Below are 115,343 nucleotides of genomic sequence, written 5' to 3'. Positions count from 1 at the left end.
AACTTCAATCCTCACAACAACTTCACCAGATTCATTACAATCTTGTGTGTATTTTTCTTTATTTAAAGCTTTACGTCCGCCAAGTCTGTATTTGCCATCACCATCTAAACCTTTACCCGTTCCGTAATAATTTTTAGCGTTTGGGTCGCCATCAGGATCGCCTTTATCACCAGCTTTTTGATCGTCACCTTCAGCTTCCTCACCATCATTCTCTGGGCCGTTCATTAAACTTTCCATCGCATCAGTCACTGACTTATCTGGCTTTGGTTCTGGTTTAGGCTCAGGTTTTTTTTCTTCTTTTTCAGGCTCTTTCTCAGGCTGTTTTTCAACAGGTTGATCTTCAGTTTTTTCTTTTTGCTCCTTTTTAGGCTTTTCTTTTTTATCTTCCTTGATGACTGGTGCATCTTCTGTTTCTTGATTAATCACATCTTCTTCTTCAGCAACAGATGAAGATTCTTCAACGGGAGTTGGTTCTGGAACATTTTTTTGGGGCGAAGTTTTAACTGGTTCTTTTGGCTGAACATCTCCTGATCCAAAATCTGTTGTTCCAAAGTTGACCGCAATACCTTTTTCTTTTGGAGGATCAAAATATTTAAAACCAAAAACAAGCATCAACAAAATAATCAAAGCATAAATGATGCTTGTGATAGCAAAAGATTTCTTTTGATGTTTTGTTTTTAAAAACTTCAATTTAGTTCGGTTTTACAGCTAAGATTAGTTTGTACTGATTTTCATTAGCAATCATCATCACATCAACAGCTTTTTGCAAGATGATATCCTTTTCAGCTCTCAAAATAACAGTTGGGTTTTCAACATCTGCTAATTTTGATTTCAAAGCTGATTCTAAACGCTCAAAAGCGACTTTCTCACCGTCCACACTATATTCTAAATCCTTTGTGATGCTGACAGAAACATTTTGCTTATTTGTTGATTTACCTTTTGCTTTTGGTAAAATCAAATCAAGCGCTTCTGGCGTAATAACAGGAGAAGTTAACATGAAGAAAATCAATAACAGAAAAACAATATCTGTCATTGAAGACATGCTAAATTCAGGACTCACTTTGTTTCTTCCTCTTAAATTCATAAAAATTAAGTCGGTTCGTTTAATAAATCTAAAAAGTCAACTGCAGTCGCTTCCATTTGGTGAACGACTTTATCAGTTCTAACAACAATATGGTTATAGGCAATGTAAGCAATAATACCCACAATAAGACCTGCAACTGTTGTTGTCATCGCTGTATAAATTCCTTCAGCTAACGAGCCCATTTCGGCTTGACCGCTGCTCGTAGCTAATTCATAAAATGCTAAAACCATCCCAATCACAGTTCCTAAAAAACCTATCATCGGTGCAGCTCCTGCAATTGTTGCAAGTACACTCACGTTTTTCTCAAGTTTATAAACTTCTAACCGACCAGCATTTTCAATCGCTGTGTTGATATCTTCTAAAGGTGTCCCAATTCTTGAAATTCCTTTTTCTGTTAATCGTGCAACAGGTGAATTTTCTTGAGCGCAGCGCATTTTAGCACCTTCAATATTTCCGCTTGAAACATTATCTTTAATTTGATTCATGAAATCTTTATCAGTCTTTGAAGCTGCTTTGATCGCAAATAAGCGCTCAAAATAAATATAAAGTGCAACGAAAAGTAAGACAGCCAAAATGATGATGATGATTGTTCCTCCAGCTCCTCCACTGAGAATCAAGTCAATAACTGAAAGTGTTTTCTCTTCAGAAACTTGCTCAACGGCAGCCTCATCAACTCCTTGAATAAAATATGCTAGCATAATGAATTATCAGTTTAGTGATATAACGAAAAAATTTTCACTAAATTACATTTTTATTCTAAACCTGAATGATTTGATTTCATTATTTTGACCTCTTCAATCAACTTCGACGGCGTCCGAGAATCATTCACGTTTAGCTTCAATTTTTCAATTATGCTTAAGTTTTATTATTTAGATTTTAAACAAATGGCAAAAGTTTCAATTTTAGTCATTCTTTTATTCAGTTTTATACCAATGAAAAGTCATTGTATCGTTGTTCATTCAGATGAAGACCAACAAAGAAAATGCACGCCAAGCAAAAGCTACAGTTTTTCTATCGATCCTGAAGTATTAGCTGAATATCCCGAGATTGTTATCCGTATTAATTTTTGGGGAATTAATAAAGATAATGGTGAAAGTGAAGATCCTTTAACTGAAGAAAAAGTGATGGAAGCTTTAGGGCTTTTGAATTCCGCTTATGCCGATATGAATATTTGTTTTGAATTGAATGAATTTGAGCACATCAACAATTCTACTGCTTACTGGGGAAGCACAAAAGATTTTTCTAAATTTCTAAGAGACTATAAAGATGAATACGTCAAAGATGATGCACTCAATATTTTTGTTCCATACCGGTTTACAAATTTTGATGATGGCTTGAGAGGTGTCAATTTTGGCTATAATAAATTAGCAGTAAATATGCTGAATTATAACACAGGCATCTTACCACATGAAGTTGGTCATAGTTTTAGGTTGATACACACGCACCAAAGATTTAAATCTGAAAGGTGTGAAAAAGTCACGCGTGATCCTGATAATCCGGAATTTAATGCAAAATGTGCTGGAGATTACGTGGTTGACACCAATGCAGTTCCGAGTATGTATGGATCAGAAGGAAATAATATCACTGACGATTGTAAATACACTGGTAATGCTAAAGATTGCGATGGCACACCTTACAATATTACCGAAGATGATGTCAGAAACTTTATGGCTTATACCAAACAATCATGTAGATCGCGTTTTACCGTTGGTCAAGGTATCCGCGTCAGGGAAACCATTGAACTCCAAGATTTTTATCAAAAAATGATTGTTGATTCGAAAAAATAAGAATTATTGAAGAATCGTTCTTTACTCTGAATTGACTTCTATCTCTACATTTTGAGATAAACTATTCCCTTCTTGATCAACGACTGTAAGTATATGTTTTCCCGGTTCTGGTAAAATAGAAATCTCATGAAAAGTTTCTGTACTTTCTAAATAAACCTCATCTAAATACCAATAAACCGTTGTCTCAGGATTGCGATGCGCTAGTTTAAAAATAGTCGGATTGATTTCTTCTTTAAAATTTTTTGGAAGTGTGATGATCTCATTTTTTTTAGGCAAAACAAATTGCATCAACTCTTCTCCTTCTTTCAAACATCCTTTCTTGTAAGGCAGTAAACTTCTGTAGTCAGGATGCTTTTCAGAATAATAATAAGCCATAATTGGCGGCAAAACAAACCAATTTTTATTCTGAATTTCTTCTAAAGGATAACATGAGGAATTGACCTGAAATTGTTCAGAAGCATCCAAAAAAACTTGCTGATGATATGGACAAGTTGATGTTCGTGTTCCGTTTTTAGGAATCCACTCAAGTTTTACATCATTACAATGAATCCCTGAAAGATATCCACTTTTTTGACAAATTTCAGCCTCTACGAGTTCATCATAAGGAATATTAAACCACCCACTTTTAGGCAAGGAATTTAAAACATCAAATAAGATTGGTGCGGCTGCCTGAATACCTGTTAAACCAGGCCGACCTTCTCCATCAGCATTTCCTGCCCAAACGCCAATCGCATATTTTGGTGTTACACCAACTGCCCAAGCATCTTTAAAACCATAGCTTGTGCCTGTTTTCCAAGCCAAAGCTTGACTGTCCGTAAAAAACTCCCAACTTTCTTCATTTTGAGGTCGATTAACTTCCTTCATTGCCTCGAAAGTTTCATATATCGCTCCTGCATTCCAAACTTGAGCTTGATGCTGAATTTTTCCAAAATCAAGATTGTCTTGTTTTGAATAAATCGGATTCATAAATTCATTTTCTCGATATTCGCTTGATGATGAATTAAAGAAATTAAGCGTTGAGGCCATGCCAGCATAAGCTTTTGTAATATCCCAAAGTGAGCTTTCTGCACCGCCTAATATGAATGAAAGTCCATAGTAATCAGCAGATTTATCAACATTTTTTTGGTTCAATTTTTTAAATTGATTGTAAAACTTCTGTAAGCCAAATTTCCTTAACATCCTCACAGATGGAACATTTAAAGATTGAGACAAGGCTAAACTCGCAGGTACAGCCCCGTTAAACTCTTTATCAAAATTTTGTGGACTATAACCATTCACTGAAGTTGGTACATCAGCAATCAAGGTATTCGGGAGAAGCAAACCATCATTTAGCATTGCTGTGTATAAAAAAGGTTTCAGAATACTTCCAGTACTTCTTGGGGCTTGAACCAAGTCAACGTAATGATCATGTTCTGATGTTGTGGGCGAATTTCCGACATAAGCCAAAACTTCACGAGTTTCAACATCGAGCACAAGAATCGAAAGATTATGGATTTCATTCTGACGTAAACGATTGTAATTTTCCTTAGCAATTCTATTTAATCTTTTTTGAAGTGGATATCGAATTGTTGATATTAGCTGAACACCTTCATGTTCTTTTTTTAATTTCTCTGTCAAATGCGGTGTTATTTCTGGCAAGGCTAAAGCTTTACTTGGAAGGTTTTCTGCAATGGCTAATTCATAAGTCGTGGCATCAATCACTGCGTGATCTTTGAGTTTTTTGAGCAAACGATCGCGTTTTTGCTTTAAAATCAATTCGTTTTTACCAGGAAAAATAAGAGAAGGTGCGTTTGGCAAAACAGCTAAGGCTGCAGATTGTCCCCAACTTAAATCTTGAGATGGAATACCAAAATATCGCCATGAAGCCGTTTCTAAACCAACTACATTTCCGCCAAAAGGCGCATAAGTCGCATATAAATTTAGTATTTCTTTTTTGCTCTCTCCTAATTCTAATCTAGTAGCTTGAAAAATTTCAATGATTTTTTCCAGATATGTTCTGGATTGATTTTGTCGAGATAAACGAATCACCTGTTGAGTGATTGTACTTCCGCCTCGCCTTTGATCGGTTGTTATATTCTGCCATAAAGCTTTTGAGATTGCAATTGGATTGAAACCTGGATGCTGATAGAAATATTCATCTTCAAAATAAAGAATACATTGCTCAAATTTATAAGAAACGCTATCTTGTTTAGGAAATCGCCATTGTCCATCTTTTGCAATACGCGCACCTAAAAGCACACCCTCTTTACTTTTTAAAACGCTGGAAGTTGGTTCATCAAACAAGTCTTTAGGTAAGGAGAAAAACCAGATTACACCGACAATAAAAAGAATACTCAACTTGATGAAATGCTTTTTCAAAAATTTTAAAATAGAATTTTTGTTTTTTTTCATCTTTAACGGCTCAATATTTTACACTTTAAAAGAAGCTCAACTTAAAAGGTAAGGTTGAGCTTCTTAGAATTATTATTGGACAACTTTCACCCAGTTACCTCGTGTTCTTGCAAAATAAGTTGCATTATACATTGCCTCAACTTGTGCACCAGGCAAATAATATGTTCCCAAATAGGAAGCATTAAGTTTAATGTTAAACACTTTCGTTTTATTAGCATCAACACTAAAATAATATTTCACTCTATCGTCACGAATATCTTGGTAATCAGCTTCACTATTTACTCCTTCTCCTAAATCAGTAAAACTCGTGTTAATCACTTCCCAACCACTAGGGAAAATTTGTGACAGAGCAACATTGCTAACCGCATCCATAGAAGTATTAGTCACAGCAACTTGAGCTATGATTTGTGTGCCCTGTTTTAAATTAGAAACATCAATCGGATTCCCTGCGCCATCAATAAATTGTGTTTTCATCACAAGATTACTTTGATTGATTAACTCTTCACCCAACGGAAGTTTTCCAGATTGTGATACTGTCACAAAAAGCCTGTTATCTCTAAGATTTTTAAGCCTTAACGAATTTGTTTCTATTTGAACATTTAAAGCCCTTTCAGCTAAAGCTTTTTCTGTTTTCACATTTGAGGATTCTCCGTTCAATTCATAATTTAACTCAATCGCTTTACCACCGTTTTTATTGGCCATTTTTGCTAAAGCCATTAAGGCATAAGAAGTTTCTTGTGTACTGAACCAACGTTGTGAAGATAAATTTTTGGCTAAAGAAATTGATAATTCTCTTTGTTGTTCATCGCCAAGTAAAACCATTGTTTCCAAAGCCATTGCTCTATTTCTGAAAGGAGAACCATAGGTGTAATAATTATACTTTTCAGGTTTAAAATTAATATTCGCTGTTTCTGAAATTTGTTGAGCCACACTTTCTTTTCCTGCTAAAGCATAAGCTGCAGCCAATCGCCACTTGGCATCATTACTCATTTCACCAGATTCTCGTAAACGGTTCATCGCAGCCAATTCGGGTTTTCCTGCTAAAGCTAAAGTATAAAGACGATAAGCTTGCGTTAAACTAGAATTGTATCTCGTGTAAGAATTACGCCATTGTCTCGCCTGATTTTGTTGATAGCTCAACCAATTGCTTAAAAAACTAATTGGCAAGGCATAACCTTTCTTCTTGGCTTCAAGCATAAAATGACCAGCATAATTTGTGCTCCATTCATCAACTTCGTTTTGACTAGGCCAATAGCTTAATCCGCCATTATGCGTTTGGAATTTATTTAAACGCTGAATCACTTGTTTAATATTTTTTTCAATCTCTTTTTTCTTATTAAAAGTGATATCAAAAACATCCCCTAAAAACAACTGTGGAAATCCAGCTGAAGTTGTTTGCTCCAAACAACCATGTGGATAACGGATTAAATAATCCATACGTTTGTTATAATCCATTGCAGGAAGAGTTGAAAATTCTATAGAAGCTTTATTACTGCCTTCAATTCCAAAAGTTTCAAAATTAATCTCTTTTACTTCATCACCTTCCAGTATATAAGTGTTGGAAATCTGAGAAATAGGATTTGGGTTTTCAACATCAATCTCAATCGATGTTTTTGCTTTTTCTCCATTTCCAGAGGCAAAAATTTGAAAATTCTGAGGTTGATTTGCGTTTTTCACTTCAAACTCAAAATTCACAATTTGTTCACCAACTTCATTAAATGAAATATTTTTAGAAGTTGAACCAATCGGTGAAAAAGCTTCGCTTTCTTTGATGCGAACAGACACATTTTTCACTTTTTCTTCCATCGCAAAAACAGTTACGGGAAGTGTCACTTTTTCACCTGGCGATAATTTTCTTGGTAATGAAGCAAGCACCATTAAAGGTTTTCTCACTGGAACTGTTTTTTCTGCTTTTCCGTAAGCTGCTTTTTTATGATCCCCTGAAATCACCATCATTCTCACCGAACCTACATAATTTGGCATGTATAAATCATGCCTTTGCGTTTCTCCTTTTTGAAGATGAAAAGGCCCTAAATAAGTCACAACTGGTTTAAAGCGATCAGCTTTTCTATTTTTAGCACCAGCTGCAGCATCACCACCACCAATTTCATAAATTTGATCGACACTTCCAGAAAATGCACCGATAACATCATCAAAAACATCAAAAGTTTTGACGCCCAAAGCTTCTCGCGCATAAAAAGCAGCATGAATATTAGGCGTTGTAAATCTGGTTAAATCAAGTAAACCTTCATCAACAACGGCTAAAGTATAAGTCATTTCTTTAGCATTTTTCTCAAAGATTTTGATGCTATATTTTTGTTCTGGTTTTAAAACCTGAGGCATTTCAATGTCAGGATTTAATTTAGTATTCGGATTTTCAACCATTAACGGAATAATCCCATAAAGACGGATTGGCAAATCATTTTTGGTTTGTTCGTGTGGTTGAATCAAAGAAATATTGACATAAACATTAGGTGCCATTTCTTCAGTGAGCGGAATTGAAACTTGAGTTTCACCTTTTTGCGTATCAACCCATTGTTTGCTGATAACTTCTGTTCCGTTTTCAATACTGATAAATGCACGACCTTTATTTCCAGAAGGAAAAGTAATCACAGCATCTTCACCAACTTTGTAAGAATCTTTATTTGAAGAAAAAACCAACATTTTTGCACTCTCTGCATCGCCGCTTGTTGGCCTTTTAGACCAGTTTCTATAAAAATAAACAGTTTCTCCTGTTGCATGTCCTGAAACTTTATCAATCACACGAATAAGATAGCGCCCACTTTGACGCTCAGGAATATTCACTGTAAATTGCCCTTTACCTTCGGCATTAGTCGTGACTGTAAATTCCTTAACTGGCTTGTAAGTATTGGTATTGTCGTAACGAGATAAATTGTCTTTTCCACGACTCCACCACCAACGCCATTCGATTTCAAAAACTTTGACTTCAAGTTCTCTATTGCCAGCAAGTTCACCTTGCGCATTTACAGAAAGCACATCGAAAACAGTATTTTCATCAGTGTAATAAGCACCATATTGATGTGGGTCTGGCGTTAAGAGTCCAACAAAATAATTATAAGGTGCTAATTTCTTTGAAAAAACATCGATAGAGAAATCTCCGCCACCTTCAAAAACTTTTGTCAGGAAAGTTGCCTTCAACATCCCTGGCGCATTTTTATTAAGATTAATATTTTTACTGAAATTAACTTCTCCTTTTTCTGAAAGTTGACTTTCTAAAATTGGCATTTCAATTTTCTCAAAATCTCGAACAGGATCCGTAAAATTATACTGTGGAAATTCTTCAAAAGCATTGTTTTGAGAAGTTAGAGTCACTTCCATTTCAGCTTTTAAATTTCTCGCGGGTGAACCATGCAACCATGTTGAACTGAGTTTTCCAGAAATAGCTTTGCTAGCATCTAATATTTCATCATCAAAGTCCAAAGCTATTTTAAGTCGGTTTGGCTTTACTGTTGCAACACGAATTGTTTTGCTAAAACTTGCACCACCGACAAAAACAGTCGCATTCCAATTCCCTGTTGGCGAAGAATCTTCAGTTATAATAGGAAAATAATAAAAGCCATTTTTAGCATTTTGAGAATCTTTATTCTCGCTGAGAACTTCTTGCTTCACTAATTTTCCACGAGCATCTTTCACTTGTAATTTGACAGGATGATTTTCAGGTAAAGGATTCGCTTTGTCGTTTAATGCAAAAGTTAAATGAATGGTGTCTCCTGGTCGGTGCACACCTCTTTCAGCATAAATAAAACCTTTTAAACCTTTTTTTAGAATTTTCCCAGAAACATCAAATTTGCTCAACGAAAGTGCATTTCCACCATCAAGTTTGGCATAAGCATAATTTTGTCCTTGGCGCGCAATAGCGAAAGCTGCTTTTTCTGAATTATCGCTTAGTGCAAAGCCTTCTTGATTCGTTCTTATTGAAGAAATGAGCTGTTGCTGAAAATTATATAATTCAACAGTGACGCCACCTTCTGGTTGAGCTGTGATGAGGTTTGTTGTTGCAAAATGATAAGAGCGATTATTGCTTTCTTTTACAATAAGTCCCAAATCTGATCCTAAAACATTGATGCTAGCAAAACGATCTTCGTCATAATATGAAAGATCGCAAGGATTGTCTCGCTCTTGCCAATTATATGGTGTGTTTCGCCAATCATAAATTTCATTATTCCAATACTGTTCTTCAAGCTCTTCTTCTACTGAAGTGAAGTTTGTCTCATTGATTTCTTCATTTTCTGTCGAATGATTTGTTTCAGTACATTCGTAATTGCTGTATTCTTTTTTAAAGCTGATTTCAATTTGGTACATCGCACCTGGATCAGCTTTTATAAAATCTGAAATATTAATCGCATGTGCTTTCCATGAATTAGATTCCAAATCGTTTTCATGAGAAAGATTGATTGTTTTTTTAGCAATTCGTCGACCAACACGTCGAATGTTATAATTGTTTTGTGAATTTAAATTACCAGATTGAAGAAATTGCAACATATTATCTTCAAAAACTTTGATAACACGAACATCAACAGCTGAAAGATTGACACTTTCAAAATAGATAGGCGTAGATACTGAACTTGGTAAAATAACCCCTTTAGAAAGTAAACGTACCGCAGGTTTTAGTTGTTCAAAAGACACACTTTCTGAGAAATCTTTCTTTAGCGAATAGCCAGAGATATTTTTTATGCCTTTAAAAATATTGATACTAACATTTCCTGTTATTCGAGTTGAAGGATAAACATTGAGGACATTTCCATCAACTTCAAATCTTAAGTTATTTTGATCTTTAATGGTAATTAATCCTTTAAAATTTTGATTCTCATCAAGCGGATCTGAAAAGTTAATTGCTAACGAACTCTGTTGAGTCAAATTTGTTTTAAAATCAATAATGGTAAAATTATTTTGACCAGGAATATCATAGTAGTTTTGACCTTTATGATCAGCATCAATCGCTTTACCATCCCATTCAATCTTTACTTGAGAATCATCAACTTGTCGCTTAATGCTGTCGATCGTAAATCTAAAGTAATTTCCATTTTCAACTTTATCTTGCCACTTTATAGAAAGGCTTTTCTTGTCTTGAGACGCTTTGATGAGTTTCTTAGCATTAGAAAAATCGATTATATCCGAAGCTTCTATGTCGCCTGTCACGTACTGCCATTCTTTAGAATAAGATTGTAAGCTCCCGAGGTTGACTTTAAAATTTGGCTGAATTGTTTTAAAGCTAAAGCTGAATTGTTTAAAATCATCATCTATGTCATCATAAAGCTCACTTAATTTTAATGTGACTTGGTATTCAGTATTTGGTTTTAGGTTTTCATCGGGTTGATAAACTAAAGAATTATTGTTTTCAATATATAATTTCCCTTTGATATTAGGAGAAATTTCTATATAACTTGCTGGAATTTCTTGATTCAATTCATATTGCTCTAAAGGCTGAGCTAAATTAATTCTGATAGGTTTTGCAATGGAAACTCTGCCTTGCGTGTGATAAGAAATAAATTCTTTGAACTTAAATAAATTATCAGTTTCAGACGGTGTTTTGTCTTGACATGAAATTGAAATTAAAAATATGCTTAGTAAAAGAAAACGGAAAAGATTTTTCATGGAGAAAGGATTATCGTTCAAAGTTATAACAAATAATCTCGGTTAACAAGATTTTTTATCAAGAGATAGTAAGATAGATTTTAAAAGAAATAAAAGGCCAAATAAAAAAGCTTTACACCAAATTGGTTGATGCAAAGCTTTTAAATGAACTCAATATATTTTGGATTATTTATGCATATAAGAATTTTTCTATCAGCATAAAGACACCTGCACCAGCCAAAAATCCGACAAGCGCGAGCCAACTGACTTTTTTGAGATACCAAATGAAATCAATTTTTTCGATACCCATTGCTGCAACACCAGCTGCAGAACCAATCACTAATAAGCTTCCTCCTGTCCCAGCAGAATAAGCGATAAAGTGCCAAATTGGGCTATCAGTTTCAAAAGTGTACATTCCCATTGTGGCCGCAACCATCGGAACGTTATCAATAAGTGCCGATAACATTCCCAGAAGAATGACAACAGCATCCATATTAGGAATTGCATTTGAAATACTCTCTGCTGCATAGCGTAAAGTTCCGACTTCAATACCAGAAATACTTCCGTAAACAGTACTTTCTAAAGCCGCAACGGCAAGTAAAATACCTAAGAAAAATAAAATACTTGAAAATTCTATTTTAGATAAAGCTCGGTTTGTTGAGTATAAGTGCTTTTGATCTTTAGGGAGGTTTTTCACAGGTTTCACATATTCTGAGAATAACCAAACAATACCTAAACTAAACATCATTCCTAAATAAGGTGGTAATCCTGTAATTGCTTTAAAAATAGGAACAAAAATTATTCCTCCTAACCCAATGTAAAGCATTGTTTTACTACTGAGTAAACGCTCTGTTTTCTCATCAGTAATCATCTCACGACGCATGGCTTTTCCCCTAAAGGGTTTCATCTTGGTTGCGATAAAAAACGGCACAACAAAACAAATAATAGACGGGACAATAACATATTCTGAAAGGCCAACTGCCGTCACTTTGTTACCAATCCACAACATGGTTGTTGTCACGTCACCAATAGGCGACCAAGCACCACCTGCGTTTGCAGCTATAATAATCATCGCTGCATACCAAACGCGGTATTTGTGCCAAACGATAATTTTCCTTAATAAGGTAATGAGAATAATTGTAGCCGTTAAGTTGTCAATCACTGCAGATAAAAAGAAGGCTAAAATACCTAAAATCCAAAGTAATTGTTTTTTACTTTTTGGCTTAATCACTTTTTTGATAATACCAAAACCACGATGTAAGTCAATGATTTCAACAATCGTCATGGCACCAATTAAGAAAAATAATATCTCACCTATATTACTGAAATGATGCATCAAATTTTTAGTAAAACCATAACTATCAGATTCTGATGGTCCTTCAATTAAACTAAAAACATCACCTTTATAGTTAATGATATCAAACCAGCCGTAGTTAAAACCTATCGCAAGTACTGCCCACATAAATGTTCCCATGAGTAAAGCAGGAACTGCTTTGTCCAGTTTTAATGGATGTTCCAATGTGATTGCTAGATAGCCAAGCACAAAGGCTAAAATTAAAATTGTTGTCATTTAATTAGCTCATAAAAGTTTTTCTAATGCGATTCCAAATGCAGTTTTACTGATGTTATTTAAATCAGAATTTTTATTTTTAATATCTTGAATAGCGTTTTTAATAGTGATTGAAGTATCATTGAAAATGGCTTCATCAGTCATCTGAACTTTTTCACCCATAAAATATGCAAAAGCTCTTGCCATACCACAGTTTGAAATAAAGTCTGGTATTAAACTGATGTTTTGATCTGCATGTTCCATAATGGAACCAAAGAAAATTTCTTTATCAGCAAAAGGAACATTCGCCCCACTTGCTATCACTTCAAGACCATGTTCAATCATTTGATTAACTTGATCTTTTGTAACTATTCGAGAAGCAGCACAAGGTGCAAAAACCTCAGCACCAATCGACCAAATTTGAGAGTTAACCTCATCAAAACTGAGCATATTGTCTGCTTTTAAAGTATTACCATCTTTGTTTAAATATAAATGCTTCATCTCTTCATAAGAAAAACCTTCTTTCTCAATAAGACCGCCATCTTTATCAATAATACCGACAACTTTTGCACCTAAAGCAGTTAAATAATAAGCCGCTGCAGAACCAACATTTCCAAAACCTTGAATAATAACTTTCTTGCCTTTGACAGAGCTTTTATAAATATTATAAAAATGCTTGATTGACTCTGATACACCATAGCCAGTAATCATATCTCCCACGGTATATTGTCTAAATTGATCTGGTGTGTAGTCAGGGTTTTCTACAACTCTGGAAACTCCGCTTCTTAACTGACCAATTCTACTGATTTTGTCAGTTTCTGTTGTTTGAAAATGCCCTTGAAAGACACCTTCTTGTGGATGCCATACACCATATTTTTCAATATTAGGAATCACTTCATGAATCTGATCAACATTCATATCACCACCGGTTCCATAATAGCTTTTTAACATTGGTGAAACAGCCCTAAACCAACGCTCTAAAACGCCAGCTTTTCTTGGATCATCTGGGTCGAAATTAATACCTGATTTTGCTCCGCCAATAGCAGGCCCAGAAACTGTAAATTTGATTTCCATTGTTTTGGCTAATGATAAAACTTCATTTTTATCTAGCCCTTTGCGCATACGTGTACCACCTCCTGCGGCTCCGCCTCGTAAAGAATTAATAACAACCCAACCTTCTGCTTCTGTTTCTGAATCTATCCACTGAAAAACAATTTCAGGCTCTTTTGATTCAAACTTTTTTAAGAGATTTTTCATTTTAGGTTTACTTTTATTTAGTTATTCCAAAATATTTTCCACTTGAATGATCTTTTGAAGCGCCAGTAACTTCAGCAAGAATATTATTTTCATTCCTGAAATACAAAACGCCCATCATAGCAAAAATCAATGCTTCTTTAAATTCTATAAGTTCCTTTGAAGGCAATATTATCTCACCTTTTATCTTTCCACTTAATTCTTTAATCAGAAAATTATTATACGCACCACCACCTGTCACAAAAATCTTTTTCATTCCTTTTAAAGATTGACTTAACTGATTAATAGTATGCTGTGTAAATGTTGAGATTTTATCTTCAACATTCATATGATATCCATCAACTAAAGGGAAAATCTCTTTATCTAACCATTCAACACCCAGAGATTTAGGTGGTTTTTGTCGATAAAAAGCCAAGCTGTCAAGTTTTGATAATAAATCTTGATGAACCTTTCCTCTTTCAGCTATCTTCCCGTTTTCATCAAAATCATAACCTAACTGGCTTGCGTATAAGTTGAGTACTTTATTTACAGGGCAAACATCATAAGCAATTCTTTGTTCCTTTTTTTGAAAAGAAACATTGGCAAAACCTCCAAGATTTAAGCAAGCCTCATATTCTGAAAACAACAATTTATCGCCAATAGGTACCAATGGTGCGCCTTGACCACCTAACTCAACATCTTGAACTCGAAAATCACAAATGACATTTTGTTGAATTAATCGACTTAATTCTGGTCGATTTCCGATTTGTAAAGTGTATCTATTTTCGGGTTGATGAAAGATTGTGTGTCCGTGAGAAGCAACAAAATCAAGTTTTTCAACTTGATTTTCTCTGATAAACCGATTCATCATATCGGCCAAAACTTGCGTATATTCTCTGTCTAATTTCTCAATATCTTCATGTTTATATTGATGAGCATTTGACAGTTTTTCTTTTATCTTTTTGGAGTAAGAATAAGTCGCGGATGATTTGAGTTGATAAGACCAAGAATTTGTGTTTTGGTTGAAGAAAAACACAACTTCGAGAAGATCTAAGCCGTCCAATGAAGTTCCAGACATAGCGCCTAGCACGTGATATTTCTTTACAGAATCCCCCAAAAAAACAACATTTATTTAAATTTCATTCAACAATTCGTAAAAGTACTTAATACTTGCTAAATATTACATAGGTTCTCACTATATTTGCGAAACTAATTAAAAGTAATTTTAACACATGGATTTTAAGCTAACAGAAGAGCATGAAATGATTCGCCAAGCGGCGCGTGATTTTGCTAAAAATGAGCTCCTTCCAGGAGTTATCGAGAGAGATGAGAAACAAGAATTCCCAAAAGAGCAAATCAGTAAACTTGGTGAACTTGGATTTCTTGGAATGATGGCTTCTCCTGAATACGGCGGTGGCGGAATGGACACCGTTTCTTACGTTCTTGCAATGGAAGAACTTTCTAAAGTAGATGCATCAGCATCTGTTGTTGTTTCTGTTAACAACTCTTTGGTTTGTTGGGGTCTTGACACTTACGGATCTGAAGAGCAGAAGAAAAAATATCTTTCAAAATTAACGACTGGCGAAAAAATTGGTGCATTTTGTTTAAGTGAACCTGAAGCTGGTAGTGATGCAACTTCACAAAAAACAACTGCAATTGACAAAGGTGATCATTACGTCATCAATGGAACTAAAAACTGGATTACCAACGGGAATTCAGCTGATATTTACCTTGTGATTGCTCAAACTGATAGAGAGAAAAAACATAAAGGCATCAATGCTTTTATCGTTGAAAAAGGTATGGAAGGTTTTGAAGTTGGTCCTAAAGAACAAAAAATGGGAATTCGTGGAAGCGATACGCATTCATTAAACTTTAATGATGTTAAAGTTCCTAAAGAAAATAGAATTGGTGAAGATGGATTTGGTTTTAAATTTGCCATGAAAACGCTTTCTGGCGGTCGCATCGGTATTGCTGCTCAAGCTCTAGGGATTGCATCTGGCGCTTATGAGTTAGCAAAAGAATATGCAAAAACAAGAAAAGCTTTTGGTACAGAAATTATGAATCACCAAGCAATTGCATTCAAAATTGCTGATATGCACACACATATTGAAGCGGCTCGTCACTTAGTCATGAAGGCTGCTTGTGATAAAGACAATGGCGAAAACTATGACTTATCAGGTGCAATGGCTAAATTATACGCTTCTCAAGTCGCGATGGATGTGACAACAGAAGCTGTACAAGTGCATGGTGGTAATGGATATGTAAAAGAATATCACGTCGAAAGATTGATGCGTGATGCAAAAATCACTCAAATATATGAAGGAACTTCAGAAATACAGAAAGTTGTCATTTCTAGAAGTGTTTTAAGAGATTAATCTCTTAATCTTAACTTACAAAAAAAGAGTCATTTTCAGTTGAAAATGACTCTTTTTTTATTCTTCAATTTAATGGATTTTTATAACATTCCAAGATTAATAATTTCTTGTTTCGTCAATGGTCTCATACGGCCACGTGGCAAATCTTTTTTTGTTAAATTCGCATATAGCACACGATCAAGCTTATGAATTTCATAACCTAATTTCGTGAATATTTTTTGGATGATTTTTGGACGTTGACTTTTTAATTCGATACCCACATGTTTTTTAGATTTATTATCCACATAGCTCACATCTTCAATATAAACTTTGTAACCTTCAATAAGAACACCATCTTTTATTTGCTGTAAATGTGCGTGATCTAAAGGCTTCTTCAATTCAACATCATAAATCTGTGAAATCCCAGACTTCATGTTTGCCAATTTCTTAGCTAAAGTTCCGTCATTCGTCATTAATAATAATCCCATTGCAGAACTTTCTAAAGTTCCCACAGGTTTTACAGGTGCTTTCGTTACACGTGCAGCCATATCTAAAACCGTCATATTATTATTTCGGTAACTCCCTGTTGTAAAAACACTTTTAGGTTTATTTAATAAGAAATATTCTTTTGGTTCAGGATTAATTCGACGCCCGTCAAACTTGACTTCATCGTCAAGTTTTACTTTATGTCCCATTGCAATGACAACTTCACCATTGACAGTCACACTTCCAGCTTGTATATAGATATCAGCATCACGTCGCGAGCACACGCCAGAGTTGGCAATATACTTATTCAGACGCATACCAGCATTTGGGTCTTTGATCTGTTTATCAACCTTGACTTGCTTCAAATTCTTTTTACCGCCTTTCTTTGACTGATTTGATTTAGAATTTGATTTACGTTTATTCATTCTCTCAATTTTTTGCAAATGTAAGATTTAATAATGAAGAATAACAACTCTAATCTTAGAATAAACGCTTAATAACTTGCTGGATATCAATTAATGCAATACTAAAAATCCCTAAAACAATCAGAAATTTCAAGAAATTATGAAGTAAAACATAATCGTGACGATGTATCGAATTCCATAATTTGATGATAAAAGCAATAAAAAATAAGACTGTAAAAACAAAATAATACAGCATCAAACCAATATCATAAAAGTTAATTAAGATAAAGGCAGGAATAAAAAGCAAGAGCACTAAAAATGTGATCAGCTTTCGTGTAAACTGCGTTCCGTAAATAACAGGAATGGTATAATATGATTGCGCAAAATCACCTCTCAAATTTTCAAGATCTTTCACTAATTCACGGATGCTTATTAAAAGAAATAAGAAAAACGCATGAATAAAAATAACAGGTGCAAAATTCTGATAGTAAACAAAAATAATAAAGAAAGGAAGCGTTGCTAACAAAGATGCTGTCAAGGTTCCGATGAAAGGATACTTCTTTAGTTTATGAGAATACAACCATAAAAGAAATATATAGACCGAGAAGAAAATCACAGCTTTAAAAGCAACATAACTCGCTAAAATAACACACAGAAAATTCAATGAAAAATAAACTCCTAATTTCGTGTTTTGACTCACATAATTATCCAACAAAGTCTTTTGTGGCCTATTGATTAAATCTTTTTCTGAGTCGTAAAAATTATTGATAATATACCCTGAGGCAATTGCCAATGAACTCGACAAAACGATAAGGAATAAATTAGAATCAAGAACAACATCACGAATAGGAATATCAGGTGCCATGATAAACATGGAAGCCAAATATTGCGCAATCACTAAAACAAGAATATTGTAGCCTCTAACAACGGAAAAAAGACTGAAAAATTTTAGAATTATTTTCCTGCTTCCTGAAGCCATCTTTTTTAAGTATCTAAAATGTGTAAACCACCTCTAATTTGTGATCACCTAAAGCTTTTTGTGCTTTTTCAAAATCTTCAGTAAAACCTAAAATATAGCCACCTCCGCCAGAACCGCAAAGTTTAAGATAGTAAGCATTTGTATCAATTCCTTTTTTCCATAATTCATGAAATTTTTGAGGAATCATCGGTTTAAAATTATCTAGGACAACATTTGATAAATTTTTGACATTCGTAAATAATGATTTAAAATCACCTTTTAAGAAATCGTCAACACAAGCATCAGTATGCTTGACAAATTTATCTTTAATCATGTTTTTAAAGCCTTCTTGCTTCATGTTTTCCATAAATATGCTGACCATTGGTGCAGTTTCACCGACAATACCGCTATCTAAAAGAAAAACTGCGCCTTTACCTGAAGCCGTTTGTGAAGGAATGCCTGCTGGCTCCAAATCTTCATGAGATTTGATTAAAATTGGTAAACTTAAATAACTGTTGAGAGGATCGAGACCTGATGATTTGCCATGAAAGAAAGATTCCATTTTTGAGAAAATTCTTTTCAGCTTTAAAAGTTTTTCTCGTCCAAGATTTTCTAAAACTGTAATTCGGTTGAGCGCATATTTATCATAAATTGCAGCAACTAAAGCACCACTACTCCCAACACCATAACCTTGAGGAATGCTACTATCAAAATACAAACCTGCTTTAACATCAGATTTTAATTTATCAATATCAAAAGTGACTTCGCTCTCAGAATCATTACTAACCTCTTCAAGATAGCTAGCAAATTTCAATAATTCTTGATTGGATTTTTTCGCTTTTCCATCAAGATTATCATCAACTTTTAAAGCTCCATTATAGAAATTATAAGGAATTGATAGACCTTTGGAGTCTTTAATAATTCCGTATTCACCAAAAAGTAGTATTTTCGAATAAAATAATGGACCCTTCATAGTGTTTGAATTTTCGTGGTTAGTTGCGTCAAAATTAAATATTTCTTAAAGTATAGCAAAGTTTTACTTGATTAATTAACAGTCTGTTATTTGATGTTCACGTAATCTTTGATATATTCTTCAGCTTGGCAGAATTGTTTTAATTCATTTTCTATAAAATTCTCAACCTCAGTTTTCACAGAAGTTGAAAATAACAAATGCACATTTGCACCTGCATCTAAAGTAAAACCTAGAGGGAGTTTAGTCTCTTTTCTAAACTTCCAAATGCGTTCAATAATCTCCAAAGTATTTGGTCTCATCAAAATAAAATAAGGCTGACTCGTCATCATCATGGCGTGTAAACTTAGAGCTTCTGACTCTACAATTTTAAAAAAACGCTCATAATCGCCAGAGGCTAAAACAGATTGCATAGCTGTGATATGCTGATTAGCTTGCTTAAAACGCTGCTCTGCAAATGGATGATCATGCATTAAATTATGACCAACACTGCTGCTCACTTGTTTCTGATCTTTATCAACTAGTAAAATATAATCCTGAAAATCTTTGAAGTTCGGATGTAAAGCTTGGTTATATCGAATACCATAATAGTTTGAACTTTCAGGAATTTCTGAATGCTCACCCCAAACTACCAAATCGCCAGATGTACTTCTACAAGCACTTCCAGAACCTAAGCGTGCCAAAAATGAAGTTTTGAGTTGTGCATATTCTTCAGTAGGTTGGCTAAAGGACTTTTCGGCTTCCATTATCGCTTTTGATAAAGCAGCCATTCCGCTTGCTGAAGAGGCAATACCACTACTATGCGGAAAAGTATTGCTTGTGTGAATCTCTAATTCATATTGTTTCAAAAAAGGAACATAAGCTTCTATTCTTTCAAAAAAAGATTTGATTTTCGGCTTAAAATTTTCAGATTTTTCACCTTCAAAAAAAACATCAAATACAAAATCATTAGATTTGTTTTCTGATTTAAAAACCAATTTTGTATCAGTTTTACAAGCGTTTAAAGTAAAGCTAATTGAAGTGTTAGTCGGCAATTGCTCGCCATACTTCCCCCAATATTTAACCAAAGCGATATTACTTGGCGCCGAAGCTGAAAAGCTTTGTCCTAATAAATATCTAGCTTTTTTATGACAAACAAATTCTGGCTTTTGCATAAAATAATTTTACGCAAAGATAATAGACCCTAACAAATTTTATTGTGAGAAAGATTTTAAATTTTTATTTTGCTTACCCAAAAGAAATCCATGAGACAAAAACTCACTCTCAAAATTATCATTTCTATCCTGATATGTCTCGGAGTTGGGCTCATTGCTTCTGTGGCTACACAAAGCTCAGTCAACACTTGGTTTTCAACTTTAGAAAAACCATTTTTCAATCCTCCACCTTGGCTTTTTGCTCCTGTTTGGATTGTGCTTTATATCATGATGGGAGTTTCAGTGGCTTTAGTTTGGTATAAAGGTTTGTATCATTTATGGGTAAAAACGGCCATTTATCATTTTGGCTTCCAACTCTTGCTTAATGCTTTATGGTCAATTGCATTTTTTGGTCTAAAGTCTCCTATTTTCGGACTTATCGTTATTATTTCGCTTATTGCACTTGTTTTGCTAACTTATAAATGGTTTAAAGTGGTTTATAAACCCGCTGCTTATTTACTCATTCCGTATATCATTTGGATTTTGTTTGCGGCTGCACTTAACTTTGAAATTTGGCGACTGAATTCTTTTTAAAATTTAAGCTTCGGCAATTGTTTCTGCAACATGGTAAGCGCTTGTCCAGGCATTCTGAAAATTAAAACCACCTGTAATCGCATCAATATTAAGTGCTTCACCAATAATATAAAGTTGAGGATGCAACTTACTTTCAAAAGTTTTGAAATCAATTTCCTTTAATTCAACTCCGCCTGCCGTGACAAACTCATCTTTGAAAGTACTTTTGCCTGTCACTTTTAATTTTGAATTGAGAAGAACTGAAATAATATCAGTTTGATTTTTCTTTGATAAATCTGCCCACTTTTGTGTTTCTTCAATATTTGATTTCTGAAGAACCTTTAACCAAAAACGCTTAGGTAAATTTTCAATTGAAAAAGTTGACATCTGTTTTTTAGGAAAATCTTTTTGTTGCCCTGTCAGTAAATCTGATAAAGATTCCGTTGAATGCTGAGGTAGCCAATTGACCCGAAGTTGAAACTGATAATTCAGTTGATTTAACTCACGTGCGCCCCAGGCAGAAAGTTTTAAAATGGCTGGACCGCTCAATCCCCAATGTGTGATTAAGGTATCGCCATCTGAGCTTAAAACTAAGCGTTTCCCTTCATAAACTTTCACTTCAGTCGGCAGAGCTAAACCTTGTAAACCTTTTAGCAAAGCATCTTCAATATGAAATGTAAATAGCGAAGGAACAGCTTCTATAATCTGATGTCCAAGATTTCTCATAAGCTTCCACATTTGTTGGCTACTCCCTGAAGCAATAATTAAATACTCAGTTGAATAATTTTCTTGAGTTGTTTTAACAGACCATGAATCATTTATTTTTTCAATAGATTTGACGGCTTGAGAGGTTTTATAATCAACTTTATATTTATGAGCTTCGCTTAAAAAACAATCAATAATTGTTTGAGAATCATCTGAAGTTGGAAAAATTCGGCCGTCTTCTTCAATCTTGAGTTCAACACCTCTTTCTTCAAGCCACGCCATCATATCGCCTGTCATAAATCGATGAAAAGGACCTCGCAATTCTTTCTCACCACGCGGATAGTTTTTAGACAATTCTTTCGGAAGAAATTCAGCGTGCGTTACATTACATCGACCTCCGCCCGAAATTTTGACTTTATTTAAAAATTTTTTAGTCTTTTCTAGAATCAGAATTTTTAAATCAGGTTTCTTTTTCGCTAAATTAATAGCTGCAAAAAAACCTGAAGCGCCACCTCCAACAATAATCACATCAAAATTTTGATCACTCACTTCTAAATATTTTCTACAAAAATAGACTTTTGAAAAGTAAACTTAGGATAAGGTCTTTTCTAATTTCAATTGAATTCTTTTTCGGTTGATATCAACATCTAAAACTTTAACCAAAATCTGCTGGTGCAAACTTACATGCGCATTCACATCTTTCACAAATTCATCAGCCAGATTGGAGACATGAATCAAACCACTTTCTTTAATACCAAGGTCAACAAAACAACCAAAGTTGGTGATATTATTGACGATTCCTGGTAACAGCTGTCCTTCTTCCAAATCTTCAATCGTCTTGATATTTTGATTAAAAGCAAAAGCTTTTGCCGTTTCCCGTTGATCTAAACCTGCTTTTTCTAATTCATTAATGATATCTTGAAGGCTATAAAGTCCAACTTCATCTGTCTGATATTTCTCAAAATCAATTTGTGACAAAACCGATTTGTTGCCGATTAAATCTTCAATTTTTAAGCCTTCACTTTTTGCCATTTTTTTGACAACATCATATTGTTCTGGATGAACAGCAGAATCATCTAAAGGATTTTTAGAATTTTTAACTCTTAAAAAACCTGCGGACAATTGATAAGCTTTATCGCCTAAACGCTTTACTTTTTTGAGTTCAGCACGCGATTTAAAACCCTGATTTTCCTGTCGGTAATCAACAATATTTTTAGCCAAACCAGAACCGATTCCCGAGACATAGCTCAATAAAGAATAACTTGCTGTATTGAGATTAATTCCAACAGAGTTAACACAACTTTCGACAACACGATCCAAGCTTTTCTTCAACTGAGATTGATCAACATCATGTTGATATTGGCCAACACCAATGGATTTAGGATCAATTTTGACTAGCTCAGCCAAAGGATCTTGTAAACGTCGACCAATGGAAATTGCTCCACGCACAGTGACATCGTAATTTGGAAACTCTTCTCGTGCAATTGAAGACGCAGAATAAATTGAAGCACCAGCTTCACTTACCACAAAAACCTCAGGCGCATGCTTGAAATAAATACGTTTGACCAAAGCTTCTGTTTCACGAGAGGCTGTACCATTACCAATAGCGATGGCTTTAATTTTATAAGCTTCAACTAAAGTGCTGATTTTTTTGATAGCCTCTTTAGATTTATTTTGAGGTGCATGCGGAAAAATAGTTTCGTTGTGTTTTAAATTTCCTTCAGCATCTAAACAAACAACTTTACAGCCTGTTCTAAAGCCTGGATCTATTGCCAAGACTTCTTTTTCACCTAATGGTGGCGCTAATAAAAGCTGTTTCAGATTTTTAGCAAAAACATCTATAGCAGCTTCGTCTGCTTCTTTTTTAGAATTTTGTAATGCTTCATTACTCAAGGAAGGTAGCAGCAATCTTTTTAAAGCATCTTGAAGAGATAAACGAATTTGTTCCGCTTCATCTGATTCACTTTTGATGAGTTTTTCTTCAATTTTAGAAAAAATATAAGCATCATCAAGTTGTAATTTAACCCTGATAAAGCTTTCTTTTTCGGCACGTTGTATGGCTAAAAATCGATGAGAAGGTATATTTTTCAACCGCTCTGACCAATCAAAATAATCAACAAACTTTTGTGCTTTAGGTTCATCCTTTTTGGTTTTGATGGCTTTCGTTTCAATCAATGCATGATTAGCGTATTGATAACGTAAAAAATCTCTGACTGACAAACGCTCAGAAATCCATTCAGCCATAATAAGTCTTGCAGCTTCAAGAACTTCATCAACAGATTTTAAATCTTTTGAAATATATTTTTTAGCAATTTGATTTAAATCTAAATTTTGCTGTGCCATGATCATTTTTGCTAAAGGCTCAACACCTTGCTGACGGGCAACATCAGCTTTTGTTTTTCGTTTCTTTTTATAAGGCAAATAAAGATCTTCAAGCTTGGTAAGATCTTGTGTTTTTTTGATATTCAGTTTTAATTCTTCTGTTAGATCACCTTGACTTTCTAAAGTTTCAAGAATACTTGTGCGCCTCGTTTCAAGTTTTTCATAAGTTTCCTTGGCCTTGAGAATATTTTCAATTTGCACCTCATCAAGATTGCCAGTGTGCTCTTTTCGGTAACGTGCAATAAAAGGAATTGTCGCATCGGCATTGATCAATTCAAGCGTTGCTGACAATTGAGGCAAAGCAATTCCGGTTTGCTTTTGAACAAAATCATTGAGCTGCATAAAATAAAATTTAGAGTTCAAAAATACATTTAATCCGCTATTAGTGAATAGTGATACGATTATTTGTGTAATCAGTTAATCGTATTTTAGGTTGTAAACTTTAGAGAATTCTGAATTTAAAATTTATCACCTTTAGAGACTATTAGACTCAAGACTCACAGATTTTAGTTGCATTTCCTGCTATTATCCCTGTAAAAATAAGCACTAAACCCATTACTAAAAGTAAAATCAATGAAAATCTCCAGGATTGCGAAATATCGAATGAAGCGCCAAATAAAGGTGGCCCGCAGGCAGCGATAAAATATCCGAAACCTTGTGCCATTCCAGACATTTCAGTAGCCTGAGTTGTGTTGTTTGTTCGTAAAACTAAAAACAGCATCGACAAGCTATAAGCTAAACCGCTGGCCAAACCAATTAATATACACCACAGTATAATATATTCTGTTTTAAAAACCAGAATACCTATGATTCCTATAGAATAGAATACACCAATCGAACCGACAAGCAGCTTCTGGTTCTTCATCTTATCTGCTATAATGGCTCCCAAAAGTGCCATAGGAAGTTGAGCAAAATGAACATAAGATAACACCCAACCCGAATCTCCTTCAGACATACCCCAGGTTTGCATAATTTTGGGGAGCCAGGCTGCAAGACAGTAATACATTAAAGATTGTACTCCCATAAAAACAGTGATCGCCCAGGCTAAACCAGATTTATAAAGATGGGTGCCAAAGCCTCCTTCCTGTACTTTAAGTTTTCTAGCTTTCTTTTTACTTTTCACTTGTGGCATCCAAATGGGAATGCTTATAAGCGCCAGGATAAGCCAAACACCAATAGACCCTTTCCATCCCAATCCAGTAATCTGTCCTAGAGAAATACTGAACCCTGCAGCCAATGCAGCGGTTAAATTCATCACTACAGAGTAAATACCCATCATAGCGCCAACTTTATTTGGAAAATTATTTTTTATAAAAGCTGGCATAAGCACATTTCCTACAGTAATAGCCATTCCTACCAAGCCAGCACCTAAAAATAAAGTGACAATGCTTCCTAAAGAACGAAAAGTGAGACCGATGCTTAATAATATAAGTGAAGAAAGTAGCACGAGCTCCATTCCATACTTCTTTGAAAATTTAGGAACTACACCAGATAAAAGCGAAAATGCAATTAAAGGAATAGTCGTGATTAGTCCCGCAGCCGTGTTCGACAGTGAAAAGGTCTTGCTGATTTGATCTACCACAGGGCCAACAGAAGTAAGTGGCGCTCTTAAATTAGAAGCTACAAAAATTACCCCTAGAAATAATAGGAGTCTTTTGGCATCTAATTTCCAGGAAATACTTTTTGTATTCTTTCCTCTTTTAAGCTGCTGAGCATATTGAAATAGTAATTGCATATAAAAATGAGTTTTATGTGCTTCTTATAGAATCACAAATTATAAAAATCTTCTTTTGGACTGAATCTGCTATTTCTAATAACAAACTCAGCAATGTTGTCATCGGCATGTAAAAATCCGATGGGGAATGCTTGATATATTTCTAAAATCCTTGTTCCTGGCTGTTTGTTTCCAGTGTTTTTATAAATTCGAAAAACAAGTCAATCAAGCTGAAACCTATCGAAAACCCTCTATATAGTTTCTTTAAGACTTTGCAGTATTTCATCATCATCGATATAATTATTAATAAATTGAAACTTAATAACTGCCTCTGCTCCTTGCACAATATCACTCAGTATGACATAGCCAATGATCTTATTCTCTCTGATCAAAAGCAGATAGTGTTTGTTAGAGAAGATAGCCTTTGAGTTAAACTCAATATTTAAAAGCCTCAAAATATGAGACAAATCTTGCATCGACTTTGAGGCGGAAATATCTGCAGGTTCAATAAATTCACTGGTTAAACAATTAATCAATGAGGAGTTTAATTCTCTAAATTCCAGCCTGTTGTCGCTGTTTTGTTTGATTATCATAGCATCAGGATTTAGCTTTAAAATGACATAGCCTCATTCATTTTACGTAATCAGTTACATAAAATGAAGCTCTAGCTAATCATTTTTAAATTATAATGTGGTGTTTAAACTTGATTTAATTAAAAATGAGACTAGCACCTCATCAGTCTTGTTAGTTTCATTCCAATGTTTTGGTTCATTGTAAATGATGGAGAAGGTTCTCTTGAATATTTACTACGTCTAATGAAAAGTAAGTTAACCTCTTATCTGAATGATTTCTCCATTTATCTTACCCTTAACACTTTTGACGTATCCATTAATCACCTTGTTCATTGGGACTGGATTGTGCCCAGGAAATACATCTTTATATTTATCATAAGCATCTTCAACCATATCAGACGAAACGACATTTAACCGCATAGCATTATCAAATTCTAATACAGCTGCTTTAACAAAACTGTGAATCCCTCCATTCACCATGGCTGCACTGGTCGTCTTCGCCACTGGCTCTGTTGCTAAAATTCCTGTGGTAAGCGTAATTGAACCTTGAGGATTTAAATATTCTTTTCCAATTCTTACAAGATTGACCTGTCCCATTAATTTGCTCTTAAGACCAATGTAATAATCTTCTTCCGTTAGCTCGTTAAATGCGGCCCACTTCGCTTCTCCAGCAATGCAGATAATGGCATCAAGTTTTCCGGTTTCTTCAAACATTTTCTGAATAGAATCGCTATTAGCAATATCCACCTGAACATCTCCGCTATGACGGCTTGCAATTAATACTTCGTTTTCTTTTTTAAAATGGGAAACAACTTTTTTACCAATTATTCCATTACCTCCAATAATTAATATTTTCATCTTTTTTAATTTTTTTATTAGACAATAAATTCGCTTTTAATTTTCTTCTTCTAACTTTTTTTCCATTCGTTCTTTAAAGTTCAAGTCAGCCATATTTGATTCTAAAACTGATAGTTTTTCTAGTAGCACATTGTCTTCTCCTAATAATTCTTCTATGGCTTGACTTCCTAATTCCCACAATTTTTCCATTTCAGGTAATTCCTTTTCTGCCTTTTTCGAAAGACTGATTTGGTACTTTCTCTGATCATCTGGATCTTGAATAGATTTTAGATAGCCTTTTTTTTTCATCTTGTTAACCAACTTAACAATAGCTGGGTGAGAAAGTTGAAGCATCTCAGAAATTTCAGTGTTTGTTAAGCTTTTGTGCTTTTGTAAAAGCGAGAAAACCATATGCCAATTCGGCTCTATCTCTATGCCTCTTTCTTTGTAAAATTCTTTGGTTTGATATACAAATAAATCATTAAGTCTTTTGAGTCTACCGGTTAAACCAGGAAATCCCATTTCTATTAAAAAATCCGTATTCATATCACATTATGTAATTGGTTACGCAAATATATAAAAACAACTTAACTGGTTACGTAAAAAAAATGTTAATGTTGATTTTTGAAGATGTTTTATATCTTCATCTTTGGAATAAAAACACAAAAAGATGGAACTGGACTTAAGATACGAGACTTAAACATAAACAGCTTTCATAATTTTTTAGCTAGTTCAATTATTTTTTTAATTGTGTTATTAAGTTCGTTCTTTCGCCAGTTTACATACAAGTCTATTTTTTCTTCCATTTCAATAAATTCAACATTTTCAACATGTGCCGACTGAAAAGACAGTGGTAGAATAGAAACACCTAGTTCTTTTGAAACCAGGTTTAATATCATTCCTCCAAAATCTGATTCGATTATAGTTTGTGGCTCAAGTTCATTTTTTGAAAACCATGATCTTAATAAAGAAGCGTAAAAAGTACTTTGGTGTAAGCCGGAGATAATGAATTTTTCTTTATTCAAATCAGTGACTTCTCCTTTTGCTAATTTGTGGTTTTTCGGAACAACAAAACATATTGGTTCTGAGTAAAGCTTTTGAGAATCAATATTAGCGTTCTTAATCTTGTCTCTACTAAAAGCCAAATCTGTTTGATAATCTAGTAACAGCTTTTCATGATTTTCGTCTGTTGGTTCGGTTAGATCTATTTTCAAGTCCGGTAATTTGCTTCTTAAAACTTCCAAGAAGTTTGGCAAAAAATTATAAGATATAGAGCCTGGGTATGTGATCGCTATTGTTCCTGATTTTCCTTCATCAATTTTTTTTGCTTGTCGTATTAATTGATCAAATTCATTTATTTTCTCTGTCCAATGCTCTTTAAGAAATTTCCCAGCATCGGTCAGTTTTACATTTCTTTTATTTCTATCAAAAAGCTGTATCTGTATTTCATCCTCCAATGCTTGAATTTGTCTACTTAATGAAGATTGTGAAATAAAAACTTTTTCTGCAGTATTCCAGAAGTGAAGTTCTTTTGCAAGCTCAAGAAAATATTTAATTTGTTGAATTGTCATAATTAATGCACATTTAGCATTAGTCTATCAAAAATATGTATTTTTTGACGGCTTCCAAAATTGTTTTTTTGCCCAAAATATTTTGCTAATCCTAATTGATAAAATGTGATGGGTATTGAAAATTTAATGACTTTTATGTTAACGGCTTTGCTCTTTATCATAACTCCTGGTATTGACACTATTTTTGTTTTAAACAAATCAGTTAGCCAAGGCAGAAAACCAGGTATTTATGCTGCATTGGGAATAAATGCAGGGATTTTAACTCACACTTTTTTTGCAGCATTGGGACTGTCGGTACTTATTGCAAAGTCTGCTTTTGCGTTAATACTAATCAAATACTTAGGTGCAGCTTATTTAATTTACTTAGGTTATTTAAAGTTTAAAAATAAAAAAACTCTTTTTCCAACACACACTAAAAATGTAAGTAAGCACTCAAAAAATGAATTTTGGACCGGATTTATAACCAACACTTTAAATCCAAAAGTTGCATTATTCTTCTTAGCATTTTTCCCTCAATTTATTGAAGCAAAGCAAATAAACAATCCTATCCCTTTTTTGTTATTAGGAGTTACTTATGCTTTAATAGGGGTGGCTTGGTTTCTATTTTTGTCATTATTTGCTAGCATCTTTAGTCAAAAGATACAAAGCAATCAGAAATCAAGTTTTTGGATGAATAAGTTAAGTGGTTTGATTTTTATAATCATGGGGATACATATCGCATTAAGTCAAACGTAAGTTATGTATCTGATTTGCCATAATTTTTTACCACCAAGGTGATTTGTGCTATTCTTTGTTTCATCTATTTCTGTTATTTCCTAATTGCCTATGCTTGCTTTGTAAATCGTTTTTTCAAACTCAACACTCCTCAAGATTTGCAAACCTAATTATTTTTAATCTTAGGTTTTGTTGTTTATTAATCGCTATCGCAGCTATCAATACTGAGTCAAAAGATCTGCTATTTTTTGTAAATCAGACTCTGCTATTTCAGTTTCTGGGGCTAAAGGAAAAGCTTGTTGCCCTGGTCTGCTAATAAACGCTGCGCGCCAGCCTGCCCAAAGTGCTCCTGCAACATCCCAACCGTGTGCAGCTACTAGCATACACTCTGCAGGCTTTACATTCATTTTTCGAGCAGCCCACGCATAAGTATCAGAAAAGGGTTTGAATTTTCCAATATCTTCCACACTCAACCTATCATCAAAGAAATCCAATAGGCCAGCGCTTTCAAATTGTTTTTTCACGCCTTCGTTTGATGAGTTTGTAAAGGAAACTAAGGTGTAACCATCATTTTTTAATTGTGCTAATGCTTCTTTTACATCAGGATGTGCGGGTAAGCCGCGTAAAGAATTTACAACGGTTTTACGAGCATCTTCTTCTGAGATTTCAATACCATTGTTTGCGGCTACCATTTGCAAGGCTGCTGCGCCAATGTTTCCAAAATGCTCGTATTGTCCACTCGCGGTGGTTACCAAAGAATATTGTAACATCGTTGTAAACCATAAGGACAGTAAATCGTCTCTGCCATTTAAAGCTAGACTTATCTCTTGTTTCATATCGGTGAGATCCAGCAAGGTTTCATTAACATCAAAAAATAGTACTTTCGGTCTTGTTTTATTTGTCATTATCGTTGTGTTTTCTGGTGAATTTCCTAATACTAGATTTGGCGTAACGAGTCCTGCTGCGCCCATAAGTCCTAAGTTTTTTATAAATTTTCTTCTATTTCCTTTCATGATTTTAAGTGATATTTATTGGGTAAAGATTAGCAGGTTTCGATACAACTTTGTAAACTTTGTGCTATATGTTCTTTTATTCGATTATTAATACGGAGGTTTTATAGGAGTAGTCTCTGTATCGTTTAAAGTTTTAATTTTAAACGATACAGAGACCTAGTGCCTTAAAAAGCAAATAATGACATTTGGTAATAGATGACATATACTCCAGCGATAATGAGCAAGACGGCGGTAACTTTTTCCATATATGGAAGTATTTTCCTTAAATTTTTCAGAAGGAAATCTTTGGCAAAAATTGCCAGAAGAATCGTTAGAATCATCATCACGCTCATCCCTGCAAAATAAGCTAAGAAATAGGAACTACCCTCCCAAATTGTTTCGGCTGCCATAGCTTGTGTCGCTACAATTAAAAATAGCGGGAAAAGACATCCCAAAGCACCAATCGCATAGCCAACTCCAAAAACAAAAGCTTCTATGGATTCCGTTTTCGGATTGGAATTCTGAACATTAAAAGACAAAGAAATACTCTTGCCCAATACCATAAGAACCCCAAGAACTATCAAGATCGTTCCCATAGCAATAGTAATCCACTTCATATAATCTTTTAATACCTGACCAGCCAAGACAATCATTGCTCCTGCAATGCTGTAGATTATAAGAATCCCTAGAACACTAAGTCCCGCCAGTTTTAATCCTCTACCCAAACGAGCAGAAAGTGCAGATTCACTATTTGAGTTTCGAGAAATAAAGGCGAGAATATAGCCAGGCAATAAAGCAACAGCACAGGGAGCTAAAAACGCCAATACTCCTTGTAAAAAAGAAAACTCTATAAATCCCATCTAGTTTAGTAATTGTTCAAAAAGTTCACGGTACTCATCAGCTGTGAATACGGCTCTTTCTTCAAAAGTTATAGATCCCGATTTATTAACCCCAACTGTAGTGGCTTGTTTTTGCACACCAAAGTCTAACATTACTTGTGGCGTACCTTTCACTAAAGGGAAATCAATATTGTGTTCTTCAGCCAATTTTGTCATCACATCCTCATCATCTGTAGGGTCTATACTAATAGCTACAAAATTTACACGATCTTTATATTCAGGATAAACCTCTGAAATGGCTGGCCAGTTCTGTGCACACATAGGGCACCAAGAAGCAGTAAAGTAAACCATTATCGGCTTGTTATCTGCAACGGATTGTTTTAAACTCACTTGCTCCCCTTGGATGGTGGTCACCTCAAATTGTGGAGCTTCTTTTAGATTGCTATTTTCGTCGCTTTTTTGTTCTACTTTCACATCTTTGGTTTCTTCAGACGATTTGGATTCACCGAAATTACAAGATGAAAGAAGAAGTAATGCGGATACGGTGAACACACTTACTTTTAAACTTTTATACATAGTTTTTGTTTTGAATTATTGATTGATTTATTACAAAGTGAGGCTTAAATTATTTTGACCCTTTTTTTAATATTATTTGTCCGTTTCCTTCTTCCAAGAAAATTTCTCAAAAGGCTCATCAACAGAGGTGTTTGCAATATGGTTGACATAGTTGCTGATTGTTTTTTGAGACAATCCCAAAATGATTTCCAATACTTGAGCTTCACCATAACCCGCTTCATAAAAAGCATCTAAATCTTCTTGAGAAACGTTTCCGCGATTACGAACAATGCCTAATGTCATTGTTCTTAAGGCTTCTAGTTTTGCATCTTCCAATGGAGTTTCGTTACGTAGTGCTTCTGTGATGTCGTCATCTACTTTCATCATTTTTGCAATACCTGTATGTGCAGGAACACAGTAATGGCATTCATGTTCTACATTGATGGCTTGCCACACAACGGTTAATTCTTCATTGTTAAATGATGATTTTGTAAACAATTCATGCAAGGTTTGGTAAGCCTCAAGAATTTTTGGAGCACCTGCCAATACGCCATGTAAATTGGGTATCATCCCATTTGATTTTTGAGATTGCTCTAATAAGCCTTTGCTCTCTTCTGGTGCAGTTTCGATGTTGTGAACTTTTAATGTTGTCATAATTTTTATTGTTTTAGTGATTAATAAATATCTAAACAATCGTTTAGATTTGGGGCAAAAAAAATGTTTATAAACCTTGAAAGGTCATTTCAATATAATCTTCTATTTCTTTCTCATTATTGACTCTACAAGCTGCTGCTAAACCGTGTTTTGCCAGTAACAGAAAGTTAGCTTGTTTGAGTACAGTTTCTTTGTCTTTGCTGGAATCTGCAGATATTTTTTCAATAAAGATTTTTTTGATGTTTTCCATAAACTTTTTCATCTGATCTTTTATTAACTGATCATCGCTCTCAGAAAACTCATAGTAAGTATTGGTCACCAGGCAGCCTTTCCCATTTCCTATTTCTTCGCGGACATTAATTGAATCATAAAAAAATTGTTTAATGCCTTCAATGCCATTTGAAGATTTCTCTAATTTTTCAAAAATAATTTTTGTCTTGGCATTGTAGCATTTTATGCTTTCTAAAAACAATCCGTGCTTACTTCCAAAACTTGAATATATAGAGAACTTATTGATGCCCATTTCTTTTTCAAGCATTTGCATCGAGGTTGCCTCATAGCCATTTTGCCAGAATACGTTCATAGCTTTTTCAACAACTGCCTCTTCGTTATATCCTTTTTTTCTTGCCATTATTTCTAATTACACCGCAAATCTAAACGATTAGTTAGTTATAGAGAAGTATTTAACTTTTATTTAAAAAAGCATTTTAGCTAAGAGATAACTTTCTTTGTCAATTTCTAACTGTAAGGCTAGTATTAACAACCAATAGGCAGAGTAAGATTATAAAATAATCTACTCACTTTTATCTATTTTTTCTAATTTTCATAAAATCAAAAATTTACATCTCAATAATGATGCATGCTAACAAGCTCTAAAGTCTAAACATAAACTCCAATAAGATAGCTTTTTAGAGGTTTATTTCTCCACTTTTAGCATTACACAAACGCAATCTTGAATACTTAAATACCGATGCTTTAGCCCTCATTATCTTTATAAATATTCAAGAATACATCAATTGCTTTAGAGCTATCTTCTCAATTTTCAGTTCAATAATTTGATTCAATCAATAGCCATTAATTCAATTTTGTTTTATAAATTCGTCGCAAATACCTTTTTGGCTGTCTTGATTTTAAGGCAGAAAACAGGGGAATTGGGTGTAAATCCCAAGCTGTTGCGCAACTGTAAGCGATAAATTATCGTAAGCCAGATTACCTGCCAAATTGGTTTTGAATTTTGTTTTCGCATAAAAAACGAAGTTCAGAAATAGGCTATTCATACCTTTTTCTCTTCCTTTTTTGTGCCATTGTTAAACTTATAAAATTTAAATACAATGGGCATTTTTGACAAACGCTTAAATTACAAACCTTTTGAGTACCCCGAAGTAATGGACTTCGTGGAAAGTATGAATTCATCTTTTTGGGTTCATAAAGAGATTGACTTTACAGCAGATATTCAAGATTTTAAATCTAATCTCTCTGAAACAGAACAAGAAATCGTTAAACGCAGTTTACTCAGTATCGCTCAGGTAGAAATTGGTGTCAAACTCTTTTGGGGCGGTTTGTACAGGCATTTCCCTAAACCTGAATTTAATAATCTTGGTGCTACTTTTGCAGAATGTGAAGTTAGACACGGGGAAGCTTATGCCAGATTAATTGAGGTTTTAGGTTATCAAAAAGATTTTGAAAATCTTGTTGACATCCCAGTGTTTAAAGAAAAAATAGAGCTGACTGAAAATAGTCTTTTAAACAATGCTGACATTATCTCAAAACTTCTATTTTTCACTATTGTGATTGAAAACTCTTCCTTGTTCTCACAATTTGCAAATATCTTGTCATTTACAAGATTCAAAGGCTATCTAAAAAACACTTCTAACATCATCGCTTGGACATCTATTGATGAGCAAAATCATGCTGATGCCGGTATTTACTTAATAAATAAAATAAATGAAGAAGGATTTTTAGACGAAAAAATTAAATCCAAAATGGCTCAAGATGTTGAAAAATACATTCACTACGAATCTCAACTTCTAGATTGGATTTATGAGAAAGGAGAGCTGGATTTCTTTACAAAGAATGACATGCTCAACTTCATGAAATACCGTGTAGATGACTCACTACAAAAAATTGGTATCCCGAAATTATTCAACATTTCTCAAGTTCAATACAAGCCTATGCAATGGTTTGATGAAGAGGTTTTTGCAAATGAACTAGATGACTTTTTTGCTAAAAGACCAACAGCTTACACAAAGCATGATAAAAGTATTCATGCTGAAGATTTATTCTAAATATAGAGAGATGACATCAGAGATTACCAATAGAATAGCACAATCGCGTACAAGTATTTTTAAAGTTGTTTTTCCGAACACAACCAATCATTACGATACTTTATTTGGAGGGACAGCAATGAATTTGATGGATGAGGTCGCCTTTATTACGGCAACGCGTTTTAGCCGAAAGAAAGTCGTGACAATCTCATCAGATCAGATTGACTTTAATGAACCTATCCCAGCCGGGACGATTATTGAATTAGCAGCAGAAGTTGCTGAAATTGGCAACACCAGCTTAAAGGTGAAAGTCGATTTATTTCAAGAAGAAATGTATGAAAATACCCCACAAAAGAAATCCATTTCAGGTGTTTTCACTTTTGTGGCTTTAGATAAAAACAACAAAAAAACCAATGTCTTATGAGTGAACCATGGTGGCTTAACGATGAAAGTGAGCAAATTTTAAATAGAGGTTATTTACTAAAAGGAGAAAGTGTAAAAGGAGCGATTGATCGTATTGCTACAGCAGCGAGCAAGCAACTCTTTAGGCCTGAACTAAAAGAAAAATTTATTGAGATTATCGACAATGGGTGGATGAGCTTAAGTTCACCGATTTGGGCAAATATGGGAACTGAAAGAGGTTTGCCCATTTCTTGCTTTAATGTTCATGTTCCTGATTATATTGAAGGAATCACGCACAAATTAGGTGAAGTAATTATGCAAACTAAAATTGGTGGTGGCACTTCTGGCTATTTTGGCGAGTTAAGGGGAAGAGGAACTGCTGTTACTGACAACGGCCAAAGTAGCGGCGCGGTTTCTTTTATGAAATTGTTTGATACTGCCATGGACACAATTTCGCAAGGCGGCGTGAGACGTGGCGCTTTTGCTGCTTATCTAGATATTGACCATCCTGATATTGAGGAGTTTTTGCAAATAAAAGATATTGGGAATGCACTACAAAATTTGTTCTTTGGCGTTTGTGTGCCTGATTATTGGATGCAAGAAATGATAGATGGCGACATGGATAAACGCAAACTCTGGGCAAAAGTTTTGGAAGCAAGACAACAAAAAGGTATACCCTATATTTTATTTTCGGATAATGTAAACCGGAATAAACCTCAGGTTTACAAAGATCATAATATGCGTATTAACGCGAGTAATTTATGTTCTGAGATTATGCTTCCTTCTAATTTTGATGAGTCTTTTATTTGCTGCCTCTCATCGATGAATCTTGAACTCTATGATGAATGGAAAGATACGGATGCCGTACAAACTGCTATTTTCTTCTTAGATGCCGTTCTACAGGAGTTTATACAAAAAACAGAAGATAACTATTACTTAAAGGCTGCTCATAATTTTGCTAAGCGACACAGAGCAATTGGTTTAGGTGTCATGGGCTGGCACTCTTATTTGCAAAAGAATATGATTGCATTTGAAGGCCTAGAAGCCAAACAATTAACAAATAAAATTTTTGAACATATTCGATCAGAAGCCGATACTGCCACACAAAAATTAGCAGAAATATTTGGAGAGCCTGAGCTACTGAAGAATTATGGTATCCGTAATGCTACCCTTATGGCAGTGGCTCCCACTACTTCTTCCTCAGCTATTTTAGGACAAACATCGCCTGGGATAGAGCCTTTTAGCAGTAATTATTTTAAGGCAGGCTTATCAAAGGGTAATTTTATTCGGAAAAACAAATATCTCAAGGCTTTACTGAAGGAAAAAGAGATTGACAATGAAGCAACTTGGCGCAGCATTATGTTACATCAAGGTAGCGTTCAGCATCTTGAAGAATTAAACGAAAAAGAAAAAATGGTCTTTAAAACTTTTAAAGAAATCAGTCAGTTAGAAATTATCCAACAAGCGGCAGTACGCCAAAAACATATTGATCAATCACAAAGTTTAAACATCAACATTCCATCAAACTTACCAGTTAAAGACGTTAATAAGCTTACGATAGAAGCTTGGGAGTTAGGAGTAAAAACGCTTTACTATCAACGCAGCCAGAGCGTTTCAAAAGAAACGGTAGTTCAGAATTTAGTAGAATGTGTAAGTTGCGAAGCTTAGATTCTACTTCTAGTCTGTGATATCAAGTTTTTGCTATTAGATTTGCTTGGCAGTTGTCATTTTTCGAATAATCAGTTTTTAGTGAATGATTAATTAGGTGATAGGTTTTAAGGATTAGGGAGTTTTCACCATTAAAGATTACTAGAACACATACTAATTGCTCTGTCAATACGTTTTTTTTAAAGCTGAAATATGATATGAAAAAAGGCTTATTGAAATATTCCAATAAGCCTTTTGAATTTTTAAAAAATCTTATTTTAAAGAGGTGTCACTAAATCTTCAAACCAAGTTTTAACATCACCTTCAAGGTGTGAAGATAATTTTTCTTGTACTATTTTATGGTAATCATTAATCCATTTGATTTCTTCTTCTGTCAACATTTCTTTCACGATGATGTTTTTAAAGAAAGGACATAAAGTTAAGGTTTCAAACTCATAAAAAGTATTCCACTCTGTTTCTTTCCATTTTTTGGTTAAGACTAAATTCTCGTGACGAATTCCGTATTGTCCTTCGACGTAATAACCAGGTTCGTTTGACATCACCATGCCGTCAACAAGATCATAAGGATTCAGATCTTTACGAATGCTTTGTGGTCCTTCATGTACATTTAAAAAACTACCAACGCCATGACCTGTACCGTGATTGTAATCTTTACCATCCATCCATAGTGGCATTCTTGCAAAAGCATCGAGTTGCACGCCTTTTGTTCCTTTTGGGAATTTCACTAATGACAACTGGATTAATCCTTTCAATGCTTTTGTTGCATCTTTCTTAAATTCATCTGTGACTTCGCCTAAAGCAAAAGTTCTTGTAATATCAGTTGTTCCTTCTAAATATTGTCCGCCAGAATCAATAAGGATACTGCCGTGATCGGTAATCTTTGTACTGCCTTCAGCTTTTGCAGAATAATGAATTATTGCGCCATTTCCTTTATAACCTACAATCGTATCAAAGCTATTACCTATAAAGTTTTCGCCTTGTGCTCGAAAATCATGCAACTTTTGACCAACGCCATATTCGTCGAGCTCTTCTTGACCGACAGCATGCGTAAACCAGTGTAAAAACTTCACTAATGCAACGCCATCTTTCACCATCACTTTTTCAAAACCTTCTTGTTCAGTTTTGTTTTTGATGGCTTTCATTAAATGCCCTGGGACTGGCTTTTTAATGATGTCGTTATTTTCTTTTACAGCCTCAAAAACAGATTGATTACTATTTGGCGCAATTAAAATTTGCTCGTTTTTAATATTTTTTAAATCATCAAAAAAGCTATCATAAGCTTTTAATGTGACCTCAGCCTCTTTCATTTGACGTCTAGCTTCTTCATCAAGTTTATTGATGTCAACAAATAAGATTGTCTCTTTCTGAGTAAGAAGTAAGTAACTTAAAAAAACAGGATTACATTTGACATCACTACCACGCAAATTCAGTGTCCACGCAACATCATCTAAACTAGAGATGATATGCATAGAAGCATCTTGCTCTTTCATTTTAGAACGAATTGCGGTGATTTTATCACTAACAGATTGCCCAGCACGTTCCATAGGTTGAATGTAAACAGGATTTTCACTTGGAGAAGGACGATCCGTCCAAACATCGTTTAACAAAGGCAAATCTTTAAGTAGACGCTTGTTTTTACTTAATTTCTCCGAAAGCTGACGCCAATTAGAATGTGAAGTAACAAGCGAATTAACAGCAACAGTTGCATTTTCTGAAGTTTCTGAAATAATCCAGTCAATATAATGTGGCGTTCCTTCAATTCCATCTTTAAACATATCAATACCCGAACCTTTGAGCTCTTCAGGTGCTTGCGTAAAATAGCGACCATCCGTCCAAAGTCCGGCTTTGTCTTTAGTCACAACCACAAAACCTGCCGAACCTGTAAAGCCTGAAAGCCAAGTCCTTTCTTGCCATTCAGCTGGTAGATACTCGCCCATGTGCGGATCGGCTGAATATATGATAAAGGCATCGACATTATTTTTCTTCATTTCTGCTCTCAAAGAAGCAACTTTTTCTTTTGCTGTCATAAGTGAATTTTTTAAAAGTCGAAAGTTACAGAAAGTCTGTTGCAATCTGAAAAAAGTAGATAGATGTTTAACAAGTTTTGGCTAGCAATTTTCGTCACGCATTTAAAAATAAATTTTTTTTAACAAAAAAGTGTTTAAGATTAGCATACCTGAGCCTCTTAGAAAAATTTATAAAGTTTAACTTGCCAAAATTATGATCCAAGATCAACAGACTTCTACTTAAAATTTTTAATAAATGAATCTTACCAACCCATTAGTTTACGGTGCTCCTATTTTCATCGCCTTAATTGCCTTAGAGCTTTCGTATAGCAAAACACGAGACAATAAAAAGCTATATAATTGGAAAGATTTATTGTCAAGTTTATCGCTTGGCATAGGATCAGCTGTGATCGGCGCACTTATGAAAACCGTTTCTATGATTCTGATTTTCAATTTTGCTTATGAGCTTTTTAACCCGATTGTAGATGGTGTTCGCACCAATATCATGGGTTGGGAATCTTTTGGATATGCTTGGTATATTTGGATATTCTGTATGCTCTTAGATGATTACACTTACTACTGGTTCCATCGTCAAAACCATATGGTTAGATTTTTATGGGCTGCGCATATTGTTCACCATTCCTCTGATAATTTTAATCTGGGAACTGCTGTTCGTAATGGTTGGTTTACTATTTTTTACAAGCCTTTCTTTTATGTATGGATTGTTATTATTGGTTTTCCACCAGAAATGCTTGTCGTTTGTTTAGGTATTGAAGCTTTATGGCAATTTCAATTGCACACACAATACATTAAGAATTTAGGCTTTCTTGAAAAATTTGTAAACACGCACACAATGCATCAAGTTCACCACGCTCAAAACATTGAGTATATGGATAAAAATCACGGTGGTTTTCTAAATATATTTGATCGCATTTTTGGCACATGGAAAGAACTGGATGAATCTATTGATATAAAATATGGTGTTTCTACACCTCCAAACTCATATAATCTCTATGTGATTCTAACACATGAGTACAAAAACATTTGGAATGACATGAAGAAATCTAAAAATTGGGGTGACAAGTTCATGTATATTTTTGGTCCTCCAGGCTGGAGCCATGATGGCAGTTCATTAACCATCAAACAAACTCGAAAGAAGCTTAAACAAGAAAAAATCGCAGCTGATTAACTAAAAAAATGACATGATTGAATTTTTCAAGTTTTTGATGAAACCTCTTGATAAACTCATCATTCAATCTTTCTTAGAATAAATAAAAATTCTTTAAAAATTGACTACGATAACAATTTCATTTATATTGACAGAAATAAAATGGAAAAGCAAAATTTAATAAATTTCTTAAGTAAGAATCTTGACTTTAATGAAGATAAAATTTCATTATTGCTTGAGGATTGTCAAGTAAAAAACCTTAAAAAGCATGAGTTTTTATTACAAGAAAGTGAATTTTGTCAATTTACCTTCTTTGTAGAAAAAGGACTTTTAAGGCAATATTCTATTGACGAAAAAGGGAAAGAACACACGATACTTTTTGCACCTGAAAATTGGCTTGTCTCTGATAGAGAAAGTGTTTATTTTAATCAACCTTCTTCCTATTTTATTCAAGCTCAAGAAGAAAGTGATGTTGTGATGATTGGTAACAATTTTTTTGAAATATTATCTGAAAAGATTCCTGAATTTACAAGTTTCAACAATAAGTTACTTCATAATCATATCAGACATCTCCAAAACCGTATCAACATGTTGCTGAGTGCAAGTGCTGAAGATCGTTATCTTCAATTTATTGAAATGTATCCTGACATTTTATTGCGTGTTCCACAAATCATGGTTGCTTCATACTTAGGCATTACCCCAGAAAGTTTAAGCCGTGTTCGCAAAGAATTGGCAAAGAAGAATTTTAAAAATTAGATTTTGAATTGTAAAATCTTAGATCAATTTATTTTCATGGCTTTAGTTATGCATAATAAATAATCCTTATTTAAAGGATAGATTCCTCCTATGTCGGAATGACAGCTAATTCCTGAAGTAAAAGCCTCATTAAGCTATAGCTGTTTTAACATAAATCCATTTCCCTCTGCATTTAGACATAAACAAACCGCTCACCTCTCACCTCTAACCTCTAATTTTCGGTTCTTAACATACATCAATGTAGGGTATGTTGTTATCGTATAATTTTGTTTCAAGTTTAAAAGATCAACTTAAATCAATAAAAATGAAACAAGCATTTAAAAGTATTTTCAATTCAGGTCATTACGCTAACAACATCAATTTTATACTCCTTCTATTACGTCTAGTCGCGGGTGTTTTAATGTTGACACACGGTATAGGCAAACTTGAGGCTTTATTTGGTAATGAACCAATTCAGTTCCTAGATCCGCTTGGGGTTGGCGCAACAGCTTCTTTAGCTCTCACAGTCTTTGCAGAAGTTTTTTGTTCAATTTTATTGATGATAGGTTTTGGAACTCGCTTAGCCGCAATTCCATTACTGTTTACGATGTTAATTGCTGCCTTGGTCATTCACATCAATGACGGAATTGGAAAACAAGAACTACCTCTTCTATATGCTGCAATCTTTATGGCTATTACCACGATAGGAGCTGGCAAGTATTCTTTAGATTACTTTTTGACTAAAAGAATGAAATCAAAAACTATTCAGGAATAACTTATAATTTATTAAAAATAAAATGGATTTTCTTTAAAATTAAAGAAATTACATTCAATATTTAGCTTCTTAACATAGATCAATGCACAGTAAATAATTGAAGCTTAATTTTGAATCAAATAATAAAGTTAAATATAAAAATCTAAAAAAATGGAAACAACAGTAAAAACAAATTGGAAAGTCGATCAATCACATTCAGAAATTGAATTCAAAGTTAAACACATGATGATTTCAACTGTCACAGGAAGTTTTACAGAATTTGATGGTGAAGTTGAATCAGCAAACGAAAATTTCAAAGATGCCAAATTCAGTTTCTCTGCTAAAATTGATTCTATTAATACAAAAAAAAAAGATAGAGACACGCACTTAAAGTCTGATGACTTTTTTAATGCAGAAAAATTCCCTGAGCTTACTTTTAAATCAAAATCTTTTGATGGAGATAAAATGGTCGGTGACTTGACGATAAGAGATATTACCAAAGAAATTACACTTGACGTTGATTTTAATGGAATCGCAGAAGACCCATACGGACAAACAAAAGCAGGTTTTGAAGCAACAGGAAGCATCAACCGAAAAGATTTTGACTTAAACTGGAGTGCAGTGACTGAAGCTGGCAACATCGTGGTAAGCGATAAAGTAAAGTTGATTGCTAACCTTCAATTTACGAAGCAGTAATATTGATAAAATTAGTTTTGTGAAAAACTGATTTATAAAATTCTTACATCAAGAACGCAAAGCCAATCGCTTAGCGTACCTAGATTCACCTCAACTACATCAAGCTTTGCGTTCTTTATATTTTTGAAATGTCTTTACATCACGTCAATATTAATTGTCAATCAATTAGATCATCGTTTAATTAAGATTCGTAACTATAAATTACAATAAATGAACACTAAAACAGTAGAATTAATCGCAAGTCCGCGAGAACCACATTTTGTTGGTGATGGTTTCCGGGTGCATAATTTTATACCCTCTGGTTTTCGAATGGATATGCAACGCATGAATCCTTTTTTGATGCTTGATTATAATTCAACTTTTCATTTTCCACCTACTGATAAGCCCAGAGGCGTTGGCGTACATCCACACAAAGGATTTGAGACAGTTACAATAGCTTACAAAGGCAAAGTTGCACATCATGACAGTAGTGGTGGTAGCGGAGTCATCAATCAAGGCGACATTCAATGGATGACTGCTGCTAATGGTATTTTGCATAAAGAATATCATGAAGAAGAATGGAGTAAAAAAGGTGGTGACTTCCAAATGGTACAACTTTGGGTTAATTTGCCTGCAAAAGACAAGAAAAAAAAGCCTAAGTATCAAGCCATTAAAAATGAAGCTATTAATCGCTATCAATTACAAAATGATGCTGGACATATTGAAGTTATCGCTGGCGAATATAATGGTATAAAAGGCTCTGCTTCAACATTTACGCCAATTCATTTATTCAATGCAAAGTTAAATAAAGGCGGAAAAGTTAATTTTAATTTTCCATCAGATTTTAATACCGCACTTCTTGTACTAGAAGAAAATGTGATTATAAATGGTCAAGAAAAAGCACCCACAGACCATTTAGCATTGATGGCAAACGATGGTGAATTCTTTGAAGTAGAAGCAGAAAATGATGCTTTGGTACTCATCATGAGTGGTGAACCAATTCAAGAACCGATTGCTGCACAAGGCCCTTTTGTGATGAATACAAGAGAAGAATTGATGCAAGCTTTTAATGACTTTAATATTGGAAAATTCGGTTATTTAGAAGATTAACTAATAACATTTTAAAAAAAATTAATTTAAAAACTTAAAAAAATGGAATATAAACTCAAAATCATCGTAGGAAGCACAAGACCTGGACGCAAGGCACCTATCGTCGCTGATTGGTTTTTAGAATTAGCAAAACAATATTCAAATTTTGAAGTTGAATTATTGGATCTAAAAGAAATTGATTTGCCTTTGATGGACGAACCAAATCACCCGATGATGCAAAAATACACGAAAGACCACACAAAAAAATGGAGCAAAACCATTGATGAAGCGGTTGCATTTGTATTCATCACTCCAGAATATAACTATGGTCGCCCAGCAACTATAAAAAATGCGATGGATTATTTATTTAATGAATGGCAAGAAAAACCAGTTGGCTTTGTCAGTTATGGTGGTGTTTCAGGCGGAACAAGAGCTGTACAAGAGTTAAAGCTACCAACAACAACCCTAGGAATGATGCCATTACCACAAGCTGTAAACATCCCGTTCTTTGCTCAATTTATTAATGATGATAATGTTTTTGAAGCTAATGAACCTTTAAAAAAATCTGCAGATGTGATGCTTAATAAATTACAGGCTTGGACTAAAGCGTTAAAAGAAATGCGTGAAGCATAAAATTGTTATTATTTAAAAACAAGTCAAAAAAACATTTTTAACAGATGAAAGCTGCCGTGATCAATAAATTAGGAGAAACGCCTAAATACAAAAATTTCCCTGCGCCAGAAATACAAAACGACAATCAGATATTGATGGAAGTAAAAATGGCAGCTGTTAAAAATCTTGACAAAATTCGTGCAAGTGGAGAGCATTATGCACGTCATAAAGAACTACCTGCTGTGGTAGGCATGGATGGTGTTGGCATTTTAGAAAACGGCAAAAGAGTTTACGCTCAAGGAATTACAGGGATGTTAGCAGAAAAAGCTATTATTCACAAAAACAAATATGTTGAGATTCCCGACCATTTAGATTTGCAGATTGCTGCAGCTCTTCCAAATGCTGTTTTAGGGTCAGCTATGGCTTTAAAAGCCAGGGGTAAAATCAAGAAAGGTCAAACTGTTTTAATAAATGGAGCAACCGGATTTACAGGTCTAATAGCTGTGCAAATAGCAAAATATTATGGTGCAAAAACAATTATAACAACAGGAAGAAATTCAAAGAATTTAAAGAAAACTAAAGATCTTGGTGCTGATAAATCACTTTCTCTTAAAGAAAATGAATCAACACTCATTGAAGCTATAAGAAATATTCATCGTGAAAACCCAATAGATTTAGTTATAGACTATTTATGGGGCAAACCCATTGAAACCATTATAAGTGCACTAAAAGGTGAAGACTTAAAAAGCTTCTCTCATCAAACCAAAATTGTAACAGTAGGCTCTATGTCTGGTGAAAACATCAATCTATCATCAGGACTATTAAGGAGTTCGGCGATTCAGATTTTAGGATCAGGTTTTGGGAGCTTATCAGAAGACAATTTAGATGAATATAACAATGAAATCCTTCCTGAAATGTTTCAACTCGCTGCTGATGGAGACTTAGAGATGGAAATCGTGAGAGGTCAATTGGAAAACATTGAAAATTTATGGAAACAAAATATTGATTCAGGAAAAAGATTGATAATTTCAATTTAATAAATTCAACTAAAACAAAAATTATGGCAAAAATAGAAAGAGAAGATAACGGAAGAAAGGGACGTTTTATCATTAGTGAAAATAATGAAGAAGCTGGCGAAATGACATTTACATGGGCTGGCAAGAGTAAATTTATCATTGACCATACTGGCGTTAATGAAAAATTTGAAGGAAAAGGATATGCTAAGGAACTTGTTATGGCAGGTGTAGCTTTCGCTCGTGACAAAGGCGTGAAAATCATTCCGCTTTGTCCATATGCAAAACGCCGATTTGAAAAAGATGATAGCATCAAAGACGTTTTGGCTTAAGTAAGCTTAAAAGTGTTAGACTTTTGTCTAAATACGTATGCTTATTAGATTGTAGCCACATTTGTATTTGCAGTGCAAAGTCTTTCAAAATCATATCGCATAATTTTACCACTGTATTTTTAAAATAAGAAAGAAAAATGCGCAGGATGAAATCGTTTTACTTTGAATAAATTTTAAAATTATTATAAAAATAGATGATTAAACTACCCAAAAACTTACAATGGCTACACGGAAAAGATACCAATTGGGTTCAAACCATATGCAGAATTTTGCTGGGAGCAGCACTTTTATTTGCAGGAATTAGTCACTTAAGCTTTAACAGAGAAGAATTTGTGGCACAAGTGCCAAATTGGGTTCCTATGGCTACAGATTTGGTGGTGGTCCTTTCTGGAATTGTAGAAATTATACTTGGTTTTTCGCTAATTGCCCTTTACAAATGGAAGGTTTTGGTTGGTTTGGCAACAGCCATTTTTTTCGTTTTGATTTTCCCCGGAAACATCTCGCAATACGTAAACGAAGTAGATGCTTTTGGCTTGAATACAGACAAGTCTAGACTCATCCGGTTATTTTTCCAACCAGTATTAGTGGTGTGGGCATTATGGTCTACCGGTGCTTTGAAAGCATTTATTAATAGAAAAAGATAAAAATTTAAAACTATGTCAAATACGCAATTAATTATAGAAGAACGCGCCGCCGATATTGGTAACTTTATGGTCGGTCGTTTATTACCATTTAGACAAAAAAGAGCAGTTGGACCCTTCGTCTTTATAGATCACATGGGGCCAGCAAACATGAGTAAAGAGGAGAATCTTGATGTTGCTCCACATCCTCATATTGGTTTATCTACGCTTACCTATCTTTTTGAAGGTTCAATTCAACACAAAGACAGTTTAGGATCTGATATTGAAATCAAGCCTGGAGCTGTTAATTGGATGACTGCAGGCAAGGGCGTTGTTCATTCAGAGAGAACTCCTGCATATTTACGCGACACAGAAAAATCATTACACGGTTTACAAATTTGGGTAGCTCTCCCTAAAAACCTTGAGCATACAGAGCCAAGTTTTGAGCATATTAAAGAAAAAGATATTCCACATTGGAGTGAACAAGGCGCAGAATTTAAATTAATTGCTGGTAAAGCTTTTAACAAAACATCTCCTGTCCCAGTCCATAGTGAATTATATTTTATCGAAATAAAAAGCAAGGATAAAAAACAAATTAACATCGGTGAAGACCTTTATGGAGAAAGCGCTCTTTACATTTTAGAAGGAAGTATTAATGCCGATGGCCATAACTACGGCAATAAGCAAATTCTCGTTGCTAAAGACAGTACATTGTGTTCTTTTGAAATGGAACCCAATACGACTATTTATATTTTTGGAGGAACTCCTTTTGAAGAAGAACGCCACATTCATTGGAATTTTGTCAATTCAGATAAAGATGTGATTGAAAAAGCAAAAAAAGATTGGAAAGAACAAAATACAGATGCTTTTCCAAAAGTCGTAGGAGATGAGGATGATTATGTACCACTTCCAAAACCACGTATTCGATGAAGACAGGAAGACTAGAAGCTTTTAGTGATGGTGTGTTAGCAATCATTATCACGATCATGGTTTTAGGAATGAGCGCACCAGAAGCTTACACTTTTGAAGCTTTAAAACCTATACTTCCTGTTTTCCTGACATACCTCTTAAGCTTTGTTTACATCGGTATTTATTGGAATAATCACCATCATTTATTACAAGCTGTTAATAAAGTGAATGGAAAGATTTTATGGGCTAATTTAAATTTATTGTTTTGGTTATCTCTTTTTCCATTTGCGACAGACTGGATGGGTAAAAATTATTTTGAAGATAATCCGACAGCAATTTATGGTTTAGTCTTATTTATGGCAGCAGTCGCTTTTAAAATCTTAGTGTTTTGCGTTATCAAAAGTGAAGGAAAAGATTCAAATATCGGAAGAATTTATAGCAAAGATAGAAGAATGAACCTTTCATTATTTCTATATCTCTCTGGTGCAGGCATATCATTTTTCATTCCTATGCTAAGTCTCACAATTTACTTAGCTGTTGCTATCATGTGGATCGTTCCTGACCCAAGAATTGAAAAAGCCATTAAGGAATAAAAAGTCAATTAATTTAAAAACAAAATATTAAAAATTAAATCATGAAAACAATACTTCATAAATCAGATTCAAGAGGCGATGCTAATCACGGTTGGTTACACTCTAAGCATAGCTTTAGTTTTGCAAATTACCACAATCCAGAACGTATGAATTTTGGTGTACTTCGTGTACTCAATGACGATACCGTTTCTGAAAACAGGGGCTTTGGCACCCATCCGCATAGGGATATGGAAATTGTTTCCATTCCGCTGGAAGGAGACTTAAAGCATATGGACAATATGGGCAACTCAACCATTATCAAAGAAGGCGACATCCAGGTAATGAGTGCAGGAACTGGCGTTATGCATTCGGAATATAACAACAATCCTGACAAGCCTGTGAAGTTTTTACAGATTTGGATCATCCCAAATCAAATGAGCGTTGAACCTCGTTACGATCAAATCACAATAGCCGATCATGCAAAGCCAAATGACTTTCAACAAATTCTATCACCAAACAAAAATGATGATGGCGTTTGGATCTATCAAGATGCATGGTTCCATCTCGCTAATTTCGACAAAGGAAATTCAAAAAAATATGACTTAAAAAAAGAAGGCAATGGTGTCTATGTTTTTGTCCTTGAAGGTCAAGCTAAAATAGGAGATCAAGTTTTGGAAAGAAGAGATGCTCTAGGAATAAGCGAAACCGAATCTTTTAAACTGGAAGCGCTTGAAGATTCTAAAATACTTCTAATGGAAGTGCCGATGGAATTACCAGCTTAATTAAAAGTTAGAGATTATTAAAAAAAGCTGCTTATTGGTTAATGTTAATTTAATTAACCTCCCTTAATACAAAACTTTATATAGTTTTGATACAGAACTAAATTTTAAAATTACTAAACTTAAAACATAGAAAAGAAAATATGATAAGAAGATTTTTTGTAGTTGGAATGCTAACAGCAACTGTATTCATTTCATGTAAGGATAATTCAAAACAAGAAAATACAGACAACACTAACACAGAGCAAACAGCTTCTAAAGATATAGTTACTGAATCTTTGACCAATCAAGAAGGTGAAACCCTTAAAATGTCTTTTGATAATTCAAAGGGAACCGCAATCCTAAATTTTAAAGGAGAAACTATTGAGTTGAGTCAAGAAAAAGCTGCATCAGGTATTTGGTATAAAAATGACCAATATGAATTGCGCGGAAAAGGAAATGATATTTCGCTGAAGAAAGACGGGAAAACAGTTTTTGAACACGAGGATGATAAAGTCGATGTGGAAGTAAAAAATAACAATGGCGATGTTTTAACAATGACGTTCAACAATACCGCTGGAACGCTTAAGGCCTATTTAAACGGCGGCGAACAAATTGATTTGGAACAGAAAAAAGCAGCCTCAGGAATCTGGTATGAAAATGACCAATATGAGCTACGCGGAAAAGGAGATAGTTATATACTAAAAAAAGAAGGAGAAACTCTTTTTGAGAATTAGTATGACAATTATTATACAAACTCAACAGAATTATTATAATTAATCTAATATATTTTCATTCAGATTTTTAATATCATTCCCTGAAGGTTTTTGGAACAAGACAAGATCGAAATCCCCAATAACCGCAATTAAATGTTCGAAAACATCTGATTGAATTAAATTCAATGGTTTAAAACTAACACTATTAACCCAGGCATATATTTCCAAAGGAAGTCCATTACCGTCTTGCTGAAGCTGTCTCACTACCATATATTCGTTATTTATACCTGGATGCATCATAAGAAAAGATTCTATATACTGCCTAAAAAGACTGAGATTGGTAATAGTGCTAAGCTTCTCAAAATCATATCCTTTTTCATCGTTCCACTTTAATTTTTCACTTTCGCCAGAGAAAAGACCTTTAGCACGAAGTTTTTTAATAAAATCATTATCAACTTTTTTAATACTTCTAAGATCAATGAGCAAATGATGCATAATACGTCTGATATTGGTATCCTCCATCGCTCGTACATTTTTGAAACCATTTGAAACCAAAGCATAAGTTGGAACATTACTGATGGTATTATCCCAATTTCTCACTTTAACACTGGTCAGGTTAATTTCAGTCACCTGCCCATCAGCGTCATAATTATAAATAGAAATCCAATCACCCACGCGCACCATATCATTAACCGACACTTGAATACTCGCTACCAAACCTAAAATAACATCCTTGAATATCAAGAGAACAATAGCCATCCCTGCGCCAAAAGCAGTAATAATTGTCATGGGCGATTTTCCGAAAAGTATAGAAATGATCAGAACAGCAGAGATGAGATAGCAAATAATCAGCATCACTTGAATGTAACTACTTACAGGTTTCTTTTCATATTTTTTACTATGTTGTCCTAAATATTCCAAGGAATGGAGTGTACGTGTCAGAAAGACCATGGTCATGATAATAATATAAATGACTGCAAGTATCCGCAGGTTATGCGTGGCAGCTGCACTAATATTAAAAAACAGTGGTAAAAGATAGTAAACCACAAAGCCAGTCATCAGCTTTGCCAAAGCATCAAAGACTCTTTTCTTAATAAAAATAGAGGTACGCTCATTCTTTTTCTTTTTTAGCCAAGGCTTTACAAGAGCGCGAATTATTGTTCGAATAACTAAAGAAAAAAGCCAACTAGCAATAAATAAGGCGAGACTATTAATAACTACTGCTAAAAAATTGGATGACTTTTCCGCTAGTCCATATCCTTCTAGTAAATATCTAGTCCGATCTTGCAAGCTTGAAATATCTTGATATAACATAGGATATACTTTTATAAAGCTTATAAAACTTCTTAGGTGCTAACGAAGCTACAAATTTAAAGAATTGTTTCTTGCTAATTTTTTATTTATGATGATTTTGATCAGTATAAATTATCAAGTTCCAATCGAAAAATAAAATGCCTATTATTTAATAAAGATAAGAATTAAATGAAATTTTTAAAATTTAGTTTTAGTACAAAATCCTTATATGACAGACATAAAAAAAACCTCAACAATCTGATAATTAGATTGTTGAGGTTTTGCGTTGTGCGGGCGGAGAGACTCGAACTCTCACACCGTGAAGCACTAGATCCTAAGTCTAGCGTGTCTACCAATTCCACCACGCCCGCATTTTAGTTGTTTTTTGAGTGTCTATTTACCGAACACTTCGAGGCCACCACGCCAGAAATAATGTTGTCTAAAACATAAACTTGTTTTAAACGGGTGCAAATATAAACAATAATCAGAATTGACAAACATCGATTCCTTAAAAATTTATATATTGTCCTAAAATATTTTTTTATGCTATCACCAAAAGATTATATAGAAAAGAATAAAGATGCATTCTTAAACGAGTTAATTGAGCTTCTGAAAATTCCTTCAGTGAGTGCTGACCCTGCTTTCAAGGATGATGTTAATGCAGCTGCTAAGGCTGTTAAAAAGAGTTTACTCAGCGCTGGTTGTGATACAGCTGAAGTTTGTGAAACTCCTGGCTTACCAATTGTTTATGGTGAAAAGATAATTGACCCAAAACTTCCAACAGTTTTAGTTTATGGACATTATGATGTTCAACCGCCAGACCCAATTGATTTATGGACAAGCCCTCCTTTTGAGCCAGTGATCAAGAAAACTGACATCCATCCTGAAGGTGCTATTTTTGCGCGTGGTGCTTGTGATGATAAAGGCCAAATGTTTATGCATGTTAAGGCTTTACAATACATGACAGAAACTGACAACTTACCTTGTAATGTCAAATTTATGATTGAAGGTGAAGAAGAAGTTGGAAGTGTGAGTTTAGAGTGGTTTTTAGAACGCAATCAAGACAAACTAGAAAATGATGTGATCTTGATTTCTGACACAGGAATGATCAGTAAAGATACGCCATCAATCACAACAGGTTTGAGAGGTTTAAGCTATGTTGAGGTTGAAGTTACAGGACCAAATCGTGATTTGCATTCAGGTTTATACGGAGGCGCAGTTGCCAACCCTATCAATATTTTAAATAAAATGATTGCTTCATTACAAGATGAAGATAACCGCATTACAGTTCCTGGATTTTACGACAAAGTAGAAGAGCTTTCAAAGGAAGAACGCCAAAAAATGGCTGAAGCTCCTTTTGATTTAGATGAGTATAAAGAACATATCGGCATTCCAGATGTACATGGCGAAAAAGCTTACTCGACACTTGAACGCGCATCAATCAGACCAACTTTAGATGTCAATGGTATTTGGGGAGGTTATATTGGTGAAGGCGCCAAAACAGTTATTGCAAGTAAGGCTTATGCCAAAATATCCATGCGTTTAGTACCAAATCAAAATTGGGAAGAAATCACTGAGTTATTTAAAAAACATTTTGAAAGTATTGCACCTGCTGGCGTCACTGTAGAAGTCAAACCGCATCACGGCGGACAAGCTTATGTGACACCGATTGATGGAATAGATTACAAAGCTGCTGATTTGGCATTTAAAGATACTTTCGGAAAAGATGCTATTCCTTTAAGAAGTGGAGGCAGTATTCCTATTGTTTCTTTATTTGAAGGTTATTTAAAGAGTAAAACAATTTTGATGGGCTTTGGTTTGAATTCAGACGCTATCCATTCGCCTAATGAACATTTTGGCGTTTGGAATTTCTTGAAAGGAATCGAAACAATTCCATATTTCTATAAGCATTTTACTGATTTAAAAACGAAAAGCTAGTTTTTATAACTTTTTATATCAATACAAAAGATCCTGATTTCGTTGTTGAAATCAGGATCTTTTTTTACTTTATAAACAAAAAACTGCCTCAAATCAATGAGACAGTTTTTTAAATTCTTTCTAAAATAATTGATTAACTACTGAACGTCATCACTGAAAGTAACAGTTCCGAAGTTACCAATGTTAACAGTAGGCACGGTAGATCCGTAAGTTTCATTAATTGATTGTATCGCTTCACTTGCAATGAATGCATATCCACGAGGAGTTAAATGAACACCATCAAGAGAAAACGCTCCACCTGTCACAAAAGTTGATGTCATCACACCACTTTCATAAACAATACCAGTTGAAGAAACTTCTTTCATCAACTCATCAACATCAACGAAAGCTAAACCATTAGCTTGTGCTAATCCTTCAATAGTCGCATTAAAAGATTCTTTTGCAGTTTGCACCATCATGATTTCATCAGCATCTAAAGCATCTTTATCTTGAATTGGGTTAACCGCCTCTAAAACTAACATTGCTTGCTGAGGTGTTGGTGTTCCGCCCTGCTGAAGAATACCTAAAACTTGCATCACTTCTGGCGTTAAAGCAACAGAACCGTAACCATCATTTTGTAAAGCAGCCTGATCAATTGTCAAAACTAATAACTCTTCTTCTGTCATTTGTCTAAATCCAAAAGGATTTTGCTGAGAAGGCTCAACGCTGATTAAAAACCTGTTTGGCCCTTCATTAAATGTTATTGCATATTGAGCTGCTAAAGCTTGTGCTTGTGCAGCTGGCACACCTTGTTGAATTAATGCTTGTGTTGCAATACCAGCAAATGCCTGAAAGAAACCAGTTAATCCTTGTGCTTGAGCCGCATCAAGAGCTAAAGCATTATTAGGAACAGTTGTAAAAAAAGGAATATTAGTCACATCAGGAATATTAAATACGACACCTCCAGATGCGTTCGCATTTAAAGCGTTAAGCAAATCATTATAAACTGATGCAAATACATTTGGGTCAGTAATATCATTAGAGCCATAAGTTGACGGATCTAAGTTTCCTGCTTGATCAACACCGATACCACCTGAAGTTGCAAAACTCAATATATCATTATTTCCAATCCAAAGAGAAAAGAAAGTTGGATTTTGAGAAGCAGCATCTTCAATAACTGTCGCTGATTCAGAAGAGGCAAATCTTGCAAAATAAGGATTTGCCTGTCCAGACGTTATTCCCGCTGGATTTCCATAACCTGGTGCTGCTAAATGAAAAGATTTAGCACCTGGAACTCCCATGTTATTAAAAGATCCTGAAAGTTTGTTTGTGATTTCTGTTTGAGGTGTTCCTGCTAAAATTGCAGGTGCAGGTGAACCAGAAGTTACACTCAAAACCAATCTATTTTCAGTAATTTGTTGACCGCTTAGTAATAAACCTCCAAGATTGTCTTCCATCATCGGTTGTTTAAACTCTCCTCCGCCAACTAATTCAAATTTAGTTGCCATAATATTTGGGAAAGAATTTTCTTGACCTTGTATGTAAAGCGCATTATCAGCGTAACCTGAAGTTAATGAGTTACCAACAGAAACGAAATTACTAAAGTCAGCATCTCCACTGACATAAATATCATTTTCTTGAACTTGATTATCGAACTCAGGCTCGCATGAAAGAAACATGGCACAGGCTGAAATTCCAATATATTTAAGATAATTTTTCATAGAGATTTTTTTATAATTTATAACTTACACCTATACCAGGTATAAAAGCATTTGATTTATAAGTTCCTACAAAAGGGACTTCTTTTCCGTCAACCATATAGTGATCGTAAGAAGCATTCACTTCTTTAAATCTTACATATAAGAATGAAGCATCAATCGCTAAATTCTCATTGATTTTATAAGAAAGACCAGCTGTAAAACCTTGAGAATCGTTTCTTGGTGTTTCTGGCGCAAAGTAACCTTCACGAACTGGCGTTTGGTCATAATAATATCCTGCTCTCAAATCAATTGCACTACTTGCTTTGTACTCCATACCAAATCTGTAAGATGAAGAGTTTTTGTAGTTTCTTGGGTTTTTAGAATCAGCAACACTTGGATCAACAAAATCGATATCTAAATTATCATAAGCTTCCCAGTAAGTTCTGTTGTAATCTAAAGCGAATAACCACTTTTCAGTCGCTTGCCAAGCAGCACCAATCGACAATTCCGCTGGCATTGGTAAAGAAGCATTAAAATTCTTCACACCATTTTCAGCAGGAACTAAACCAGAATTTGGAATATTAGAGAATGTTGCTTCTCCATTTTCAGCTTCAAGAATAATTTCAGATCTATAGTTCATCGCTATTCTGAAGTTATCCGTTGGCGCAACTGTCATACTTGCACTCCACCCCCAATTTGTAACACCAGAATCTTTAATGTTGACATTAGATCTGTTTCCGTCGATATCAGTTAAAGTCTGATTAATATTTCTATTAAATTCAACATTACCCGTTGCGAAAATCGGTCCACCACCAATGCTGACGTGTTCAGATAATCTGATTGACAATAAAGGTTGAATATATATTGCAGCCAAGTCAATATTATTGACAAGGTGAGATCCAGACCAATCTTTCTCCCATCTCACTTCACTACCATAAGGCGTGTAAACACTTAAACCTGCAGACAACCACTCGTTAATTTTATAAGTGATGTAAGCATAAAAAGGCGTTCCAGCAGGACTATCTGTTTCACTGTATTCGCCTGTTGTTTCGTTTTGCCATTTCACGTTTGACATAACAGCTGACACCCCAACAGAGACATTCAATCTGTCCTCAAGCATCACAATTCCTGACGGGTTAAAAAATGCTGTTTCTGCACTGTTTACCAATGCAACTCCTGCGTGCCCCATCGCCAAGGCTCTTTGTCCTTGTGTGGCAACTCTGTAACCTCCTGCATAAATTGAGGAAGCTGATAACAGCAATACCGCTAATAATAAGATTTTTCTCATATTTCTATATTAGATTTTAAATAAACTCATCAATAAATGATGTTTCAAATTTAACATTAATTCACAATTTCACAACAAAATTTTAATAATACTATGTTAGCATAGTAATTTTTAAGCTAAAAATGCAGATGTCACATTATAAAATTCATCTTGTTGTTCCGCATGAACCCAATGTCCAGCATTCTGAATGGGTTGAATTTTAGAATTTAGAAAATGATTTTTAATCAAATTAGTATCTTCATCTGTAATATAATCTGATTTTTTACCATTGATAAACAATGTTTCTCCATCAAAAGTTTCATTTGCTTTAAGTGATTTTCCTATCTCATTAATGTTTGCTTTCAAGCTATCAAGATTTACTCTTAAACCGTATTCCTTTTTATTTTTTCTATATAAGTTTTTCAATAGAAATTGACGGATAGATTTTATCTTGATGTATTCAGATAATAAATCATCGGCATCTTTTCGAGATTCAAAACAAGCCTCATCAACTGCGGTCAAGCCTTCTAAAATTTGTTGATGATGAGGCGCATAATATTTTGGAGCAATATCAACGACAATCATTTTATTAACATAAGTCGGGAAATGAATCGAGAAAGTCATAACGGTTTTACCGCCCATTGAGTGCCCAATTAAATCAGCAGAAGACATATTATTATTGTCCATATAACTTTTCAAATCTGCCGCTAACAAGTCGTAATTGAATTCATCACAATGCGGACTTCGACCGTGATTTCTTTGGTCTATTAAATGAACTTGATAATTCATCTCATCGGCATATCGCTTGGCTAATGTTTTCCAGTTGTCTCCCATTCCCAGAAAGCCATGTAAAATCAAAAGTGGTTTTCCTTCTCCAATCACATTTGCGTATAAATCCATTACTTTAATTTATTTAAATATTGTTTCACAACGTTTTCCAAACCTAAATACATTGCTTCAGAAATCAATGCGTGACCGATAGAAACTTCTTTTAAAACAGGAATTTGCTCTTTAAAGTAAGCGATATTATCAAGTGATAAATCGTGACCGGCGTTCACACCAAGCGCTAAACTATCAGCCAAAACAGCACATTCCTTATAAGCTCTTATCGCTGTTAATTTATTATTTTGATAATGTTTCGCATAAGCTTCAGTGTATAATTCAATTCTGTCAACACCAGTTTTTTGCGCGCCTGTAATCATATCTTGATTAGGATCAACAAAAATTGAAGTTCTGATGCCCTCTTTTTTAAAAAGCGAAACTATTTCTTTTAAATAATCTTCATTTTTTACAGTATCCCAACCAGCGTCAGAGGTTATCGCATCAACAGCATCCGGAACTAAAGTGACCTGCGTAGGCTTGTTGTTCAGGACAAGGTCAATAAATTTATCATTAGGGTTTCCTTCAATATTGAATTCGGTTGTTACTACTTTTTTTAAATCAGCAACATCTTGATAAGTAATATGTCTTTCGTCTGGTCTTGGATGCACAGTAATTCCCTGTGCTCCAAAAGACTCGATACGTTGTGCCGCCTCAACAACATTTGGCATATCGCCACCCCTTGCATTTCTTAAAGTCGCAATTTTATTTATGTTAACACTAAGTCTTGTCATTTTACTAAAATTTAGGTTTCAAACAAAAATACAATCTAAATTAAGATATAGGAGAATAGATTTTGTGTATTTTGCACTAAAAAAGCGATGAACTGGTTAAGTCTTGTCAATCCTGACGCTGATGTTTATAATTTTGATGCAAATTTTGAAAGTGAAATCTTCAAATCTGATGCGTCTCATTTTATCATAACTGAAAAGGATCAGTTTAAAGGATGTTTATCTCGAGAGGCATTAGATTTATCCCAAAAAGATATTTCACCGAAAGATTTTACAAACGAATTTGAAATATTTTTCGGCCAAAGCCATCAAAATATTTTGGATATTTTCTCCCTTTTCGCCAATCATCAAACGAACAGACTTCCTATACTCGGCGATCATCATACATTCATGGGTGTCTTACACCTGAACGATATTTTTGAGATTATAAGTGAAACAAATTTTATTTCTAATAAAGCTGATACAATTATCATCCGAAAAAGTTCAATAGATTTTGCATATTCGGAATTGTTTCATTTATTGGAAAGTATGAATGCTAAAATTCTCGGTAGCTTTATCAGTGACCACAATTCAGATTTTGTTGAAGTTTTTATCAAAATTAAACATCAAGGTCTTAATGAAATTTTACAAAGCTTGAGACGCTTTAAATACAATATTGTGAGTCAACATCACGAAGATCAACATGAGATTAAGCTTAAGGAACATTCTGCTTATTTAGATAAATATTTAAACATTTAAAAAAGTTATGCCTATGAAAGTTGGGATTTTCGGACAATCATATTATCCGCAAACGCAAAAGTATCTTCAGCAGCTTTTAGGTGTTTTAAAAAAACATCAAATTGACATTCGTTTTGAGAAGAAATATCTTGAAATGATTATTGCCAATGAGTTTATTGATCCAAGCTCAGATTACGATTCTTTTGAATCACTCGACAAAACTTATGATTTACTCTTCAGTATTGGGGGCGATGGTACAATCCTTTCTGCTGCAAGTTTGGTTAAAGATTTAGAGATTCCGATTATCGGTATTAACACGGGTCGATTAGGTTTCTTGGCAACCATACATGACAACGAAATTGAGTCTCGTATTGAGGAAGTGCTCAACGGCAATTATTCAATTTCCAAGAGAAGCTTAATGAAAGTCGAAGCTTCTGAAAACAACGAAAAACTCGGGCCTTTTAATTATGCACTCAACGATCTTGCTATCAATAGAAAAGACACAACTTCAATGATTACGATTGAAGTTTGGCTTAACGACGAATATTTGAATGCTTACTGGGCAGATGGATTAATCATCTCAACACCCACAGGATCAACAGGTTACTCCTTAAGTTGCGGTGGCCCGATTATTACACCAAAAACAAATAGTTTTGTGATTTCTCCAATTGCGCCTCATAATTTAAATGCACGACCACTTATTATTCCTGATGACACGGAAGTCAAATTAAGAATTTCGAGTCGAGAAGATAGCTTTTTAGCATCAATTGATGCGAGAACAATTGCAATGCCAAATAATTGTGAAATCTATATCAAAAAAGCAGATTTTAAAATAGGTTTGGCAACTCAAAAAGAAGACAGCTTCTTAACAACACTTAGGAAAAAGTTGCTCTGGGGAGAAGATAAACGTAATTAAAAAGCAATAAAAAGTTATAATTTCTGTTTTAACTACAAATTTTTGAAATTTGCTGAAAGGCAGGACATTATTTTTATATTTGCAAACTTTTAAAAACAATTGCTTTTGAGATTATTAATCCTCATGCTTTTTATCATTACCTCAGCGGTGACTAAGGCTCAAACTTATGAAGCAGGCTTAGTTTTAGGAGGTACCAATTTTGTTGGCGACGTTGGCTCTTCATCCTTTACAAATCCTAGTGATTATGCTAAGAAGGATAAATTTAGCTATGGAGCCATCTTTAAATGGAACCGAAGCCCTCGACATGCATTTAGGTTTAGTATTATTCAGCATCGGACTTTCGGGTATGATAATCTTTCAGAATCTATTGGAAGAAAAAAGAGAGGATATGAGTTTAAGAATAGCCTGACTGAATTTGCAGTTGGACTCGAGTTTAATTTTTGGGAATGGAATTTACATGATTTTAAACGTCCACAATTTGTTCCATATGTTTCAACAGGTCTAAATTTTTTCATCGCTGACCATTTAGGTCCAAATGAACCTGAAAAAGAATTGGTCAAGATTGATGAAAACTATAATTTCGCCATTCCTTTAATTTTTGGAATTAAGGGAGCGGTATCTGAACGTTTTGTTATCGCATTAGAGTTTGGTGCGCGTTACGCATTTACCGATAATTTAGACGGTAGTAATCCGCAAGAAGCTATAGAAATAGATGAAATGGTCACATTTGGAAATCAAAACATGAATGATTGGTATATCTTTGGAGGTGTCACTCTAACTTATACTTTTGGCCGAAAGCCTTGTTATTGTAAATTTTAATGGAATACAAATCTCATATAAATAAAGAAAGTTTACCGCAACACATTGCCATCATTATGGATGGTAACGGTCGTTGGGCTAAAAAACAAGGTTTATTGAGATCTGTAGGACATGAAAAAGGCACAAAATCAGTTCGTGAAGTTGTTGAAGGTTGCGCAGAAGTTGGTGTTAAAAACTTAACGCTTTACGCATTTTCAACTGAAAATTGGAACAGACCAAAATTAGAAGTCAAAACATTGATGCGTCTTTTGGTTTCTTCACTCAAAAAAGAAATTAAAACATTACAAGACAACGATATTAGCCTAAATGCTGTCGGCTGTTTGAGTAATTTACCTTCTAAAGCCAAAAAAGAGTTAGAAGAAGTTATTGATAAAACTGCTCACAATAAACATATGACATTGACTCTTGCACTGAGCTACGGTTCACGAGAAGAACTTGTTAGTGCAGTCAAAAACATTTCGGAAAAAGTAAAAAACAATCAATTAGACATATCAGAAATTTCAGAAGAAACAATCAACACGCATCTTTACACAAAGAATTTGCCTGATGTTGATTTGATGATTCGTACAAGCGGTGAACAACGCATCAGTAATTTCTTGTTATGGCAAATGGCTTACGCAGAATTTTATTTTACACCAGTTCTGTGGCCAGATTTTAGTAAAGAAGATTTATTTGAAGCTATATTTAAATATCAAAAAAGAGAAAGAAGATTTGGAAAAACTAGTGAACAACTATAAGACCTTGAGATTAAACTACACCTTAATCTTAGGCTTATTTCTTACCATTTTCGGCATCATGCCAAAAAGCAGTCAAGCTCAAGACTTACCAATTTCTAATGCTAAGAAATATGAACTTGCCGAGATTAAAGTCACTGGCTCAACTAGCTATAACGAAAACACTGTTATTGCATTTACAGGTTTAAAAGTTGGGGATGAACTTTACATTCCTGGTGATAAGTTGAGTAAGGTTTTAAAGAAACTATGGGATTTAGGTCTTTTTAGCGATATTAATTTCTATATCACTAAAATTGAAGACGGTAAAGCTCACTTAGAACTCGAAATTGTTGAAGTTCCTAAACTTGAAAATGTTAAAGTTAGGGGTATCAAGGAACGTAAACGTAAGGATATTATCAAAGATTTTGATGTTGAGAAAGGAACAAAACTGACTGACAACTTTAAAATTAAGCTCAAAAATAATATTGAGAAAAAATACCAAGAAAAAGGTTTCCTTAATGCGAATGCAGATATTATTACTTCAGAAGCAAGTGACAGCCTAAGTCAAGAAAATAAAGTCAATTTATTAATCAATATTGACAAAGGTGAAAAGGTCAAAGTTGCTGAGTTCAACTTTTCTGGTAATGAAAAATTTAGCGGTAGAAAGCTAAGAGGTATTGCGACAACAAAACAAAAGAACTTTTTCAGATTTTGGAAACGCTCTAAATTTTTGGAGGACGAATACAAAACAAGTAAGGAAGACATCATTAAATTCTATAAAGAAAAAGGTTACCGTGATGCCAGAGTCGTTTCTGACACCATGTATAGTAAAGATAGAACTGACGATGTGATTGTCAATGTTGATTTAAAAGAAGGTGACAGATATTATTTTGGTAAAATTAAATTTTTAGGAAACAGTATTTACACTGATCAACAGCTCAATCAAATCTTAGGTATTAGAGAAGGTGACCCATACAACGGTACAATTTTACAGAATAAAATTGCGAATAAAGAAAAGCCTGATGCGCAAGACATTACTAACCTTTACCAAAATAACGGATACTTATTTTCAACTATTACACCCGTAGAAACGAAAATCTATAACGATACAATTGATTTTGAGATCAGGATCAATGAAGGTAAATTAGCTTATTTCAATAATATTTCTGTTGTTGGTAATAACAGAACGAATGATCATGTTATCTACAGAAATTTAAGAACGCGTCCAGGGCAAGTTTACAGTAAACAAGATGTTGTCAACACTGTACGTGAACTTGGACAGTTAGGATTCTTCAACCCAGAAAATTTAAATCCTGAATTTCAAAATGTCGATCCTCAATCTGGTACACTGGACTTAGAATACGTTGTTGAAGAACAAGGAAGCAGCCAAATCGAACTTCAAGGAGGTTACGGTGGTGGTGGCTTTATTGGAACATTAGGTTTAAAATTCAACAACTTCTCGATCAGAAATATTTTTAATAAAGATGCTTACAAGCCTATCCCAATGGGTGACGGGCAGTCGCTTTCATTAAGAGCACAAGCAAGTATTTCTTTCCAGAATTATAGCTTATCATTTGTTGAGCCTTGGTTGGGTGGTAAAAGACCCGTACAACTTTCGGTATCCTTATCGCACACAATCCAATATTTATACAATCCGATTACAAGAGACGCTGATAGTGACAGAAGCTTCTCCATTACAGGAATCAATGTTGGTTTTGCAAAGCGTTTGAGAGAACCTGATCAATATTTCACAATTTCTTCAGCGATTGGTTACCAGCATTTCAGCATGAACAATTATAATATTGGCTTGTTTAGATTCCCTGACGGTACATCTGAAAACTTTACAATCACTTTAGGTATCAATAGAGATAATACTTTTAAAAACCCAATTTTCCCACTTGGTGGATCAAAATTTGATTTCTCTGTGAAATTTACTCCACCGTATTCTGCATTTAATAATGTTGATTATTCTGAATTGAAAAAAGAAAGAGCAACAGCAATTGAAAATGGAAATGACAAAAGAGTTTCGCAAATAGATCAAGAAAGATTTAATTGGTTAGAATTTTATAAAGTTAAATTCTCTGCAGATTGGTATAACAAAATTGTTGGAGATTTAGTTTTAAGAACAAAATTTGAGTTTGGTTTCTTAGGAGCTTATAACAACGATAGAGGAATTCCTCCGTTTGAAAGATTCTTCTTGGGTGGTGATGGATTAGCAGGTTACGCACTTGATGGTCGTGAAATTGTCTCTTTAAGAGGTTACCCAAACCAGTCAGTCGTTCCTAAGTCAAGAACTGTCAATGGTGAAGAAACATTTAACGATGGTGCGACTATTTATAATAAATACACAATGGAGCTGAGATATCCAATTACATTAAAACCTACTGCTTCAATTTACGCACTGACATTCTTAGAAGGTGGTGCAACTTATGATAATTTCAAAAACTTCTCTCCATTTGAACTGACGCGTTCAGCTGGGGCAGGATTAAGGATCTTTATGCCAGCATTCGGTTTGCTAGGTATTGACTTTGGCTACGGCTTTGACCCAATTCCAGGTACTTCAGGTGCCAATGGATGGGAAACTCATTTTATTATCGGACAACAATTCTAGATTGGCATGGTTTTTTCTTATATACAAAACAAGTTCTTATATTTATTGCTTTTCACTTTGATTAGCATTGCGGTAACCGCACAACGCGGAAACAAAATTGCTTACGTTGACATGGATTATATCTTAGAGCAAGTTCCAGAGTACAGGCAGTCTCAAGACAATCTTAATCAACGTGTTCAGAAATGGAAAACTGACATTGCAAAAAAGCAACAAAAAATCGATCAGTTAAAAGAAGAATTAAATGCTGAAAGACCTTTGTTGACACCTCAACTCATTGAGGAATTAGAAGATGAAATTAGTTTTCTTGAAGATGAACTTTTAGCATACAGAAATGATAAGTTTGGGGTTGAAGGAAAGTATATTACTCAAAAGAGACAATTAATTCAACCTATACAAGATCAAGTTTTCAACGCAATACAAGATATTGGTGATAGCAGAAACTATGATTTTATCTTTGAGAATTCAGCCGATGCTCTTATGCTGTTCTCTGCAAAGAGACATGATTTAAGCGATGTTGTTTTAAAAATGATACAGATCAATTCACGTGGAAATAAAGATACTGAGGAAGTTTTAGAAGAAATAGATCAGTACAAATCTGTTGAAAAAGCAGAGGAAGACGAAAAGAAGAATGCAGAAAGAGAAGCCGCTAAAGAAAAGAAAAAGCAAGAGAGAGAAGACATCATGAGTGAGCGCCAAAGAAAAGTAGACTCACTTCGTGCTGACAGAGAAAGAAAATTTGAAGAAAGAAGACAAAAGATTTTAAAGCAAAGAGCTGAAAGGCAACGTCAGAGAGACTCAATTAAAAAAGCAAGAGAAAACGATTAATACTAAATAAACAATAATTTAAAAACTAAAAAAATGAAGAAGATCAAATCAATATTAATTGCATTGACATTAACCTTAAGTTTAGGTTTCGCCGCAACTACACAAGCACAATCTAAAGTTGCACACATCAATGCTCAAGAATTTATTGAAAACTTACCAAGCTACAACAATGCAATGTCTCAATTAGAGAAATTAGAGCAAAGTTACCGTAGTGATATTGATGCAACACTTAAAGAAGCTCAGAAAAAGAATCAACAATACCAATCTGAAGCTGAAACAGTGACACGTGAGGAAAATGAAAAAAGAGCGATGGAATTGCAAGAAATGGAGCAATCAATCCGTGAATACCAACAAACTGCTAGTCAAGAGATTCAGAAGAAAAGAGAGGAACTTTTAAGACCTGTTCTTGAAAAAGCAAGAGAAGTAATCCAGCAAGTTGCTCGTAAAAAAGGTTATGATTATGTTTTTGACTCTTCAACTGGAGCTGGGGTTTTAATGGCAGACGGTTACAATTTAATGGACGATGCTAAAGCAGCAATCGGAGAGTAATCAAATTTTACATATAATCTTATTATAAAAAATGACCAATAATCTTGGTCATTTTTTATTTTTATACGAAACTTAAACAATTGTGTCAATAAAAGATTTTCCCATTGGTGTATTTGATTCTGGTGTTGGTGGCACATCAATCTTAAAAGAATTGATGAAAGCTTTACCTCATGAACGCTTTATTTATTTAGCAGATAGTAAAAATGCGCCTTATGGTACAAAGCCTGTTGATGAAATCATCGAGCTCAGTCAAAAAAACACAACACATCTAATTTCTAAAAAAGTAAAGCTTATTGTGGTCGCTTGCAATACAGCAACGACTAACGCAATTTCTATACTACGAGAAAATCATCAACTTCCTTTTATAGGTATTGAACCGGCCATTAAACCTGCAGCTCTTCAAACAAAATCTAATAGCATTGGTATTTTAGCAACAAAGGGAACATTGAGCAGCGCTTTGTTTGAAAAGGCTTCAGAACTCTTTAAAAAAGATATTAACATCACTGAAGTTGAAGGAAAAGAAATTGTTGAAGCTGTCGAAAATGGAAAGACAGAGAATAAAGATTTTCAAGAAAACTTAAAGAATCAAGTCGAAGTATTTAAAGAAAATGCAATTGATTGTCTAGTTTTAGGTTGCACTCATTATCCTTACATTAAAAAAGATTTAAAAAATTTATTACCTGGTATTAAAATCATAGATTCAGGTTATGCTGTTGCTAAACAGACAAAGAAAATTCTGATTGAAAATAAAATTCTTCAAGATAAGCCTAAAAAACAAATTGTTGACATTTATACAAATGCCAACAATTTAAAAGTTATTGATCAGATTTTTAAAAACCAGACTAAAGTCAATTGTCAATTTTTAGATTTCTAATTCTTATTTCAAGAATGGACAGTTACATTTGTAACGTCTTTTATTCTCTCCAAAGTTGATACCCAAAGTGATTTGATGAAATCCAGAATTTGAAAGAACAACTGAATTCGCTTGATATGTGTACATATAAGCAAACATAAAACGATCATAAGTTACACCAACAAATGGAGATAAATTTTGGTAATTATCTGCGGTTTCAACCTCGCCAGAGGCGTTATTAAACTCGGCTGCATCTATTGCTCTTCTGTATGATAATCCACCCCAGAAGTTGCCAAAAGGCGTCATATAATAGGCTTTGAAGTTAACATCTATGTTAGATTCAGCAGTTTCATCTTTGTAATGGTACATCAAAGAAGGCTCAAATGACCATTTTGATAAATCCCTATTAAATGTGTAACCAAAAGAAGCCAAATATTGTCTTTGATTATCAGTTTCGTAAACATCAGTAAATATCTTTCTTTCTTGTGGCATAATATTTTTAACAGTTGCATGTAGGAAAAATTCACCATATAAATATGAAATGCCAAAATCAAGATTAAAATAAGCATCTGTTTGCTCAACGCCTGTAATAATAGGATCAGGATTTTCAATATTGCTCAAATCTGATTCATCTAATTTTTCCTGTGAAAAACCAAGATTCATTCCAAAGGATAAAATATTAGCTTTTTCGTTAACGTTAGAAAAAGGTATGTGGTAAGCAAATGTTGCCAATGCACCTTGTTGAGAAAAACGCCCGTTTGAATCTTTAAACAAAATTCCGCCTACACCTACATTCTCCCCTATTCGTCCATTAATACTTGCAGTGTATAATGCTGGTGCGTCATCAACGTCAAACCATTGTTGCCGACCTGTTAATCTAATTTTGTTTTCTGAAGAAGCACCTGCCATTGAAGGATGAATCAAATAATAGTTATCAGTTAAATAATCCTTATAAATCGGTAGTCCGCGTTCTTGTGCTGTAAGTGAAATTGTAAAAAGTATTAATAATAATACAAAGGGGTTTTTATGTATTGTCATCTTATCGTTTTAATGTAAAGTGAGATTTAAATGTTTTAGTTTGTTCTGTTCGCGGTTCAATATAAGTAATTGTAAACCAATAATCATTAGACGGAAGCAATTCTCCTTGATAACGACCATCCCAACCTGTGTCAGATGATGTCATTGTATAAATATGTTTACCGTAGCGGTCATAAATTATAATTTCAGCATCTGGTTGATCAAAGTTTGTGATATTCCAAGTATCGTTATAGCCATCTTCATTAGGTGTAAAAAATTCTGGGAAATCAATCAAGGTGATTGTTTTCTTTTCAAGGCCACAACCAAATTTATCTCTAGCTGTCACAGTGTGTTCACCTCCGACAACATTATTAAAAATAATTTCAGTTTGTCCTTCTTCAAGATCAAACCAATCACCGTAATCTAATCTAAATTCATAATCGCCCAAACCTATATCAGTTATTATAACGCCAATAGCATGCTCATTATTTTGGAAGGCATCTGTTAAAATATTGAGTTCAAAGTCTATTTGTCCACTTTCTAGAATAGTTGCTGTTGAAGTATTTTCACAAGCAATGCCTGATAATGCATTTGAAACAATTACAGTGTACTCTCCAGGTGTCTCTGCTGTAATATTAGACGAAGTTTCACCTGGAATTAATTGCCCATCTAAAAGCCATTCAAAGTCAAAATCAACTTCTGACATGCCTGTTTCTATTACTGGCGGTGATGTTTCAGTTATGACTAAATCGCCATTTTCATCGATACAAACTGATTTACCATCACTATCAGAAATATCTACTAAAGGGATTACGTTATCAAGCGCAAAGCTTGTCATTTCAGAACGACAACTAGATGCCGTATTGATGACAGCTGCAAAAACTTCTGTTTGAGAAGCGTTTAAAGTATACGCATCTGGATTTTGAATAGGATTTTCATTATTAAAATCTGCAGCAGTTGCATAGTAGGCAACTACATCGCCTGTTCCATCAGCATTGATAAATGCATCCTGAACAGTTAAATCAACTTGAGAATTAGCATCATTTTCAAAGTCTATACAAACTTCTAAAGTTGGTGCAACAGAAACTGTTGGCTGAGGCGTAATCAATAACTCAAAGCTTGACGTGGCTGTACAAGTTGTATTGTTTGAATTTAATATTTCAATTGTTATAGATTCCTCAACATTAATATCATAATCTTCTGGCGTATTAATCAAATCTCCAGCTTGATTGTAATAATTGACCTGATGTGAATCTAAACTTTGGTTATTTCCTAAAGAGATATCTTGAGCGGATGTCAAATCATAATTTGCAACTCCAGAAACAGGGTCTATACATGATTCTAAAGCATGAACTGCAGCAACTTCAACATCATGAATAATAATCTGAAAACTACCTATTGAGTAACAGCTTGCTAAATCTGAATTTTCAATTCTTATAAAAATATCTTGAGTTGCATTAATTGGTGAATAAGCTGTGACATCCTCTCCTGCAGAAGTTAAACTATTATTACCAGCAGCTGCATCAGCTTCAGTTAAATAATATGAAACTTGATAATTTCCTGTTTGTGAACCAACAACTTCAGATTCATTTTGAGTTAAATCAAATGTTTGTGTTAAGCTAAAATCTCCACACTCTTCAAGATCAATTGTATTTTCTACAAGAGGTGTTTCAAAAGCTTCTATAAGGAATGAAGAAGTTTCAAAACAGCTTGTATTTTCATCATTAACAACATTCACATAAATTGTTTTCTGACCTAAATCTGAAATTGTGTAAGCTTGAATATCGTTAATTGCTGATTCGGCATTATTAATTAAAGCTGCATCTTCTGATGAGTAATAATACACGCTATAATCATTTGCGTCTTGCCCATCTAAAGCAGGATTTGTTTTTACTGATAAATCAAAAACTGTTGTTCCTGTGTTTGGATCTTGACATTCTTCAATAACATCTGTCGTTGTTAAATCGCCAATTCTGACATTGTCAACTTTTAGGATAAAACTTCCGGTATCAAAACAACCGACTGTACTTGGATCTAAAACGCTTACAAAAATTTCTGTATCTTCTGTAGCTTCATAGTTTTCAACATCATTATTCGTAGGGTTACCCGAAATTGGGCTTGTCCCAGCTTCAGCATCATCTTGAGTTAAAAAGTATTTAAATACAAGATTATTAGGGTTTTGTCCATTCAGATTTTCAGGAATTTCAATATTAGTCAAATCAAAATATACTGGTACTGAATAGTCATTACATTGTCGTAAATTGGTTAATTCATCAGAGATTTCAAGATCTTGGTAAGTAATTTGAAACTCAGCAATCTCAATACAACCCGTTAACTGATTTAAAACAAAACCTTCTGCACGCGCAAAAATCGGCATTGTTGTCCCTTGAAAAGTGAAGTTATCTGGGTTTGTAATTGGGTTTGTATTATTTTCTGCATCTTCTAAAGTTGTAAAGTACTTAATTTGAAAGTCGCTTAAATCATCTCCCGGATCAATCATATTCGGACTATTGATCGTCAAATCAAAAGGGTTACCCTCACATTGTGTTAAATCAATTGGAGCTGGTTCAGGAATTGGTGTTGGGTAAAACTCAACAAGTATCTCAGCAGTTAATTCACAATTACCCAAATCATAACTAACACCATAGAGGCCTGGATCTGAAACATCAAGAGTAAAGCCTGACTCTCCTGCTATTAGTTCATCATCTTTAAACCATTTAATTTCAACATCATCAGGCAAATCTATTGTTGATGAAACGTCTAAAGTAATTGTTTCACCTTCACAAGCCGCTTCTTCACTTCCCAAAAGAATATCATCACCTAAATCTAAAGTTCCAAAATCAAAAGTTCCGGCTGATAAAAAGATCGCTGAATCAAAGTTATTATCACCTCGATCTGCAATAACCATCTTGATATGGTATTCAGTTTCTGGGACTAAATCAGCTTCAGCTGTCATCACAACTGTGTAACCTCTATAAGCGATTGGATCAGCAACTCCATCACCACCTGATCCGTAATAAGCATCAAAATATTCAACATTTTGGGAGTTACAACTTCCGTTATGTGCTTGATCTCTAATTGTTGTCACCGATATCGGATCATTTGTTCCTGGAACGATAGCTATGTTTTGTGTTTCTCCAGTATCTAGATTTGTTAATAAGAAAGCAAAAGAATCAGAATAATCACATTGATAAAATCCATATTCTTCAGAAGCAAAAACAAAATCAAAATTTAGAGTTGTTGAAGCTGCTACAAAATCAAACTCTAAGATAGAGGCATCTTTGGATGTTAAATCTGGAATTACATTTTCTAAATCTGAATCACCTGCCCAAGAACCATCGCTTAAAGTACCGTTGTGTGGACCTGGGGAGTTAGCTGCAACACCTGTTGTAATCACAATACCTTCATCAATACCAAAACCAGAATTATTTCTATTAAAATAACCTATGCTCGCAGCGCTAGTGTTTCCTGAAAAAGTAATATTATCAAGGTTTGCACAATCATTATCAACCAAAATATCTCTGACAAGAGCACTAGTTGAGTCAATCGTTACTTCACGGCCAGTATTTGGTGTGACAACATCAAACTGAGTTGATGCGGAATAATTATTATAAGGAAAACCTGCTTCAACAGAAATATAACGTGCTTCAGTGGTGACGTTTATTGTAAAAGGTGTTCCGGCACAACCAAATTCGTCTTCAACAGCTAAAGTCACTGTAAAAGTCCCTATAGAATTAAACCCGTGTGAAACGTTTGCTCCTTCTTGATTAGGAGTTCCATCTCCAAAATCCCAAGTATAAGTTAAGTTATCATATATACCTGATGAAGGTGTGACATCAGCAAAAAAATCAAGTTGTTCGCCAACAGCAACGCTTCCCGTGTTATCAAATCCTGTATTGATTCCCATATTGTATGACTGACAAGGTTCACGTGTAGAGATATCAGCAATCCAACCTGTATAAATAGGATTAGCATCAATTGAAGAGAACTCAAAAGTCAAGCATCCAGTTGGATTAGCATCACTCGCTGTCATTGACACCAATTCTTCATTTACTCCTTCTAAATTAATTCCGTTGTAAACACCAATTAAAGGAGAAGTATTTGTGTCACCATCATAAATTTTAAGAGATGCCGCTCCAATTAAAAACTCTTGAAATTTCGCAACGATTAGTGTCCCGTTTGTTTCAGGACAAATTGTGTGCACAGATGTAACAGCCTCTATACCGCTATCAGGCCCTCCTGAATCATAAAAAGTTCCTGTATCTGTAAACGTCGTCTCACTATCAGTCATGATTATTTCCTGAGAAAATACTGACAATGAAGTCAAAATTAAAAAAGTAAAGAGTAAATTTTTCATCATTAAACTAATTGTTTAATCGCAGGTCATGAGTCAATATTTTTGTAATTTTGTAACTAAAATGTTATAAATATGCAATCATTTTCAGTTGATGCCAAACCTACAAATAAACCTACAATTTTCAAATTCGAAGTTAACGTTTTTTTAACCAAAAACAATTCCTTTGAATTTAAAAATATAGAAGAAGCTCAAATTTCTCCATTAGCGACTAAACTTTTCTATCTTCCATTTGTTAAAACAGTATTCATTTCTCAAAACTATATTGGCGTAGAGAAGTACAATATTGCTGAATGGGATGATGTTTCTGGAGACGTTTCTGAGCTGATAAAAGAGTTTTTAGAGTCAGGTCAAGAAGTCGTAAAAGAAGTAGAAAACGACAAGAAAAAAGTGCCTGTTACAGTTTATGCAGAAAGCACACCTAATCCTGCTGTGATGAAATTTGTGGCTAATAAAAAGTTGGTCATCGAAATGGCAGAATTCAAAAACATAGACGAAACGGAGAATGCGCCTATGATTGAAAAGCTCTTTCATTTCCCTTTTGTTAAGGAGGTTTTTGTTGACTCCAATTATATCTCAATTCAAAAATACGATATGGCTGAATGGGATGATGTGACTTTGGAATTACGTGAATTTATCAGAACTTATATTGAAGACGGAGGTGATATCGTCAGAACTGGTGCTGTTTCACCAAAATCTGATTCAGAAAAAAGCAGCTCTGCACCAAAAATTGATGTCAGTCAACTCGATGATATCTCCAAGAAAATTGTTGAAATCTTAGATGAATACATCAAGCCTGCAGTGGCGAGTGATGGTGGTAATATTGCTTTTAAAACCTACGATGAAAACTCAAAACAAGTTGAAGTCATTTTACAAGGCGCTTGTAGCGGTTGCCCTTCATCAACCATTACTTTAAAAAACGGTATTGAGACTATGCTTAAAGAAATGTTGGGTGACTCGGTGAGCGAGGTTGTTGCGCATAACGGCTAAAATTACTTTTACTCATCATTTAAACTAAAAACGACCTAAAGTTGATAAGAACTTTAGGTCGTTTTATATCATAGAAGCACCAAACGCTTATTTCATTTCAATATTCAGCTGATTTAAGGTGTGTGTTGATAAAATTCGCTTCCCCTTTTGTTTTTTTTGATGATCAAATTCTAGCTTTTCTAAAGAAAAATCTTGAGCCGCTTTTTGGTAAAATTCTTTTCTGGATATTTCTTCGGGATGAACAGCATGAAAAACATAATTTTCAAGTTTATCAAAATTATTGATTAACTCTTGGCAAATCAAAATTGCATCTTTTTGATAAGTCATATTAACTGGCGCATCAGGATTTGCAATATCTTTTCGACCAGATAAATATTTAACAGGGTGACGATCATGACCAATTAATCCACCGCATCTTAATACTTTAAGTCGCTTTCCTAAATTTTCGAGTAGTAAATTTTCCGCTTTTAAAAGTGGATTATCTTTTCTTTCATAATCTGAAAACAAATAAGCTTCATCATAAGTTTTAAACCCTTCAGTATCTTTAAACACAGAAGTTGAACTGATATAAATGATTTTCTGAATTTTTTTATACTGATTTAATTTATTAATAAGAAGATTCATTTCTTCTAAAAATAAATCTGATGATCTCGACCTGATTCGTGGTGGAAAATCAATAATGAGTGCATCTAGATTTTCCAAAAAGGAACCTATATCACCTTTGATTAATTTTGGAGTGATTTCTATCTGAAAAGCTTTAATACCTTCATTCTCAAGAAGACTTAATTTTTCTTGTTGCGTGGTTGTTCCCGAAACCTTATTCTTTTCGTTTTTTAAATGTGTCGTTAGTGGCAAGCCTAGCCAGCCGCACCCTAAAACTCCAATTTTCATTGTATTTTTATTTTTTGCGTTGTCATGATTGCGTCATTGATCACAAAAGGTTTTGGCATCATCCAATTCGACCTTTTCGATACTTTAAGCTGCGCGTTATCAAGCAAATCATAATTAATTTGACGAATATATAAATCTGGATGCAAATTCTCTTTTAAACTAAAGTTAAGTTCCAAAGCTTCATTTTGCACAACGTAATAATCGATTACAGTCGATTTATTTCTATTATAAAAAGGATGAATAAAAGCAGAATCCTTTTGAGAAATTGTCTCACCATTAACAGAGAAATTTTCAAAATTCACACTCTTATTCATTGAAACAATAAGACGTTTAGTGTTTTCTGAAGGTTTTATTTTTAGCTGATAACTTAGAATACCATTTTCATTTTTCAATTTTTCAATTGATGTTTTTGCTGAAGGAAAATCTAAAAACTCAGCTTTAGCAGTGTGCGTAAATTGAGAGTTATATTTGCTTTGAATTAAAGGATTTTTCACAGCATTCAAATCATCCTTAAAACAAGGAGATGTCCATTCGTCTAAAACGTCATCATAAGTATGCCAATAAGCTTTTTGTTCATCTAAATCGGCGTGATAAATCAGCGAATTAGGTTTCGGTTGACTTTCTGTGAAACTGGAATTGAAATGTGCTTTTACTAGAAAGAAAAACCCTCCTATCAAGAACACAACAGAAAGTATCTTTTTAAAATTATAAGAATGAAGAATTGGATAGATTAATATGAAAATTAAGATGATAAAAAAGCCGCTTAACATCAACATTTCTAAGCCTAAACCGACAGGAAAAAATAAAACATATTGAGATAATATGGAGATAACAGGAATGGCTAATAAATTTTTTAAAACGCCTTTTAATTTAAACCTCATCATATCAACGAGTAATATGAGCTGTGAAATGAGCAGTGGGATAATGAAAAAGGTGGCACCTTTTAAATAAATATTGATAAAAAAAATCAGCATCAACCATAAGAATAGTCCAGACAAAGTCACTTCATTGACAATGCTTCGTCTTGAAAATCTATAAAAAACAAATAATAAAATTGCAATTGTCAGTAAACTAAAGCCAAAAATATAATCATGTCCGTTGTATGTAAAACCATGTAAAATCTCAGAATATGAAGGATATAAATTTAAAATGAGCTGCCATAAACCATATAGCAACACACTCACACCAAATAATAAAAACAGCCAAATAAGAATATGCTTGATGAACCGTCGCCATCTTAGATTTTCAGTTTTGTGACTCTGATAAATAAGAAACACATAAAGCAAAATTGCAAAAGCTAACAAAGGCCACGCCCAAAAATAATCGAAATGGATAATACCTATGAAAGGTAAACTGAAATAAGCGTGATCATCTTCAACTAAAAGTTCAATAAGATCTGAATCTCCAAACTGATTAACACTTGCTTGTAAGTACTGAAATTGATGCAAAAGACTTTCATCATCCAAGTTTTCAGGTTTATCTAAAGCCGAATGATAATCAAAATGATCATCGATAAAAGCAAAAAAGAAACTTGGAATATCAGCTTCTTCTCTAAAAACCGTTGCATCAGTATCATTGGGTAAGAGTTTATAAACGCTATACATCAATGAATTCGTGAGCGGTTGATTCATTTTAATTTTAGAAAAATCCTTGATGAGATTTGCATTACCATGATTGGTTTCTAGAATCATATTACTTGGCCCTCCACTTCCTCTGGCTTCAAAATTGAGAACCAAACCAATATCTTTAGCTAAGGGGTGTTTTTCAACAAAAAGTTGAGCGCCATTTAAACCCAATTCTTCAGCATCGGAAAACAAAACAATGATGTCGTTTTTAAAAGTCTGTTTATTCTCTTTAATAATTCTCAGTAATTCTAAAATAACGGCGACTCCTGAAGCATCATCACTTGCACCATACGATGAATGTGGCGCAGAATCGTAATGTGTTAAAATAAGAAGAGATTTCTGAGATTGACCTGTCCCAGGAATATGCGCAACAATATTTTCAGGAATTGTGAAAACAGCATCTTTATTTAAACTCATCCCTTGCTGTGTATGGGCAGAAATGCCTAAATCGAATAATTCATTTAAAATATAATTCCTGACTTTCGAATGCTCATCAGAGCCAACAAAATGTGGTTTATTGGCAATTTCTTTGACATGACTTTTTGCTTCTTTAATAGAAAAAAGCTCTGTATTTTGAGAATTATATTCAGGCTGAGGCGACAGCAAATCAAAACTTAGCCAAACAATAAAGACAAGAAAAATAAAAGATAGGAGATGAAAAAAAGTACGCATCTTAGTCCCTTTTAACTAATGACAAGTAATCATTATTGATAGGTAAATAACCTTGATCGTAAACAAAGTAATAGATATGTCCTTTTTTGGTTTGATAAGTACTTGTAAATAACGTAAAATCAAAGCCATCTCTTAATAATTTAGATTTTGGAACACTTATTTTTTTATCAGGATTATACTTTTGAAGGATTCTGTAATTTTTGCGCAGCTGATTGTTTGTATTCCTGATCAAGTTTGTGCTATCTCGGTTATGCCTGTTATTAAAAGCATTTCTGCAATAATCAGAACAGAAGCGTTTATCACTTCGACCAGATATCGACTCTTCACATTCTTGACAGCTGCGTTTTGACATAAGTATATTGATGATTAAATATTAATAAATATAATACATTTAAAACAAAAGCCCCAATCTTTATGATAAGACTGAGGCTTTGCTATAACTTAAATTTAATCGTGTTTATTCGATAATCTCAAACTCTGAACGTCTGTTTTTTCTGTGATCATCTTCAGTACAGTTACTTCCGCAATCAACTAAAAATTCTTCTTCACCCATACCTTCACCTTCTAAACGTGAAGCATCAATTCCTTTTGAGACAAGGTATTCAATTGTGCTTTTCGCACGTTCTTCTGATAAAGTTTTGTTGTAAGATGCAGGACCTCTGCGGTCAGTGTGACTTGTTATTTTGATACGAATATCTTCATGTTTTTTCATCACTTTAGCAACATTATCTAATTCTAAAGCTGCTTCTGGACGAATTTTAGCACTATCAAATTCAAAGAAAGTATTCTCTAAAGAAATTGAACGTTCTTTGATAATTTCTTCAACTGGTGTCAACATAATTTCAACCATCATTTGCTCTCCTTCAGCTGAAATACGTTGAGATGAACTTTCAAAATCTTCTTTGTTCACCTGAATATCATAATCCATGCTAGACAATACAATTGTGTTTGCCTCACCTGCTAAATCAGTCTTTAATGCGTCTATTTCGCTTTCATCTTCATCATAGATAATAACTTCAGCTTTGACAACTGGCTCATTTGTATCTTCATTAAGTACAGTGACAATAACTTCTGTTTGGTCTAATGGCTCTATTAATTCAGCAACATAAATGTTATCATTTAATGGATCATTTCCTCTATTAGAAGCAAAGTAACCTGACTTCATTGAAGATTTAAAAGTAAATGCAAAATCATCAGCTGAAGAATTAATTGGCTTACCAATGTTACGTGGTTCATCTATTTGTCCATTTTTGATTGTTGTATAAAACACATCAAGACCACCAATTCCTAAATGTCCATCACTTGAGAAATAAAGTTTGTCATCAGCATCAACAAATGGGAAGCTTTCACGACCTGGCGTGTTGATTTTGTCTCCCAAATTTTTAGGCTCACCAAATTTTCCTTTTCCTTTAACTTCTACCTTATAAAGATCTGATTGACCTTGACCACCTGGACGATCACTTGAAAAGTAAAGCGTTTTGTTATCTGGGCTTAAAGCTGGATGACCTGTTGAATATTCAGAACTGTTGAACGGTAAAGGCTTGACATCAACCCACTCGTTATTTCTTTTGGTTGCCATAAAAAGCTTCAGTTGGTTTATACCTTCTTCATCTTTTTCATAATCACCATCAACATAATCATTACGTGTGAAATAAATTGTTTTACCATCGCTTGTAATTGCAATTGTTCCTTCATGAAATTTAGAATTCACATCACCTTCAACACCTGCTTCATCTTTAAAAGTTCCGCCAACATTTTGCGCAACAAAAACATCAAGTGTTGGTTGATCATTCCAACCATAAGTTCTTCTTGATTTATTTCTAGCAGAAACAAAGTAAAGTTTACCGTCATGCTCATAAGCACCAAAATCAGAAACGTTTGAACTTAAATCAGATTTACCAACTTCGAACTTTGGTTCCATAAACAATAATTTAGAAACATAATCTGGATTCTGTTTAAATGCCTTAGCTCTGTCATCTTGAGGATCCATTTGAGCAAATTTCTGCATTGCAGATTTAAACTCGTCTAATTTTTCATTAGCCAAAAGTGTTTGTGCATAAGCTAAATGATCTTTTGCTGAAGCATTTTTGTCCATTCTTAAATAACGCTTGTAATAAGTTTCAGCTTTTTTAGTTTTATAAATTTTATAGTTTGAGATTGCTAATTGCTTATAGACGTAAGCATCAGCTTTTCCTTTCTTGATGAGCTTTTCGTAATCCTTTATCGCATCAACAAACTCAAGTCTATCAAAGTGTTTATCACCTTTTTTGGTGTTTTTGTTTTGAGCATGTAAAGCTGTTGTACAGACAACAAAACTCAATAAAAATATATATAATGTTTTCATAGTTGTAATATCTTGTGTTTTAGAAGTATCGAGGTGAAATGAATGTTTTCTTCTTAAAGAAAATATCGAAAATAACAAAGGCTTCATAAGAAGGCTCGTTCAAGTCATTGGTTGATGAGTCGTAAGCGAAGCCAAGTTGTAACCAATCTGTTGCTTTCACACTCATTAAACCACTAACGGCATCTTCATATCTGTAAGAAGCGCCAATCTCAAATCTATCATAAAACAAGAAGTTAGCATTGACATCAAAAGAGACAAATGAACTAAATTCAGATTTCACCAATGTTGAGGGCTTGAATTTAATGTTATCATTCAAATCAAAAACATAACCAGCCGTTAAGAAGTAATGCTGCTCTTGTGTTCCAAATCCACGTCCATTTTTATCTAAATAAGTTTCAGATAAAAAGTTTGGAACTGATAAACCTACGTAATACTTATCTGAGTATAAGAAAAGGCCTGCTCCTAAGTTTGCAAATGATTCTGAAACATTAGGTTCAAAGGCTGCATCGTTTTGTTGAGCTAAATCAATAAAACCAATATCTTGAAATGTCGCACCTGCTTTCAATCCAAAAGCAAGTTTGTGATTTGCATTTAAATCAATTGTATAAGAAATGTCTGCATAAACATTTGTTTCTTCTACAGGTCCAATTTGATCTTGCACGCCTGATATTCCTAATCCTAAACCATTACCGACAGGTGAGTGAGCTGCGAAAGTAAAAGTTTGTGGTGCGCCATCAATACCAGACCACTGATCTCTGTAAAGCATTCCTATTGATAGACTCTCTTTTGAACCCGCATAAGCTGGGTTCAACACATTCATGTTATACATGTATTGTGTGTACTGAGGGTCTTGTTGCGCATTTGATTGCTTACTAAACAGCATTGTTACGAGTATGGCTGTTAGTATATAAAATTTTTTCATGTGTATCTAAATTTAATTTTATGAGTAAGTTTTTAAAAAAGTTCCCGCTAAGAAATCAACGGGAACTTGATTATAATTTATTTACGCTTGATGTAAATCCAACCTTTCTTTTCATTTCCGAAAATAGGATCTTCTTTCTTAAGTTTAATAACGTAGAAGTAAGTTCCTCCAACAAGTTTATCTCCGTCATCATTTTGACCGTTAAACTCATCGACGTAATCGTTAAGTGAAAATACAGAGCGCCCATTTCTATCAAAAACCTCAAGGCTAGCGATACCTGCTCTATCATTCAAGAATGCTAAGTCTAGCTTATCATTCTCTCCTGGCGTTTCATCTGGCGATAAACCTTGTGTAATTTTACATCCCGCATTCTCATAAGGTGAAATTTCAACATTTGTTGACACAGTGTTACTTGTCGCTGTACATGTTTGGATACTTATTTCTACAGAGTATTCATCACTAAAAGCACCATCATTATCGTAAGTTACAGTAATTGTAGAAGAAGTTTCCCCACTCATTTCCATTCCATTTTGGAACCATTTAAAAGTCACATCAGAGGCATCAGCATTCATTAACTCAGCTGTTAAAGTTGTTTCATAAGTTGGAATATCTGGATTTCCACTATTATCCTCACAGTAATTTAATGTCGTGTTTAAATCTAATGAAGAAGTCACTTCAACACCTAAATCATCTCTTTCTTGAATTGTTACGATTCCTTCAAAACTACAACCCGTTCCGTTTGGTGTAACAATTACTTTATACTCTCCATAATCAGAAGGAGATAATGTTGCTGATGTTTCAGCACTCATTAAAGTCCCGTCTAAATACCACTCATAAGTCACTTCTGCATCTGTATAATTACTTGGTGTAGCATCAATCATTTCTGAAGCGATATCACAAGAAACAATATTTGTTTCACCTAAATCTATAACTGGTGATTCATTAAAAATATACTCAACATTTTCTGTCACTGAACATCCGTCTATTGTCACTTCAACGTCGTAAACACCTGAAATTGAAACATCAATTGATTCGGTTGTCTCTCCGGTTGACCATAAGTAAGTTGCGTTTGCAGCATCACCATCTGTAATGTTAGCAGTTATTGTTTGCGTATCAGCATCACAGAACACTTCATCTTGACCGATATCAACGATAAAGTCACCTCCTTGAACTGGAAACTCAATAAGTGTTTCACAAATATGTGGATCACTTGTAGGAGAGGTATTTATTGTTTCAATTAAAACTGAATAATTTCCACTTTCATTAATATCTAATGTTGATGATGTTCCATCTGCAATATCATTTCCGTCAAGTAACCACTGGTAATTAATGTCACTGTATTCAGCTGCATTTCCTAAACCAGCATCTAAGGTTAATAACTCTCCATTACATAAACTCATATCTGTCGGAACCGTTACATCTGGTTCTGGCTGGAATTCGACTGTGAATATTTCAACCTCTTGAACAAAATTAGAGTCGAAACTGTTTAATTTATAGTCTCCTGACTCAGTCGTTTCATAAGTTCCCTCGTACTCACCAGGTATTAAATCCCATTCATCAGTTTGTTCGTTATATTTAAACCATTGGAATCCATCTTGAACATTAATAAACTCTGATGTTAATGTCACTGTTTCTCCAGGACAGCCTTTCACTGTACTGTTGAAGACTAAATCACAGTTTGTTGATCCTGCGTCTGCTTCACCAAAGTTTGTCTGACCAAAACTGATATAACCTGGAGCCTGATTATAGTTTGTAATTAAAACCAAGTAATATTCTCCTTCTTGCGCATTATTAATCGTAAAATCTTCAACTGGAGCTGGTAAGTAACTACAATCAACCTCAACCGAGCTATCTAATGCTGCGCCACACTGTCCTTCAGGATCTTCAAATGGTCCGTAAGCTATAAAGTCAACATCAAGACCATCACCAATTGGGTTACCATCTTCATCAAAAGCTGTATTTTGTGTAATATTAAATGAGATATTACCTGATTCTTGAACTTGTACAAAATACCAAGCTGGGTTAGGCTCAGACCCCAAACAACCATAGTCAGGTCCATCTTCAGCAACAGTTTCATTTAAGTAGAAATATCCGTTAGGAAAAACTAAAGGTTCAGCATTCCCATCATTATCATAAGGTGCGCAGAAAGGCGCTGCATCAGCACAAGATTCGTTGTCTTCACCGAATTGTGGTGTCGTTAAACATAAGTCAAAATCTGTGTTAGAAGCCGAATCTGAAAAAGCACGAATGTAATACGTATTTCCAATAACTAAATCTGTCATAACGACTGCATCACTATCTCCTCCATTGTTAAATTCTTGGCTACAAAACAATTCCTGAGCTGTTTGACCATCATAAACTGCCTGTGATGGAGCATTGAATCCGGCGTAATTTAAAAGAGTAGAAATATGTTTGTCCGATGTTGCTGTAAACTGAAACCAAACCTCTTGAACAGCTGGTCCTCCACATGATACATCAAAACTTGATGCATTTGTGCCACTCAAAGTTGAAGAAACTAAATCAACACAAAAATTACCTTCGTTAGGTGTAACTTCAGTAGCTACATCAAAAGGATCATCTTCAGTTGTAAACATCACTTCATCACAACTAACTGCATCACCAACTGAGTTGTATGCAGTAACAGTCACATAATAATCAGTTGAAAACTCAAATGAGTTTGGTGGCGTATAATTTAAACTTGGCCCTACATCTACGTTATCAGCAAAATCAGTTCCTCCTGAAGTCGTACCAATACTAATTTTGTAACCAGCAGGTAAACCATCTGGCTCTGACCATGTTAGTCCAGTTGTAACACTTACATCAGTTTCGCCGTTATTAATATTATTAAGTTGTGTACAATCAGGTGCATCATTTAATACCTGAGATCCACTAACATTGTCTATGTAAAATCTAAAGTTGTCAGCATTTTTGGTAATAAGCCAACGCATTTTAAAATCAGAACCCGCAGGTAAGTCTGCAGCAGGAATCGTAAATTCTGGCGCAGCAGCACAAGCGTCAGACACTGTGTGGTTTGAATCATCTATTGTTCCGAATGTCGTCCATGTTCCGCCATTGTCCAATGAATATTGAACCTCAGCTGTTCCCCATCCTGCAGGAAAGGCAGACTCGTCTTGAGAGTCTATAATTTTGTAATCAAAGTTAAGTGCAAAATCAGTTCCGTTTGACTGACCAACAATGTTTTTTGATGTCAATTCTGCATTGGTAATAAAGAAACCAGTAAGTGTAACCCTGGCACTTTGCCCTTCACAGGAAGCGACATCATCAATCATAAAGTTTCCCATTCCAGTGTTAGCTTGCCAACCTGAAGGTAAACCTAAATTAAAGTTCTCGAAAACCCCTATTTGACTATAGCCTACATAGGGTAAACAAAAAAGTAATGTTATAAGTAAAATTTTTTTCATGAGGTGATCATTTATTTTGTCCGTGAATATATAAAAAATGTTAGAAGTAAGTTAATATTTAGTTTCAAAAGTTTAGAAATCAAAAAATATTAACAAAAACGACCTAAATTTAAGTTTTACACATCTGCTTTTTTCTTAGTATTTTTGTCATCACACACAATTTATTATATGATAGAAAAACAAACCACAAAATACGAATCTGCAGTTTTAATAGGCATCATTAGCCAACATCAGGATGAAGAAAAATCAAAAGAATATTTAGATGAATTAGAATTCTTAACTTACACAGCTGGTGGAAAAGTCAAGAAAAGATTTCAACAAAAACTCGACACACCTAATCCTAAAACCTTTATTGGAACTGGTAAAATAGAAGAAATCCGAGAGTATATTGAGGAGCATGAAATAGGTTCAGCCATTTTTGATGATGAATTGACGCCTGCTCAACAAAAAAATATAGAGAAAATTCTTAAATGTAAAGTCGTTGATCGTACTTATCTCATCCTTGATATTTTTGCGCAACGTGCCAAAACAAGTTACGCTAGAAAACAAGTTGAGCTCGCTCAATACGAGTATTTACTCCCTAGACTTGTTGGTCTTTGGACTCACCTCGAGCGACAACGAGGCGGTATTGGAATGCGTGGCCCTGGTGAAACTGAAATTGAAACCGATAGAAGAATCGTTAGAGATAAAATAAGTTTGCTTAAAAAGAAACTAAAAACGATTGATAAACAAATGTCTGTTCAGCGAGGTAATCGCGGAAGTTTAGTTAGAGTTGCTTTAGTTGGCTACACCAATGTTGGAAAATCAACCTTGATGAATGTGATTAGTAAAAGTGAAGTCTTTGCTGAAAACAAACTTTTTGCAACACTTGACACAACAGTCAGAAAAGTTGTGATCAGGAATCTTCCTTTTTTATTGACAGATACAGTTGGGTTTATCAGAAAACTACCAACACAATTGGTCGAGTCATTTAAATCAACACTTGATGAAGTCAGAGAAGCCGATTTACTTCTACATGTTGTTGACATTTCTCATAAAAACTTTGAAGATCATATTGAATCTGTCAATGAAATCATGAAAGACATCAAAGCACAAGATAAACCTGTCATTATGGTTTTTAATAAAATTGATGCTTATGAACCTGAAGAAATCGAGCAAGATGATTTAGAAACTGAAAAAACTTCAGCTCATTACACACTAGAGGAATGGAAACAAACTTGGATGAATAAAATGGGAGATCGCGTTTTATTTATTTCTGCAACTGAAAAAGAGAACTGGGAAGATTTTAAAAAGAAAGTTTATGAAGCCGTTCGTGAAATACATATCACACGTTTTCCTTACAATGATTTTCTTTATCCTGAATATGACAAATATACTGATGATAAGGAAGATTAATTATTCCTTTAAATAAAGCCAGTCGTTATGCTTGAAGTAATTCCATTTCAGCTGGCTTAATTCCTGGTCAGGATGAACTAAATATCTTGATTTTTGATTATTAACTTTTATGCGAGCATTTGCATAAAACTCAACATCCTGATTTTTATATTCCTTTTTTAAATGTTGAACAAATTGCCAAAAAACATCAGGTTTAGATAGTGATCTCTGTTGCTTTCGTGTCAGGTAATCATTCAAATTAACTTTACGCTTGTAATCAACATTTTTATCTTTTATATAAAACTGAACTGATGAAGTTTTCGACCTTAACATCATCCGCCAACTCATTCTGTGAGCTTCTTCTGTCCATAAAACATCATTTTTAATAAAATGATGACGCAATGGTAAAGCAATTTGGACAATCATCCATATTACAATAAAAGTTTTGATCAATTGATGGCGACTTGCTATGACAATCTCTGAGTTCAGAACCTGAAATTTTTCTTTTTTTCTTAAAAACAACTGCCTTATTTTTTCAGGTGGAAAAAAGAAAACTGAAAATGCTAGTGACATATAAGGAAAGATGCCTATCTGAAAAACGATACTATTAAACAAATGAAAGAAAATGCTAAAAACAAATGCTGCTTTTCTCGTTTTCTTCCATAACAATAAAGGCACGATGAGCAAATCAAAAAATATTCCGAAATAAGCAACCACGATATGTGTCCAGTCCTTCTGAAGTATATCGCCAATAATCCAATAATGACTTCGAGATACCATCAATATTTTAGCAACAGAAGCATCAAGCCAATCTGGATATAATTTTGCGATAGATGCAAAACTATACACGATAAACAATTGTGTTATCACCCAAACATTCACCCAATTTGGCATGGAAATAGATTCTTTGACATAGCCTTTTTTAACATCAAGCGAATGGTAACGATGCGCTGGGAAAAAGCACATCATTAAAGAAATTAAAATTAATAAATAATAATGATTGTTATAAGAAGATTTTTGCATCAAATAAGCAATCGTCCAGAAAACAGTAAATCCAATAATACTAAGTCTATACCGATAACCAACTGCCACCATGATGCCAAAAACACCCATAATGAAAAAGTGGACATACATATAAGGCCCTTGCAAATATTGCAAAAAATCAAAGCCTATAAAATTAAAGGTAAATTCGGGCTCAACTAACACCCGCCTTACCCAGCCTGTCAAGATTGCGCCCCATGATTCTAAAAAAATCAGGACACCAAAAAAAACTCTAAAAACAACCAGAGCAGAATTATCAACTGATTTAAATAGAAATCTATCAAGCATTTTTTAATGCATCTATATAATTTAAAGCTTGCTCTTTGTCTTTATTCATTGCCTCAATTAGTTGATTTGGCCCATCAAATTTCTGTTCATCTCTCAAGCGTTTTAGCAACTGTATAGAGATTTTTTGATTATATAAATCTTTATTTAAATCAAAGAAATAAGTTTCTATACTTTGATTAACTTCATCAAATGTTGGATTTGTCCCAATATTCATCAAGCCAAAATAAAGTTTTTCATCAATTTCTGATTGAACAACATATACACCTTCTCTTGGTATTAATTTGTAATCTTCTTTGATTTTCAAATTCGCCGTAGGATAGCCTAACTCTCTCCCTAAACCTTTGCCTCTTACAATCTCACCTGTTAATTGAAAAGCTTGTGTTAAGTATGAATTTGCCAATTCAATATCACCTTGATTTAAAGCATTCCTGATTTTTGTTGAACTTACTGCGACTTCGTCAATATCCTGTTTAGAAATCTCTTCAACACTAAAGTTATATTTTTTACCAAAGTCTCTTAAATCATCAATATTGGCAGTTCTATTTCTACCAAATCGATGATCATAGCCAATAATGATCTTTTTTGCATTCAGTTGATCAACTAAAATGTCTTTGACGTAATTTTCGGCTCTTAATCGAGAAAACTCAAGCGTAAAAGGTTGTATAATTAAGTTATCTAAACCCGTTTGGGCTAAAATTTTCTCTTTTTCTTCAAGAGTGTTGATCAATTTCAGATCGCTGTTTTGCTGCAAAACCATTCTAGGATGCGGGAAGAAAGTTAATAAGGTTGATTTTGAATTTGTTTGATTAGCTGCATCTATCAATCTTTTGATGATTTTTCTATGTCCGATATGAACACCATCAAATGTGCCAATGGTTACAATCGTCTGTTCACTTGAATCGAATTCTGAAATATGATGAATAACTTTCACTTTATTTTCCGTTATAAGAGTTCATGGTATTTGCTAAGCCAGCTGTTCCAAATGACTTGATTAAATCTTGACATTTTTCAAGGCGTTCTTTTAATTGGTCATCTTCTTCTTGACTCCATTCTCCAAGCACGTAGTTCACTTGATTCCCTTTTGAAAAATCTCCACCAACGCCAAAACGTAAACGCGCATATTTTTGAGTTCCCATTAAATTTTGGATATCCTTTAAACCATTATGCCCGCCATCGCTTCCTTTTCCTTTCAGACGTAAAGTGCCAAAATCTAAATTGATGTCATCTGTTAAAACCAACAAATTTTCAAGAGGAATATTTTCTTCGTTAAGCCAATAACGAACTGCCTTTCCACTTAAATTCATAAAAGTACTTGGCTTCAATAGAATAAATGTTCGGCCTTTAAACCGATATTTAGTGACAGCACCTAATCTTTGGTCTTCAAAAATTAAATCATGATTATCTGCAAAGCTATCTAAAATTTTGAATCCAATATTATGTCTGGTATTCTCATATTTAGGCCCAATGTTACCAAGACCGACAACTAAAAACTTTTTCATAAAATTTGAAAATAATTTATCTGGTAAAAATAAAAAAGCATCCCGAGTAAGGGATGCTTTTCAGAGAATTAAAACTAAATTCTTATTCTTCAGTTTTTTCTTCAGTCGCCGCTTCTGCACCTTCTGCTGCTTCTTCTCCTTCTTCTTCGTCTTCAGCAGTTACTAAATTACGAGAAGTTCTTACTTGACAAATAACTGTGTTATCTGGGTGAAGAATATTAAAGTCATCACTTGCAACACTTGTTACATAAAGTTTTTGACCAATTTTAAGTGGCGTAACATCAGCAACGATATAATCTGGCAAGCTACTTGCAAAACCTCTTACTGTCATACGACGTAAGTTAAACCTCAATACTCCACCGTTTTTAACACCTTTAGGAACTCCTTCTGAATGAACAGGAATTTCCATTGTGATTTCTTGATCATCAGAGAACTGATAGAAATCCATGTGTAAAATTTCGTCTGTTACAGGGTGAAATTGAATATCCTGTAAAACTGCGTTAGCCTTTACTCCGTCATTCATCACTAACTTTACTGTGTGAACGTCAGATGTGTAAATCAAACTTTTAAACGCTGCTGCTGGCGCGTGAAAATGAACCACACTATCTTCCCCTCCGTAAAGTACGCAAGGGACCTCTCCAGCATTACGTAAGGCTTTTGTACTCTTCTTGCCTACGCTTTCTCTTTTAGATCCTTTGATCTCGATTGACTTCATAAATTATATATTAAATTACATTAAAAATTTCGAACTAATTGATTTATTGTTGTGAACAGCCTTCATGACATCTGCAAAAAGATCAGCACAACTAATCACTTTAATCTTATTTGATTCTTGCTTTAAAGGAATACTATCTGTCACAATTAATTCCTCTAATGCTGAATTTTCTATTTTAGCATAAGCATAAGCATCGCCCGATAAGACAGGATGCGTACAAATCGCTCTCACTGACTTTGCTCCTCTTTCTATCATCAAATTGGCCGCATGCGTCAATGTCCCAGCTGTATCAACCATGTCATCAACTAAAATGACGTTTTTTCCTTTCACTTCACCGATCAGCTCCATGTGAGAAATGACATTTGCTTTGGCGCGCTGCTTATAACAAATTACAACATCGCTTTGTAAAAATTTAGAATAAGCATAAGCTCTTTTTGAGCCTCCCATATCTGGTGATGCAATTGTAATATTCTCAAGATTTAAACTTTTTAAATACGGCAAAAATATAGTTGACGCATAGAGGTGATCAACAGGTTTCTCAAAAAAACCTTGAATTTGATCAGCATGTAAATCCATTGTCACAATACGTGTTGCGCCGGCTGTTTCCAGCATTTTTGCAACAAGCTTTGCAGCAATTGGCACACGTGGCTTGTCTTTTCTATCTTGTCTAGCCCATCCAAAATACGGCAATACTGCAGTAATATGTCGAGCTGAAGAACGTTTGGCTGCGTCAAGCATCATCAACATTTCCATCAAGTTATCTGACGAAGGATGTGTTGAGCCGACGATAAAAACGCGAGAGCCTCGCAAAGATTCCTCAAAAGAGGGTTGAAACTCGCCATCATTGAAGTGTGACGTAATCACATTTCCTAATGGAACGCCGTAACTTTTGGCAATTTTCTCTGCTAGAACTTTTGATTGTGAACAGGCAAATATTTGCGCTGGTGTTTTAGAATCAGCCATAATTCATGTTGTGTTTATGGGTTGCAAACTTACACATTTTCTAAAAATTGATTGTGTATTTTTAGAAATTATTTACTACAGATTAAAATAATTATAGTAAATTTGCACCCACAATTGAAAAGCCTTGGTGGCGGAACTGGTAGACGCGTTGGATTCAAAATCCAGTTTCTTCGGAAGTGCGGGTTCAATTCCCGCCCAAGGTACTTTAAAACCCTGTAAATAAAACATTTATAGGGTTTTTTATTTAAATCACAAAAAACCTCAACATTATAAAATCGTGTTGAGGTTTTTTTATTGTGACTATTTCTACCTTAAAATAACAATTTTCTTTCTTCTTTTGATAATCTGTAATACCTGAAAGAGGCTAATACGCTGATCAAAACAAGTAAAGCTACTGTCCAATAAACCCAACCTGGAATTGGCACCGGATCTCCTGAAGCATAAGAATGCAATCCGCTGAGGTAGTAGTTTACGCCGTAAGATGTCATGATAATACTTGCAAATGCCCACAAACTCGCCAAGTTATAAATCAAGGCGTTTTTAAAAGCGGGTATCAACCTTAAATGTATCACGATACTATAAATGATAATTGAAATTAAAGCCCAAGTTTCTTTTGGATCCCAAGCCCAGTAACGTCCCCAACTTTCATTTGCCCAAACACCACCCAGAAATGTTCCTGCAGCAAGTAAAAACAAACCTATGCTAATTGATAATTCGTTTACGATGATGAGTTCTCGTAAACTATCCCACCAACGCGGTAAAGGTTTTGCTGGTTTAAAAAGTAAAAGAAGCAAAGATAATAATGCAATAATCGCTGCTAAAGCCAAAGGCGCATAACTTCCCACAATAACGGCCACGTGAATTTTCAGCCAATATGAATGTAACACTGGCATTAAGTTGGTAATTTCAGGATTCAGCCAATCTAAAAAAGCGACGAAAAGTAAAACACCAGAAAACAGTAAACCTAAGGCCATTGTAAAAGATGACTTCCTGGAAAACAATAAACCTGATAATAAAACACCCCATGAAACAAAAAGTAACATTTCAAAACCATCACTCCATGGCGGATGTTTAGCAATATACCAACGCAAACCTAAGTTAAATGTAAAAACAATTAAACCTATCCAGCCCAAAATAGAGCCGATTTGCCACGAAATATCTAAAGCTTTGTTTTGATAAAAGAGCTTGAAAATTGCCAGTATAAGCATAATGATTCCCAGTAAAATGAAGATACCAAAAAGCATATTTCCTATTTGTGCCTTAGTATAAAAAAGTTCTGCTTCAATTTCGCTTTCGCCAGGATAAACACTTTCTCCAGCTTGACGCTGAAATTGATCAATGTAAGTTAATGCCTCATGCGCTTTGTCGAAATCACCTGTTATGATTCCTTCTTGCAATCTTTGCAAATAAAGTCTTGCAATATTTTCTACAAAAGCGGCATCTTCTTGATCAAAACCTGAATGACTTTCATGGCTTGTGTGCCATCTATCGTTTTCATCATTCTTATTAGGAAATAAGCGTAAAAATTCGCCTGTGGTTATACCGTAAAAAATATTAAAACGTTCATCTGTTTTTAGTATTTCTTTGTCAGCCTCAGCACGTTCAGATGGTTTGAGTCGAGAAACAGATTCAACAAGATCGCTGAGGAGGTAATCTCCATTTTCTGCGATGAAATCTTTAAAACTCAACAAATTTGTTGGTTCTACATCTAATTTTTCAAAAACTTGAGCTGAATGCTTTTCTTCAACTTTAATAAGTGGAATCCTACTGAATTCTTCAGGTGCTAACTGCAATGCTAAAAGAAACTGCTCTGGCGTTAAGCTTATATCTTCTTTATTTTGAGGCACCAAAACTTTAGTGCTTCCTGTCAATTTTCTAATAATTTCATAAGATAAAGTACTCAAAGGCTTCATACGACCGTCAAGGTCTTGCACAATCAACCTTCCATATGCATCAGCCTCAGAAACCGGCGGAACATTTGCTGAAATATCAGGAAAAACTTTCTCTTGATTTTGCTCTTGTGCTTGCACAAAACTTCCACAAAACAACAGTAAGGCAACAACTGAAGTTCTTTGAATTTTGTTGAGTTGACGTTTTAATATTCCAAATCTTGATTTTTTAGTAAAGAAAGTTCCAAACATTCCTAAAATCAATAAAGCATAACCAATGTAGGTTGTAATTGTTCCGGCTCTATCTCGATTGACTTGTAACAAAGTTCCTTTTTCATCAGTATCATAAGATGCTTGGTAAAATCGATAACCTTTATGGTCTAAAACATTATTCATAAATATGCGGTAAGGGTAATTTCCTGATTCTTTATCGACCACTGTCACTCGACTTGCATAGCTCGATGGACTTTCACTACCTGGGTAGCGATCAAGTTCAAACTCATCTAACCTTACCCCGAATGGTAGCGGAATAATATCTGGGCCATAAGTAAAGTGATAGGCTTTATTATTAATTTCAAAATCTATCCATTGCGGTTCACGGGTCGTCATTCTGATAAAATCTGTTTTTAAAAGATCTCCATTTTCATGAAAAACAGACATCTTGATCACAGAGGGGAAATTATCAGCAATTTCTTGATTAGGTTCAGAAACATAAGCTCTTTGGGCATCTTCATGAATACCCTTAATCATCATGGTTCCGCTATCCCATTGATATAAATTTCTTAATTTAACAGGCTGCCACTCATTTTCAATCAAAGCTCCTAAGGCTTGTGTATTCATGTCCATAAGATGCATGGTGACAGGGCTTTTGATATGCCAAATGCTATCAATTTTCTTGATTTGAATAGCTTTTTGATTTTCAGATATAAAACTGACAATTTGCCCAGCAGCTTCAAGTTGTTCGTTTGGTTTTAAAATCACATCCTTTCTGCCATTGCCATCAGCAATTGCTAAATCGAGCAAAGTTTCATTTCCTGGTATAAATGTTTCTCTTGCATTTTCTATAAAATCATCAAATTTGAATTGCAATGTTCCTTCAGTCGTTTCTATATCTTGTGTTTTTGGCTCAAATTCATAAGGGATTAATCCTATTTCTTTTTTAGCAGAATAATTATCTGGTCCTAAAACTTGAAGAGATTTAGCTGAAGTGAAGTAGTGTGTTGCTGTTTCACCTTCTCTGATAGGTACAATTCCTTCATCACTGATGTAACGTGTGATACCAGCACCGATAATAATGATAATGAATGCAACATGGAATAAACCAATCGGCCATCTTTTAGGTCCAAAAGATTTATATTCTTTAATGTGAAATAAGAAATTGACGGCTAACCAAACTAAAATAACTTCAAACCACCAAGCCTCGTAAACAACTTGCCTTGCAACTGCAGTTCCGTGATCATTCTCCATAAAAGTTGCAACTGCCATTGCCACTGAAAAAGCGAGAAGTAACACGAGAGATATTTTTGTAGAAACTAAAAACTTTAAAACTTTCATTTATGATATTTAAATATGTATAAAAAGAGGCTTACCAAAAATGTATATCTATAAAATACGTTTTCAATAAGCCTTTCAATGAGTCACTGTGTGAAATGGCTTTACACCTTAATTAGTCACGAGATCTTTATTTTTAATCTTCTTTTCGCGCTCCATTCCTTTTTCCAGCCATTGAGGAACAACTTGTTCTATAAATTCCTTTTTCTCTTTTTTAAGTTGAGGAATATCTAAACCAATATAAGCTTGAATTTCTTTTTTACTGTTGAAATTTGGCATTTCAACAGGTTCTGTATGCCCTAAACTGTTGAGTAAACGTGTTAATTCAATACGTGCTTCTTGTATTTTCCCAATCCCAGAACTAATAATTCTTGAAACTTCAAGCGGGCTATGGAATGATGCACCATGAGAAGCAACTGAAAAATCCCAACGCCATTGCGCCTGACGGATACCTTTCTGAATCACATCCATTTGCTCCTGAACTGCACCTAAATCCCAAGCTTTTTTAGCTTCAATATGCGCTTTAGCGATTTCCATTTGCAAATATTTTGAACCTTCTTTTACTTTAGCTTGACGCTCGTAAACATCTGAAATGAGTTGATCAACATTCTCACGGTGACAAACAAAGCAAGAGTTTTCAACATTAGTTAATGGTGAACCGATGTGGTGATCGGTAAATTTCTGTCCGCCTTCAGATTTATATGGCATGTGACAATCAGCACATGAAACACCTCTTTTTGCGTGTACACTCGTTTTATATAACTCGTAATCTGGGTGTTGAGCTTTCAGCATTTTTGTTTTACTCAATGGGTTAATCCAGTCGTAAAAACCTTCTTGATCATAATAAGCTTCCATATCTTCCATCGTCATACCATCTTTCCATGGAAATGTTAAATAATTAGAGCCTTTTTTATCTCCAGGATTATCTTTTTTAAAGTAATACTCAACGTGACATTGTGCACAAACTAAAGAACGCATTTCTTGGTGAGATGCTTTTGTAATGTCTTTCCCCATAGCATCATAAGCTTCTATTAAAGCTGGACGCGTAATAGAAAGATTCATTGTTTTTGAATCATGACAGTCGGCACAACCAATTGGGTTGATAATTTCATCACCAATATCTGAAAATTTTTGATCGTAAAATTCTGTCACACCAATCTCATTCATCAGTCTTGGCACATCAGGACTTTTACATGTCCAACATGTACTTGGCATTGGCCCTTCGCCTTCTTCCATTGGTGCACCAGTTCGCAATGATTGATTAATATCATCAATTGCATAATAGTGACCTCGTGGTTGGTTGTAATCTTTACTAAAACCATAACCAGCCCAAAGGATAGCCATCTCAGGGCTTTCTCCCAATGCATCTCTACGTCCGCTAGATAAATAAGGACTGTTATAAGTTGTATCAGCAGTTTTCATGTAAGATTGGTATTGACGTGGGTAATTTAAACCCCACACGGAGTCTCTCGGCTCAATACCTTCTCCAATTTCAACTTTAGGTTGGTAGGCAAATTTGGCTTCTGCTTGTCGGTCTGTAATGTTGGATATTAGCAATCCAACAAAAAAGACTGCAATAATTGTGACGATAAAAAAGATCCAGTTTCTCATTTTCTAATTGTATTTAAGGGTTTCTCCCAGTATTGATGGTGTCATTTTATAATGTAATCTATTTGTATTAATTTTTTAATCTTCTTCTTTTTCAATCGAATCATTTTCGCTCAAGCTTTTCTTCAGCCACTCAGGAATAATTGTTTCTTCAGTATCTTTATAAAACTCTAAAGGTTCAATTTGATGCCCGACAGAACTCAAACTTTTCACTTTCCCGTGAGGAACTTCATTGTGGCACTCCCAACAATTTCTGCTCGTTCTATTTTCTTTATGATTTTTCACAAAAGCACTTAAACGCGGATGTGTGACTTGGTCAATGTGACATCTGATGCAATTATCTTGAATCACTTCTATAGATGCAGGCTGCGCTTGAATCACTTCAGGCTCAGCACGCATTGTGAATATTGATGCGTGATACAAACCATCTTTAGCCTTAAAATAATATTGGTTAAAAACATTGTCGTGTGGCACATGACAATCATTACAACTGGCAACTTCTCTATGCGAACTTTTGTTCCAAGTGATGTATTGCGGCGTCATCACATGGCAGTTCACACAGGCTTGAGGATCATCACTTAAATATGAAACTGCATTACTCAGTTTCAGAGTATATATCCCAAGACCTATGAGTGCTCCAAAAACAATAATAGCTGGAATCTGCCATTTCTTAGATGGCAATATGTTAAAGCGTCCACGTTTTTTCTCTGTCATGGCTTGTGAAATTTAGAGAATAAAAATAATCTAAATCACAGCTTGAAAGTATGATATATGTCAGCTTTCAAATAAAATTCAATAAAAAAACACGAGCTTTAATTATACATAATAATGTCAAAAGAATAAAAAAATTTTAAGATTTAATAAATTCATTTAACAAAAGTATAGCAACTTCAATGTACTAATAATCAGACATGAATGTTAATATTGAACAACCAAAAAATTTAACCTAACATGAAAAAAGTAATTTTATTAACCGCATTAAGTATGACAGTTTTAGCAAGCTCTTGTGTTTCTAAAAAGAAATACACCGCCTTAGAATCAGAGCTAGACAACACTAAATCTGAACTCATGAAAACTAGAGTTGAAAAAGATGAGTATGAAGCTAAATACGAAAAAGTCCAAAAACGTGTCTCTAATTATTATGCAAAAATCAACTCTTTACAAAAAGAAAACAATCGCAAGCTTGAAATGGCAGGTGATTTAGCGCCTGTTTCTAACGATTCAAAAGAAGCGATGAGAAGAACATTGAAAAATGTTGATCCAGAAAAACTAGCAGGAGCAAAAACTTTAAGTGACTCATTAAACTTGGCTGTTTCTCACAATTTAAAAGAATCTTTATCTGATGGTAATGATGAAGATATCGACATAGATGTTGACCAAACTGTTGTTCAAATTACAATATCTGATAAGCTTTTATTTAAAAGTGGTAGCTATTGGGTAAACTCAAAAGCAAACAAGCTTTTAGGAAGAATTGCTGAAGTTGTCAAATCAGAGCCAGCGATGGAAGTTTTAGTTGAAGGTCACACAGATGCGCAAACTTTAAAGAAAGAATCTTACATCCAAGATAACTGGGACTTGAGTGTGCGTCGTGCAACATCGATTGTTCGTTTAATGCAAGACAAATATGGCGTTGACGGAGGTCAATTAATTGCTGCAGGAAGGAGTAGTTTTAAACCTGTTGCAGATAATGAATCTGCTGATGGACGTGCAAAAAACAGAAGAACAAGAATTATCATTTTACCTAATTTGGATAAATTCCTAGCAATGCTAGAATCAAAATAAATTAGTGTTTTGTAGTTCTCTTATAAAGAGAAGCTAATTTAAAAGCCATTTCAAAATCATTTTTGAAATGGCTTTTTTGATTTTGATGAATTCATAAATAAGATTCTGTTCAAAGATTTATCTTTATTTTTGAGAAAAACTAAGAAATGAAAATAGCTGTTGTTGGCGCTACAGGACTTGTAGGTCAGAAAATACTTCAAGTATTAGCCGAACAAAATATAGAAATAGACCAACTCATCCCTGTTGCTTCTGAAAAGTCTGTTGGGAAGGAAATAAAATTCAAAAATGAAGCCTACAAAATTGTCAATCTTCAGACGGCTTTAGATCAAAAACCAAATATTGCTCTTTTTTCAGCAGGTGGAAAAATTGCTTTAGAATGGTCACAAAAGTTTGCTGCAAACGGCGCAAAAGTGATCGACAACTCATCTGCTTGGCGAATGCACGCTAATTATAAATTGATTGTTCCTGAAATCAACGCCGATCAACTCACAAAAAGTGATAACATTATTGCGAACCCAAATTGCTCAACCTCGCAATTGGTGATGGCGCTTTACCCGCTTCATCAGAAGTTTAAAATTAAGCGAGTGATTGTTTCAACTTACCAATCTGTGACTGGCACTGGCGTTCAAGCTGTACAGCAACTGGAAAATGAGATGAATAGTCAAAAAGGAAAAATGGTTTACCCTTACCCTATTCATCAAAACGCTATTCCACATTGTGATGTTTTCACAGATAATGACTACACCAAAGAGGAGATGAAACTCACAAACGAAACTAAAAAAATATTGAGTGATGACAGCATTCAAGTCGTAGCCACAGCCGTTCGTATTCCAGTGATGGGCGGTCACTCGGAATCTGTTAACATTGAATTTGAAAATGAATTTGACTTAAAGGAAATCAGATCAGCTTTAAATAATTTTGAAGGCATTAAAATTCTTGACAACACAAATGTGAACACCTACCCGATGCCAATTTATGCTGAAGGAAAAGATGATGTTTTTGTCGGACGAATTCGAAGAGATTTCAGTATCAAAAATGGTTTAAACCTATGGATTGTTGCTGATAACCTAAGAAAAGGTGCCGCAACTAATGCCGTACAAATTGCGAAATATCTCATTGAAAATCAACTTGTTTAGAATAATTCATCATTGAAGGTTTTAAGTTTTTATCATCAATAAGAGCGTAAAACCTATGTCATAAATATCCTTTATATTTACAAAAAATAATTTTTAGCATGAAAAAAATCTTAATTGTCAGCTTAGTTGCAGGCCTTACTGCTTGCCAAAATGAGGCTGATAGCGACAAAAACAAAATGGCAAAATTAGAGTATCCCGACACCAAAAAAGTTGAGCAAACTGACACTTACTTTAGTGAAGAGGTTAAAGATCCTTACAGATGGTTGGAAGATGACCGCAGTGAAGAAACTGGGGAGTGGGTGAAAGCTCAAAACAAAGTCACTAACGCGTATCTTGATCAAATCCCTTACAGAGATAGCCTAGAAAAGCAACTCTCTGATATTTGGAACTATGAGAAAATTGGCGCACCTTTTAAAAGAGGAGATTATACTTATTTCTACAAAAATGATGGTTTACAAAACCAATCTGTCATATATAGGTATAGTAATGAAGAATCACCCGAAGAAGCTGAAGTTTTCTTAAACCCAAACAATTTCAGCGAAAAAGGAACGACTTCTTTAGGAACTGTCAGCTTTTCTGAAAATGGAGAAACTTTAGCTTACTCAATTTCTGAAGGCGGAAGTGACTGGAGAAAAATAATTTTGATCAATGCTGAAGACAAAACACAAATTGAAGACACTTTAGTCGATGTGAAATTTAGCGGTATTTCTTGGAAAGGAAACGAAGGTTTTTTCTACTCTAGCTACGATAAGCCAGAAGGAAGTGAACTTTCAGCAAAAACTGATCAACACAAACTATACTATCATAAACTCAAAACTGATCAGAAAAACGATGAGTTAATTTATGGTGATACTGATGAGCAAAAGCACAGATATGTTTCTGGTTACGTTACTGAAGACAATAAATATTTATTGGTTTCTGCGGCAAAGTCAACTTCTGGAAACAGACTTTATATCAAAGATTTATCAAAAGAAAATTCTAAGTTAGTTGATGTTGTGACAGGTTATGATAATGATGCCAGTGTTATCGAAAATGTTGACGATAAGCTTTATATCGTGACTAATTTAGACGCGCCAAATCAGCGTGTGGTTACTGTTAATGCTCAAAACCCAACACCTGAAAAATGGGAAGATTTCATCCCGGAAACAGAAAATGTTCTTTCAGTTTCAACTGGTGGAGAAAACTTTTTCGCATCTTATATTGTTGATGCTGTTTCAAAAGTTAAGCAATATGATTATGAAGGAAATTTAATTCGTGATATCAAATTACCAGGTATCGGAAGCGCTAAAGGTTTCGGAACCAAAAAAGAAGAAACAGAGTTATATTATTCTTTCACAAACTATACAACACCAAGTAGTATCTATAAATTTAATATCGCAGAAGGAACCTCTGAACTTTACCAAAAACCAGATATTAAATTTGACCCAGAGCAATTTGAAAGTGAGCAAGTTTTTTACGAATCAAAAGATGGAACAAAAGTTCCGATGATTATCACTTACAAAAAAGGCTTAGAGTTAGATGGAAGTAACCCGACAATTCTTTACGGATACGGTGGCTTCAATATTTCATTGACACCTTCTTTCAGTACTGCAAATGCAGTTTGGTTAAATAACGGTGGCGTTTACGCTGTTGCAAACTTAAGAGGTGGCGGTGAATATGGAAAAAAATGGCATAAAGCAGGAACTAAATTGCAAAAGCAAAATGTTTTTGATGACTTTATCGCTGCAGGTGAATATTTAATTAATAGTAAGTATACGTCTTCTAAAAAATTAGCGATTAAAGGTGGCTCAAACGGTGGTTTATTAGTTGGTGCAACAATGACACAGCGCCCAGATTTAGTGCAAGTTGCATTGCCAGCTGTTGGCGTTTTAGATATGTTACGTTACCATACATTTACTTCTGGCGCTGGCTGGGCTTATGATTACGGAACTTCTGAAGATGATAAAGAAATGTTCAATTATCTTAAAGGCTATTCGCCAGTTCACAATGTCAAAAAAGATGTTGAATATCCTGCAACAATGGTGACAACTGGTGATCATGATGACCGTGTTGTTCCTGCGCATAGTTTTAAATTTGCTGCTGAATTGCAGGACAAACAAGACCCTAGTGCTAACCCAGTTTTAATCAGAATTGAAACTGATGCTGGCCACGGTGCTGGTAAACCTACTTCTAAAGTGATTGCTGAATACGCAGATGTTTTCGCTTTTACACTTTATAATATGGGTGTTGAAAAGTTATAGTTGAAACATTTATATAATATAAAAAAGGCGATTTCATTGATTTGAAATCGCTTTTTTTAATTGATAGTTTATTAAAATCAAATATTATAAACCTAAATAAGATAAGAATGCTTCTCTTGAAATTTCTTTAGCGCCCAATGAAGCTAGATGCGCTGTGTAAATCTGACAATCTACCAATTGAACTCCTTCTTCCTGAAGTTTCCTAACTAAGCTAATAAAGCCATATTTTGAGGCATTACTGACTTTAGTAAACATGCTTTCTCCACAAAAAACGGCTTTTTCTTTAAGATAGATACCATATAGACCGCCAACAAGCTTTTCATTTTCATAAACTTCAACTGATTGTGCATAACCGAGTTGATGAAGTTTGAGATAAGATTCTATCATCTCTTCAGTAATCCAAGTACCATCTTGACCTTGGCGAGGTATTTCAGCACAAGCACGAATCACACTTTCAAAATCTTGATTAAAAGTCACTTTAAATTTCTGATCACGAAATAACTTTCGCATCGATTTAGAAACTTTTAATTCATCATGAAATAAAACCATTCGCGGGTCTGGACTCCACCACAACAATGGTTCATCATCAGAATACCAAGGAAAAATTCCATTTTGATAAGCGAGAATCAAACGTTCTGGAGACAAATCGCCACCAAGAGCTAAGATCCCTGTTTCATGTGTTTGTTCAGGGTGAGGAAAAGAAAGCGTATTGTCGAGTAAATGCATATTTTCAAAAATAAAAAAAGCCTCAATAATGAGACTTTTTTTTAGGTTATTTTAAATGCTTTTCATTTTAGAAAGGCAGATCATCATCCTCATCATTATTCAAATCACTGACTGGCTCAAATTGATCATCAGATGAGACTGGTGGTGTTTGAGGTGAATTCTGAGATTGATCTAAACTCTCGATTCTCCATCCTTGTATAGAATTGAAATACTTCGTTTCGCCTTGCGGGCTTACCCATTCGCGACCACGAAGGTTGATACCAATTTTGACATTCTGCCCAACCTGATATTTATCTAAAATTTCTGTTTTATCCTGAACAAACTCAACCATTAAATGTTGTGGATATTGTTCTTCAGTAGTAATGACAACTTCCCTTTTACGAAAACCGTTGTTCCCAAACTCTTTAGTCTCTCCTTTCACTTTAATCTTTCCTTGTACCTCCATAACTTTTTTTTATTTTGCTAATAATATTTTCCATGCGTCTAAAACGCGATTTTCATTTAAGTATTCTTGTGCAACTAAATGCACTTTGTGATCTGTAGATTCGTCTAAAAAAACCTTTAAATCTTTTTCTTCTATAAATTTCTTGATTTCTTCATGAGAAGGCAACTTTTCAACATTACCCAATTTTCCAAAATCATTACCTGTTAATATTTTGCTTTCTTTGATGTAATTCGGAATTTCATCAACGCCTATTCCTAGTTTTTTCACTGGCTTTTCAACTTCAAAAAGTCCTTCTTTTGCGCGTGAATACCAATTGCCTCCCATTCGTGAGACTAAATCAATTTTTGATTGATCAATTTTTAAATCTGCATTTAACAAGTCTTCTTGAACATGAAGTTTCACAACTTCACAAATAATAAGGTTTCCTGATCCACCTTCTTTTCCAAGTTCAATAATTTCATTGACTTTGCACTCATATTGCACAGGTGACTCAGCAACTCTAAAAGGTTTTATTAAATCAGACTTTACAGCAGTTAAACCACTTTTCTCAAACTCATTAACACCTTCAGCATATTCTGTACTTGACAAAGACATTTGCTGAACTATGGCGTAATTGACAATGTTAATGACAACTTCTTTTGTGGTTTTGCAATTTTCCAATGTGTGTTTAGTTGTGTTGTTTCGAACACGTCTCGCTGGAGAAAAAACCATGATTGGTGGGTTAGCTCCAAATACATTAAAAAAACTAAAGGGTGATAAATTAGGTTGTCCGTTTTCATCAACGGTACTTGCAAATGCAATAGGTCTGGGTCCTATTGAACCCAACATAATACCATGCAATTCAGGTGTTGATAAATCACTCGGAGAAAAGCTTTTCATTTTTGTCATTTTGACAAATTTAATCAAAGTCTAATGAAGTCTAAAACTTATTTATTATTCTTCAAGTAAAGCTGGATAAAACCCTGGATATTTCTTAAGTGCGTCACTAATCATTTGTGCATAAACTATAGGGTTTTCCTTACGATCACTCAGTAATTTAGAAGTTGGAACCTCTACAACAGCTTGCCAAAAAAGTGATTTCGTTAAAGCATCAACAAACTCAATTGTCAATGAAAACTTGTCTTTAGTTTGGCCACTTATCGGAACGCTTGCGCCATAACCAAAGTTACCTGAAGCACCTCCGAAACCGACATTTACACTTGGTGAGTTTTTTAAAACTTGGTAAAATTCTGGGATCACGATAATTTCAAATTTAGGGATTAACTTTTCTTTTAAACCATAAGATTGAAGCGTATCATTTAATTGTGAAATGATGATTTCTTTATCTTGATTAGATAAAACAGGCTCATCAATATCAAACAAATGATAGGTGTTATATTTTTCGAAATTGACTGTTTTATCATAATCGTGCATCACGTTAGTTGTCGAACAACTTTGCAAAGCAAAAGCAAAAATGAGAAAAGCAAAAAAGGTTTTCATAAATGTCATATTAGAAGATTACTTAAATAACTACAAAAATTGATCCAAATTAGCTTTTTAAATCTTTAGACATTCGGTTGACCTTTTCTTTCATTTCCTCTTTATAGGCAAGCATTTTCTGAGCTATTTCTGAATCGGTTGCACCAAGAATCTGAACAGCTAATAAACCTGCATTTTTTGCAGCATTAAGTGCAACTGTTGCAACTGGAACGCCATTTGGCATTTGTAAAATCGATAAAACAGAATCCCAACCATCAATCGAGTTACTCGATTTTACTGGAACACCAATCACAGGAAGCGGCGTTAAAGAAGCTAACATTCCTGGTAAATGCGCTGCGCCACCTGCGCCAGCAATAATCACATTAAATCCATTTTGATGTGCTGATTGCCCAAACCCTAACATTTTTTCTGGTGTGCGATGTGCTGAAACAACATCAACATCAACCTCAACATCAAACTCTTTTAGAATATCTATCGCATCTTGCATCACGGGTAAATCGCTCGTGCTGCCCATAACAACGGCTATTTTATAATTTTTCATCAGAGATAACTTTAATTTGTTTTTTTACTTTTTCAGCCATTGTTCTGGCTTCTTCTATCGATTCATTAATAATCGTGACATGACCCATTTTACGAAAAGGACGTGTTTCTTTTTTACCATAAATATGTGGCGTCACACCTTTTAATGCAAAAATTTGATCTATATTTTCATAAAGAACCTGGCCTTGGTGATTTTCATCACCAACCAAATTGACCATGACAGCTGGTTTTTTAGTTGAAGAATCACCTAAAGGTAAATCCAAAATAGAACGCAAATGCTGTTCAAATTGATTAGTATAATTTCCTTCGATGGTTAAATGGCCGCTATTATGAGGACGAGGCGCAACTTCGTTAACCAAAATATCGCCATCTTTAGTAAGGAAAAATTCAATGGCTAATAAACCAACATGTTCAAACTTTTGTGAAACTCTTTCTGCTAAATCTCTGGCTTTCTGAGCAATTTCATCTGTAATTCTGGCTGGTGATAAAACGTATTCAACTTGATTAGCTTCTGGATGAAACTCCATTTCAACAACTGGATAAGATTTTTTTTCACCCGAAGGATTCCTGGCAACAATCACAGCCAACTCCATTTCAAAATCTATCATCTCTTCAATAAGACAAGGCGCATCTACTAATTTATCAAAATCTGATTCTGTTTTTAAAACCTGAACACCCTTCCCATCATAACCACCAGTTGCTGCTTTCCAGACTTGTGGTAATTTAAATTCATTATTTTGATATGCTGATTTTAATTCTGACAATGATTCAAAATTGGTGAAAGGAGAAGTAGGAATATTATTTTCTCTGTAAAATTTTTTTTGTTTTTGTTTGCTTTGTATCAACTCTAAAGTTGCAGAGGAAGGATAAACTGTTTTGCCAAGTTCTTCTAATTTTTGAAGCGCTTGAAGGTTAACAGCCTCAATTTCAAAAGTGATTAAATCAACTTCTTTACCAAAATTGACAACAGTCTCGTAATCTTGAATATCGCCATAAACAAATTTATTGCACGCAATTGCCGAAGGCGCTTCAGTGTTTGACTCTAAAACATGTGTAACGATATCAAATTTTCGAGCATCGTAAAGCATCATTTTACCAAGTTGACCGCCACCTAAAATTCCTATTTTATAATCAGAAGAGAAGTAATTTTGCATAACACAGAAATATATTTTTAGCGTTTAAGCGCTTTGATTGAGCAAATATAACTAACTTTTCACCGTTCTATTTTCGTAAAATTGAAAAAAATAAAATGAATTTATTCGGCAATAAAGATTTAGCACGACTCTTTATCATTTTCTCGTCCTTAACCATTGTTATTCTTGTCTCATGGAATGTTTTTCTTTTTTTTGACAGGATCAAAAAAGATGAGCGTCAGAAAATGAAAGTTTGGGCGGAAGCTCAAAAATCACTGAATACAGCTAATGATAATCAAGATCTTGATCTTGAACTTTTTGTGATGAGTCATGACATCAACATCCCGATGATCAATACAGATGCAGACGGAAATATCTTGAGACATCATAATATTAAAAAATTTATATCTGAAGATTCTATTGAATTATATAACGAACTCAATACATTAAAAAACACCAACAAGCCTATTGAGGTTAACATGGGTGAAGGCAATAAGCAGTTTATTTATTATGGCAACTCTGATATTCTTGAAAAAATAAAATATTATCCTGCGATACTTCTTCTTATTTTTTTCCTCTTTTTGAGTTTGATTTATGTGTTTTTTAAAACTTCAAAAACCAGTGAAAAAAACAAACTTTGGGCAGGCATGGCTAAAGAAACAGCACATCAAATTGGCACACCACTTTCTTCATTAGTCGGTTGGATGGAAATTCTGAAATCTGACCCAAATGTTCAAGATTCTTATGTAGTAGAAATGGAAAAAGACGTTAATCGACTGCACAAAATCACAGATCGTTTTTCCAAAATTGGTTCGGAAGTTGAATACGAAAACCTTGATATCATCAAAGAAACACAACTCACAGTTGATTACATCATGAAGCGACATAGCAAGCTCATTACATTTGATGTAAATCTTGACCAAAGTGAAGAAGCTATTGTCAGCTTGAATGATGTTTTGTATAGTTGGACACTTGAAAACCTCATTAAAAATGCTGTTGATGCTATGCGCGGAAAAGGTAAAATTACAATTGAATCTAAAGTGACACAACAGTGGGTTTCGATATATATTTCTGATGAAGGTAAAGGCATTGAAAGCAACAAATTCAAACAAGTTTTTGAAGCTGGATATACCTCAAAAAAACGTGGCTGGGGTTTAGGTTTGTCTTTAGCTAAAAGAATTATCGAGGATTACCATCACGGAAAAATACGTGTGAAACACAGTGAAATCAATAAAGGATCTTGTTTTGAGATTCGCTTAAAGCGCGTTTCCTAAAAACAAAAAACTCTTATTCTGAGATTCAAAATAAGAGTTTTTTGTTTTATATAAGATGTTCAATAATTAATTTTCTGCTTTTGTTTTATCAAGACTAACAGACTCCCACAATTTATCTTTTAATTCTTGTAAACCAGTTTGAGCAACTGAAGAAATATAGAGATAAGGTGTTTCATTAAAAGCTGTTTTCAACTCTTCGTCAAGTTCAGCTTTAAGCTCTTCGTCGAGCATATCAGATTTTGATATCGCAATCAATCGAGATTTATCCAGTAATTCAGGATTGTAACGTCTGAGCTCATCAACTAATATTTCATAAGCTTCTTTAATATCATCAGCATCTGCTGGCACCAAGAAAAGCAATGTCGAGTTACGCTCAATATGTCGTAAAAAACGATAACCTAAACCTTTACCTTCGGCAGCGCCTTCAATAATACCTGGGATATCTGCAACAACAAAAGATTTAAAATCTCTATACTTAACAATCCCTAAATTAGGTTTAAGAGTTGTAAACTCGTAATCAGCAATTTTTGGCTTTGCTGCTGTAATCACAGAAAGCAATGTCGATTTACCAGCATTTGGAAAGCCAACCAAACCAACATCAGCTAAAACTTTAAGCTCAAGCGTAATTGATTTTTCTTGACCATCAATACCTGGCTGTGAGTAACGCGGTGTCTGATTTGTTGAAGTCTTGAAGTGTGCGTTTCCTTTTCCACCCATTCCACCTTCAGCAACGATAAATTCTTCACCATTTTCTGTAATTTCTTTAAGAATTTCATTGGTTTCGCTATCACGAACGACGGTTCCTAAGGGAACTTCAATAATTGCATCTTCACCATCATGACCAGTACTGGTTTGTTTACCACCATCACCGCCATGTGTTGCTCTAACGTGTTGCTTAAATTTAAGATGAAAAAGCGTCCAGTAATTTTTGTCACCACGGATGATGACGTGTCCTCCACGACCACCATCACCGCCATCTGGGCCACCTTTAGCAACAGCTTTTTCACGCCTTAAATGCGTTGAACCCTTTCCGCCCTTACCTGAGTTGACATGGATTTTAATATAATCTACAAAATTACCTTCAGTCATTGATTTATAATTTTTCTACAATTTCTGCTAAACGATTGGCGATTTCATCAATACTGCCTACGCCATCTACACTGTAATATTTATTTTTTTCTTGGTAGTAATCTTTTAAAATCGAAGTTTCTTTATAGTAAACAGAAACACGATTTCTGATAATTTCTTCATTGGCATCATCTGCTCTTCCTGAAGTTTTACCGCGTTCTAATAATCGCTGAACAAGCACTTCATCATTCACATCAAGCGCAATCATGCCGTGAACTTCAGTTTTTAAAGTTAATAAAAACTCATCTAAAGCTTTAGCTTGTGCGACTGTTCTTGGGAAGCCATCAAAAATAAATCCGTTACCGTGTTGATTTTCTTTTACAGCTTCTTTGAGCATACCAATTGTCACTTCATCAGGAACTAATTCGCCTTTATCAATGTATGCTTTGGCTTTGTTTCCGAGTTCAGTTTGGTTTTTGATATTGCTTCTAAACAAATCACCTGTTGAAATATGGTTGAGTTTAAAATTTGTTTTTAAACGTTCTGCCTGTGTTCCTTTCCCAGCACCTGGAGGGCCAAAAAGTACGATATTAGTCATCTTTAAGATTTTAGTTGATATATTTCAGGTAAGTTACGCCCCAAATCGTCATAATCAAGTCCGTAACCTACAATAAATTTATTCGGGATTTCTAAGCCAATATAATCAATAGGTATGTTATATTGATAAGCTTCTGGTTTGTAAAACAAGCTCATTATTTTATAAGATTTTACTTTTGCATTGTCAAGAGCTTCGATAATTTTAGCCAAAGTATGGCCTGTATCAATAATGTCTTCAACAATAACAACATCTTTACCTTCAAGATTTTGCATCCCGATTAAAGTTTGCACCTCGCCAGTTGAACTCGTGCCTTGATAGGAAGCTAATTTTGTAAAACTCACTTCACAATCTTGCTTGTAGTTTTTCATAAAGTCAGCTAAAAACATAAAAGCACCGTTTAAAACGCCAACAAAAACGGGAGTTTTGTCGGTGTAATCTTTTTCAACTTTTCTAGCCAAAGTTTCAACAGCAGTCGCTAGTTCTTTTTCTGATAAATACGGCTTAAATTCTAAATCGTGAAGTTTCATAAATTCCTATAAAAGTGCAAAGATAGACTTTGTATAAGAATTATATAATTGGTTTTAAATGATTTTTGAAAATTTAGAGTTGATTTCTCTTAAAAACACAAAGCGAACTTCTCGTAAAGCTATTTACTTTGCTGTATATTTTTAACTTTACACAACATTTTAAAAATACGCTTTATGTCTGCCAAGAAACGCTTATTTCTCATCGATGCCTACGCCTTAATTTTTAGAGGTTATTACGCTTTTATTAAAAACCCACGGATCAACTCTAAAGGTCAAGATACGTCAGCGATTATGGGTTTTATGAATTCTCTTTTTGATGTGATTAAAAGAGAAAATCCTGATCATTTAGCCGTTTGCTTTGATAAAGATGGAAGCGCAGAACGAAAAGAAATTTTTGAAGACTATAAAGCCAATCGTGATGAAACGCCGCAAGTCATCAGAGATTCTGTGCCTATTATTAAAGACATCATCAAATCAATGCACATTCCAGTCGTTGAAATTTCAGGAATGGAAGCAGATGATATCATCGGGACATTGGCAAAACAAGCTGAGAAAGAAGATTATGAAGTCAATATGGTCACGCCAGATAAAGATTTTGCGCAGCTTGTTTCCGATAGCATTTTCATGTACAGACCTGCCAGAATGGGCAACGGCATCGAAAAATGGGGAATTGAAGAAGTGAAAGAACGCTTTGGCGTTGACAGACCTGAGCAAGTGATCGATTACCTTGGCATGATGGGTGACGCTGCAGATAATATCCCTGGACTTCCTGGCGTTGGCGATAAAACAGCTAAAAAATTCATTAAAGAATTTGGTAGCATGGAAGCGCTTCTTGAAAATACCGATAAGCTAAAAGGTAAAATGAAAGAAAAAGTTGAAGCGCATAAAGAACAAGGGATGATGTCAAAAAAACTTGCGACAATTATTACTGATTGTGACGTCAAGTTTGATGCTGAATCTTATGAGGTTTCGCCTCCTGATGTTGAAAAGGTCGTTGACATTTTTAAAGAACTTGAATTCCGTCGTTTAACGGAGCAATTTATCAGAATGTACAATCAACCTAAAAATGGTGAGACTTCTGAAAAATCTGATGAAAATAAAATAGCTGGTGCTGGACAATTTTCTCTTTTCGGAAATGATACAGACAAAAAAAATATTGATGTCGATGAACTTCAAGGTTACAAATCTTTAGAAAACACAAGTCATTTTTATCAATATATCGCTGATGATTTCGCTTTAGAATTATTTTTAAACAAATTACTCAAGCAAAAATCCGTTTGTTTTGATACTGAAACTACTAGCCTCAACAGTCTTGAAGCTGAACTTGTTGGCATTGCTTTTAGTTGGGAAAAACATAAAGGTTATTATGTTTCCATTCCTGAAGACAGGAAGGAAGCTGAAACGATTCTAGAAAAACTAAAAGTCTTTTTTGAAAACAAAGACATTGAAAAAGTAGGTCAGAACTTGAAATACGACATCAAGGTTTTAGCAAATTATAATATTGAGGTGAAAGGACAATTGTTCGACACCATGCTTGCGCATTACATCATCAATCCAGATATGCGTCATAATATGGATATTTTGTCAGAAACTTATCTGAATTATTCTCCACAACCGATTACAGATTTGATTGGTAAAAAAGGGAAAAATCAGAAGACAATGCGAGATATTGACATCGAAGACCAAACAGAATATGCAGTTGAAGATGCTGACATTACTTTTCAATTAAAAAATTATTTTGAAAAAGAATTAGATGATGCGCACAACAAACCACTGTATTTTGATCTTGAAATTCCGTTGATTCGTGTTTTAGCTTCAATGGAAATCAACGGCATTCATTTAGATAAAAATGCCCTTGAACAACTTTCTGAAAGATTAGAAAAAGACATCAAAAAACTTGAAGAAAGTATTTATAAAGAAGCTGATGAAACTTTCAATATAGGTTCACCAAAACAATTGGGTGAAATATTATTTGCCAAATTAAATATTGCAAAGAAACCTAAAAAGACAAAATCAGGTCAATACTCGACTGCTGAAGATGTTTTATCATTTCATGCAGAAGAACACCAGATTGTTCGTGAAGTTTTAGAGTGGAGACAACTTTCAAAACTCAAAAGCACTTATGTTGATGCTTTGCCAAAACAAATCAACAAAAAAACAAATCGCGTACATACAGAATTTATGCAAACCGTTGCTGCAACAGGTCGTTTAAGTTCTAACAACCCAAACCTGCAAAACATTCCTATCCGAACGGAACGCGGAAGAGAAGTCAGAAAAGCATTTGTACCACGTGATGAAAATCACACTTTACTTGCTGCCGATTACTCACAAATTGAATTGCGAATTATCGCTTCATTAAGCGAAGAAGAAACGATGATTGAGGCTTTTAATAACGGGGAAGACATTCACGCTTCTACCGCAGCAAAAGTTTTTAACGTCCCTATTGATGAAGTGACTCGTGAGCAGAGAAGCAATGCCAAAACTGTCAATTTCGGAATCATTTACGGTGTTTCTGCTTTTGGCTTGAGCAATCAAACTGATTTAAGCAGAAAAGAATCAAAAGAATTAATTGACACTTATTACGAAACCTACCCAAAACTGAGAAGTTACATCGATCAGCAAATTGCTTTTGCTAGAGAGTATGGTTACGTTAAAACCGTGATGGGCAGACGTCGCTACCTTAAAGACATCAATGCAAGGAATGCAATGGTAAGAGGTGGCGCCGAGCGAAATGCTGTCAATGCGCCTGTGCAAGGAAGTGCCGCTGATATTATTAAAGTGGCGATGATTTCTATTTTTGATGAAATGAATAAGAGAGAAATGAAATCTCAGATGCTCCTACAAGTGCATGATGAATTGATTTTTGATGCGCATAATGATGAAGTTGATGAACTCAAAACTTTGATTAAAGACAAAATGGAAAACGCCTTCAAACTCAATGTTCCTCTTGATGTCGAAATCGGGACTGGCAACAACTGGCTTGAAGCACATTAATTTTTAATAAGCAAGAAAACCAAAATTAGATTTGATTGGAAAATTCTGATAAAAACTGGTATGTTATTTATACCAAACCAAGAGCAGAAAAGAAAACAGCCAAACGATTGAACGACTTTGGCATTGAAGCTTACTGCCCAACAGTTAAGGAAATTAGAGTTTGGAGTGATCGTAAGAAGAAGATTGACAAACCTGTTTTACCTTCCATGATATTCGTCAAAATATCAGAAGACGACAGGCATTTGGTTTTTAATATCAACACGGTTACGCGTTACCTATTTTGGGATAAAGAAGCTGCCAAAGTGAGCGAAAATGAAATCAATGAGTTAAAAGCATCTTTAAATTCAAAATCTGCTTATCAATCTATAGATTTTGAAACAATTAAAATTGGAGAAAAAATTGATTTGTCGAAACTCGGATTTAAAAATGAGGAAGGCACAATCAAGAATATAAAAGATAATAAGTGCTGGATTGTCTTAGAAAGATTAGGCTTCATCATTAAACTTGAAGCCTAATCTGTAAAATAATTTATTGATTTAGAAGTCGTAAAGCATCTTTTGCAAAGTAAGTTGCAATCATACTTGCGCCTGCTCTTTTAATAGCCATGAGTTGCTCTAAAAGAACTTCTTCATAATCTAACCAACCTTTTTCTGAAGCAGCTTTAAGCATCGCGTACTCGCCACTCACTTGATAAACAGCAACTGGCACATCAACAGTATTTGCGAGATCTCGCACAATATCGAGGTAGCACAAACCTGGTTTCACCATTACAATATCTGCACCTTCATCAATATCGATTAAAGTTTCAGTGATGGCTTCTTTTCTGTTAGCAGGATCCATTTGATAAGTTTTCTTGTCCTTAGGCACATCTTTGACATCAACTGGCGCTGAATCTAAAGCATCACGAAACGGTCCGTAAAAAGCTGAAGCATATTTAGCTGAGTAACTCATGATTCCTGTATTTACAAAGCCTTCATTTTCTAAAAGCGTTCGCATGGCCAAAATTCTTCCATCCATCATATCACTTGGCGCAACAAAGTCAGCACCTGCTTTAGCATGACTCAAGGCCATTTTAGCTAAAGCTTCAACACTTTCATCATTTAAAATTTTTCCATCTTTTACAATACCATCATGTCCTAAACTTGAAAATGGATCGAGTGCAACGTCTGTCATCACAAGCATTTCAGGCGTTGTTTCTTTAACAACTTTAATCGCTTTTTGCATTAAGCCATCATCATTTGTGGCAGCCTCACCTGTGTTATCTTTTTGGTCTTGCTCTACTTTTACAAAAAGCAAAACTGATTTAATCCCAAGCTCCCATGCTTCCTTAACTTCTTCAACTAGAGTATCTAAACTAAAGCGGAAATAATCTGGCATCGAAGCGATTTCTTCTTTAACATTTTCACCTTCAGTAATAAAAATTGGCAGAATAAAATCGTTTGCTGACAAATGATTCTCTCTCACTAAATCTCTAATTGCCGAATTTTGGCGTAAACGTCTATTTCTATTTAATGGATACATTATATTTTATTTTCCTTTCCACGAATCTCTTAAAGTCACCGTACGATTAAAAACCAAGTGATCAGACGTTGAATCTTGATCAACACAGAAATAACCTATACGCTGAAACTGAAATTTATCTAATTCTTTAACTGAAGTTAAACTTGGTTCAACTTGAGCTGTAATCACTTTTAAACTTTCAGGATTTACAAAATCTAGAAAATCTTTTTCTTTATCAGCCGTTGGATCATCAACTGTAAACAAACGATCGTACAATCTGACTTCTGCTGGTTTTGCATGCTTAACTGAAACCCAATGCAAAGTCCCTTTTACTTTCCTTTTTGAAGCTTCAGTTCCGCTACCACTCTTGGTTTCTGGGTCATAAGTACAATGCACTTCAATGATGTTTCCATCATCATCTTTGATTGCTTTTTCAGCTTTGATAAAGTAAGCATTTTTTAAACGCACTTCTTTTCCAAGTTTTAAACGGAAGAATTTACGATTTGCTTCTTCTCTAAAATCTTCTTTTTCGATATAAATTTCTCTAGAAAATGGCAATACACGAGTTCCTGAATTTTCATCTTCTGGGTTGTTTTCCGCAACCAACATTTCTTCTTTACCCTCAGGATAGTTTGTGATCACAACTTTTAGTGGATCGAGAACAGCCATCACACGTGGTGCAGTTTTATTAAGATCGTCGCGTACTGAAAATTCAAGTCTTGACACGTCAATCATATTTTCACGCTTACCAATACCGATATCATTGGCAAAATTTCTAATTGAAGCTGGCGTATAACCACGACGACGCAAACCCGAAATCGTTGGCATACGTGGGTCATCCCAAGAATCGACAACATTATTTTCAACAAGTTGAAGCAACTTACGTTTACTCACAATGGTATGGCTTAAATTACGACGTGCAAATTCACGTTGTTTTGGCTCAAGTTCACCTTCTTTACTCACACATTTGATAAACCAATTGTAAAGTTCACGATGTGGTTGAAACTCTAAAGTACAGAAAGAATGAGAAATATTTTCGATAAAATCTGACTCGCCATGCGCCCAATCATACATTGGATAAATGCACCAATCATTTTCTGTGCGATGATGCGCTTGATGTAAAGTTCTATACATTACAGGATCACGCATCAGCATATTTGGCGAGCTCATGTCAATTTTTGCGCGTAAAACGTGAGCTCTTGGTTCAGTTAAACCATTTTTCATGGCTTCAAAAAGCTCTAAATTATCTTCAACAGAACGCTCTCTATGCGGACTTGGTTGACCTGGCTCAGTTGGTGTTCCTTTTTGTTCAGCAATTTTTTCTGAATCTTGACTATCAACATAAGCTTGTCCTTTCTTAATCATTTCAACAGCCCATTCATAAAGTTGTTGAAAATAATCAGAAGCATAGCATTCTTCTGACCATTCAAAACCTAACCATTCAACATCTTTTTTAATGGCGTTGACATAAGCGCTTTCTTCTTTAATCGGGTTTGTGTCATCAAAGCGCAAATTAACAGGTGCATTGTAACGCAAGCCTAATCCGAAGTTTAAGCAGATTGAGGATGCATGACCGATGTGCAAATAGCCATTTGGTTCAGGTGGAAAACGAAATTTTAATTTCGACTTATCAAAACCCTCTTTAAGATCAGTTTCAATAATTTGTTCTATAAAATTTAAAGATTTTTTTTCTTCAGACATGATCTAAATTTATAAGCTGCAAAGTTACCAAAAATAAAAAGTTCATGTGTTTTTATAAGCTAAGTATTTATTAATAATATGTGTTGTGACATAAAAATCAAACCAATATGAAGTTCTATCCATCAGAAACTTTACTTTTGCAAAAAAATAATGAGATGGATCAAATTATATTAGAAAACGTCCGCGTTTTCACAAATCACGGTTGTTTAGATGAAGAAGCAAAAATAGGAAGTGATTATCGCGTTGACCTGCGTATAGATGCAGATTTATCAACATCAGCACAAAGTGATAAACTGAAAGACACTGTTGATTATGTGCATTTAAATAAAATCATTAAAGAAGAAATGTCTGTCCGTTCAAAATTACTTGAGCATGTCGCGCAGCGTATTTTGGATAGAACATTTAAAGATTTGGAAATGGTAAAATTTGCAGAAGTCAAAGTTGCAAAAATCAATCCACCTATTGGAGGCGATGTACAAGCCGTCACAATTGTAATGACAAAATCTCGTTAAAACACTCGCTTAATTAAAGATAATTATTAACTTTGCAACCGCAGAATAAATAAGGTGTCGTGGCCGAGTGGCTAGGCAGTGGTCTGCAACACCATCTACAGCGGTTCGAATCCGCTCGACACCTCAACAAGTGCTGATTATCAGCGAGTTACAAGGCTTCTTGCATACTATTTGCATAAGAAGCTTTTTTTTTGCCCTATTTTTTTAACTGAACTTGAAAAAATTTGATTAATCAACTACCAATGTGAAAATTGTTTTTTTATTTGGGCATTGAATATCTTTAACCGCTCCTGATCGTGGTAGTTCATTTCTTGTTTCCATTTGGCAAGCTGGTTTTGTTCTCTGGTAGGCTTGCCTCTATAATGTGTATTACGGTGTTTCTCATTTAGTTCCGCTTCCAGCCTTTCAACTTTCCGTTTCAGGTCAAAGTATCGTGTATTGTGATAATCGTTTTTAGATGTCCTTTGGCATCCGTAATAAACTCTTAATCCGTACTTGGTTTCGTAATACTCCCTATTGATAAATTTCGGTTCACCATAAGCCGAAATAAGTGTACGGGAACGCTTCCCGCTTTCAGGACAAAGGAAATACAGAATTTTACCTTTTTTTAAATTGCTTGGTACCTCATCAATTTCAATTTTATAATCTAAGTCGGTGCGTTCGCCCCTGTGGTTGCTAACTGAATAGATTAATCTTAAATATTTTTTCGTGCCTTTCATCTGGCTTTTGAAATTAACGGCTTGCCCTCCCGTCCATTCCAAAACGCCTGAAGTTTTCGCACCTCTAATTATGTAATTGTTCTTTAGCATAAAACGCATATCAATACGGCAACTTCCTGAAACCGTTTCTGCATAGAACAAGCCTTTTATTTTTCTCATAATAAACCTTAATCATTAGAACAAGTTAGATTGTTTTTTACAGTTGTATTTTTTTCGGTTGACTATGCGTCATAGCCGTCATGTACCTTACAGTACAAAATTAATATAAAGCCTTGAAAATAAAGGGTTTGCAAGTTTCCTTACAGTTATGACGGTTAGAAACGCTGGTCTTAATATAAATTTTTATTTTGTGTGTTATTTATAAATACACTTAAATTTATTTTCCCTACGTAATGCTATTATATTAACCGTCATAACCGTAAGGTTTGCCGTTAACCTTATTATTTACAAGGCTTTTGAGAAGTCGCCTAACTGTAAGGCTCATTACAGTTATGACAGTTAAGCTAACAAACAAACCATTTTTTCAAATCTTCTCTATAACTGTGCTTTATATTATGGTGCTTCAAATAAACATTAATTAATGTCTTAGTATTTTTATGGTTAAAAAACTTCTCATACCTCAATGAATTATTAAAGTCTTGATATGCTTCTAAAAATCTACTAACATTGAAGCCTTCAACCCTATCTTCTTTTACTAAATTAAAAATACGCTCAAACTCAGTTTCTAAAGTATCATTATAAAAATAAGCTCTGTAATTGTCAGCTGTCTTATTGTAGTTTGGAGCTTCTAAACCAAACTCTAAATAATAAGCCACGCAATTAAAACAAAAGTTATAAAATTCGTTCCATTGCTCATCATTCCAATCTTCAAATAATCTATGTCCAAAGTATTTTTTAGGAGTATGATTAATATTAAAGAAGTCAGTAAACTTAAATTCCATAAATCTTGCATTTGTTGAACTTGCTTCTTCGTCATACCTTATTGCCCAGTTAGTTGTCACAATAAATTTAGGAGCTTGTTTAAAGTCAATTATACGTGCTTTTTGTCCTTTTGGCTCTACGCTTATACCTCCAACAATATTGGTGTATAAGTCATCATATTTAAAGCCAGCCAGTACGTCATCAATAACATAATTTTTAACTGACTCATCAAGATCTGCAAATCTATGTCTATAACCTCCATCAAATTCATTACCTCCTTTTATTATTGTTTTTTGAACGGCTTTAACTGCATAGCCAATGAGTGATTTTCCACGCCTACCATTTCGGCTTTTGTCATTTGCTCCATGATCTGATAAAATAATTGAGGGGCTAAAACTCGGGTCTTTATACGTGTGCAATAAATAACCAAACATTCTATTAAATAATAGCCTTGTTTCATTCTCATCATTTGTAAGCGTTTCTTTTAATGGGTCTTTAGCTGTTGACACCAGCGATAAAAAACGCTCAAATATGGACGGCTCAGGACTTTCAATAAATTCAAACTCCTTTTGCTGTGTAGGGTGTTCAGGAAAAAAACCGTTTACTTCCTTATAAGGTTTTACATTAAACGCTTTGCTTCCTTTTTTATAATAGACAAAACCATTTTTAAATGGCACTCCAAAAACATCGGAGCTGTCACGATAGTAAACAAGTGGAATGGCATCAAGTAAACAAAAACTTTCTTTAATGTCTCTATTATTGTCTTTTGCGATTTTATTTTCAACTGGCTTATGATCGTACTCATTGATTTTATTTTTTAAAAATGATACTGTATCTGTTTTATGATTAAATGGCTTTACTACATTGTTGGTATCTTTTAAAATTGTAATTGTGTCTTCTCCTTTTACTGTTACTCTTATAAAATTTTCTTGCTCAAAAAAATCTTTGTAACTGACTGGAGAAGTGATAATCTTATTTTTTTCATCAACTTCATAAAACAGTTTATTGTTATTTACTGTCTCAGGTGGCTGGACTTTTGAGCTTTTAAAAATAACCTCATCAAATTCAGTTTCTTTTATTTGCTCATCAGCTAAAACAAATACTGCATCATGAAGCCTTACATATTTTTTAAGGTTGTTGGCTTCAACAAACTTATCAATGTATTTTTTTTCATACTTGCTGAGGTCTTCAAATAATTGTCCTTTGTTATTAAACCTCTCAGCTGTTATAACCTCATCAACTCGGCTTCCATAAACGGGTTTTAATTCGCTTCTTATGGCTTCTATGTCTGCATTTTTACAGTCTTTATGTGTGTTTAGTAGCATGTTAAATTTACGCTTATCAATAAGGCTGTAAACGTCTTCTTTTCGCTTTATATTTAGCTCCATATCAATAAAAGTAGGGTACGCTCTCGAAATATCCCATTGTACTAATTTTAAGGAACTCGGCAGCATTCCACGTAAAGGACGGCTCAATTTTGTAATCGGGTTGTACTTTCTGCTTCCTTTAATCTTTACATTAAATACCTCATTCATTGTTTCAGGCTTGTATTGATCATTGAATTTGAGAAGCATAAATAAAACGTACATTTGCCAGCTGTCTAAAGAAAAAGGATTGTATTTAGGGTTTTCGTCTATCTTCTTATAAAGCTCATCTAATAAGCCTTTATCATGCTTAAAATATTTATCACTTAATTTTTTACCATTGCTGTAACTATTCAAATATTTATAATAGTCATTTTTATTAAGTGGGTTTTTTTCAATGTATTGCGAATAAGAAATCATTACACTATCAAAGGCTGAACGTCTTTTTTTAGTTGTGCTTTTATTGATAGCATCCTGTAATGTAAAATTATGTTTACGGCTTTTTATTTGATCCTCTATTCTCTCGGTAAATTCATCTGCCCAGTCACTTATAAATTGAGTAACTGAGTTATTAATCTCGCTGCTCATCTTTATAAGTTTTTAATATTTATAAATAAATTCGGATCGGTTGAATAATACCCTACTTTGTCGCTTTTTGAAATTGGACAAATTCCATATTTAGCAATGCCAATTTTATCAGTTTTGCGCCACTTGGCAACGTATCTGCAAATGTTAGCGCGCATAACATTGGTTTCTTTTGAAACTTGCAACATCGTTTTAGGGCGTTCTCTAAAAGCAGCATAAACACGTCTCATTTGTGCTTTGTAAGCTGTTTTTTTCTTATATTTAGCCTTTCGATTTGTGTGTTGAAAACTTATAAGGCTATTGGTATTTTTTGTACTCATAGCCTTTTATATTTCAATGATTGCTCTTTCAACTTCAGAAAGCTTATAATACACTCTACGACCTATTGCATGGCGTTTTAATATCCCTGACACGCTCCAATTATGGACTGTTGAAACATCCACTTTTAGCATTTCTGCTACTTCTTGACGTGTTAAATAAGTTGGTGGGTGTTTGGGTTGGAACTCTTTTTTAAGCTTCTCTAATTCGGCTCTTACACCTTTTAAAATTGCTTCTTGCTGCTGCTCAGGTGTTACCTGAATAAACTGAATGTTTTTCATAATTAAGATTTAATTATGGCATCAGCTTTTCGAAGTGGTACTTTTTAACTACTTTTGTATTTCTCAGTTACAAAAGGGCATTAGTTCTACTTCAAGTAAGCTTTTGCCTTTTTTACTACATTCCAAATTTAATAAGGTATAACAATCTTTAGTTCAAATTCTTTGAATTTTTTTTTAGCATTTTAAATAGTTGATATTCA

At 34.4% G+C, this 115,343-nt stretch carries 99 protein-coding genes, 3 tRNA genes and 1 riboswitch (1 of these 103 cut by a window edge); of the genes, 40 read left to right on the top strand and 62 right to left on the bottom strand.

Features of this window, described 5'->3' with window-relative positions; translation table 11 throughout:
• The 3 genes in view from CAP47_RS09345 to CAP47_RS09335 are tightly spaced (at most 5 nt apart) and all read right to left on the bottom strand, a layout consistent with a single transcriptional unit that may run on beyond the window.
• Positions 1-690, bottom strand: partial view of an energy transducer TonB gene (locus CAP47_RS09345; RefSeq protein WP_100776378.1) — the 5' portion only. It extends 177 nt beyond the left edge of the window; 690 of the gene's 867 nt are visible here — the first part of the coding sequence; its start codon is at positions 688-690; its stop codon lies off the left edge, out of view.
• A 1-nt stretch (position 691) separates the two neighbouring features.
• On the bottom strand, positions 692-1,084 hold the full coding sequence (locus CAP47_RS09340) for an ExbD/TolR family protein (protein WP_100776377.1): 393 nt from the start codon (positions 1,082-1,084) through the stop codon (positions 692-694).
• A 5-nt stretch (positions 1,085-1,089) separates the two neighbouring features.
• Positions 1,090-1,782: a MotA/TolQ/ExbB proton channel family protein gene (locus tag CAP47_RS09335; protein ID WP_100776376.1), complete on the bottom strand. Its 693-nt coding sequence runs from the start codon at positions 1,780-1,782 to the stop codon at positions 1,090-1,092.
• A 186-nt stretch (positions 1,783-1,968) separates the two neighbouring features.
• Here CAP47_RS09335 and CAP47_RS09330 point away from each other — a divergent pair, with 186 nt between their 5' ends.
• Positions 1,969-2,871, top strand: coding sequence for a zinc metallopeptidase (locus CAP47_RS09330; protein WP_153043514.1), 903 nt, complete (start codon positions 1,969-1,971; stop codon positions 2,869-2,871).
• A 21-nt stretch (positions 2,872-2,892) separates the two neighbouring features.
• Here the strand turns inward: CAP47_RS09330 and pbpC are convergent, their stop codons facing one another.
• From pbpC to CAP47_RS09305, 5 genes are all read right to left on the bottom strand, one after another.
• Positions 2,893-5,262 (bottom strand): penicillin-binding protein 1C, encoded by a 2,370-nt coding sequence (gene pbpC / locus CAP47_RS09325; protein ID WP_100776374.1) that lies wholly within the window; start codon positions 5,260-5,262, stop codon positions 2,893-2,895.
• Between the two features lie 72 nt (positions 5,263-5,334).
• Positions 5,335-10,878 (bottom strand): alpha-2-macroglobulin family protein, encoded by a 5,544-nt coding sequence (locus CAP47_RS09320; protein WP_100776373.1) that lies wholly within the window; start codon positions 10,876-10,878, stop codon positions 5,335-5,337.
• 169 nt (positions 10,879-11,047) lie between these two features.
• The gene (gene nhaD / locus CAP47_RS09315; RefSeq protein ID WP_100776372.1) at positions 11,048-12,427 is read right to left on the bottom strand and encodes a sodium:proton antiporter NhaD; all 1,380 of its coding nucleotides are present in this window, start codon (positions 12,425-12,427) and stop codon (positions 11,048-11,050) included.
• A 9-nt stretch (positions 12,428-12,436) separates the two neighbouring features.
• The gene (locus tag CAP47_RS09310; protein ID WP_100776371.1) at positions 12,437-13,663 is read right to left on the bottom strand and encodes a Glu/Leu/Phe/Val dehydrogenase dimerization domain-containing protein; all 1,227 of its coding nucleotides are present in this window, start codon (positions 13,661-13,663) and stop codon (positions 12,437-12,439) included.
• Positions 13,664-13,676: 13 nt separating this feature from the next.
• Positions 13,677-14,756 carry an anhydro-N-acetylmuramic acid kinase gene (locus CAP47_RS09305; protein ID WP_238141020.1) on the bottom strand — a complete coding sequence of 360 codons (1,080 nt, stop codon included), beginning with the start codon at positions 14,754-14,756 and terminating at the stop codon, positions 13,677-13,679.
• 115 nt (positions 14,757-14,871) lie between these two features.
• On the opposite strand from CAP47_RS09305, the gene CAP47_RS09300 reads away from it, so the two are divergent.
• On the top strand, positions 14,872-16,014 hold the full coding sequence (locus CAP47_RS09300) for an acyl-CoA dehydrogenase (RefSeq protein ID WP_093238106.1): 1,143 nt from the start codon (positions 14,872-14,874) through the stop codon (positions 16,012-16,014).
• Between the two features lie 80 nt (positions 16,015-16,094).
• On the opposite strand, the gene CAP47_RS09295 is transcribed toward CAP47_RS09300, so the two are convergent.
• The 4 genes from CAP47_RS09295 to CAP47_RS09280 form a co-directional block, all read right to left on the bottom strand.
• Positions 16,095-16,913 carry a pseudouridine synthase gene (locus CAP47_RS09295; RefSeq protein ID WP_410523966.1) on the bottom strand — a complete coding sequence of 273 codons (819 nt, stop codon included), beginning with the start codon at positions 16,911-16,913 and terminating at the stop codon, positions 16,095-16,097.
• Between the two features lie 46 nt (positions 16,914-16,959).
• A complete protein-coding gene (locus tag CAP47_RS09290) occupies positions 16,960-17,862 on the bottom strand; it encodes a geranylgeranylglycerol-phosphate geranylgeranyltransferase (protein ID WP_100776368.1) in 903 nt (300 codons plus the stop codon).
• Between the two features lie 13 nt (positions 17,863-17,875).
• Positions 17,876-18,814 carry a mevalonate kinase gene (locus tag CAP47_RS09285; RefSeq protein ID WP_100776367.1) on the bottom strand — a complete coding sequence of 313 codons (939 nt, stop codon included), beginning with the start codon at positions 18,812-18,814 and terminating at the stop codon, positions 17,876-17,878.
• 86 nt (positions 18,815-18,900) lie between these two features.
• Positions 18,901-19,965 (bottom strand): diphosphomevalonate/mevalonate 3,5-bisphosphate decarboxylase family protein, encoded by a 1,065-nt coding sequence (locus tag CAP47_RS09280; RefSeq protein WP_100776366.1) that lies wholly within the window; start codon positions 19,963-19,965, stop codon positions 18,901-18,903.
• Between the two features lie 90 nt (positions 19,966-20,055).
• On the opposite strand from CAP47_RS09280, the gene CAP47_RS09275 reads away from it, so the two are divergent.
• Positions 20,056-20,538 carry a TspO/MBR family protein gene (locus CAP47_RS09275; RefSeq protein WP_100776365.1) on the top strand — a complete coding sequence of 161 codons (483 nt, stop codon included), beginning with the start codon at positions 20,056-20,058 and terminating at the stop codon, positions 20,536-20,538.
• Between the two features lie 3 nt (positions 20,539-20,541).
• On the opposite strand, the gene CAP47_RS09270 is transcribed toward CAP47_RS09275, so the two are convergent.
• The 7 genes from CAP47_RS09270 to CAP47_RS09240 form a co-directional block, all read right to left on the bottom strand.
• The gene (locus CAP47_RS09270) at positions 20,542-21,771 is read right to left on the bottom strand and encodes an NAD(P)/FAD-dependent oxidoreductase (protein WP_100776364.1); all 1,230 of its coding nucleotides are present in this window, start codon (positions 21,769-21,771) and stop codon (positions 20,542-20,544) included.
• A gap of 42 nt (positions 21,772-21,813) precedes the next feature.
• Positions 21,814-23,946 carry a Tex family protein gene (locus CAP47_RS09265; RefSeq protein ID WP_100776363.1) on the bottom strand — a complete coding sequence of 711 codons (2,133 nt, stop codon included), beginning with the start codon at positions 23,944-23,946 and terminating at the stop codon, positions 21,814-21,816.
• Between the two features lie 148 nt (positions 23,947-24,094).
• On the bottom strand, positions 24,095-25,339 hold the full coding sequence (locus CAP47_RS09260) for a CynX/NimT family MFS transporter (RefSeq protein WP_100776362.1): 1,245 nt from the start codon (positions 25,337-25,339) through the stop codon (positions 24,095-24,097).
• Between the two features lie 230 nt (positions 25,340-25,569).
• On the bottom strand, positions 25,570-25,911 hold the full coding sequence (locus CAP47_RS09255; protein ID WP_100776361.1) for a hypothetical protein: 342 nt from the start codon (positions 25,909-25,911) through the stop codon (positions 25,570-25,572).
• A gap of 234 nt (positions 25,912-26,145) precedes the next feature.
• Positions 26,146-26,748: a short chain dehydrogenase gene (locus tag CAP47_RS09250; RefSeq protein WP_100776360.1), complete on the bottom strand. Its 603-nt coding sequence runs from the start codon at positions 26,746-26,748 to the stop codon at positions 26,146-26,148.
• Between the two features lie 36 nt (positions 26,749-26,784).
• Entirely contained in the window at positions 26,785-27,273 is a 489-nt protein-coding gene (locus CAP47_RS09245; RefSeq protein WP_100776359.1) for a MarR family winged helix-turn-helix transcriptional regulator, read from the bottom strand.
• A 167-nt stretch (positions 27,274-27,440) separates the two neighbouring features.
• On the bottom strand, positions 27,441-28,298 hold the full coding sequence (locus tag CAP47_RS09240; protein WP_100776358.1) for a LysR substrate-binding domain-containing protein: 858 nt from the start codon (positions 28,296-28,298) through the stop codon (positions 27,441-27,443).
• Positions 28,299-28,406: 108 nt separating this feature from the next.
• Here CAP47_RS09240 and CAP47_RS09235 point away from each other — a divergent pair, with 108 nt between their 5' ends.
• Positions 28,407-29,033 carry a LysE family translocator gene (locus CAP47_RS09235; protein ID WP_100776357.1) on the top strand — a complete coding sequence of 209 codons (627 nt, stop codon included), beginning with the start codon at positions 28,407-28,409 and terminating at the stop codon, positions 29,031-29,033.
• 197 nt (positions 29,034-29,230) lie between these two features.
• On the opposite strand, the gene CAP47_RS09230 is transcribed toward CAP47_RS09235, so the two are convergent.
• The 5 genes from CAP47_RS09230 to CAP47_RS09210 all read right to left on the bottom strand — a co-directional run bounded on the left by CAP47_RS09230 (position 29,231) and on the right by CAP47_RS09210 (position 32,683).
• Complete coding sequence (locus CAP47_RS09230; protein ID WP_153043513.1) at positions 29,231-30,025, bottom strand: haloacid dehalogenase type II; 795 nt, start codon at positions 30,023-30,025, stop codon at positions 29,231-29,233.
• 164 nt (positions 30,026-30,189) lie between these two features.
• Entirely contained in the window at positions 30,190-30,864 is a 675-nt protein-coding gene (locus CAP47_RS09225) for a cytochrome c biogenesis CcdA family protein (protein ID WP_100776356.1), read from the bottom strand.
• Positions 30,865-31,419, bottom strand: a complete 555-nt coding sequence (locus tag CAP47_RS09220; protein WP_100776355.1) for a peroxiredoxin family protein — start codon at positions 31,417-31,419, stop codon at positions 30,865-30,867.
• 72 nt (positions 31,420-31,491) lie between these two features.
• Entirely contained in the window at positions 31,492-32,052 is a 561-nt protein-coding gene (locus CAP47_RS09215) for a carboxymuconolactone decarboxylase family protein (protein ID WP_100776354.1), read from the bottom strand.
• A gap of 67 nt (positions 32,053-32,119) precedes the next feature.
• A complete protein-coding gene (locus CAP47_RS09210; RefSeq protein WP_100776353.1) occupies positions 32,120-32,683 on the bottom strand; it encodes a TetR/AcrR family transcriptional regulator in 564 nt (187 codons plus the stop codon).
• 468 nt (positions 32,684-33,151) lie between these two features.
• Positions 33,152-33,288: riboswitch (cobalamin riboswitch) on the top strand.
• A gap of 95 nt (positions 33,289-33,383) precedes the next feature.
• On the opposite strand from CAP47_RS09210, the gene CAP47_RS09205 reads away from it, so the two are divergent.
• From CAP47_RS09205 to CAP47_RS09195, 3 genes are read left to right on the top strand one after another with little or no spacing between them, the layout of a single operon-like run.
• Positions 33,384-34,337 carry a ribonucleotide-diphosphate reductase subunit beta gene (locus tag CAP47_RS09205; protein ID WP_100776352.1) on the top strand — a complete coding sequence of 318 codons (954 nt, stop codon included), beginning with the start codon at positions 33,384-33,386 and terminating at the stop codon, positions 34,335-34,337.
• Between the two features lie 10 nt (positions 34,338-34,347).
• On the top strand, positions 34,348-34,740 hold the full coding sequence (locus tag CAP47_RS09200; protein WP_093238760.1) for an acyl-CoA thioesterase: 393 nt from the start codon (positions 34,348-34,350) through the stop codon (positions 34,738-34,740).
• Positions 34,737-36,386, top strand: coding sequence for a ribonucleoside-diphosphate reductase subunit alpha (locus tag CAP47_RS09195; RefSeq protein ID WP_093238135.1), 1,650 nt, complete (start codon positions 34,737-34,739; stop codon positions 36,384-36,386). Before CAP47_RS09200 ends, CAP47_RS09195 begins: the two co-directional genes overlap by 4 nt.
• 257 nt (positions 36,387-36,643) lie before the next feature.
• Here the strand turns inward: CAP47_RS09195 and CAP47_RS09190 are convergent, their stop codons facing one another.
• Positions 36,644-38,413, bottom strand: coding sequence for an aminopeptidase P family protein (locus CAP47_RS09190; RefSeq protein WP_093238138.1), 1,770 nt, complete (start codon positions 38,411-38,413; stop codon positions 36,644-36,646).
• 235 nt (positions 38,414-38,648) lie between these two features.
• Here CAP47_RS09190 and CAP47_RS09185 point away from each other — a divergent pair, with 235 nt between their 5' ends.
• The 13 genes from CAP47_RS09185 (at position 38,649) to CAP47_RS09125 (ending at position 48,366) form a co-directional block, all read left to right on the top strand.
• Complete coding sequence (locus tag CAP47_RS09185; protein WP_100776351.1) at positions 38,649-39,581, top strand: sterol desaturase family protein; 933 nt, start codon at positions 38,649-38,651, stop codon at positions 39,579-39,581.
• A 141-nt stretch (positions 39,582-39,722) separates the two neighbouring features.
• Positions 39,723-40,316 carry a Crp/Fnr family transcriptional regulator gene (locus tag CAP47_RS09180; protein WP_100776350.1) on the top strand — a complete coding sequence of 198 codons (594 nt, stop codon included), beginning with the start codon at positions 39,723-39,725 and terminating at the stop codon, positions 40,314-40,316.
• Positions 40,317-40,620: 304 nt separating this feature from the next.
• Positions 40,621-41,070, top strand: a complete 450-nt coding sequence (locus CAP47_RS09175) for a DoxX family protein (RefSeq protein WP_100776546.1) — start codon at positions 40,621-40,623, stop codon at positions 41,068-41,070.
• A gap of 150 nt (positions 41,071-41,220) precedes the next feature.
• Positions 41,221-41,745 (top strand): YceI family protein, encoded by a 525-nt coding sequence (locus tag CAP47_RS09170; RefSeq protein ID WP_100776349.1) that lies wholly within the window; start codon positions 41,221-41,223, stop codon positions 41,743-41,745.
• Positions 41,746-41,955: 210 nt separating this feature from the next.
• On the top strand, positions 41,956-42,834 hold the full coding sequence (locus CAP47_RS09165) for a pirin family protein (protein ID WP_100776348.1): 879 nt from the start codon (positions 41,956-41,958) through the stop codon (positions 42,832-42,834).
• A 42-nt stretch (positions 42,835-42,876) separates the two neighbouring features.
• On the top strand, positions 42,877-43,446 hold the full coding sequence (locus CAP47_RS09160; RefSeq protein WP_100776347.1) for an NADPH-dependent FMN reductase: 570 nt from the start codon (positions 42,877-42,879) through the stop codon (positions 43,444-43,446).
• A gap of 44 nt (positions 43,447-43,490) precedes the next feature.
• Positions 43,491-44,462, top strand: coding sequence for a zinc-binding alcohol dehydrogenase family protein (locus CAP47_RS09155; protein ID WP_100776346.1), 972 nt, complete (start codon positions 43,491-43,493; stop codon positions 44,460-44,462).
• A 23-nt stretch (positions 44,463-44,485) separates the two neighbouring features.
• Positions 44,486-44,770 (top strand): GNAT family N-acetyltransferase, encoded by a 285-nt coding sequence (locus CAP47_RS09150; RefSeq protein ID WP_100776345.1) that lies wholly within the window; start codon positions 44,486-44,488, stop codon positions 44,768-44,770.
• Positions 44,771-44,964: 194 nt separating this feature from the next.
• A complete protein-coding gene (locus CAP47_RS09145; protein WP_100776344.1) occupies positions 44,965-45,414 on the top strand; it encodes a hypothetical protein in 450 nt (149 codons plus the stop codon).
• A 12-nt stretch (positions 45,415-45,426) separates the two neighbouring features.
• Positions 45,427-46,320, top strand: coding sequence for a pirin family protein (locus CAP47_RS09140; protein WP_100776343.1), 894 nt, complete (start codon positions 45,427-45,429; stop codon positions 46,318-46,320).
• Positions 46,317-46,892, top strand: a complete 576-nt coding sequence (locus tag CAP47_RS09135; protein ID WP_100776342.1) for a TMEM175 family protein — start codon at positions 46,317-46,319, stop codon at positions 46,890-46,892. Before CAP47_RS09140 ends, CAP47_RS09135 begins: the two co-directional genes overlap by 4 nt.
• 41 nt (positions 46,893-46,933) lie before the next feature.
• Positions 46,934-47,653, top strand: a complete 720-nt coding sequence (locus CAP47_RS09130; RefSeq protein ID WP_100776341.1) for a pirin family protein — start codon at positions 46,934-46,936, stop codon at positions 47,651-47,653.
• A gap of 140 nt (positions 47,654-47,793) precedes the next feature.
• Complete coding sequence (locus tag CAP47_RS09125) at positions 47,794-48,366, top strand: MliC family protein (RefSeq protein WP_100776340.1); 573 nt, start codon at positions 47,794-47,796, stop codon at positions 48,364-48,366.
• 39 nt (positions 48,367-48,405) lie between these two features.
• On the opposite strand, the gene CAP47_RS09120 is transcribed toward CAP47_RS09125, so the two are convergent.
• Positions 48,406-49,659: a mechanosensitive ion channel domain-containing protein gene (locus CAP47_RS09120; RefSeq protein WP_100776339.1), complete on the bottom strand. Its 1,254-nt coding sequence runs from the start codon at positions 49,657-49,659 to the stop codon at positions 48,406-48,408.
• Positions 49,660-49,927: 268 nt separating this feature from the next.
• A tRNA-Leu gene (locus CAP47_RS09115) sits at positions 49,928-50,009 on the bottom strand.
• Positions 50,010-50,181: 172 nt separating this feature from the next.
• Here CAP47_RS09115 and CAP47_RS09110 point away from each other — a divergent pair.
• Positions 50,182-51,576 carry a dipeptidase gene (locus CAP47_RS09110; RefSeq protein WP_100776338.1) on the top strand — a complete coding sequence of 465 codons (1,395 nt, stop codon included), beginning with the start codon at positions 50,182-50,184 and terminating at the stop codon, positions 51,574-51,576.
• Between the two features lie 137 nt (positions 51,577-51,713).
• Here CAP47_RS09110 and CAP47_RS09105 read toward each other — a convergent pair whose 3' ends face one another.
• From CAP47_RS09105 to CAP47_RS09090, 4 genes are all read right to left on the bottom strand, one after another.
• Positions 51,714-53,276, bottom strand: a complete 1,563-nt coding sequence (locus CAP47_RS09105) for an SGNH/GDSL hydrolase family protein (protein WP_100776337.1) — start codon at positions 53,274-53,276, stop codon at positions 51,714-51,716.
• A 10-nt stretch (positions 53,277-53,286) separates the two neighbouring features.
• Positions 53,287-54,543: an OmpP1/FadL family transporter gene (locus CAP47_RS09100; RefSeq protein WP_100776336.1), complete on the bottom strand. Its 1,257-nt coding sequence runs from the start codon at positions 54,541-54,543 to the stop codon at positions 53,287-53,289.
• Positions 54,544-54,654: 111 nt separating this feature from the next.
• A complete protein-coding gene (locus tag CAP47_RS09095; RefSeq protein ID WP_100776335.1) occupies positions 54,655-55,422 on the bottom strand; it encodes an alpha/beta fold hydrolase in 768 nt (255 codons plus the stop codon).
• The gene (locus CAP47_RS09090; RefSeq protein WP_093238159.1) at positions 55,422-56,135 is read right to left on the bottom strand and encodes a pyridoxine 5'-phosphate synthase; all 714 of its coding nucleotides are present in this window, start codon (positions 56,133-56,135) and stop codon (positions 55,422-55,424) included. Before CAP47_RS09090 ends, CAP47_RS09095 begins: the two co-directional genes overlap by 1 nt.
• 87 nt (positions 56,136-56,222) lie before the next feature.
• On the opposite strand from CAP47_RS09090, the gene CAP47_RS09085 reads away from it, so the two are divergent.
• From CAP47_RS09085 to murI, 8 genes are all read left to right on the top strand, one after another.
• Positions 56,223-56,870, top strand: coding sequence for a hypothetical protein (locus CAP47_RS09085; RefSeq protein WP_100776334.1), 648 nt, complete (start codon positions 56,223-56,225; stop codon positions 56,868-56,870).
• 13 nt (positions 56,871-56,883) lie between these two features.
• A complete protein-coding gene (locus tag CAP47_RS09080) occupies positions 56,884-57,765 on the top strand; it encodes an NAD kinase (RefSeq protein WP_192869985.1) in 882 nt (293 codons plus the stop codon).
• A gap of 105 nt (positions 57,766-57,870) precedes the next feature.
• Positions 57,871-58,584 carry a DUF6089 family protein gene (locus CAP47_RS09075; RefSeq protein ID WP_238141018.1) on the top strand — a complete coding sequence of 238 codons (714 nt, stop codon included), beginning with the start codon at positions 57,871-57,873 and terminating at the stop codon, positions 58,582-58,584.
• Positions 58,584-59,321: an isoprenyl transferase gene (locus CAP47_RS09070; RefSeq protein WP_100776331.1), complete on the top strand. Its 738-nt coding sequence runs from the start codon at positions 58,584-58,586 to the stop codon at positions 59,319-59,321. The genes CAP47_RS09075 and CAP47_RS09070 overlap by 1 nt, the downstream gene beginning before the upstream one ends.
• A gap of 58 nt (positions 59,322-59,379) precedes the next feature.
• The gene (gene bamA, locus CAP47_RS09065; protein ID WP_410523965.1) at positions 59,380-61,908 is read left to right on the top strand and encodes an outer membrane protein assembly factor BamA; all 2,529 of its coding nucleotides are present in this window, start codon (positions 59,380-59,382) and stop codon (positions 61,906-61,908) included.
• 6 nt (positions 61,909-61,914) lie between these two features.
• Positions 61,915-62,733: an OmpH family outer membrane protein gene (locus CAP47_RS09060; RefSeq protein ID WP_100776329.1), complete on the top strand. Its 819-nt coding sequence runs from the start codon at positions 61,915-61,917 to the stop codon at positions 62,731-62,733.
• Between the two features lie 33 nt (positions 62,734-62,766).
• Complete coding sequence (locus CAP47_RS09055) at positions 62,767-63,282, top strand: OmpH family outer membrane protein (protein WP_100776328.1); 516 nt, start codon at positions 62,767-62,769, stop codon at positions 63,280-63,282.
• 82 nt (positions 63,283-63,364) lie between these two features.
• Positions 63,365-64,156 (top strand): glutamate racemase, encoded by a 792-nt coding sequence (gene murI / locus CAP47_RS09050; RefSeq protein ID WP_317042706.1) that lies wholly within the window; start codon positions 63,365-63,367, stop codon positions 64,154-64,156.
• 3 nt (positions 64,157-64,159) lie between these two features.
• Here murI and CAP47_RS09045 read toward each other — a convergent pair whose 3' ends face one another.
• Both CAP47_RS09045 and CAP47_RS09040 read right to left on the bottom strand, forming a co-directional pair.
• The gene (locus CAP47_RS09045; RefSeq protein WP_100776327.1) at positions 64,160-65,173 is read right to left on the bottom strand and encodes a type IX secretion system membrane protein PorP/SprF; all 1,014 of its coding nucleotides are present in this window, start codon (positions 65,171-65,173) and stop codon (positions 64,160-64,162) included.
• 1 nt (position 65,174) lies between these two features.
• Positions 65,175-69,509: a choice-of-anchor L domain-containing protein gene (locus CAP47_RS09040; protein WP_192869978.1), complete on the bottom strand. Its 4,335-nt coding sequence runs from the start codon at positions 69,507-69,509 to the stop codon at positions 65,175-65,177.
• 72 nt (positions 69,510-69,581) lie between these two features.
• On the opposite strand from CAP47_RS09040, the gene CAP47_RS09035 reads away from it, so the two are divergent.
• Positions 69,582-70,496, top strand: a complete 915-nt coding sequence (locus tag CAP47_RS09035; protein ID WP_100776325.1) for a NifU family protein — start codon at positions 69,582-69,584, stop codon at positions 70,494-70,496.
• Between the two features lie 87 nt (positions 70,497-70,583).
• Here CAP47_RS09035 and CAP47_RS09030 read toward each other — a convergent pair whose 3' ends face one another.
• The 6 genes from CAP47_RS09030 to CAP47_RS09005 all read right to left on the bottom strand — a co-directional run bounded on the left by CAP47_RS09030 (position 70,584) and on the right by CAP47_RS09005 (position 80,372).
• A complete protein-coding gene (locus CAP47_RS09030; protein WP_100776324.1) occupies positions 70,584-71,387 on the bottom strand; it encodes a short-chain dehydrogenase in 804 nt (267 codons plus the stop codon).
• Positions 71,384-73,684, bottom strand: coding sequence for a M20/M25/M40 family metallo-hydrolase (locus tag CAP47_RS09025; protein ID WP_100776323.1), 2,301 nt, complete (start codon positions 73,682-73,684; stop codon positions 71,384-71,386). Before CAP47_RS09025 ends, CAP47_RS09030 begins: the two co-directional genes overlap by 4 nt.
• A gap of 1 nt (position 73,685) precedes the next feature.
• Entirely contained in the window at positions 73,686-74,036 is a 351-nt protein-coding gene (locus CAP47_RS09020; protein WP_100776322.1) for a hypothetical protein, read from the bottom strand.
• 105 nt (positions 74,037-74,141) lie between these two features.
• Entirely contained in the window at positions 74,142-76,028 is a 1,887-nt protein-coding gene (locus CAP47_RS09015; protein WP_100776544.1) for an OmpA family protein, read from the bottom strand.
• Between the two features lie 19 nt (positions 76,029-76,047).
• Entirely contained in the window at positions 76,048-76,950 is a 903-nt protein-coding gene (locus tag CAP47_RS09010; protein WP_100776321.1) for a type IX secretion system membrane protein PorP/SprF, read from the bottom strand.
• 77 nt (positions 76,951-77,027) lie between these two features.
• Entirely contained in the window at positions 77,028-80,372 is a 3,345-nt protein-coding gene (locus CAP47_RS09005; RefSeq protein WP_100776320.1) for a gliding motility-associated C-terminal domain-containing protein, read from the bottom strand.
• A gap of 168 nt (positions 80,373-80,540) precedes the next feature.
• On the opposite strand from CAP47_RS09005, the gene hflX reads away from it, so the two are divergent.
• Complete coding sequence (gene hflX / locus CAP47_RS09000; protein ID WP_100776319.1) at positions 80,541-81,767, top strand: GTPase HflX; 1,227 nt, start codon at positions 80,541-80,543, stop codon at positions 81,765-81,767.
• Here hflX and CAP47_RS08995 read toward each other — a convergent pair whose 3' ends face one another.
• The 5 genes from CAP47_RS08995 to CAP47_RS08975 form a co-directional block, all read right to left on the bottom strand.
• The gene (locus CAP47_RS08995; RefSeq protein WP_100776318.1) at positions 81,768-83,075 is read right to left on the bottom strand and encodes an HTTM domain-containing protein; all 1,308 of its coding nucleotides are present in this window, start codon (positions 83,073-83,075) and stop codon (positions 81,768-81,770) included.
• The gene (locus tag CAP47_RS08990; protein ID WP_100776317.1) at positions 83,068-84,006 is read right to left on the bottom strand and encodes a bifunctional riboflavin kinase/FAD synthetase; all 939 of its coding nucleotides are present in this window, start codon (positions 84,004-84,006) and stop codon (positions 83,068-83,070) included. The genes CAP47_RS08995 and CAP47_RS08990 overlap by 8 nt, the downstream gene beginning before the upstream one ends.
• Before the next feature lies 1 nt (position 84,007).
• Positions 84,008-84,574 carry an aminoacyl-tRNA hydrolase gene (pth, locus tag CAP47_RS08985; protein WP_100776316.1) on the bottom strand — a complete coding sequence of 189 codons (567 nt, stop codon included), beginning with the start codon at positions 84,572-84,574 and terminating at the stop codon, positions 84,008-84,010.
• Positions 84,575-84,656: 82 nt separating this feature from the next.
• The gene (locus CAP47_RS08980) at positions 84,657-85,289 is read right to left on the bottom strand and encodes a 50S ribosomal protein L25/general stress protein Ctc (protein ID WP_100776315.1); all 633 of its coding nucleotides are present in this window, start codon (positions 85,287-85,289) and stop codon (positions 84,657-84,659) included.
• A gap of 15 nt (positions 85,290-85,304) precedes the next feature.
• Entirely contained in the window at positions 85,305-86,252 is a 948-nt protein-coding gene (locus CAP47_RS08975) for a ribose-phosphate pyrophosphokinase (RefSeq protein WP_100776314.1), read from the bottom strand.
• 121 nt (positions 86,253-86,373) lie between these two features.
• Here CAP47_RS08975 and CAP47_RS08970 point away from each other — a divergent pair.
• Positions 86,374-86,455, top strand: a tRNA-Leu gene (locus tag CAP47_RS08970).
• Positions 86,456-86,563: 108 nt separating this feature from the next.
• Here the strand turns inward: CAP47_RS08970 and ccsA are convergent.
• The 3 genes from ccsA to nrfH all read right to left on the bottom strand — a co-directional run bounded on the left by ccsA (position 86,564) and on the right by nrfH (position 92,014).
• Positions 86,564-89,695, bottom strand: coding sequence for a cytochrome c biogenesis protein CcsA (gene ccsA, locus CAP47_RS08965; protein WP_100776313.1), 3,132 nt, complete (start codon positions 89,693-89,695; stop codon positions 86,564-86,566).
• 108 nt (positions 89,696-89,803) lie between these two features.
• The gene (gene nrfA / locus CAP47_RS08960) at positions 89,804-91,303 is read right to left on the bottom strand and encodes an ammonia-forming cytochrome c nitrite reductase (RefSeq protein WP_100776312.1); all 1,500 of its coding nucleotides are present in this window, start codon (positions 91,301-91,303) and stop codon (positions 89,804-89,806) included.
• Between the two features lie 75 nt (positions 91,304-91,378).
• On the bottom strand, positions 91,379-92,014 hold the full coding sequence (gene nrfH, locus CAP47_RS08955) for a cytochrome c nitrite reductase small subunit (protein ID WP_100776311.1): 636 nt from the start codon (positions 92,012-92,014) through the stop codon (positions 91,379-91,381).
• 237 nt (positions 92,015-92,251) lie between these two features.
• Here nrfH and CAP47_RS08950 point away from each other — a divergent pair, with 237 nt between their 5' ends.
• The 3 genes from CAP47_RS08950 to CAP47_RS08940 all read left to right on the top strand — a co-directional run bounded on the left by CAP47_RS08950 (position 92,252) and on the right by CAP47_RS08940 (position 96,458).
• Complete coding sequence (locus CAP47_RS08950; protein WP_100776310.1) at positions 92,252-93,082, top strand: flagellar motor protein MotB; 831 nt, start codon at positions 92,252-92,254, stop codon at positions 93,080-93,082.
• 146 nt (positions 93,083-93,228) lie between these two features.
• Positions 93,229-94,218, top strand: coding sequence for an aspartate-semialdehyde dehydrogenase (locus CAP47_RS08945; RefSeq protein WP_100776309.1), 990 nt, complete (start codon positions 93,229-93,231; stop codon positions 94,216-94,218).
• A gap of 98 nt (positions 94,219-94,316) precedes the next feature.
• Entirely contained in the window at positions 94,317-96,458 is a 2,142-nt protein-coding gene (locus CAP47_RS08940; RefSeq protein WP_100776308.1) for a prolyl oligopeptidase family serine peptidase, read from the top strand.
• Between the two features lie 84 nt (positions 96,459-96,542).
• On the opposite strand, the gene aat is transcribed toward CAP47_RS08940, so the two are convergent.
• The 6 genes from aat to CAP47_RS08910 form a co-directional block, all read right to left on the bottom strand.
• Positions 96,543-97,184, bottom strand: a complete 642-nt coding sequence (gene aat, locus CAP47_RS08935) for a leucyl/phenylalanyl-tRNA--protein transferase (protein WP_100776307.1) — start codon at positions 97,182-97,184, stop codon at positions 96,543-96,545.
• A gap of 67 nt (positions 97,185-97,251) precedes the next feature.
• On the bottom strand, positions 97,252-97,629 hold the full coding sequence (locus tag CAP47_RS08930) for a DUF3127 domain-containing protein (protein ID WP_093238238.1): 378 nt from the start codon (positions 97,627-97,629) through the stop codon (positions 97,252-97,254).
• Between the two features lie 9 nt (positions 97,630-97,638).
• Positions 97,639-98,508, bottom strand: coding sequence for a flavin reductase family protein (locus tag CAP47_RS08925; protein WP_100776543.1), 870 nt, complete (start codon positions 98,506-98,508; stop codon positions 97,639-97,641).
• 54 nt (positions 98,509-98,562) lie between these two features.
• Entirely contained in the window at positions 98,563-99,108 is a 546-nt protein-coding gene (locus CAP47_RS08920; protein ID WP_192869977.1) for a DUF4136 domain-containing protein, read from the bottom strand.
• 49 nt (positions 99,109-99,157) lie between these two features.
• The gene (purE, locus tag CAP47_RS08915) at positions 99,158-99,649 is read right to left on the bottom strand and encodes a 5-(carboxyamino)imidazole ribonucleotide mutase (RefSeq protein ID WP_100776305.1); all 492 of its coding nucleotides are present in this window, start codon (positions 99,647-99,649) and stop codon (positions 99,158-99,160) included.
• Entirely contained in the window at positions 99,636-100,802 is a 1,167-nt protein-coding gene (locus tag CAP47_RS08910; RefSeq protein ID WP_100776304.1) for a 5-(carboxyamino)imidazole ribonucleotide synthase, read from the bottom strand. The genes purE and CAP47_RS08910 overlap by 14 nt, the downstream gene beginning before the upstream one ends.
• 95 nt (positions 100,803-100,897) lie before the next feature.
• Between CAP47_RS08910 and CAP47_RS08905 the strand changes: the two genes are divergently transcribed.
• Positions 100,898-102,055: a sensor histidine kinase gene (locus CAP47_RS08905; protein WP_100776303.1), complete on the top strand. Its 1,158-nt coding sequence runs from the start codon at positions 100,898-100,900 to the stop codon at positions 102,053-102,055.
• A gap of 66 nt (positions 102,056-102,121) precedes the next feature.
• Here CAP47_RS08905 and obgE read toward each other — a convergent pair whose 3' ends face one another.
• From obgE to hpt, 3 genes are read right to left on the bottom strand one after another with little or no spacing between them, the layout of a single operon-like run.
• Positions 102,122-103,144 carry a GTPase ObgE gene (gene obgE / locus CAP47_RS08900; RefSeq protein WP_100776302.1) on the bottom strand — a complete coding sequence of 341 codons (1,023 nt, stop codon included), beginning with the start codon at positions 103,142-103,144 and terminating at the stop codon, positions 102,122-102,124.
• Between the two features lie 4 nt (positions 103,145-103,148).
• Positions 103,149-103,721, bottom strand: coding sequence for an adenylate kinase (locus CAP47_RS12580; RefSeq protein ID WP_100776301.1), 573 nt, complete (start codon positions 103,719-103,721; stop codon positions 103,149-103,151).
• 2 nt (positions 103,722-103,723) lie between these two features.
• On the bottom strand, positions 103,724-104,248 hold the full coding sequence (gene hpt / locus CAP47_RS12575) for a hypoxanthine phosphoribosyltransferase (RefSeq protein ID WP_100776300.1): 525 nt from the start codon (positions 104,246-104,248) through the stop codon (positions 103,724-103,726).
• 174 nt (positions 104,249-104,422) lie between these two features.
• Here hpt and polA point away from each other — a divergent pair, with 174 nt between their 5' ends.
• Together polA and CAP47_RS08880 are read left to right on the top strand one after the other, a co-directional pair.
• Positions 104,423-107,242 (top strand): DNA polymerase I, encoded by a 2,820-nt coding sequence (polA, locus tag CAP47_RS08885; protein WP_100776299.1) that lies wholly within the window; start codon positions 104,423-104,425, stop codon positions 107,240-107,242.
• A gap of 35 nt (positions 107,243-107,277) precedes the next feature.
• Positions 107,278-107,757: a UpxY family transcription antiterminator gene (locus tag CAP47_RS08880; protein ID WP_093238276.1), complete on the top strand. Its 480-nt coding sequence runs from the start codon at positions 107,278-107,280 to the stop codon at positions 107,755-107,757.
• A gap of 13 nt (positions 107,758-107,770) precedes the next feature.
• On the opposite strand, the gene hemB is transcribed toward CAP47_RS08880, so the two are convergent.
• Complete coding sequence (hemB, locus tag CAP47_RS08875) at positions 107,771-108,763, bottom strand: porphobilinogen synthase (protein ID WP_100776298.1); 993 nt, start codon at positions 108,761-108,763, stop codon at positions 107,771-107,773.
• 6 nt (positions 108,764-108,769) lie between these two features.
• Complete coding sequence (locus CAP47_RS08870) at positions 108,770-110,443, bottom strand: glutamine--tRNA ligase/YqeY domain fusion protein (RefSeq protein WP_100776297.1); 1,674 nt, start codon at positions 110,441-110,443, stop codon at positions 108,770-108,772.
• Between the two features lie 155 nt (positions 110,444-110,598).
• Between CAP47_RS08870 and folB the strand changes: the two genes are divergently transcribed.
• On the top strand, positions 110,599-110,955 hold the full coding sequence (gene folB, locus CAP47_RS08865; protein WP_100776296.1) for a dihydroneopterin aldolase: 357 nt from the start codon (positions 110,599-110,601) through the stop codon (positions 110,953-110,955).
• A 53-nt stretch (positions 110,956-111,008) separates the two neighbouring features.
• Positions 111,009-111,079, top strand: a tRNA-Cys gene (locus CAP47_RS08860).
• A gap of 112 nt (positions 111,080-111,191) precedes the next feature.
• Here the strand turns inward: CAP47_RS08860 and CAP47_RS08855 are convergent.
• The 4 genes from CAP47_RS08855 to CAP47_RS08840 form a co-directional block, all read right to left on the bottom strand.
• Positions 111,192-111,833 (bottom strand): hypothetical protein, encoded by a 642-nt coding sequence (locus CAP47_RS08855; RefSeq protein WP_100776295.1) that lies wholly within the window; start codon positions 111,831-111,833, stop codon positions 111,192-111,194.
• Between the two features lie 344 nt (positions 111,834-112,177).
• Complete coding sequence (locus CAP47_RS08850) at positions 112,178-114,547, bottom strand: hypothetical protein (RefSeq protein ID WP_100776294.1); 2,370 nt, start codon at positions 114,545-114,547, stop codon at positions 112,178-112,180.
• 2 nt (positions 114,548-114,549) lie between these two features.
• On the bottom strand, positions 114,550-114,864 hold the full coding sequence (locus CAP47_RS08845) for a hypothetical protein (protein ID WP_100776293.1): 315 nt from the start codon (positions 114,862-114,864) through the stop codon (positions 114,550-114,552).
• A 6-nt stretch (positions 114,865-114,870) separates the two neighbouring features.
• Positions 114,871-115,143: a helix-turn-helix domain-containing protein gene (locus CAP47_RS08840; protein WP_100776292.1), complete on the bottom strand. Its 273-nt coding sequence runs from the start codon at positions 115,141-115,143 to the stop codon at positions 114,871-114,873.
• Between the last annotated feature and the right edge of the window lie 200 nt (positions 115,144-115,343).

It is taken from the genome of Psychroflexus sp. S27 (assembly GCF_002810405.1).
Taxonomy (GTDB): Bacteria; Bacteroidota; Bacteroidia; order Flavobacteriales; family Flavobacteriaceae; genus Psychroflexus; species Psychroflexus halocasei_A.
Note: the sequence above shows the minus strand (reverse complement) of the source record. Positions and strands in the feature narration are given on the sequence as shown.

Coding starts and splice junctions, on each gene's coding strand:
- CAP47_RS09160 (WP_100776347.1), top strand. CDS start 42,877: ATGGAATATAAACTCAAAATCATCGTAGGAAGCACAAGACCTGGACGC.
- CAP47_RS09200 (WP_093238760.1), top strand. CDS start 34,348: ATGACATCAGAGATTACCAATAGAATAGCACAATCGCGTACAAGTATT.
- CAP47_RS09245 (WP_100776359.1), bottom strand. CDS start 27,273: ATGAATACGGATTTTTTAATAGAAATGGGATTTCCTGGTTTAACCGGT.
- CAP47_RS09225 (WP_100776356.1), bottom strand. CDS start 30,864: ATGGGATTTATAGAGTTTTCTTTTTTACAAGGAGTATTGGCGTTTTTA.
- CAP47_RS09100 (WP_100776336.1), bottom strand. CDS start 54,543: ATGAGAAAAATCTTATTATTAGCGGTATTGCTGTTATCAGCTTCCTCA.
- CAP47_RS09165 (WP_100776348.1), top strand. CDS start 41,956: ATGAACACTAAAACAGTAGAATTAATCGCAAGTCCGCGAGAACCACAT.
- purE (WP_100776305.1), bottom strand. CDS start 99,649: ATGAAAAATTATAAAATAGCCGTTGTTATGGGCAGCACGAGCGATTTA.
- CAP47_RS09070 (WP_100776331.1), top strand. CDS start 58,584: ATGGAATACAAATCTCATATAAATAAAGAAAGTTTACCGCAACACATT.
- CAP47_RS09135 (WP_100776342.1), top strand. CDS start 46,317: ATGAAGACAGGAAGACTAGAAGCTTTTAGTGATGGTGTGTTAGCAATC.
- CAP47_RS09170 (WP_100776349.1), top strand. CDS start 41,221: ATGGAAACAACAGTAAAAACAAATTGGAAAGTCGATCAATCACATTCA.
- bamA (WP_410523965.1), top strand. CDS start 59,380: ATGCCAAAAAGCAGTCAAGCTCAAGACTTACCAATTTCTAATGCTAAG.
- hemB (WP_100776298.1), bottom strand. CDS start 108,763: ATGTATCCATTAAATAGAAATAGACGTTTACGCCAAAATTCGGCAATT.
- hpt (WP_100776300.1), bottom strand. CDS start 104,248: ATGAAACTTCACGATTTAGAATTTAAGCCGTATTTATCAGAAAAAGAA.
- CAP47_RS09010 (WP_100776321.1), bottom strand. CDS start 76,950: ATGAAAAAATTTTATATACTAACAGCCATACTCGTAACAATGCTGTTT.
- CAP47_RS08995 (WP_100776318.1), bottom strand. CDS start 83,075: ATGCTTGATAGATTTCTATTTAAATCAGTTGATAATTCTGCTCTGGTT.
- CAP47_RS09250 (WP_100776360.1), bottom strand. CDS start 26,748: ATGAAAATATTAATTATTGGAGGTAATGGAATAATTGGTAAAAAAGTT.
- nrfA (WP_100776312.1), bottom strand. CDS start 91,303: ATGAGAAACTGGATCTTTTTTATCGTCACAATTATTGCAGTCTTTTTT.
- CAP47_RS09205 (WP_100776352.1), top strand. CDS start 33,384: ATGGGCATTTTTGACAAACGCTTAAATTACAAACCTTTTGAGTACCCC.
- CAP47_RS09035 (WP_100776325.1), top strand. CDS start 69,582: ATGCAATCATTTTCAGTTGATGCCAAACCTACAAATAAACCTACAATT.
- CAP47_RS09260 (WP_100776362.1), bottom strand. CDS start 25,339: ATGCAATTACTATTTCAATATGCTCAGCAGCTTAAAAGAGGAAAGAAT.
- CAP47_RS09005 (WP_100776320.1), bottom strand. CDS start 80,372: ATGAAAAAAATTTTACTTATAACATTACTTTTTTGTTTACCCTATGTA.
- CAP47_RS09215 (WP_100776354.1), bottom strand. CDS start 32,052: ATGACAACATTAAAAGTTCACAACATCGAAACTGCACCAGAAGAGAGC.
- CAP47_RS09130 (WP_100776341.1), top strand. CDS start 46,934: ATGAAAACAATACTTCATAAATCAGATTCAAGAGGCGATGCTAATCAC.
- CAP47_RS08975 (WP_100776314.1), bottom strand. CDS start 86,252: ATGGCTGATTCTAAAACACCAGCGCAAATATTTGCCTGTTCACAATCA.
- CAP47_RS09230 (WP_153043513.1), bottom strand. CDS start 30,025: ATGAAAGGAAATAGAAGAAAATTTATAAAAAACTTAGGACTTATGGGC.
- CAP47_RS09085 (WP_100776334.1), top strand. CDS start 56,223: ATGAACTGGTTAAGTCTTGTCAATCCTGACGCTGATGTTTATAATTTT.
- CAP47_RS08980 (WP_100776315.1), bottom strand. CDS start 85,289: ATGAAGTCAATCGAGATCAAAGGATCTAAAAGAGAAAGCGTAGGCAAG.
- CAP47_RS09265 (WP_100776363.1), bottom strand. CDS start 23,946: ATGCAGCTCAATGATTTTGTTCAAAAGCAAACCGGAATTGCTTTGCCT.
- CAP47_RS09125 (WP_100776340.1), top strand. CDS start 47,794: ATGATAAGAAGATTTTTTGTAGTTGGAATGCTAACAGCAACTGTATTC.
- CAP47_RS09040 (WP_192869978.1), bottom strand. CDS start 69,509: ATGAAAAATTTACTCTTTACTTTTTTAATTTTGACTTCATTGTCAGTA.
- CAP47_RS09195 (WP_093238135.1), top strand. CDS start 34,737: ATGAGTGAACCATGGTGGCTTAACGATGAAAGTGAGCAAATTTTAAAT.
- CAP47_RS09335 (WP_100776376.1), bottom strand. CDS start 1,782: ATGCTAGCATATTTTATTCAAGGAGTTGATGAGGCTGCCGTTGAGCAA.
- CAP47_RS09300 (WP_093238106.1), top strand. CDS start 14,872: ATGGATTTTAAGCTAACAGAAGAGCATGAAATGATTCGCCAAGCGGCG.
- CAP47_RS08910 (WP_100776304.1), bottom strand. CDS start 100,802: ATGCAAAATTACTTCTCTTCTGATTATAAAATAGGAATTTTAGGTGGC.
- CAP47_RS09235 (WP_100776357.1), top strand. CDS start 28,407: ATGGGTATTGAAAATTTAATGACTTTTATGTTAACGGCTTTGCTCTTT.
- CAP47_RS08920 (WP_192869977.1), bottom strand. CDS start 99,108: ATGAAAACCTTTTTTGCTTTTCTCATTTTTGCTTTTGCTTTGCAAAGT.
- CAP47_RS08845 (WP_100776293.1), bottom strand. CDS start 114,864: ATGAGTACAAAAAATACCAATAGCCTTATAAGTTTTCAACACACAAAT.
- CAP47_RS09275 (WP_100776365.1), top strand. CDS start 20,056: ATGAGACAAAAACTCACTCTCAAAATTATCATTTCTATCCTGATATGT.
- CAP47_RS08850 (WP_100776294.1), bottom strand. CDS start 114,547: ATGAGCAGCGAGATTAATAACTCAGTTACTCAATTTATAAGTGACTGG.
- CAP47_RS09145 (WP_100776344.1), top strand. CDS start 44,965: ATGATTAAACTACCCAAAAACTTACAATGGCTACACGGAAAAGATACC.
- CAP47_RS09210 (WP_100776353.1), bottom strand. CDS start 32,683: ATGGCAAGAAAAAAAGGATATAACGAAGAGGCAGTTGTTGAAAAAGCT.
- CAP47_RS09020 (WP_100776322.1), bottom strand. CDS start 74,036: ATGTCAAAACGCAGCTGTCAAGAATGTGAAGAGTCGATATCTGGTCGA.
- CAP47_RS09110 (WP_100776338.1), top strand. CDS start 50,182: ATGCTATCACCAAAAGATTATATAGAAAAGAATAAAGATGCATTCTTA.
- nrfH (WP_100776311.1), bottom strand. CDS start 92,014: ATGACAGAGAAAAAACGTGGACGCTTTAACATATTGCCATCTAAGAAA.
- CAP47_RS09055 (WP_100776328.1), top strand. CDS start 62,767: ATGAAGAAGATCAAATCAATATTAATTGCATTGACATTAACCTTAAGT.
- CAP47_RS09045 (WP_100776327.1), bottom strand. CDS start 65,173: ATGACAATACATAAAAACCCCTTTGTATTATTATTAATACTTTTTACA.
- CAP47_RS12580 (WP_100776301.1), bottom strand. CDS start 103,721: ATGACTAATATCGTACTTTTTGGCCCTCCAGGTGCTGGGAAAGGAACA.
- CAP47_RS09185 (WP_100776351.1), top strand. CDS start 38,649: ATGAATCTTACCAACCCATTAGTTTACGGTGCTCCTATTTTCATCGCC.
- CAP47_RS09095 (WP_100776335.1), bottom strand. CDS start 55,422: ATGGATTTATACGCAAATGTGATTGGAGAAGGAAAACCACTTTTGATT.
- CAP47_RS08870 (WP_100776297.1), bottom strand. CDS start 110,443: ATGTCTGAAGAAAAAAAATCTTTAAATTTTATAGAACAAATTATTGAA.
- folB (WP_100776296.1), top strand. CDS start 110,599: ATGGATCAAATTATATTAGAAAACGTCCGCGTTTTCACAAATCACGGT.
- obgE (WP_100776302.1), bottom strand. CDS start 103,144: ATGACTGAAGGTAATTTTGTAGATTATATTAAAATCCATGTCAACTCA.
- CAP47_RS08905 (WP_100776303.1), top strand. CDS start 100,898: ATGAATTTATTCGGCAATAAAGATTTAGCACGACTCTTTATCATTTTC.
- CAP47_RS09280 (WP_100776366.1), bottom strand. CDS start 19,965: ATGCAAAAGCCAGAATTTGTTTGTCATAAAAAAGCTAGATATTTATTA.
- CAP47_RS09190 (WP_093238138.1), bottom strand. CDS start 38,413: ATGACAGCAAAAGAAAAAGTTGCTTCTTTGAGAGCAGAAATGAAGAAA.
- CAP47_RS09290 (WP_100776368.1), bottom strand. CDS start 17,862: ATGGCTTCAGGAAGCAGGAAAATAATTCTAAAATTTTTCAGTCTTTTT.
- CAP47_RS09120 (WP_100776339.1), bottom strand. CDS start 49,659: ATGTTATATCAAGATATTTCAAGCTTGCAAGATCGGACTAGATATTTA.
- CAP47_RS09220 (WP_100776355.1), bottom strand. CDS start 31,419: ATGTATAAAAGTTTAAAAGTAAGTGTGTTCACCGTATCCGCATTACTT.
- hflX (WP_100776319.1), top strand. CDS start 80,541: ATGATAGAAAAACAAACCACAAAATACGAATCTGCAGTTTTAATAGGC.
- CAP47_RS09105 (WP_100776337.1), bottom strand. CDS start 53,276: ATGAAAAATTATCTTAAATATATTGGAATTTCAGCCTGTGCCATGTTT.
- nhaD (WP_100776372.1), bottom strand. CDS start 12,427: ATGACAACAATTTTAATTTTAGCCTTTGTGCTTGGCTATCTAGCAATC.
- CAP47_RS09060 (WP_100776329.1), top strand. CDS start 61,915: ATGGTTTTTTCTTATATACAAAACAAGTTCTTATATTTATTGCTTTTC.
- CAP47_RS09015 (WP_100776544.1), bottom strand. CDS start 76,028: ATGAAAACATTATATATATTTTTATTGAGTTTTGTTGTCTGTACAACA.
- CAP47_RS08855 (WP_100776295.1), bottom strand. CDS start 111,833: ATGAGAAAAATAAAAGGCTTGTTCTATGCAGAAACGGTTTCAGGAAGT.
- CAP47_RS08930 (WP_093238238.1), bottom strand. CDS start 97,629: ATGGAGGTACAAGGAAAGATTAAAGTGAAAGGAGAGACTAAAGAGTTT.
- CAP47_RS09025 (WP_100776323.1), bottom strand. CDS start 73,684: ATGCGTACTTTTTTTCATCTCCTATCTTTTATTTTTCTTGTCTTTATT.
- pbpC (WP_100776374.1), bottom strand. CDS start 5,262: ATGAAAAAAAACAAAAATTCTATTTTAAAATTTTTGAAAAAGCATTTC.
- polA (WP_100776299.1), top strand. CDS start 104,423: ATGTCTGCCAAGAAACGCTTATTTCTCATCGATGCCTACGCCTTAATT.
- CAP47_RS08840 (WP_100776292.1), bottom strand. CDS start 115,143: ATGAAAAACATTCAGTTTATTCAGGTAACACCTGAGCAGCAGCAAGAA.
- CAP47_RS09140 (WP_100776343.1), top strand. CDS start 45,427: ATGTCAAATACGCAATTAATTATAGAAGAACGCGCCGCCGATATTGGT.
- CAP47_RS09340 (WP_100776377.1), bottom strand. CDS start 1,084: ATGAATTTAAGAGGAAGAAACAAAGTGAGTCCTGAATTTAGCATGTCT.
- CAP47_RS09320 (WP_100776373.1), bottom strand. CDS start 10,878: ATGAAAAATCTTTTCCGTTTTCTTTTACTAAGCATATTTTTAATTTCA.
- CAP47_RS09030 (WP_100776324.1), bottom strand. CDS start 71,387: ATGAAAATTGGAGTTTTAGGGTGCGGCTGGCTAGGCTTGCCACTAACG.
- CAP47_RS08945 (WP_100776309.1), top strand. CDS start 93,229: ATGAAAATAGCTGTTGTTGGCGCTACAGGACTTGTAGGTCAGAAAATA.
- CAP47_RS09310 (WP_100776371.1), bottom strand. CDS start 13,663: ATGAAAAATCTCTTAAAAAAGTTTGAATCAAAAGAGCCTGAAATTGTT.
- pth (WP_100776316.1), bottom strand. CDS start 84,574: ATGAAAAAGTTTTTAGTTGTCGGTCTTGGTAACATTGGGCCTAAATAT.
- CAP47_RS09155 (WP_100776346.1), top strand. CDS start 43,491: ATGAAAGCTGCCGTGATCAATAAATTAGGAGAAACGCCTAAATACAAA.
- CAP47_RS09330 (WP_153043514.1), top strand. CDS start 1,969: ATGGCAAAAGTTTCAATTTTAGTCATTCTTTTATTCAGTTTTATACCA.
- CAP47_RS08925 (WP_100776543.1), bottom strand. CDS start 98,508: ATGAAAAGCTTTTCTCCGAGTGATTTATCAACACCTGAATTGCATGGT.
- ccsA (WP_100776313.1), bottom strand. CDS start 89,695: ATGAAAGTTTTAAAGTTTTTAGTTTCTACAAAAATATCTCTCGTGTTA.
- CAP47_RS09180 (WP_100776350.1), top strand. CDS start 39,723: ATGGAAAAGCAAAATTTAATAAATTTCTTAAGTAAGAATCTTGACTTT.
- CAP47_RS09175 (WP_100776546.1), top strand. CDS start 40,621: ATGAAACAAGCATTTAAAAGTATTTTCAATTCAGGTCATTACGCTAAC.
- aat (WP_100776307.1), bottom strand. CDS start 97,184: ATGCATTTACTCGACAATACGCTTTCTTTTCCTCACCCTGAACAAACA.
- CAP47_RS09150 (WP_100776345.1), top strand. CDS start 44,486: ATGGCAAAAATAGAAAGAGAAGATAACGGAAGAAAGGGACGTTTTATC.
- CAP47_RS09285 (WP_100776367.1), bottom strand. CDS start 18,814: ATGAAGGGTCCATTATTTTATTCGAAAATACTACTTTTTGGTGAATAC.
- CAP47_RS08940 (WP_100776308.1), top strand. CDS start 94,317: ATGAAAAAAATCTTAATTGTCAGCTTAGTTGCAGGCCTTACTGCTTGC.
- CAP47_RS09090 (WP_093238159.1), bottom strand. CDS start 56,135: ATGACAAGACTTAGTGTTAACATAAATAAAATTGCGACTTTAAGAAAT.
- CAP47_RS09240 (WP_100776358.1), bottom strand. CDS start 28,298: ATGACAATTCAACAAATTAAATATTTTCTTGAGCTTGCAAAAGAACTT.
- CAP47_RS09255 (WP_100776361.1), bottom strand. CDS start 25,911: ATGATAATCAAACAAAACAGCGACAACAGGCTGGAATTTAGAGAATTA.
- CAP47_RS08950 (WP_100776310.1), top strand. CDS start 92,252: ATGAAAAAAGTAATTTTATTAACCGCATTAAGTATGACAGTTTTAGCA.
- CAP47_RS09080 (WP_192869985.1), top strand. CDS start 56,884: ATGAAAGTTGGGATTTTCGGACAATCATATTATCCGCAAACGCAAAAG.